The following is a 109704-nucleotide window of genomic DNA, read 5'->3' as shown; positions in this document are numbered from 1 at the left end:
GCTCACCGTGGTGGCCGCCGCGCTGATCTTCCCGGTGCTGATCTTCATCGGTACCGCCACCCGGCTGTCCGCCGCCACCCGGGAGCAGCGCTACGCCGCGATGCGGCTGGTGGGGGCCACGCCGGGCCAGGTGTCGGTGATCTCGGCGGTGGAGTCCGCGGTGGCGGCGGCGGCCGGTACGGTGCTCGGCTTCGGCCTGTACTTCGCGTTGAAGCCGCTGGTGGCCGACGTGCCGTTCACCGGTGACCGGTTCTTCGCCGCCGATCTCTCCCTGAGCCTGCCGCAGGCCGTCGGTGCGGCGGTGGGTGTGCCGCTGGCGGCCGCGCTCGCCGCCCGGTTCGCCCTGCGCCGGGTCACCGTCTCGCCGCTCGGGGTCTCCCGCCGGGTCACCCCGAAGCCGCCGAGCCCTTGGCGGCTGGCACCGCTGGTGGCCGGTCTCGCCGAGCTGGGGTACTTCGTCGGCGACCATCCGAAGACCACCGACGGCCAGTCGCTGGCGTACCTGAGCGGCTTCGTCCTGGTCATGCTCGGCCTGGTGATCGCCGGTCCCTGGCTCACCATGGCGACCGCCCGGGCGGTGGCCCGGCGGACGGGTCGGCCCGCCTCGCTGATCGCGATGCGCCGTCTGTCGGACGACCCGAGGGCGGGCTTCCGCTCGGTCGCCGGCCTGGTGCTGGCGCTGTTCGTGACCACCGCGACCCTGGGCATCATGAGCACCATCAACGTGAACCGGGGCTCGCTCGACGGCGCTCCCGAGGTCCGCAAGGCGGTCGTGGCCACCCCGCTGCTCGGCCCGGAGCGATCCGCCGCGCTCCCCTCGGTGCCCGACGGGGTGCTCGCGCGGGCCCGGGCCGTCCCGGGCTTCGAGGGGATGGCACTGCTGCACGACAACCCCGCCGGGATCGGAGCGTCGCAGTACGGCCGGGAACGGATCGTGCCCGTCCTGGTCCGCTGCTCGGAACTGGCGCAGATCCCCGCCGTCGGCCACTGCGCCCCCGGGGCCGTGGTCGCGGCCGTCGACCGGAACGGCGTCCTGGACCTCCAGGCGCACCCGGAGAAGGAGTGGCCGGCGGCGCCGCTCTCCGCCGAGGAGGCCGCCGCCCTCCCGGTGTTCATCGTCTACGCGACCACCGACGACTCCCCGGCGGCCAAGGAGCAGCTGCGGACCCTGTTCACCGAGGCGTTCCCGGCGTACGTGACCAGGATGGCCGACGACTTCTCCGCCGAAGGGCAGAAGAAGCTCCAGGGCTGGCGGCAGCTGGCGAACGTGGTGCTGCTGACCACCCTGCCGGTCGCCGGGTGCAGCCTCGCGGTGAGCGTGGTCGCCGGACTGTCCGACCGCAGAAGGCCGTTCGCGATGCTCCGGCTGAGCGGCGCGCCGCTGCGGCTGCTGCGCCGGGTGGTCGGACTGGAGAGCGCGCTGCCGCTGCTGGTGGTCTCGGCGCTCGCGATCGGGACGGGCTTCGCGGCGGCGGCGATGTTCCTCAAGTCCCAGATGGACTACGCCCTGGTCTCGCCGGGCCTGACGTACTACGGACTGACCGGCTTCGGCCTGGCCGCCTCGCTGGGCATCATCGCCTCGACCCTGCCGCTGCTGCGGCGGATCACCGGACCGGAGGCCGCCCGCAACGGCTGAGCGCCGTCGGCGAGTTGACCATCCCGCCGGTGGCCCTTCTGCCCGGTTGCCCCGTCGTCCGCGCTCTCAGCGGGCGACGGGGTAGCCGTGCGTCGCGGCCCGCACCGCCGGGGCGTACCGCGGCAGCCAGCTGCCGAGCACCAGCGCGGACGGGTAGAACATCGGCTCCGGCAGCGCGTCCACCGGGAAGCGCTCCCACCCGGCGCACGCGTGCGGCTCGGTGACCACGGCCTCGGCCAGGCTCGGCGGCGCCAGCACGGCGGCGGTCAGCCGGGGCCGGCCGAGCTCGTGGTCCAGGTGCACGGCGAGCACCCGCATGTGCTCGGCCGGCAGCACGATCCCGGTCTCCTCGGCCAGTTCGCGGGCCGCGGTCCGCTCGAAGGACTCGCCCGGGTCGACCTTGCCGCCGGGCAGGCTCCAGGTCGGCGGCTCACCGGCCGTGGTGCGGCGGCCGATCAGCACCCGGCCGTCGCCGGTGGGCACGATGACCCCGGCGCCCAGCATCGGTGCGACGGGTCCGGTGGGTACGACGGGTCCGGTGGGTGCGGTGGTCAACTCGCGTCCTCCCTCGTGGTGCCTGCCGATGTCGGGCCTGCCGATGTCGGGCCTGCCGTCGTGGTGCCCACCCGTGCGGGGCCTACCAGTTGCCGCGCTCGTAGTCCTTGAGGAAGCAGCCGTACAGGTCCTCGCCGGCCTCGCCGCGCACGATCGGGTCGTACACCCGGGCCGCGCCGTCGACCAGGTCGAGCGGGGCGTGGAAGCCCTCGTCCGCGAGGCGCATCTTGTCCGGGTGCGGCCGCTCGTCGGTGATCCAGCCGGTGTCGACGGCGGTCATCAGGATGCCGTCGGACTCGAACATCTCCTGGGCGCTGGTGCGGGTCAGCATGTTCAGCGCGGCCTTGGCCATGTTGGTGTGCGGGTGGCCGGCGCCCTTGTAGCCGCGCTGGAACACGCCCTCCATGGCGGAGACGTTGACCACGTACTTGCGGCGGGACGCGGAGGCGGCCATCGCCGGGCGCAGTCGGCTGATCAGGATGAACGGCGCGGTGGAGTTGCAGAGCTGGACCTCCAGCAGCTCGACCGGGCCCACCTCGCTGACGGTCTGCACCCAGCTGTTGGTGGGCGCGAGGTCGGGCACCAGGCCGCCGGCGTCGATCGCCGTTCCGGCCTCGATCCGGGCCGGGGTGGCGGAGCCGGTGACCAGCGCGAGCGAGGTGACGTCCTCGGCGGCCAGCCGCTGCTCGCCGCCGCCCGCCTGCTGGGGGAGGGCGGGCAGGTCGACGCTGCCGCTGTTGAAGCGGCCGATCGTGGTGGCCTGCGGCAGTGCGCCGGCGGGCAGCGGCGCGGACTCGGCGTTGACCAGCTCGCGGTAGGACTCCGGCGGGCGGCGGACGGTCTGCGCGGCGTTGTTGATCAGGATGTCCAGCGGGCCGTCGGCGGCGACCTCGTCGGCCAGGGCCATCACCTGGGCGGGGTCGCGCAGGTCGATGCCGATGATCTTGAGCCGGTGGATCCAGTCGGCGCTGTCCGGCATCGCCGTGAAGCGGCGGATCGCGTCGTTGGGGAAGCGGGTGGTGATGGTGGTGTGGGCGCCGTCGCGCAGCAGCATCAGCGCGATGTACATCCCGATCTTGGCCCGGCCGCCGGTGAGCAGCGCGCGCTTGCCGGTGAGGTCGGCCCGGGCGTCCCGGCGGGACCGGTTCAGGAGGGCGCACTTCTGGCACAGGTTGTGGTAGAACGCGTCGACCTCGACGTACCGGGTCTTGCAGGTGTAGCAGGAGCGCGGGCGCTCCAGGATGCCGGCGATCTCGGTCGTGGTGACGGTGGTCAGGCCGAAGGCGCCGGCCGTCTCGTCGTCGATCCGGGTCGGCGCACCGGTGGCGGTGCGGGCGGTGACCTCGCGGTCGTTGGCCGTCTTGCGGGCCCGGGTCTCCTGGCGGCGGCGCTGCTTGAGCGTCCGGAATATGCCGCCGACGGCCTGGCGCACGGTGATCGCGTCCGGGTGGTCGACGTGCAGCTCGTCGAGCTCGGCGAGCACCTCCAGGCAGAGCCGCAGCCGCTCCGGGGCGAGGCCCGGACCGTAGTCGATCTCCTCCTCGCCTTGACCCTGCTCGATGTCCATCTGCTCGATGCTCACGCCCGCTGCTTTCCCGATCGCCCCGCCGTTACCGCCTGAATGCTACGGGAGTGGCCCCGGCCGGGGCGAAAGCCGGAAGCGGGAGCCCGGCCCCGCCGGGCTTTGGAGGATCGCACATGTCTACGCGCGGAGCATTGATCATGCTTTGTGTGCACACCCAGCAATGGTGGTCGAACTGGCTTTTGTCCCCACCCTCACGGAGAATCGAATGCTGGGTGCCGGGCGCCCGAGTGCGCCCCGGCGGCATCGCCGCAACCGCACCCGAGGTGTACCTTCCCCCAGCCGGAGAGCCCCCTTCATGCGCTTCCTGAACGACCTCAAGCCCTCGTACGACCTGACGTACGACGACGTCTTCATGGTCCCCAGCCGTTCCTCCGTGGGCTCCCGGCAGGCCGTCGACCTCTCCTCGAACGACGGCACCGGCACCACCATCCCGCTGGTCGTCGCCAACATGACCGCCATCGCCGGCCGCCGGATGGCCGAGACCGTCGCCCGCCGCGGCGGCCTGGTCGCCATCCCCCAGGACATCCCCACCGAGGTCATCGCCGAGGTCATCTCCTGGGTCAAGCAGCGCCACCTGGTGGTCGACACCGCGATCACCCTCGCGCCCGGCGCCACCGTCGCCGAGGCCCTCTCGCTGCTGCCCAAGCGCGCCCACGGCGCCCTCGTGGTGGTCGAGGACGGCAAGCCGGTCGGCGTGGTCACCGACTCCGACTGCCAGGGCGTCGACCGCTTCACCAGCCTCGCCGACGTGATGTCCCGCGACCTGCTGCTGCTCGACGAGGGCCTCGACCCGCGCACCGCCTTCGACAAGCTCACCGAGGCGCACCGCAAGCTCGCCCCCGTCGTCGACGGCGAGGGCAAGCTGGTCGGCCTGCTGACCCGCAGGAACGCGCTGCGCGCCACCCTGTACACCCCGGCCGTCGACGCGAACGGCAAGCTGCGGATCGCCGCCACCGTCGGCATCAACGGCGACGTCGCGGGCAAGGCCAAGGCGCTCATCGACGCCGGCGCCGACGTGCTCGTCGTCGACACCGCGCACGGCCACCAGGAGAGCATGATCAGCGCGCTGCGCGCCGTGCGCGGCCTGGACCCGCAGATCCCGATCGTGGCCGGCAACGTGGTCTCCGCCGCCGGTGTCCGCGACCTGGTCGAGGCGGGCGCGGACATCCTCAAGGTCGGTGTCGGCCCCGGCGCGATGTGCACCACCCGGATGATGACCGGCGTCGGCCGGCCGCAGTTCTCCGCCGTCCTGGAGTGCGCCGCCGAGGCCCGCCGGCTCGGCAAGCACGTCTGGGCCGACGGCGGTGTGCGCCACCCGCGCGACGTCGCCATGGCGCTGGCCGCCGGCGCCTCCAACGTGATGATCGGCTCCTGGTTCGCCGGGACCTACGAGTCCCCGGGCGACCTCCAGACCGCCGCCGACGGCCGCCAGTACAAGGAGAGCTTCGGCATGGCCTCGGCCCGCGCGGTCAGCAACCGCACCGCCCAGGACTCCTCCTACGACCGGGCCCGCAAGGCGCTGTTCGAGGAGGGCATCTCGCACTCCCGGATGTTCCTCGACCCGGCCCGCCCGGGCGTCGAGGACCTGATCGACTCGATCGTGGCCGGCGTGCGCAGCTCCTGCACCTACGCGGGCGCCAACACCCTGGAGGAGTTCCACGAGAAGGCGATCGTGGGCATCCAGAGCGCGGCCGGCTACGCCGAGGGCAAGCCGCTGCACTCCAGCTGGGCCTGATCCGGCTGCCCGGTCTCGCCCGGCTGCCCGGCCTGGTCAGCCTGCGGCGCCCGCTGGGCTGATCGGCCCGGCGGGTTCGCCGAGCCGGTTGGGCCCGTCCGCGTCCGTACCGTCGGCCGTCCGGTTCCTCGCTTCGGGGAGCCGGGCGGCCGCGGCCGTTCCGGGGCCCGCCCCGCCCTCGTGCCGCTCGGCGTCCGCTGCGAGCGCGGTGCGTCCGGCACGGTCGTGGGCGCTGCGGTCGCCGTGGTCGCCGTAATCGCCGTACGGCACCAGCGGGAGCAGCAGCGCGTGGCCGAGCAGCCCGACGGAGCCGTCCAGCATGGTGGCGAAGGCCTGGGCGGCGGTCGGGAGCCCGCGCAGTTCCCAGAGCGCCTGGACGGCGGACCAGGCCCCTTCCCGGGCGGCCTCGACCGACCAGGCGCCGAGCAGGTGGGTGAGCGGTTCGGTGCACCCGGGCAGCTCGGACCCGGGCAGCAGCTGCTCCCGGACCACCGCCTCCACCTCGGCCAGCACCCCGTTGATCCGGTGGTAGTCCTGCTCGACCCTGGCCGGTGCGCAGTCCCGGCGGCGGCACAGCTCCACCACCGCGAGCGGCAGGTCGTGCTGGATGTGGGCGTTCATCCCGGCCAGCGCGAACTGCAGCGGGTGCACGCCCGGGTGGGCGCGCAGCGCGAACAGCGGCCGCCAGCAGGCGGGCGGCTCCTGCCCGGCCGCGTCGGCGGCCACGGCCAGCAGGTACCGCCCGGCGAACAGCGCGTCCAGCTCGGCCACCGCGGGCGGGTCGGTGAAGTACCCGTCCGCCAGCCGGTCGCGGACCGCCTCCGTGACGGTGAGGTAGAGGCGGTTGAACACCGCCACCCCGTCCGCCAGGGGCAGGGCCGCCGCGATCTCCCGCAGCCGTCCGGCCACCTCCTCGACCGACGCCGGCGTGCGGGCCGCCATCGTGGCCGCCGTTGCTGCAGAGCCTGTTGCGGTACCGGGCATGTGCCACCCTCTGATGCCGATCGTGCACTGATCGCATCATCGTGACAGCGTGGAGGTAGGCCCGGTGGTCGCGGCGCGCGTCCGCGGAGCCCGTGTCACACGTTCAGGCCGCCCCCGCCGCAATCGGGTGCAGACTTGATCGTTGCTTTGCGTCGACTTTACCGATGCCCCACCTCCTGTCATGATCCCGAACGTGATCAACCGTCGTACCCTGATCGCCGCGCTCGCCGCGGCCCCGGCCCTCAGCACCCTCGGCGCCGCCGTGGGCAGCACCCCCGCGAGCGCCGCCGACCAGTACCCCTCCAACACCGCGCTGTACGCCGACCCCAGCCTGGTCGAGGGCGTCGACTACGGCCGCCGCTACCGCCGGCACCTGATCGACGACCAGAGCCCGCAGGGCCGTCCGGCCTTCATCCGGACCACCGTCGTCGCCCCGCACGGCGGCGGCATCGAGGGCGGCACCTCCGAGCTGTGCCTGGCCGTCGCCGGCTACCACCCCGCCGACCTCGCCCCGATCCCGGCCGCCGGGCCGGTCCACGACTTCTGGATGTTCGAGGGCCTGCGCCCCTCCAACAACAGCGCGCTGCACGTCACCTCGACCCACTGCGACGACACCGTGGTCCGGGCGATGTGCTCCGGCAGCCTCAACGTGCTCTCGCTGCACGGCTGCACCACCGGCCAGGCAGGTCTGGAGGCGGGTGCCCGGGCCGTGCTGGTCGGCGGGCTGAACTCCACCTTCCGCCAGTACCTGATGGAGGAGTTCGGCGCAGCGGGCATCCGCGCCGTCACCGCCTCGGGCGAGGAGGAGATCGCCGGCGTCTCCCCGGAGAACATCTGCAACCGCAGCATGCTCGGCGCGGGCGCCCAGCTGGAGCTGACCACCGAGCTGCGGGTCGCGATGTTCGCCCCCGGCAAGAACACCCGGGCCGACCGGGCGGCCAACACGCTGCCCCTGTTCTGGAGCTTCGCGACGGCCGTCCGGACCGCGATCCAGCGCCTGGAGGCGACCCAGCCCATCCTCTGAGCGGACACGGGGCCGGACCGCACCGGCCCCGACCCCGACTGTCACCGGTCCGGGCCGGTGCGCCGGCCGTCAGCCCAGCTCGTAGGCCAGCACGTAGGTGTGCGCGCCGGACGCGTCGACGGCCAGCCGGAACTCGCCGGTGATCCCGGCCAGCTCGCCCGCCCCCGTGCCCGGCACCACGCGTATCGTCACACCGGTGGCATCCCAGGCCGCGTGCTGCAGCACGAACGAGCCCTTGCGTCCGTCCAGTTCGCCCGTCACGTGCTCCACCGCGACGTACGAGGCCGGCCCGCCCGAAGCGTCGCCGACGGACAGCATCCGCACCTCGCCGCGACCGCTCAGCCCACCTGTGAAGGTCTTGGCGATCCGCACCCGCCCGAACGCCGCGCCCTCGCGCTGCTCCGTCTCCACCGGCTCGAACGCCGTCACCTCGAACGACCCGCTCGCCTCGGCCATGGCACGCTCCCCTCGTCGGTCCTCACGCGCCGTCGACACGCGCCGCCCGGCACGCGCTCCGACCCGTACGGTCGACTCCCGGCGACCGTGTGTGAAGCGTTGCACACGGCACTGACAATCGCGTCCGCCAGCGGCCGTCCGCCGTCCACCGTCCGCCAGCGGCCGGCCGCCTCCCGCGCTCCCGTACCTCCGGCGCCTCGCCTCAGTGGTCCCAGCGCAGCGCCAGCAGCGCCGCGTCGTCCGCCAGCCCGGCGTCCCCGACCCAGCCCCGGACGTCCGCCAGCACGGCGTCCAGCAGGTCGGCGGGGCTGCTGCCGTGCAGTCCGGGCAGCCGCTCCGCCAGCGGGTAGAACCGGCCACCGGAGTCCCGGGCCTCGGACACCCCGTCGGTGTGCAGCAGCAACAGGTCGCCCGGGCCCGGTTCGAAGCGGCTGGCCGAGTAGTCCTCCCCGGTCAGCTCGCGCAGGCCCAACGGCGGCGCGGGGACGGTCGGCGCCAGCTCCTCGACCCGGCCCGCCCGGCGCAGCAGCGGGGGCGGGTGGCCGCAGTTCACCACCCGCACCGGTTCCCGGCCGGCCGGCACGTCCAGCAGCAGCGCGGTGGCGAACCGGCCGTCGCCCGGCCGCGCGGTGAGCGCCGCGTCCAGCCGCTCGGCGAGCCGCCCGGGGTCGGGCTCGGTGCGGGCCGCCTCCCGGAACACCCCCAGCACGTCGGCGGCCGTCTCCACCGCCGGGAGCCCGTGGCCCTGGACGTCGCCCAGCAGGATCCGCACTCCGAAGCGGGTCTCCACCACGGCGTACAGGTCCCCGCCGATCCGGGCCTCGGCGGTCGCCGCGACGTACCGCACGGCCAGCCGCAGCGGCCCGATCCGTTCGGCGGGCGGCCGCAGCAGGGCCCGCTGGGCGGCCTCGGCCACTGTCCGGACCTGGTACAGCTGCCGCTCCCGCGCCGCCACCAGCACCACGCTGGCGGCACTGGCCAGGGTCGCCGCCAGCACCGTGACCGGCACGCTGATCCGCACCGAGAGCGGCAGCTGGGTGTTGTCGGACTCCAGCGCGCCGACCGCCAGCAGCGCCGCCGCGCCGACCAGCAGCGGCACCCGGGCCTTGCGGGTGGTGGCCCCGAAGAGCACCGGGGCCACCGCGAGTAACGGGGACAGGGTCGCTCCGGGGCCGAGGGCCAGGGCGGCCACCACCGCGGCGACCAGCAGGACGAGGGCGCCGTACAGCAGCAGCCGGGTCCGCCGTGGCAGGTGCAGCGGCGGAAGCCCGTCCGGGCCGTCGGCGCTCACGCGTTCTCCTCCAGTGGTCGGGAAGCTCCAGGCCCCAGGGCCTGTCCACTGGATCCTTTGGATCCTTGCCGGGTCCGCCGGAATCCAGGAGACAGGCCCGAGGGCCTTCGAACCACTTTCCCCGCCCTGCCCCGGGTCAGCACCTCGGCGCGGGGGCGCACCGGCGGCGTGCCGGTGCTCGGACCCTCCCGGCACCTCACGGCCGGGGCGGACGGGGCGCGCACCGGGCCCTGTCCGGCAGGGCCTAGGCTGGGCCGGGAGATGAGACGCAAGAACCGCCGCCCGGCCTCCCCCCTCCCGCAGCGCCTCGGCGTGGACCCTGTGCACCTGCGGCTGCCCCTGGAGGGCGACTGGCCGACCGTCCGGGAGCACCTGGTCGAGCGGCTGCCCGCGGTGGCGGCGGCGCGGATCGACGCGGCGCTGCGCGCGGGCGAGATCGTCGGCGAGCAGGGCCCGATCGCCCCCGACGAACCGTTTCGTCCCGGCGCGCACCTGTGGTTCTACCGGGACCTCCCGGCGGAGGTGCCCGTCCCCTTCGAGCTGGTGGTGCTGCACCGCGACGAGCACCTGGTGGTGGTCGACAAGCCGCACTTCCTGGCCACCACCCCGCGCGGCCGGCACGTCATCGAGACGGCGCTCTGCCGGTTGCGGCACGCCCTCGACCTGCCCGCGCTCAGCCCCGCCCACCGGATCGACCGGCTCACCGCGGGCCTGGCCATGTTCGTGGTCCGCCCCGAGGACCGCGGCGCCTACCAGACGCTCTTCCGCGACCGGCAGGTGCGCAAGGAGTACCGGGCGATCGCGCCGTACGACCCGGACCTGGCACTGCCGCGCACGGTGCGCAGCCACATCGTCAAGGAGCGCGGGGTGATCGCCGCCCGGGAGCTCGACGCGCCGCCGAACAGCGAGAGCCGGATCGAGCTGCTGGAGCGCCGCGACGGCCTCGCCTGCTACGGGCTGCAGCCACTCAGCGGGCGCACCCACCAGCTGCGGCTGCACATGAGCGGCCTCGGAGTGCCGATCCTCGGTGACCCGGTGTACCCGGTGGTGCTGCCCGAACCGGCCCCGAACGACTTCCGCCGACCACTGCAACTGCTGGCCTCGACGGTCGAGTTCACCGACCCGCTGACCGGTCGGGAGCGCCGCTTCGAGAGCCGCCGCACGCTCGCCGCCTGGGACGACCCGTCCGGCTGGGCGGCCGGGGGCTGACCTCCCGCCGGGGGCTGACCTCCCGCCGGGGGTGCAGGCCACCCGGGCCGATCTCCCGTCGGGGGGAGGGGGAGGGGGAGTGGGCCCCCGGGTCCCGGTCCTAGGTCCGGCCGGCGGTCTAGGACGAACGGAGGGCCCGGCCCCGGTTCCAGGGCCGATCCGCCGCCCGCCCGGTGGCGCGATGGTTGGGCCATGAACGCAGCGCAGCACACCGATTCCGCTCCCGTCGCCCTGGTCACCGGTGCCTCCCGCGGCCTCGGGCTGGCCCTCGCCCGCGCCCTCGCCGCCGAGGGCTGGCGGCTGGTGGTCACCGCCCGGGGCGCGACCGCACTCGCCGGGGCCGCGGCCGAACTGTCCGCCCTGACCGAGGTCGTCGCCCTGCCGGGTTCGATCGTCGACGACGACCACCGGGCCCACCTCGCCGCGGCCGCCGACCGCCTCGGCGGCGCGAGCCTCCTGATCAACAACGCCGGTTCGCTCAACGGCGCCACCGCGCCCGGCGCCGAACCGCTGCCCCGGATGGCCGACTTCCCGCTGCCGGACCTGCTGGAACTCTTCGAGGTCAACGCGCTCGCCCCGCTCGCCCTCACCCAGCTCGTCCTGCCGCAACTGCGCGCCCACGCCGGGGCCGTGCTGAACATCAGCTCGGACGCCGCCGTGGAGCCCTACCTCGGTTGGGGCGGCTACGGTGCCAGCAAGGCGGCGCTCGACCAGGCCACCGCCGTACTCGCCCGGGAGGAGCCGGAGTTGCGGGTCTGGGCGGTCGACCCGGGCAGCATGCGCACCGCGATGCTGCAGGAGGCCAGTCCCGGTGAGGACATCTCCGGCGAGCCGCTGCCCGAACAGGTCGCCCCGCTGCTGCTCGGCCTGCTGCACCACCGCACGCCGTCCGGCCGCTACCGCGCCGAGGACCTGGCCGCCCTCCCCGCCCCTGCCCCCGGTCGGAGCGGGCGATGACCACCCTGGCCGCGCTGGGCCTCGATGTGACCGTCCCGCCCGAACTCTCCGCCCGCGAACCGGCGGAGGCCCGCGGCACGGCCCGGGACGGCGTGCGGATGCTGGTCGGCCGGCGCGACACCGGCGCCGTCGAGCACCACCGCTTCACCGAGCTGCCCGAGGTGCTGCGCCCGGGGGACCTCCTGGTGGTGAACAACTCGGCCACCGTCCCGGCCGCCCTCCCCGGCCGACTGCCCGACGGCACCCCGGTCGCGCTGCACCTGTCCTCCGCCCAGCCCGACCGACGGGGCTCCTACCTGGTCGAGTTGCGTCGGTCCGTGCCCGGTGCGGCCGCGGCCTACTACCCGCCGGAGGAGTCCCCGGCCCGCCCGGGCCTGTGCGTCGCCCTGCCGGCGGGCGGCGGGGCCGTCCTGGTGCAGCCCTTCACCGCCCGCCTCTGGTACGCCGAACTGTCCCTGCCCGAGCCCCTGTTGTCGTACCTGGACCGGCACGGCCGGGCGATCCGGTACGGCTACGTGGACCGCGACTGGCCGATCGAGGCCTACCGGACGGTCTTCGCGACCGTCCCCGGCAGCAGCGAAATGCCCAGCGCCGCCCGCCCGTTCACGCCGGACTCGGTGGCGCGGCTGGCCGGTCGGGGCGTGCTGGTCGCTCCGGTCACCCTGCACACCGGGGTGGCCTCGCCGGAGGCGCACGAGGCCCCGTACGCGGAGTGCTTCCACGTCCCGGCGGCCACCGCCCGGCTGGTCGGTCACGTCCGGGCCGAGGGCGGCCGGGTGATCGCCGTCGGCACCACCGTGGTCCGCGCCCTGGAGTCGGCGGTCGCGTCGGACGGCACGCTCCAGGAGGCGGACGGCTGGACGGAGTTGGTGATCACCCCGGAACGCGGCGTCCGCGCGGTGGACGGCCTGCTCACCGGCTGGCACGAGCCGCGCGCCTCGCACCTGCTGATGCTGGCCGCCGTCGCGGGCCGTCCACTGCTGGCGGCCTGCTACCGCGCGGCCGTGCAACAGCGTTACCTGTGGCACGAGTTCGGGGACGTCAACCTGCTGCTGCCGGACTGAGCGGGTGCCGCGGCCGACTGCCGGTCGCCCGGCCGGCAGGGGCTCAGGCCGGCAGGGGCTCAGGCCAGCAGGGTCCGCGCCACGTGGTGGGTGTCCAGGTACTCGCGGACGGCGGTGATCAGCCCGTTCTCGACGGTGAACACGCCCAGGCAGTGGTTCTCGTAGCGGGCACCGTTGGCGGCCGTCCCGACGGCGGTCCACTCGGCCACCGCCTGCGGGCCGTCGGCGAGGACGCCGGTGAGGGTGAGGCTCGGCAGGCCGTCGGAGGCGAAGAGGGTGCCGACCTGGCCGAGGAAGTCGCCGAAGATCTCCTGCTTGCCTCGCCAGGTACGGGAGAGCGCCAGGTCGCCCGGGTAGGTCCAGGTGGCGTCCTCGGCGAACAGGGCGACGGCGGCGTCGAGTTCGCCTGCGGCCAGCCGGGTGACGTACTCGGTGACGACGGTGCGGGCGTCGTTCTGCGGCATGGTGGGCTCCTGTGGCTCGTCGTTCCGTCCGGTCGGGCTGCCGGCCGTGGCACCAGCAAAGCCCGGCGGCCGTCCCGGGGGCCAACAACGCCCGCCCCGGGCCGACAACCTGCGGTTGTTCACGCAGTCGGCGGGTAGTCCGGCGGCAGTTCCAGCTCGAACCAGACCACCTTGCCGTCCGTGGTCCGGCGGCTGCCCCAGCGGTGCGCCAGCTCGTTGACCAGGTGGATGCCGCGGCCGCCCTCGTCCTCGCTGCGGGCGCGCCGGATCCGGGGCGTCTCGCTCTCCCGGTCCGCGACCTCGACGGTGAGCACCCGGTTGCAGAACAGCCTTAGCTGGACGGGCGATCCGGCGTGCACCAGGGCGTTGGTGATCAGCTCGCTGGTGAGCAGCTCGGCCCAGTCGGTGAGCGAGGCCAGGCCCCAGGCGGTGAGCGTCTCGCGGGTGAAGCGCCGGGAGTGGGCGACCATCGCGTGGTCGCCGGTGAGCGGCAGGACGGCGATCCGGTCGGCGCCGGCCGGGCGGACCTGCGCCATGATGACGGCGATGTCGTCCTCCTGGGTGCGCCCGGTGAGCCGGGTCAGGACGGCGTCGCAGGTCTGCTCCAGCGAGCGGCGCCGGTCGGCGACCGTGCGGCAGAGCAACTCCAGCCCCTCGTCCAGGTCGTGGCCCCGGCGCTCGACCAGTCCGTCGGTGTAGAGGGTCAGGATGGCCTGCTCGGGGAGGGTGAACTCGACGCTCTCGAACGGGACTCCACCCACGCCCAGCGGAGCGCCGGGCGGCAGTTCGACCAGGTGGGCGTTGCCCTCGGTGTCGGCGACGACGGGCGGCAGGTGGCCGGCGCAGGCGGCGGTGCAGCTGCGGTCCGCCGGGTCGTAGACCACGCAGACGCAGGTCGCGAACTGTCCCTCGCCGAGCGCCGAGGTGGCCTCGTCCAGTCGGTGCAGGACTCGTACCGGGTTGAGCTCCAGGGTGATCAACGTCCGTGCCACCGTCCGTAGTTGGCCCATGGTGGCGGCGGCCCGGATGCCGTGGCCCATCACGTCGCCGACGATCAGGGCGACCCGGCCGGAGGACAGCGGCACCACGTCGAACCAGTCGCCGCCGACCTCGCTCACCACGCTGCTCGGCAGGTATCGGTAGGCCAGCTCCAGGCCGAGGGTGCGGTGGATCTCCTGCGGCAGCAGGCTGCGCTGGAGGGTCAGAGCGGTGTCCCGCTCCCGGCGGTAGAGCCGGGCGTTGTCGATCGCCAGTGCGGTGCGGGCGGCCAGCTCCTCGGCCAGCGAACGGTCCGCCGGTCCGAACGGCGCCGGATTGTGGGTGCGGACGAACTCCGCGCCGCCGAGCACCAGTCCGCGCGCCACCAGCGGCACCATCAGGTAGGAGTGCACCCCGGCGGCCAGCCCCGGCTCCACCCGGTCGGGGGAGGCGACGATCCGCCGCAGTTCCTGCTCCGTCACCTCGGAGACCAGGATCGAGCGCCGGGTCCGCAGGCTCTGCGCGTACACCTCGGCCGACTGCGAGGTCTCGCCGACCTGGTCCGCGGCCGCCGTCATACTGCCGTCCGGCGCCGACTCGCCGACCGCCACCGCCCGCATCAGCACCGGCCCGTCCCTCGGCACCGGCCCGGGCTCCTCGCCGCCGAGCACCGCGTCGCGCAGGTCCACCGTCACGAAGTCGGCGAAGCGCGGGATCACCACCTCCACCAACTCCCTTGCGGTGCGGTGCAGATCGAGCGTGGTGCCGATCCGGTTGCTGGCCTCGTTCAACAGGCCCAGCCGCTGCTGGGCGGCCCAGGCCTCGTCCAGCGCCCGCTGCCGGGCCGCGGCCGCGTCCCGCTCCCGGGTGAACAGCAGCGCGTTGTCGATCGACACCGCCGCGCGTACGGCCAACTCCCCGGCCAGCGCCAGGTCCTCCTCCTCGTACGGGCGCTCCACCAGCGTCCGGTAGAAGCCCGCGACACCGACCGGATTGCCGCGCGCGATCAGCGGGACGACCATGAACGAGCGCACGTTCTGCTCCCGCACCGCGGCCGTGCGCACCGGATCGTCGGCGAACCAGGCCAGCCCCTCCTCGTCCATCCGCGGCACCAGCACCGGCCTGCGGTGCGCCAGGCTCCACGCGTACGGCGAACCGGGCTGGAACCGGTGCACCCCGCCCAGTCGGGCGATCGGCGCCAGGGTGGAACCGCGCACCGAGTGGAACGCCATCCGCCGCAGCAGCGCCGAACCGTCCGCCGGGGCGCGCGGCTCGCGCTCGCCCCGCACCAGCTCCTCCAGCACCTCCACCACCACCGTGTCCGCCAGCCGGGGCGTCGCCACCTCGGCCAACTCGTGGGCGGTGCGGTCGAGATCGAGCGTGGTCCCGATCCGGGCGGAGGCCGTGTTCACCAGCGCCAGCCGCTCCTGCGCGGCCTTCGCCTCGCGCAACGCCTGCTGCCGGGCCAGCACCGTCTGGTGCTGGCGCAGGTACAGCCGGGCGTTGTCGATCGCGACGGCCGCGCGCGAGGCCAATTCGTCGCCGAGCGTGATGTCCGCCTCCGCGAAGGACTCCCGCTCGCCGCGCCGCGAGTAGACCACCATGCCGAGCGTCGTGCCCCGCGCCACCAGCGGGGTGATCCGCACCGAGCGCGGCCGGTCGCCCAGGAACGCCCGGCGACGGCTCTCGCTGAGCGCGTCGGCCAGCGGCGACAGCTCCCAGGACGGCACCACCACCGTCCGCCCGGTGATCAGCGCCCGGGCGTACGGGGAGTCCGCGGTCAGCTCGTACACCGAGTCCACCGGCAGCGCGTCGGCCGGGTACAGCGGATCCGTGGTGGCCAGCGCCAGCCGGCGCACCAGCTGGGCCGCGTCCGGGGCGGGCGGCTCGACGTTGCGCCCGGCGATCAGCGCCTCCAGCGCGAACACCCCGCTGATGTCGGCGACCCGGGGCACCATCGCGTCCGCCAGCTCCCGGGCCGTCTGCCGCAGGTCCAGCGTGGTGCCGATCGAGGCGGTCGCGTCGACCAGCAGCGACAGCCGCTCCTGCGCCCTCGCCGCCCGGGCATCGGCCCGGTAGCGCTCGGTGACGTCGATGATGGTCGCGCTCACCCCGAGCACCCGCCCGCTCCGGTCCGCCAGCCGGAAGTACGAGGCGGACCAGGCCCGGTCCCGCTGCGGATCCCCCGGCGTACGGCCCTGGGTACGGAAGTCCACCACCGGGCGGCCGGTCGACAGCACCTGCCGCATCACCGCCTCGGCCTCGTCCCCGTTGATCCCGGGCAGCACCTCGGTGAGCCGGCGGCCCAGGTGCTCGGGCACGGCCAGGCCGTTCGCCACCGCCAGGGCCTCGTTCAGCCGCACGTAGCGCAGACCGGTGTCGAACACCGCCATGCCGACCGGGGACTGGGTGAAGAAACCGTCCAGCACGGCCAGGTCCGCCTGGATCCGGCGCAGCGTCGTCACCTCCGACGCCACCGCCAGCACCAGCGGCTCCCCGCCGGGCCCCCGGACCGGATGGGTCCGGAACTCCAGGTTCACCAGGTGCCCGTCCCGGTGCCGCACCGGGAACACCCCGGACCACTCGCGGCCCGCCAGGATCTCCCGGAACAGCTCCAGCACCTCCGGCCGGTGCTCGTCCGAGGTCAGCAGCCGGGCGGCCTTCGCCCCCACCGCCTCGTCCGCACGGTAACCGAGCAGTGCCTCCGCGTCGCCGCTCCAGTGCAGGATCCGCCCGTCGGCCTCGATCAGCGCCGTGGCGATCGGCACCATCAGCAGGGCGCCGTGCTGCGGCTCCCCCCGGCGTTGCGCGTCATCGTCCACCATGGCCAGAGAACCGCCCGGAGATCGTTCCCACCAGCCCTGCCATCCTCGCACGCAGCCCCCGCGCGCCGCCCCTCGTGGCCGCCGCCGACCCGTGCGAGCGGGCTGTACCCGATCCGGCACCGGGCGTCACCCGCACCCCTGGCTCCCCGCTCACCCGCGGCAACGCTCCGGCAGCCGAACGAAGTTGGGCAGGCGTCTGTCGGACGCCGGGGGACCCCTGCGATCCTCGGAGCGAGCCCGCTCACCCGCGCGCCCCGACCACCTGGAGGAGCCCCCATGCCCGACTTCGGCGGAGGATTCACCGACCCCGACGAGCCCACCGACGACCAGCCCGAAGACCTCGCCGACGAGCCCCCCACCGAGGAAGCCCCCACCCCCAACGACTGACCCCCCATGGCAGGCCCCGACCCCGCACAGGAAGTCAGCCGGTTCGACTTCCTGCGCGGCCTGCGTTCCGGTCGGGCTGCTGTAGTCGCCGTGGGCAGGAGTTGCCCCGTGCCTGTCTGGTGGGTGTGCGTGGGAAGTCGGCGGGTTCGACTTCCTGTGTCGGCCGCAGGACCAGATGGCCTTTGCGGCCGAGGGCGGTCGGCTGGTTCGCGTGGGGGCGTCGGCGCGTACGGAAAGTCGGTTCCAGGTGGCTGGTTGGTCTGCGTAGGAAGTCGGCGGGTTCGACTTTCTGTGCGGCCTGCGTTCCGGCCGGGCTGCTGTAGTCGCCGTGGGCAGGAGTTGCCCGGCGCCTGTCCGGTGGGTGTGCGTGGAAAATCGGTGGGTCCGACTTCCTGCGTCGGCCGCAGGACCAGATGGCCTTTGCAGCCGAGGGCGGTCGGCTGGTTCGCGTTGGGACGTCGGCGCGTACGGAAAGTCGGCCGGATCGACTTCCTGTGTTGGTTGTGGCGGGGCCAAGCGGCCTCCCGTTCCAGGTGGCTGGTTGGTCTGCGTAGGAAGTCGGCGGGTTCGACTTTCTGTGCGGCCTGCGTACCGGTCGGGCTGCTGTAGTCGCCGTGGGCAGGAGTTGCCCGGTGCCTGTCTGGTGGGTGTGTGTGGGAAGTCGGCGGGTTCGACTTCCTGTGTCGGCCGTGCGGCGGGGCCAGGTGGTTCTTGCAGCCGAGGGCGGTCGGCTGGCTCCTGTTGGGGCGTCGGCGCGCATGGAAAGTCGGCCGGGTCGAGTTCTTGTGTTGGTTGTGGCGGGGCAAGGCGGCCGGGTGGGCTGTGTGGGAAGTCAGCGGGGTCGACTTTCTGTGGGCCACGCCCGGTCATGGGGTCTGGGCTCCGGCCTGGGTGCGGCGTTCGGCGTGGCGGGCGGTGAGGGCGAGGGTTGCGCCGAGGAGGCAGAGGGTGGCGGCGAGCAGGACCGCGCGGTCGGTGCCGGTGGCGAGGGCCTGGGCGGCGGCCTCGGGGCCGGGGGCGTGGGGGTGGGCGGAGGAGGCGACGGCGACCGTCGCGGCGACGCCGAGGGCGGAGCCGAGGTAGCGGGAGGTGTTGTTGGCGCCCGAGCCCATGGCCGCGCGGTGGGCGGGGACGCTGCTGACCGCCAGCCGGGCGAGGGCCGCGTTGAGGACGCCGCTGCCGAGACCGGCCACGGCCAGGCCGGGGGCCAGCCGGAGCCAGGAGGAGTCGGGGCCGAGGCCGTACAATCCTGCCTCGCCGAGGCCGCAGACGAGCAGGCCGAGGGCGACCTGGGTGGTGGCCGACAGGTGGGCGGCCAGGTGGCGGGCCTGGAGGGCGGCGACCACGGACAGGCCGGACCACAGGGCGAGTACGCCGCCCGCGGCCAGGCCGGAGAGGCCGAGCACGCCCTGGAGCAGGGTGGGCAGGTAGCTCATGAAGCCGACCAGGGAGAGCCCGGTGAACAGGGCGCCGCCGGTTGCGGCGAGGAAGCCGGGGCTGCGGAACAGGGCCGGGTCGAGCATCGGCTCGCGGCCCTTCGTCTCGACCACCGCGAAGGCGGCGAGCAGCAGCACCCCGCCGACCAGCAGTGCCACCACCGGGGCCCGCCCCCAGCCGCCGCGGCCCTCCGCGAGCCCGGCGATGAGCAGGGTGGTTCCGGTGGCGAGGGTGAGCACGCCGTACGGGTCCAGGGCGCGGGGCCGTTCGGCCCGGGACTCGGTGAGGAGGACGGCGGCGCAGGCGGCGACGACGGCCGAGACGACGGCGAGTCCGCCGCCGACCGCCCGCCAGCCCGCCCACTGCTGGATGAGCGCGCCGTAGACCGGTCCGACCGCGATGCCGAGGCCGACGGCCGCGCCCCAGACGCCGAGCGCCCGGATCCGTTGCGGCCCGGCCGGGTGGGCATGGCTGATCAGGCCGAGTGCGGGCGCGAGGACGGCGGCGCAGGCGGCGCCGAGCAGGATCCGGGCGGCCAGGTAGACGGTGCCGTCGGGGGCGAGTGCGGCCAGGGCCTCGGCGGCGGCGAACAGCAGGACGCCGGAGGTGAAGACCCGTTTGCGGCCGTGGTCGTCGGCGGCGCTGCCGGCCGTGAGCAGGAGGGCCGAGATGCCGACGAGGGTGCCGGTGAGGATCCAGGTGCGGCCGGTGGCGCCGAGGTGGGCGGCCTGGGCGGTGGCCGCGAGCGAGGCGGTGGGGGCGGTGTACGCGACGGTGACCAGGGCGGTGGCGGCGGCCGTGACGGCCAGGGTGGCACCGGGCCGGACCGGCCGGACGGGCCAGTGGGGCCGGACGAGCGGGCCGGGCAGTGTGGAAGGGGCAGGCGGTGCGGGGGACATGGGTGTTCCCTCCGGAGGGCGGCCAATGGGTCTGGGTCTGGTGAATGAACCTTCGTCTTGAGTGGGACGCTACCACCGAAAGTCTGTTCATTGAACCCACATCGGCCGTGGACTACGCTGGCCCGCATGGCGCTGGGAACGGACTACGAACTGCAGGACTGCGCACTGGCCCGCGCCCTGGAGGTGGTCGGCGAGCGCTGGAGCCTGTTGATCGTCCGCGACGCGTTCTACGGCGTGCAGCGCTTCAACGACTTCCTCGTCCACCTGGGCATCCCGCGAGCCGTCCTCACCGCGCGACTCAACGCCCTGGTCGCGGCGGGGGTGCTGCGCAAGGAGCCGTACCAGCAGGCGCCGCTGCGCCACGGCTACCTGCTCACCGAGACCGGCCTCGAACTCTGGGGCCCGCTCTACCAGTTGAGCCGCTGGGGCGGCCGGCACGCGACCCCGGGCGGCCCGCACCACCTGTTCGCGCACCGCGCCTGCGGCACCGACCTCGACCTCATCGGCGCCTGCCCCGGCTGCGGCGGCGGGCCCGTCCCCCCGGCCGAGGTCACCATGCGCCCCAACCCGGCCCAGGCCGACGGCCACCGCGAGGACGCGGTCTCCCGCGCCCTGGTCCGCCCGCACCCGCTGCTCGAACCGATCGCCTCGGCAGCCGCCGCCTCCGCCGCGTAGCGGAGCCCCCCGGGCCCCCGGGCGGTGGGCACAGAGCCGAAGGGGCCGCCGGCAGCGCGCCGACGGCCCCTCGGGTGCGCCCGGTCAGGAGTGGAAGCGGACCTCCGGGTCGGCGGCGGTCGGTCCGTCGAGCAGCGGCTGGTCGATGCCCTTCAACTGGAGGTCGAAGAACGCCCCGACGTACCGGCGGGTGAGCTCGACGGCGCGCTGCCCCGTGATGGTGGTCCCCGGAGGCTGGGGCGCGCCGAGCGCCTTGAGGAAGAGCGGGTAGTCGGTGAAGCTGCCGTGGTCGGTGCCGTCGACGGTCAGCCACCGCTTCCAGCCGTCGAGCCGGGGCCAGCTGTCGGTCCAGCTGGTGTCCTCGGCGCCGTCGGGCAGCGGGTGGCCGATCATCAGGTAGGGCTTGCCGCCGATCCCGGACTCGGGCACCTCGTAGTCCATGCTGCCGTCCAGATCCACCCCCGCCCGGATCCGGTCGTCGGTCACCAGCGCCGGGACGCTGGCCGCGCCACCGGCGGAGTGCCCGGCCATGCCGATCCGGTCGCGGTCGATCATGCGGGCGTAGCGCCAGGCCGGGTGGGGGCGGGCGGTCAGCTGGTCGATGACGAAGGAGGCGTCCTTCGCCCGGCTCTCGTCCAGGCCCTTCCAGGCCTCTGGGGTGGTGAGCCGGCCGCACTCCACGCAGGGCAGCGTCTGCCCGTCCGGGAAGGTGGTGCCGGTGTTCTCGTAGGTGTGGTCGACCAGGGCCACCACGTAGCCGCGGCTGCCCAGGTCCTCGGCGAGGCTGCTGAGCGAGGCGCGCGGCATGGTGAAGCCGGGGGAGAGGACCACCAGCGGGTAGTGGCCGCCCTGCGGGCGGGCGTCCGTCCTGGACCAGGTCCGGGTGTCGGCCACCGCCTCGGCCGGGACGGTGTTGCCCGGGAGCTTGGCGTCCAGCAGCAGCCGGGCGGCCGCGGCGGTCATGTACGGGGCCGGGCTGCCCGTCCCGGCGTGGGCGGGGTAGTACATCGTGACCATCAGTTGGCGCGGCCCGGCGGAGGGCACCCATGGGTCCGGGCGGTTCTCGTCGACCAGGTGCAGGACCTCCTGCCCGACCGCGAACGGCCCGGTCGGGCGCGGGAGTTCGAGGTGGACGGCGCTCGCCGTGCCGGCGGTGCCAGCAGTGGCGGCGACCGGCGCGGCGGGTGCGGCCAGGGCCGGTGCCGCCGCTGCGACGGACAGGGGCACCGCGAGCAGCAGGGCCGCGACCGCGGCGGTGGTGCGAAGTCGGCTCGTGTGTCGGCTCATACGAGCGACGGTAGGTCGCGGGCAGGCGAACTGACGTCCACTCAGCGATGTACTGATCCCTTGCGGGACGGACCCCCGGTAGCCCCTAGGGGATGATCGGTCGGGCCCGCACGAGCCCGCCGGATCCGCCCGGTGCCGGTCTGTGCCAGCTGACTGCCTCCAGGGTCGACCTAGGCGTCCGCCAAGGTGACCCGGGCCCCGGCCCGGACGGCCTCCAGGAAGTCCGCCGCCGCACGGGCGTTGGGCACCGGGAGGGTGAGCGGCAGGCCCGCCGACCGTGTCCGGAGTTCCAGCTCGCCGAGGCCTGACGCCCGGGCCGAGTGCACCTCCGCCCACCGGTACGCCTCCGCCGCGACCAGGGGGTGCGGAGGTCGGTGCACCAGCCCGCCGGCCGTCACCGTCAGCCGCCCCCGGGCGAACCGGACGCTCCCCTCGCTGCGCAGCGCCTCGTGCAGTGCGGCCCGGAGGTGCGGGGACAGGAACTCGTCCGCCTCCCGCGCCAAGCCCTCCAGCCCGTGCAGGTGGGCCAGCACCAGGGGCTCGGCCGCGCCGACGGGCCATATTCGGATCCGCTCGGGCTCCCGCCGCCGCCCGCCGGGGAAGCCGGGGAACCTGGCGGAGGCGGGGGAGTGCTCGACGGCTTCGATGCCCGCCCACGGCAGCAGCCGCTCGCCGGCGCCCGCCCCGACCAGTGCCAGCCCGCCCTCATGGACCCGTACGGCGCGTAGCCCGGGCGCGGACCGTAGGGCGCCGTACCCGTTCGCGGCCAGCACCGCCGCGGCCGCCACCACGGGGGCCGGCCACCACTCGCCGAACGCCAGGCAGACCACCAGTGCCAGGACCGCCGCCACGGTGTCCAGCCATGTCCGCGCCCGCCACGGGACCGGCCGGAACGCCCGGTGCACCTGCACCACCGGCCCGAGCGGACCGGCCGACCTGCGACGGCCCTGTCCGTTCTCCACGAACGGCCACGCCCACCCGGGCGACCACAGCATCGCCACTTCGCCCTCCTTGCCCTCGACGGTCTCCCCAACCGGAACTACGACTCCCGGATGTCGGACCACCAGGATCGATCGCCCACCACCCTCCGGAACAGTGCCAATCGACACCCTTTGGCCCGAAACAGCCGGAGCGTGTCCGGCAGCAGGGGGTGCCGTTCGGCAGGGGCGACCGAAGCGCCGGTCGGCGGGGGAGGCGAAGTGCAGGAGGCGGCAGGAGGCGGTCGCGGCAGCGGGGGAGGCCCCGCCCGCCAGCGCCCGCCCGTGCCGAGCCCGCCCGCCAGCGCCCGCCCGTGCCGAGCCCGCCCGTCAGCGCCCGCCCGCGCCGAGCCCCACCTGCAGCCGCCGCAGCAGCGCCGTGCCCGCCTCGTCCACCGACCGCCGGGAGTTGGCCAGCACCACCACCCCCACCTGCCGCTCCGGGTCGAACGCGAGGAAGGAGGCGGATCCACCCGTCCCCCCGTTGTGCCACAACTGCAGGTGCCTGCCCTGCTGGGCGTGCAGCCGGTGGCCGAGCCAGCCGAGGTGCGTCCAGGCGAAGGGGTTGACCCGGTGCCTGGTCTCCCGGGCGAGCAGCATCGCCGGCGCCAGCGGTGCGTCCGGCTCGCCCTCGGCCGCCAACTGCGCCCGCAGGAACGCCGCGAGGTCGGCCGCCGTCGAGCGGAGCCCGCCCATGCCGGGGAGCGCCGCGAACTCCCAGGACGGCACCGGGCGCCCGGTCGGCGCGTGGCCGGACGCCAGCCGGGCGGACTGGTCGGCGTCCGGCCGCAGGCAGGTGTCCGTCAGCCCCAGCGGTGCGCAGACCTCGCGGTCCACCAGCTCCCCGTACGTGGTGCCGGCCCGGTGGGCGAGGGCCAGCCCGAGCAGCCCGGCGCCGAGGTTGGAGTACCGGAAGTTGCGCCCGGGGGCGGAACGCAACCGGGTCCGCCCGAGCCCGGAGAGTATTCGCTCGGCGGTGCAATGGGCGTACGGGTCCGCCCGGTCGGGCCGCAGCAGCGCGCGCAGCAGCACGCCCCGGGGCAGCCGGGGGAGCCCCGAGGTGTGGGTGGCGAGGTGCCGGAGCGTGATCGCCTCCCCGCCCCGGGACGGGACGGCCGTAGAGCGGGGCAGTACCTCCGCGAGCGGCTCGTCGAGGCGCACCGTGCCGTCGAGCGCCAGCCGCGCGAGCGCGAGCGCGGTGAACACCTTGGTGACGGAGCCGACGTCGAACAACGTCCGGGCCCCGGGCACTTCGCCCCCCGGACCCGTCCACCCGGCACCGCGGATCTCCACGGCGCCACCGGCCACCCCGGCGACCACCACACCGACGCACCGCCCCGCCACCCGGTCGGAGGTCTGCTGCACGAGGCGCGCGAGTTCGTTCATGCCCCCGACCTTAGGGCCCGGCTTCGAGCTCCCGCCCTCCGGGCGGACGACGGGAGTTCGAGGACGGACCCTGGGCCCGTCAGCAGCTCAGGTTGCCCCCGGGCACGGTGCCGAGGATCTGGACGAAGCTCTGGTACAGGCTGATCCGGTGCTGCATCTGCGCGGTGTTGTTGCCGTTGCACTCCAGCGCGCCGTTGATGCTGCGGATCGTCTCGCCGAAGCCCTTCCCGTTGACCATCGCGTCGTGCGCGGTCATGGTGCCGGGACCGTTCTGGGTGTTCCAGTACCAGAGGCCGGTCTTCCAGGCCACCGCCGGGTCGGTCTGCACCAGGTCCGGGTTGTGCAGCAGGTCGATGCCGAGAGCGTCGCCCGCCGCCTTGTAGTTGAAGTTCCAGCTGAGTTGGATCGGTCCGCGCCCGTAGTACGCGGACTGCCCGGCCGGGCACCCGTACGGCTGCGAAGTGTCGCAGTAGTGCGGGTAGTTGGAGGTGTCCTGCTCGACCACGTAGACCAGCCCGCCGGTCTCGTGGCTGACGTTGGCGAGGAAGGCCGCGGCCTCCTGGTTCCGTACGGTGTCGCTGCCGGTGGCCGCGAAGCCGGGGTAGGCGCTGGTGGCGTCGAGCAGGCCCTGGTAGGTGTAGAAGGGGTTCCGGTTCGGGAACATCCGGTCGAACTGGGCCTGGCTGACCGGGAATCCGCCCGGGTTCGGGGTCGGTGTGGGGGTCGGGCCGGGGTCGGTGGGGCCGCCGCAGGGGCCCTGGTCGGACCAGACCCCGGAGCCCCCGGTGCTCGGCGGTTCGTTCTGGGTCCACCACTTGGCGGTCCAGTTGTGGCTGTTGTACGAGACGGCGGCGCCGCCGGTGTACACGGCGGTCGCGCTCCACGCGGTGCCGCAGGCGGCGGCGCTGGCGGAGGCCGGGAGGAGCACCGCGAGCGCGAGCGCCGTGACCACGGCGGACAGCAGCGCGAGCAGGCGTTTGACTGACACGTCATCACCCCTTGTGCGGTGGGGGCCGCACGTCGTCGGGACCGGGACCTGGTGGGGCAGGGGAGCCGTGGCCCGTGCGGGGGCGCGTCGTGGGGGACGGCCGACCGGGGTGCGGGCCGGTACGGGGCCGACACCGACTCAAGCGGAGTGGTCTATACCTGTCAAGAGGTCCGGCCGAAGTGCCCGACAGAAGAGCCCGGTCGAAATGCCCGGTCGAACGCCGAAAACCCCCGCCGCCCCCCGCCGCCCCTACCCCCCCCGCCGCCCCTACCCCCCCCGCCGCCCCTACCCCTCCTCCAGCGCCGCCCGCAGCCGCGCCGCCACCTCCGCCGCCCCCGCCTCGTCCGGGTACTTCCCCCGCGGCCAGAAGAACCCGCGCAGCCCGTCCTTGGGATTGCGCGGCACCACGTGGACGTGCAGGTGCGGCACCGACTGGCTGATCCGGTTGTTCGCCGCAACGAAGCTGCCCGCCGCGCCCAGCCCCCGCTCCATCGCCGCCGCCACCCGCTGCACCCGCAGGAAGAACGGCCCGACCTCCTCGGGCGGCAGGTCCGCCAGGGTCCGGTGGTGGGCGCGCGGCACGACCAGCACGTGACCGGGGAACAGCGGCCGGCGGTCCAGGAAGGCCACCGCCGCCGCGTCGTCCAGCACCCGGTGCGCCGGTTCCTCGCCCGCCACCACCGCACAGAACACGCAGTCCATCCGTCCATTCAAACCACCGGCGGCCTCCCCGGCACCCCCGCAAACCCGGGTCGGCCCGGCGTCACCCGTCCGGCGGCCGACCGGGTGCGCCCGTGCCCGCACCGGGCGCACGGTACTGCGAGGGGGAGGGGGACGGATCGACGCGGCGCACCCGTGCCGCACGAGGAGGTGGCCCGGATGTCGGGCAAGTTCGAGGTCTACGAGGACACCGGCGGCAAGTACCGGTTCCGGCTCAAGGCGGGCAACGGCGAGATCGTCGCGACCGGCCAGGGCTACGTCAGCAAGGACGCCGCCCACAAGGGCGTCGAGGCCGTCCAACGGGCCGCCGACGGCGCGGCGGTGGTCGACGTCCCGAAGGCCGCCTGACCCGGGCCGGGGCGAGCGAGGGCCCCGCGGCCGGTCCACCCGGACCGGTGGCGGGGCCCACCGGCGCCCGCGCCCACTCGTACCGGCGCCCACTCGTACCCGCGCCGCGCCACTCGTACCGGCGCCGCGCCTACTCGTACCGGTACAGGAGCGCCTCCCGCTCCGTCTGCTCGATCATGTCGATGGTCAGCGAGTCGTCCCTCAGGTGCGACAGCGTGACCTCCGCCGACGTCGGCTGGGCGTCCTTCGCCAGCCAGTTCTCCGGCTTCCAGGCCGAGCCCCGCATGAGCGACTTCGGGCAGTGCGCGTACACCTCCTCCACGGCCACCACGATCGCGCTGCGCGGGGGCTTGCCGACGGCCGTCAGCTGCCGCAGCAGCTCCGGGTCGGTGGAGATGCAGGCCCGCCCGTTGACCCGCAGCGTGGTGTCCCGCCCCGGGACGACGAAGAGCAGTCCGACCCGGCCGTTCTCCAGGATGTTGTGCAGGGTGTCCAGGCGTTTGTTGCCGGTGGCGTCCGGAATGGCCAGGGTGTGCTCGTCGAGCACCGAGACGACCCCGGCCGGGCCGCCGCGCGGGGAGACGTCGCAGCGGCCGGCCGCGTCGGAGCTGGCCACGAACACCAGCGAGGCGCAGGCGATGAGGCGCTGGGCGACCTCGTGGAGGTGGTCCACCTGCTTGCGGCGCGCGTGGTCGCCGGGCTGCTCGTAGACCTCACGCAGCTGGGCCGGCTCGGTGAGGGCACGCGCGCTGAGGGCGGCGAACAGGCTGTTCGGCGCGTCCGGAGCGGGGGTTGACGGTGCGGGAGCTTCCGGTGTGAGGGTCATACCGGGAATCTAACGGAGGGCTCTTCCCGCGCCCCGTCTCCCGGCTTCCTCAACTCTCCGTGAAAGAGTCGCTCCATCCCTCCCCACCAGCGGTTTTCCGCTGATAATGGGGCCAGGGACTCCAGCCAGCCGGAGGTGGTGGCCGTGATCATCAGAATTTGGGCCGGGCAGGTCACGGCCGATCGCATCGAGGAGTTCTGCGCGCACCTGGTCGGCCAGGTGATCCCGCAGTTGGGGCGGACGGACGGGTGCCTCGGCGGTGAGCTGTTGCGCTCGGTGACCGAGGACGGGCACCGGGTGCTCGTGGTCAGCCGCTGGCGCGACGAGGAGGCCCTGCGGGGGTACGCCGGGCCGATGTGGCGGATCCGGCCGGTCTGGTCGGAGGGCGAGTTGCACTACCTCGTGCACCCCCCGGAGGTCACCCACTTCACGCCGATCGCCGCACCCGCCACGCTCTGAGCCCGGCCGGGGCCGAAGGCCCCGGAACGCTCACACCGAGACGGTCATACCGGACGGTCACACCGAGAACGGCACCGAGTGGATCTCGGCCGCCGGGTGCCCGGTCCGTTCGTGGACCCGCTGCACCGCCTCCCTGGACGGCGCCTCGGACAGGCAGTACACCGTGCCGGACTCGGGGTCCGCCCAGGCCTGCTCGAAGTGCACGCCCTCCTCGCCCTCGACCGCCAGGTCGGCCGTGTGGGCCGCCCTGAGCTGCTCCGGCGTGATCCCGACCATCCCGTGGTGGACGTCCATGAACTTCATCGTGCTCGCCTCCGTACCTTGCGAACTCCGCGAACCCCGCGAACTTTCAGAACCTTCCGAACGCTGCGAGTCCTGCGAACCGCGCGGATCCCGCGAACTCCGCAGACCCCGCCGGCCTTCCGGCCCCACCACCAGGGTCACCCTGCGCGCACGGCGGCGCCACCGGCGCCGTACCGGACCCACCGCGCATTCCCCGCGGGGCCGTGAAACAGGCCACAGCGGAACCCTCTCCCTCGGCTCGCGCCCCGCGTGGCACAATGACGTCATCAGCAGTGACGTTCAGCGCACTCCGGGGTCGGTGAAAATCCGAACCGGCGGTTACAGTCCGCGACCCGTCCGCAGCCAGCGGCCGGTTGACCAGGTGAAATTCCTGGACCGACGGTTAAAGTCCGGATGGGAGGCGTGCGCGGGCGGACGAAGAGCAGTACCCGTGGTCCATCACGAACCGGACCGGACCACGGTCAGGTGAACGGCGGGAGAGGTGTCTCCCGGGTCGGGTGAGCGATCTCCCGGCGGTTCCGGCATCCCGGCGACGGGTCGTGTCGGCAGCCCCGTGCACCGGTGCCCGTCCGTTTGTCATCTCCCTCTGCCGCCCCGGAGTCCGCGCCCCAAGCGCGAGGAGACCCGGGTGTTCACCGGCATCATCGAAGAGCTCGGCGAGGTCGTGTCGATCGAGGAGATCGGCGACTCCTCGCGAATCCGCCTCCGTGGCCCGGTAGTTCGTGTCGGTGCGCGTCACGGCGACTCCATCGCGGTCAACGGCGTCTGTCTGACCGTGGTCGACAGTGCCGAGGAACTGGCCGCCGAGACGGGCGAGTTCAGCGCCGACGTGATGGCCGAGACGCTGCACCGTTCCAGCCTGGGCGAGTTGAAGCCCGGCTCCCCGGTCAACCTGGAGCGCGCGATGGCGCTCGGTGCCAGGCTCGGCGGGCACCTGGTCCAGGGCCATGTCGACGCCACCGGGCGGCTGTTGAGCCGCGAGCCCGGCGAGCGCGACGCGGCCGGCAACCTGCGCTGGGAGGTGCTGCGCTTCTCGCTGCCGGAGTCCATCTCCCGCTATCTGGTGGAGAAGGGCTCGATCACGGTCGACGGCGTCAGCCTCACCGTGGTGGAGGCGGCCCGCGACAGCTTCACCGTCAGCCTCATCCCGGCCACCCTCGCACTGACCACGCTCGGCGCCAAGACCCTCGGCGAGAGCGTCAACCTCGAGGTGGACGTGCTCGCCAAGTACGTGGAGCGGCTGCTCGAATCGCGCACCCTCCCGAACCTTCCGCACACCGCACCGGCCGCACAGGCCACGCACGCCACGCACGCCGCGGACACCACAGACACCGCGGACATCGCACACATCACGCAGATCACGCACAGCACGGGGGACAAGGAATGAGCTGGCTCAGCGGAGAGGCGTTCACCGTCCTCGGTGAACACGTGAAGTGGGCCGACATGATCGGCAACCTGTTCGGCTTCGGCGGCCTGGCGCTCGGCTGGCGCCGTTCGGTGTGGAGCTGGCCGGTCCAACTCCTGTCCGGCGTCGTGCTGATCGCCGCCTACCTCGGGGGCCACGTCCCCGGTCTGATCGGCAAGCAGCTGATCGTCATCGTCACCGCCGCCTGGGGTTGGGCGCAGTGGCGGCGCGGGCGCCGCGACACCGGCACCATCTCGGTGCGGTTCGCCAGTTGGCCCGAGCGGGCCGCCCTGGTGGCCGGCACCGCGGTCGGCACGGTCGCCCTGGCGCTGCTGTTCACGGCCTACCCCGAACTGTCCTGGAGCCCCTGGTCGGACGCCTACATCTTCGTCGGCACGCTCGCCGCGATGGTGGCCCAGGCGCGCGGCTGGCTGGAGTTCTGGTTCGCCTGGATCGCGGTCGACGCGGTCGGCGTCCCGTTCGCCTTCAACAGCGGTTACACCTTCTCGGGCCTCACCTACTCCGTCTACTTCGTCCTGGTGCTGCTCGGCCTGCGGTCCTGGTGGCTGAGCACCCGTGAGCCGCGAGCCACCTCCGCCAACGTCCCGCAGGGAGTCACGGCATGACCGAGAACCAGATCCGGCCCGGCGACGAGCCCGGCACCCGACCCGGCAACGACGGCGGCAGCGGCGCCGAGGAGTTCGTCCTCGACCCGGTCGAGCGGGCGATCGCCGACATCGCGGCCGGCCGCGCGGTGATCGTGGTCGACGACGAGGACCGCGAGAACGAGGGCGACTTCATCTTCGCCGCCTCCGCCGCGACCCCCGAGCTGATGGCCTTCACCATCCGCTACAGCTCCGGCGTGATCTGCACCCCGATGACCGGTGAGGAGCTGGACCGCCTCAAGCTCCCGCCGATGACCCAGGTCAACGAGGACCGCAAGGGCACCGCCTACACCGTCTCGGTGGACGCCCGCGAGGGCGTGGACACCGGCATCTCCGCCGCCGACCGCGCCCGCACCGTCCGCCTGCTGGCCTCGCCCGGCACCGAGCCGGGGGACCTGACCCGCCCGGGCCACGTCTTCCCGCTGCGCGCCGTCGACGGCGGCGTGCTGGTCCGCCCCGGGCACACCGAGGCCACCGTCGACCTGGCCCGGCTCGCCGGGCTGCCGCCGGCCGGCGTGTGCGTCGAGGTGGTCAACGACGACGGCACCATGGCCCGGCTGCCCGAGCTGGTCGCCTTCGCCCGCGAGCACGGCCTGGCGATCATCTCCATCGAGGACCTGATCGCCTACCGCCGCCGCACCGAGCTGCACGTCGACCGGGCCGCGACCACCGCCCTGCCCACCGTGCACGGCGAGTTCACCGCGGTCGGCTACCGGGGCACCCTCGACGGCGTCGAGCACATCGCGCTGGTGGCCGGCGGCCTCGGCGAGGACGGCCGACTGCCGGACGGTGAGGACGTGCTGGTGCGGGTGCACTCCGAGTGCCTGACCGGCGACGTCCTCGGCTCGCTGCGCTGCGACTGCGGTCCGCAGCTGGAGGCCTCGCTCCGGCGGGTCGCCGAGTCCGGCCGCGGCGTGGTGCTCTACCTGCGCGGCCACGAGGGCCGGGGGATCGGCCTGGCCCACAAGCTGCGCGCGTACGAGCTGCAGGAGCAGGGGCGCGACACCGTCGACGCCAACCTGGACCTGGGGCTGCCCGCGGACGCCCGCGACTACAGCATCGCGGCGCAGATGCTGGTGGACCTCGGGGTCCGCTCGCTCACCCTGATGACCAACAACCCGCGGAAGCAGACCGCGCTCACCGACCACGGGCTCAAGGTCAAGGGGCGCGAGGCGGTCGAGATCGCGCCCGGTGAGCACAACCTTCGCTACCTGCGTACCAAGCGCGACCGGATGGGCCACGACCTGCCCGGGCTCGGCTCCTGAACCACTGAACCACCCACCGACCACAGGAAGTAGGAAGACATGAGCGGCCACGGAGCCCCCGAGCTGACCATCGACGGCGCCGCCGACCTCAAGGTCGCGGTCATCGCCGCCCAGTGGCACGACAAGGTGATGAACGGCCTGCTGGACGGCGCCCACCGGGCGCTCAAGGAGCTGGGCGTCGCCGAGCCGACCGTGCTGCGCGTCCCGGGCACCTTCGAGCTGCCGGTCGCAGCCAAGCGCCTCGCCGACCGCGGCTACGACGCCGTGATCGCCCTCGGCGTGGTGATCCGCGGCGGCACCCCGCACTTCGACTACGTCTGCCAGGCGGCCACCGTCGGCCTGACCCAGGTCAGCGTGGACACCGGCGTCCCGGTCGGCTTCGGCGTGCTGACCTGCGACAACGAGGAGCAGGCGCTGGACCGGGCCGGTCTGCCGGGCTCCGCCGAGGACAAGGGCCACGAGGCCGTCACCGCCGCCGTCGCCACCGCCGTCGCCCTGCGCGACGCCCGCTGACGGCAGGCCGTCCGGTCCCGGAGCGTGGACGTCCACAGGACTGTCCACGCTCCGGGACCGTTTACCGTCCGCCACCCCGCACGCCGTATGGTGAGTCCCATCATGGCTTCGAAGACATTCGAGGAGCTCTTCTCCGAGCTCCAGCAGAAGGCCGCCACCGGCGACCCCTCGTCCTCCCGTACCGCGCAGCTCGTCCAGCAGGGCGTCCATGCGATCGGCAAGAAGGTCGTCGAGGAGGCCGCCGAGGTCTGGATGGCCGCCGAGTTCCAGTCGGACGAGCAGACGGCGGAGGAGATCTCGCAACTCCTCTACCACCTTCAGGTGATGATGATCGCCCGCGGGCTGACGCTCGACGACGTGTACAAGTACCTCTGAACCGCTCCCGACAGCACCCCTCCACCGAACAGGTAAGGAACCGACTTCCCATGCTGCGCATCGCCGTCCCCAACAAGGGTTCGCTCTCGGGTCCCGCGGCGGAGATGCTCCATGAGGCCGGCTACCGCCAGCGGAAGGACCCGAAGGAGCTCGTCCTCGTCGACCCGGCCAACGAGGTCGAGTTCTTCTTCCTCCGCCCGCGCGACATCGCCGTGTACGTCGGCTCCGGCCGCCTCGACGTCGGCATCACCGGCCGCGACCTGCTGCTGGACTCGCACTCCAACGCGGAGGAGGTGCTCGCCCTCGGCTTCGCCGGGTCGACCTTCCGCTTCGCCCGCCCCGAGGGCGTGGACGTCAAGGACGTGCAGGGCCTGGAGGGGCTGCGGATCGCGACCTCCTACACCGGCCTGGTCGAGCAGCACCTGGCGGACCACGGCGTGACGGCGACGGTCACCAAGCTGGACGGCGCGGTCGAGACCGCCGTGCAGCTGGGCGTCGCCGACGTGATCGCCGACGTGGTGGAGACCGGGACCAGCCTGCGCAACGCCGGCCTGGAGGTCTTCGGCGAGCCGATCCTGATCTCGGACTCCGTGGTGATCCGCCCCAAGGGCGCGGGCGAGGACGCCCGGGTGGAGCAGTTCCTGCGCCGTCTCCAGGGCGTGCTGGTGGCCCGCCGCTACGTGCTGATGGACTACGACATCCGGGCCGAGAAGGTCGGCGCCGCCGTGGCGCTCACCCCCGGTCTGGAGTCGCCGACCGTCTCCCCGCTGCACACCGAGGGCTGGGTGGCCGTCCGGTCGATGGTGCTCCGCAAGGAGGCCCAGCAGATCATGGACGACCTGTGGGGCATCGGCGCCCGGGCGATCCTGGTCACCAACATCCACGCCTGCCGCCTCTGACCTGCTTGCACGCCAGAGAGTAAAGAACGGTTCAATAGGGGCGGGGACGCCGGTCGGCGTCCCCGCCCCTTCGCCGTCCCGGCGGTCCCCACCGTCCCGCCGCCATGACAGCCATGACTGCCACGACCGCCACGACCGCCACGATCCAGAGCCACCGGAGACCCCACGTGTCCACGCCGCCCGTCGAGTTCCCCGTCACCTGGGCGCCCCGGCGCACCCGCGCGGTGCTGCTGCCGGTCTGCGCCGTGCTCGTGGCCCTGTTCGTGGTGCTGGCCGTGCTGCTCCCGGCGAACTGGCAGCTCAACGACCGGATCATGATGGTCGCCAGCGGCGTGCTGTTCGCCGCCGTCGGCCTGATGCTGGCCCGCCCCCGGGTGAGCGCGGACGCCGAGGGCGTGACGGTGGTCAACTTCGTCCGCAGCCGTCGGCTGGCCTGGCCGGAGATCGTCCGGGTCAACTTCCGCCAGGGCGACCCGTGGGCCACCCTCGACCTCGCCGACGGCACCTCGCTGGCCGCGGTCGGCATCCAGTCCGGCGTCGGCAAGGACCGGGCGATCGCGGACGCCCGTGCGCTGCGCGACCTGGTCGAGCACCACGCCCGGGCCTGACCCCGGACGCCCGCACCCCCGGACCCCGCGACGCCCGCACCCCCGGATCCCGCGACGCCCGCACCCCCGGGGTCCAGGCCCCCCGAACCCCGGCCCGGGGCCCCGGCGGGTCCGAACACGCTTCCTACCGTCGCGCCGATATGGTCTACGCTGGTAAAAGTGGGGCAAAACTTCATCCTGCCCCCGGCACGACCTGTACCGCACCGACCAGAGGAGTGACACTCCCCCTCGATGGACGATCCGTCCGGTAGTACCTGCGCCGCCTCGCTTCCGACCTCCGGAAGGCAGGCGGCACTGTGATCACCGCCTGGCTGCTGTTGCTCGCGGCCCTGCTCCTGATCCTCGCCAACGGCCTCTTCGTGGCCGCCGAGTTCGCCTTCGTGACCGCCGACCGCGGCGCGGTGGAACGTTCCGCCGAAGCCGGCGACGTCAAGTCCCGCCGGGTCTCCCGGGCCCTGCGGCACCTGTCCTTCGAACTCTCCGGCGCCCAGCTGGGCATCACCGTCACCTCGCTGGTGGTCGGCATGCTCGCCGAGCCGGCGCTGTCGACCCTGCTCTCGCCCGTGATGTCGGGCATCGGGGTGCCGGACTCGGCCGCCCGCGGTGTCGCCGTGGTGGTCGGCATGGTGCTGGCCACCGTCGTGCAGATGGTGATCGGCGAGCTGGTCCCCAAGAACTGGGCGATCTCCCGCCCGCTCCAGGTGGCCCGCGCGGTCGCCGCCCCGCACATGGCCTTCTCCTTCGCCTGCCGCCCGCTGATCAGCTTCCTGAACGGCGCCGCGGACCGCACCGTCCGGGCCTTCGGCATCGAGCCGCAGGAGGAGCTGGAGCACGCCCGCACCCCGGCCGAGCTGGTCTCGCTGGCCCGGCACTCGGCCAAGGCCGGCGCCATAGACGAGGAGTCGGCGACCCTGTTCGTCCGCACCCTCGGCCTCGGCGAGCTCACCGCCGAGTCCGTGATGACCCCGCGGATCGACGTCGCCGCCCTCCAGCGCGACGCCACCGCCTCCGACGTCATCAACCTGACCCGGGCCACCGGCCTGTCCCGCTTCCCCGTCTACACCGACACCGTGGACGAGATCACCGGCATCGTGACGCTCAAGGACGCCCTCGCCGTCCCGGCCGCCCGCCGCGGCCTGGTCCGGGTCGCCGAGCTGGCCTCGCCGCCGCTGCTGGTGCCCGAGACCCTGCCCGCCGAGCGGCTGCTGGACCAGCTGCGCCGCCTCCAGCCGATGGCCATCGTGGTCGACGAGTACGGCGGCACCGCCGGGGTCGTCACCGTCGAGGACATCGTCGAGGAGATCGTCGGCGAGGTGCAGGACGAGCACGACCCGGAGGACCACCCCGACCTGCTCCAGCTGCCGGCCGTCGACGGCCTGCCCGTCTGGGAGGCGGACGGCCGCGCCCGGCTCGACCAGCTGGAGGCGATCGGCCTGAACGCCCCGGACGGCCCGTACGAGACCCTGGCGGGCCTGGTCTCCGACCTGCTCGGCAAGCTCCCCGAGGTGGGTGAGCAGGCCGAACTGCCCGGCTGGCGGTTCACCGTGACCGGTGTCGACCGGCACCGCACCAGCCAGGTCCGGGTGGAGCGCACCAGCGCGCCCGGCCGGTTCGGCGAGAACGGGGAGGGCGTCCGATGACCGTGCTCCAACTCGCCGTCGCCGTCGTGCTCCTGCTCGGCAACGCGTTCTTCGTCGGCGCGGAGTTCGCCGTCGTCTCGGTGCGCCGCAGCCAGATCGAGCCGCTCGCCGAGGCCGGGCACAAGCGCGCCCGGACGGTGCTGCACGCGCTGTCCAACGTCTCCGCGATGCTGGCCGCCGCCCAACTCGGCATCACCGTCTGCTCGCTGGGCCTCGGTGCGCTCGCCGAACCGACCATCGCCTCCCTGCTGGAGGGCCCGTTCCACGCGATCGGCGTCCCGTCCGGCCTGATGCACCCGCTCTCGTACGGGATCTCGCTGGCCCTCGTGGTCTTCCTGCACATGGTGATCGGCGAGATGGTGCCGAAGAACATGGCGATGGCCGGCCCGGAGCGGGCCGCGCTGCTGCTCGGCCCGCCGCTGGACCGGCTGGCCCGCTGGCTCGCCCCGGTGATCCGGGCGCTCAACGCCTGCGCCAACGGCGTGCTGCGGCTGTTCCGGGTGGAGGCCAAGGACGAGGTCGAGTCGGTGTTCACCACCGAGCAGCTGATGTACCTGCTGGTCGACTCCCGGGACGCCGGCCTGCTCGACGAGGACCGCCAGGAACGCCTGGAGGACGCCCTGGAGCTGGGCCGCCGCCCGGTCACCGACGTCCTGCTGCGGCCCGAGCAGCTGGTCACCGTGGACCCGAAGGCGACCGCCGCCGAGGTCGAGGAGCTCGCCCTGCGCACCGGCTTCTCGCGCTTCCCGGTCACCGACGGGGACCCGGCCGGCCACGGCTACCTGGGCTACCTCCACCTCAAGGACATCCTCGACGTGGACGACCCGTCGGCGCCCGTCCCGGCCCGGCTGTGGCGGCCGATCACGGTGCTGCGCGGCAGCCTCCCGCTGGACGACGCCCTCGGCGCGATGCGCCGGGCCACCTGCCACCTGGCCGCCGTGCTGGACCAGGACGGCCGCACGGTCGGCGTGGTGATGCTGGAGGACGTCCTTGAGGAGCTGGTCGGCGAGATGCACGACCCGGACCACCGCACGACCGCCTAGCCTCGGGAAGCACCCGAAGGCCCCCCATCCGGCGACGCCTGTCCGCCGAGGGCGAATCTGCCCACAGCAGCAACGGTTCCCCTGCCGGCCACCCTCGGAGGAGGGTGGTCGGCATGAGACTCCTGCTGCTGGGTGGAACGAAGTTCGTCGGACGGGCCGTCGCCGAGGAGGCGCTGGCCAGGGGCTGGGAGGTGACGGCCCTCAACCGCGGCACGCAGCCCGCGCCCGAGGGCGTCCGGGTGCTGCGGGGCGACCGCACCGCCGAGGACGGCCTCGCCGCGCTCGGCACGGGGGAGTGGGACGCGGTGGTGGACACCTGGTCCTGGGCCCCGGCGGCGGTGCGCGACAGCGCCCGGCGGCTGAACGGCCGGGTCGGCCACTACGCGTACGTCTCCAGCCGCTCGGTGTACGACCACCCGCTGCGCGCCGGGGCCGACGAGAGCGCACCGGTGGTCGACTCAGCCCCGGACCTCACCGGTGAGGTGGGCTACGCGGAGGCCAAGCGCGGCGCCGAACTGGCCCTGGAGGCGGAGTACGGCGGGCGCGCCCTGCTGGTCCGCGCCGGACTGATCCTCGGCCCGTACGAGGACATCGGCCGGCTGCCCTGGTGGCTGAACCGGATCGCCCGGGGCGGCCCGGTGCTCGCTCCCGGCCCGCGCGAGCTGCCGCTGCAGTACATCGACGGCCGCGACCTCGCCGCCTGGACCCTGGACGCGGTGGCGGCCCGGCTGGGCGGGCCGTACAACGTGGTCAGCCCGGCCGGCCACACCACCATGGGCGGGCTGCTGGAGGCCTGCGTCGGGGCCACCGGCTCGGACGCCGAGCTGCGCTGGACCGACCCGGAGCGGATCCTGGCGGCCGGTGTGCAGCCCTGGACGGAGCTGCCGGTCTGGCTGGCGCCCGGTGAGCTCTACGACTTCCTGCACGGCGCCTCGGTCGCCCGAGCCGTCGACGCCGGGCTGCGCTGCCGCCCGGTCGCCGAGACGGTCGAGGACACCTGGGCCTGGCTGCGGTCGATCGGCGGCGAGGCCCCGCAGCGCGCCGACCGGCCGAGGGTCGGACTCGACCCGGAGCGCGAGGCGGAGCTGCTCAGGGGCTGAGGCCCGGTGGGGGAGCCGGTCGTCAGCCCCGGCCGTCGATCAGCTCCCCGTACGCCTGCACCAGGTCCGGCAGCCGCAGCGTCGCCAGGTCCTCCCGGCCCGGCGCCACGCGCAGCAGCGAGAGCCGCAGGTCCCGGTAGGCGCAGGACTTCTCGTACAGGGTGCGGATGAACCGGCCGTTGCCCAGCTCGTCGATCCAGCCCTCGCGCACCACGTGGGTGCAGATGCTGGCCAGCTCCTCGGCCGCGTCCTCGTCCCAGCCGTCGCCGTCCCGGCCGGCCAGCGCCGCGCCGATCGCGGTCAGTTCGTTCGGCCGGTAGCTGGGGAAGTCGACCCGGGTGGTGAAGCGGGAGTTGAGGCCGGGGTTGGTGGCGAGCAGCCGGTTCATCCCCTCCGGGTAGCCGGCCAGGATCACCACCAGCCGGTCCCGGTTGTCCTCGGCCCGCTTGAGCAGCACCTGGAGCGCCTCGTCGCCATAGGCGTCGCCCTTGGTGTAGCCGGAGTTGGAGAGGCTGTACGCCTCGTCGATGAACAGCACGCCGTCCAGCGCGGAGTCGATCAGCTCGTTCGCCTTGACGGCGGTCTGGCCGAGGAACTCGCCCACCAGGTCCGCGCGTTGGGCCTCCACCAGGTGGTCGCCGGAGAGCAGTCCGAGGGCGTGGAAGACCCGGCCGAGGATCCGTGCCACGGTGGTCTTGCCGGTGCCGGACGGGCCGGAGAAGACGAAGTGCCGCTTCGGCGGCTGGACCGGCAGCCCCTGCTCGGCCCGCAGCCTCGACATCCTCAACTGGGCCGAGAGCGCCCTGACTTGGCGCTTGACCGGCTCCAGGCCGACCATCAGCGAGAGTTCGGCCAGGGCCGCGTCCAACTCCCGTTCGTTGCCGGCGGTCCGGGGCGGCGGAGCGGCGGCGGTGCGGGGCTGGGCCTCGCCGCGCACCGGCAGCGGCGGTGCGGCGGGGCCGGCCGGGGCGCCCGAACCCGAGCGTTCGCCGGCCGCCTGGGGTGCGCCGCCCGCGGCGGCGGGGTCCGGTTCCGGCGCGGTGAGCGGGCCGTCCACGAGGGTCGCGTCCACCGCGGGCCCGCCGCCGACCGGGGCGCCGCCGACCGGGGCGGTGCCGGTGCCGAACTCGGCGTCGTAGAGCGGCCCTTCGGCGTAGCCGGGGTCCTCCTGGTAGCCCGTCCCACCGCCCGCCCCGGCTCCCTCCGGACCCACGCCGTCGAGGCCGCTCCCGTCCAGCCCGACGCCCTCCAGCCCGGCCCCGTCGAGGCCGCCGCCGTCCAGCCCGGCCCCGTCGAGCCCGGCCCCGTCGAGCCCGCCCCCGTCGAGCCCGACGCCGTCCGGGCCGAAGCCGTCCAGCCCGCCGGAGCGCCCGTCCGCGAGCAGCCCGTCCGCGAGCGCGTCCTCGGCCGAGATGGCCGTCAGCCGGGCCGAGGTGTCCATGAACGCCGGGTCCGCCCGGTGCACCGCCCGGTAGAGCGGCAGCGCCGCGGCGCTGCGCCCGGCCCCCTCGTAGGCCCGGGCCAGCCAGTAGCGCAGCTCCTTGCGCTGCGGCTGCTCGGAGCGGCAGCGGGCCAGTGAGGCGGCCAGCGGGGCCTGCGCCTGGGCGCACATGTCCAGCCGCACCCGGGCCATGCCGGCGAAGAGCCCGGCCTCGATGCCCAGCAGCGGGTCGTCCAGCAGCCGGTCGGTGTCCCGGATCAACTGCTCCCAGTCCTTGAGCAGGTAGGACCGGCAGGCGTACAGGAACTGCGCGGACGGGTCCTCGCTGGGGGCCGGGCACTGCTCCAACGCCCGGTCCAGCTCGGCCAGGTGGCGGCCGTCCAGCCAGTGCGAGGCGTGCGCCAGCGCGAGGTCGCGGGCGTCCTCCAGCACCGGCTGCACCCACCACCCCAGCCAGTACCAGGAGCTGAGCGGGCGGCGGTGCAGCCGCCGCTGCTCGCCGAAGCGGTTCTGGTTGCGGTACATGGCGAGCAGGGCGGCCGAGGTGTCGCTGCGCAGCGCGTGCAGGCCGAGCCAGGCGTCGGCCATGCCGGGGTCCAGCCGGACGGCCGCCCGGAACTCCTCCTCGGCCCGGGCGTAGGCACCGGCGGTGTAGGCGTCCATGGCCCGCAGCCAGGCCCGGTCGGCGGGCCGGTCCGGGCCGCCCGCCGTGCTGTCGGAACTGTCGACCGTCGTCACTCACGCCCCCCGCGGTGTGGCCCGGGGCTCGGCCGGCGGATCGCCTGTACGCAGCCGGGCCGGTGGTCGTCGAGCCCCCGGGGCGCATATGCGCCTACCGGGAATCGTACCGGCGCGGGGCTGATCCGGAAGGGTGCCGCACAGGGTCAAATGCGATCGCGCACACGGTGGTTGGGCGGCCGGATGGCCGAAAAACCGCTGACCGGGGGGCTGGGGGAGGGGACCGGACGGCGCTCCCGGCTCACGGGGGAACAAGTCGGGAGCGCCGGGTCCGAAGCGGCCGGAACGGTGGGTTCCGGCGACTGAGGAGAACCTAAGTCCTGGTGATGTCGCAGGTCAAGGGCTTAGTTGAAGGTTCACCGACGGTGCTCGGCACGATCCGCCCGGTCACCCCGTCGACCCTGGTGGCGGCGTGCGGACGGCTCGGGTCGGCGGCGAAGTGCGCCGCCTCCGCGCGGGCCCAACCCGCCCAGAACGCGGCGAGTTCCGGCCCGTCCCGCTCCTCGCCGCGCCGACGGGCCGCAGCGGCCTCCAGCTCCATCCAGATCACCCGGGCCAGCCACGGCCGCACCTCGCGGCGCCCCGCGCCGACCCCCTCCACCAGCACCACCGGGGCGAGCGGCACCCGGGCGGTGCCGGCGAAACGGCGCAGCGTCCAGTCGTACACCCGGTGCTCGGCGTCGCGGCCGGCCGCCAGCGGCTCCAGCACCTGCTCGCGCAGCCGCCCGGTCCAGTCGAAGAGCTCGGTGTGGGTGGCCAGGTCGTCGAGGTGGACCACCGGTGCGCCGCCGAGCGCTGCCGCCAGCCGCCCGGCGAAGGTCGTCTTGCCGGAGCCCGCGTGCCCGTCCACCGCGACCAGCCGCACCGGCCCGCAGGAGGGCGGCAGCGCCCGCAGCTCCCGGACCAGCCCGGTCAGCGGGTCGGCGGGAGCGGGCGGACGGGAGGAGGGGGCGGTTCCGGATGCAGCCACAACGTCAACCCTACGGTGCCGTAGCCCACCACTGCGGACAGATCATCTGTGCAGGTCGTGACGGCAGCGCGGGTTTCGGGCATACTCGCCTTCGCCACGCCTGTGAACGGCCGTTCACCGCAACCCGGTGCCGGTCGGGCCGACCTGCCACACCCGCGCCGGACCACCCGCCACCCCGGGCCGGCGCCCGATCGAGGAGGCGACCCTCGCCATGACCCCGTCCCCCGTGAAAGCCGTGGAGCGCCAGCTGCCCAGCGAAGAGGCCCGCGAGCTGCTGAGCCTCACCCGGGACCTGGTCCAGCGCGAGCTCCAGCCGCGCGCGGCGGAGGACGAGGCCGCGGACCGCTTCCCCCGGGAGGTCTTCCGCACCCTCGGCGAGGCCGGCCTGCTCTCCCTCCCCTACGACGAGAAGTACGGCGGCGGCGAGCAGCCCTACGAGGTGTACCTCCAGGTCCTGGAGGAGCTCGCCGCGGGCTGGCTGGCGGTGGGCCTCGGCGTCAGCGTGCACACCCTGTCCTGCCACGCGCTGGCCACCTTCGGCAACGACGAGCAGCGCGAGACGTGGCTGCCCGGCATGCTCTCCGGCGAACAGCTCGGCGCCTACTGCCTCTCCGAGCCGCAGTCCGGCTCCGACGCGGCGGCCCTGCGCACCCGCGCCGACCTCGACGGGGACGAGTACGTCGTCAACGGCACCAAGGCGTGGATCACCCACGGCGGCCAGGCCGACTTCTACAGCGCCCTGGTGCGCACCGGGGTGGACGGCCCCAAGGGCATCAGCTGCCTGCTCGTGCCCGGCGCCCAGCAGGGCCTGTCGGCCGCGCCGCCGGAGCACAAGATGGGCATGCGTTCCTCGCCGACCGCCCAGCTGCACTTCGACGGTGCCCGGGTGCCCCGCGAGCGGCTGGTCGGGGAGGAGGGCCAGGGCTTCCAGATCGCGCTCGCCGCGCTGGACTCCGGCCGCCTCGGCATCGCCGCCTGTGCCGTCGGCGTCGCCCAGGCCGCGCTCGACCTCGCCGTCGACTACGCCCGCACCCGGCGCCAGTTCGGCCGCCCGATCGCGGACTTCCAGGGCCTGTCCTTCATGCTCGCCGACATGGCCACCCAGATCGAGGCCGGGCGGTCGCTCTACCTCGCCGCCGCGCGGCTGCGGGACGCGGGCCGGCCGTTCTCCAAGGAGGCGGCGATGGCCAAGCTGTTCTGCACCGACGCCGCGATGCGGGTGACCACCGACGCCGTCCAGGTGCTCGGCGGCTACGGCTACACCCAGGACTTCCCGGCCGAGCGCTACATGCGCGAGGCCAAGGTGCTGCAGATCGTCGAGGGCACCAACCAGATCCAGCGCCTGGTGATCGGCCGCCACCTCACCAAGGGCTGAGCCGAGGCGGGCCCGGAGCCCGGCCCGGTGCCGAAGCCCGGCTCGGGGGCCGCGGCCTCCCCGATACGGCCCCCGGCCGTCACTCCAGGGTGCGGAGTGACGACCGGGGGCAATTCTTTGATCAGGCGTCAACTCGCCTGCTGCCGCAGGTAATCAGCGCCGCGCGAGCCGCCGGCGCTGCTCCGGGATGGTGGCGAGCGGGACGGCCGAGGCGACCGCCCGCCCGGCCTTGGCCGGGGCGGCGACACCGCCGCCCGCGCTGCGCACCGGGCGGTGCACCGGTGCGTGCGAGAACGGCTGGGTGCGCCAGTCGAGCCCGCTCGGCAGCTTGCACAGCGCCTCGAACCCGGTCGGTTCGGCGTCCTCCCGGGTCTCCGCCTCGGCCAGGTCGTCGGTCAGGGTGCCCGAGCCGGGGCAGATCGCGGGGGCGAAGGGGTTCCAGGCCGTCGGCAGCAGTGCGTGCTGCGGCAGTTGCTCCTCGTCCGCCACCAGGGCGATCGGGCGGCGGCACTCGGGGCAGTGGACCCGGAAGATGTCCCAGGTCTCGGCGTCGCCGGGGTCGGTGCCCGGCACGTGGTCGACCGCGAGGTCGTCGCGGCCGGACAGATCGTCGGTCTCGTCGAGAGCCAGCACGCGCTGGTCGGTAGCAGGCATGGAGATCCCCCTAGGATCGGGCCCGGCGTGGTCGCTCTGGGGCCACAACCAGCACTTCCCTGCGACTCGGGCTCATAACCCTGCGGACTTGCGCACCGTGATGCACCGGGTGTGTCCTTGGCCACACCGCCCGCCACATTCACCAGGCACATGCCCGTGCGACACCTGCGGTCCGACCCCGTGCAACCACCGTGCGCCCCCCGTGCTCCCCGAGCGGGTAGGTTTGCGCACCGTGGAGGATCTCGACCAACGCATCGTCCAGCTGCTCCTAGAGGACGGCCGGATGAGCTACACGGACCTGGGCAAGGCCACCGGCCTGTCCACCTCGGCGGTGCACCAGCGGGTGCGCCGCCTCGAACAGCGCGGGGTGATCCGCGGCTACACCGCGATCGTCGACCCCGACGCCGTCGACCTGGCGCTGACCGCGTTCATCTCGGTCAAGCCCTTCGACCCCAGCGCCCCGGACGACACCCCGGAGAGACTGGCCGGCCTGCCCGAGATCGAGGCCTGCCACAGCGTCGCCGGCGACGAGAACTACATCCTCAAGGTCCGGGTCGGCGCCCCGGGCGACCTGGAGGACCTGCTGGCGCGGATCCGCAGCGCCGCCGGAGTGTCCACCCGCACCACGGTGGTGCTCTCCACCCCCTACGAGGCACGACCCCCGAAGATCTGAGCGCGAACCGGCGGGGTGCAGACTTGGGCGCATGACCGAACGCACCTCCCGGACCGTCCTGCTGCGCGGCGGCGCCGTCTACAGCCCCGCCGACCCCTTCGCCACCGCGATGCTCGTGGAGGGCGGGCACATCGCCTGGGTCGGCAGCGACGGCGCCGCCGAGGCGTACGCCGCGACCGCCGACGAGATCGTCGAGCTGGACGGCGCCCTGGTCACCCCCGCCTTCGTCGACGCCCATGTGCACGCCACCTCCACCGGGCTGGCGCTCACCGGCCTCGACCTCACCGGCAGCCCCTCGCTGGCCGCCGCGCTGGCCGCCGTCACCGCCTTCGTCGAGGCGCAGCCGGAGACCGGCGGGGTGCTGATCGGCCACGGCTGGGACGAGACCGGCTGGCCCGAGGGCCGCCCGCCCACGCGCGCCGAACTCGACGCGGCCGCCCGCGGCGCGGCGCTCTACCTCTCCCGCACCGACGTCCACTCCGCGCTCGCCACCACCGCGCTGCGCACCCTCACCGAGGACCTCACCGAGCGCCCCGGCCACCACGCCGACGGCCCGCTCACCAAGGACGCCCACCACGCCGTCCGGCAGACCGCGCTGGCGCACCTCACTCCCGAGCAGCGCCGCCGCGCCCAGCGCGCCACCCTGGCCCGCGCCGCCGAACTCGGCATCGGCGCCCTGCACGAGTGCGCCGGCCCGGAGATCTCCTCCGAGGCCGACCTCGCCGCGCTGCTGGAGCTGGCCGCCGAGGGCGAGGGCCCCGAGGTCTTCGGCTACTGGGGCGAGCTGGGCGGCATCGAGACCGCCTGCCGGCTCGGCGCGGTGGGCGCCGGCGGCGACCTCTTCGTGGACGGCGCGCTCGGCTCGCACACCGCCTGCCTGCACGCCCGGTACGCCGACGCCGAGCACACCGGCACCGCCTACCTGACCGCCGAGCAGGTCGCCGACCACGTCGCCGCCTGCACCGGGGCCGGACTGCAGGCCGGTTTCCACGCGATCGGCGACGCGGCGCTCGCCGCCGTGATCGAGGGCGTGCGCACGGCCGGGGAGCGGGTCGGCGCCGACCGGGTCAAGGCGCTGCGCCACCGCGTCGAGCACGCCGAGGCCCTGGACGACAAGGCGATCGCGGCCTTCGGCGAACTCGGCCTCACCGCCTCCGTCCAGCCCGCCTTCGACGCCGCCTGGGGCGGCCCGGAGGGCATGTACGCGCAGCGCCTGGGCGCCGAGCGGGCGGCCGGCCTCAACCCGTACGCGGCCCTGCTGCGGGCCGGTGTCCCGCTGGCCTTCGGCTCGGACGCCCCGGTCACCCCGCTCGACCCCTGGGGTACCGTCCGCGCCGCGGCCTTCCACCGGACCCTGGAGCACCGGATCTCGGTCCGCGCCGCCTTCACCGCCCACACCCGCGGCGGCTGGCGCGCGATCGGCCGCGACCACGACGGCGTGCTGGTGCCCGGCGCGGTCGCCAACTACGCGCTCTGGGCCGCCGACGAGCTGGTCGTCCAGGCCCCGGACTCCCGGGTGGCGGGCTGGTCCACCGACCCGCGCTCCGGCACCCCCGGCCTGCCCGACCTCACCCCGGGCCACGAACTCCCGCTCTGCCTGCGCACGGTGGTCCGCGGCCGCACCGTGTACGAGCGGTAACACCGTGCACGAGCGGTAATTCGGGTGATCGGCGGGCGGTCGCCCTCGTAGGGTGCCGACCATGACCGAGATCGTCCCCGCCGACTTCACCGTCCCGCGCGAGCTGCTCGCCCCGGAGTTCCGCCTGGAACCCCTGGGCGAGCAGCACAACGCCTCCGACCACGCCGCCTGGACATGGGCGGGCCCGGCGAGGAGCGTCGGGTCAGCGCGCGGTGTTGGGGTGCGCACCTCGCCGCGTTGTCGTCGGTCGCCGATGCTCCGCATGGACTCCCTCCTCCGCCTTGCGATGCACGCACCCCAACACCGCGCGCTGACCCGACGCTCCTCGCCGGGCCCGCCCGCGCACCTCGCACATCCGCGCCACCCCCGGCTGGGCGGGCCGCGGCTGGCCGCCCGCCGACGGCATGCCCCTGGCGGACAACCTCGCGGACCTGCGCCGGCACGCCGCCGACTTCGAGGCCCGCCGGGGCTTCACCTACACCGTCCTGGAGCCGGACCGGGCCGAGGTGATCGGCTGCGTGTACATCTATCCGGACCGCGAGGACGCCTCCGTGGTCTCGGTCAGCTCCTGGGTCCGCGCCGACCGCGCCGAGCTGGACGCCCCGCTGTACCGCGCCGTCTCCGCCTGGCTCACCGACCACTGGCCGCTGGGGCGCTTCCACTACGCGGAGCGCTGACCCCACCACCCCCCCCGAACCGGCCCAGCACCCTGACCTCACGCGCCCGCGACGTTCCGGGGTACCTTCTTCGCACAGCGTCCGAACAGCAAGCCCCAGGAAGATGGTGCGCCGGTGGCCATGCCCGTCACCCAGGAGCGGTCCGGGACCGCTCCCGAGCAGCCGGAACCGGCCCCGACCCCCGGCCGCCTCGCCCGCGCCCTCGCCAAGGTCCGGGCCGGCCTGCCGCGCACCGGCCTCGCCGCGCTGTCCGGCCTGCTGCTCGCGTTCGCCTTCCCGCCGTACGACCTCTGGCCGCTGTCGCTGCTGGGCGTCGCCGCGCTGTCGCTGCTCTCCCGCGGCCGCACCTTCCGCCAGGGCGCCTGGACGGGCTTCGCCTTCGGCTTCCCGTTCTTCCTGATGCTGCTCAGCTGGCTGCGGGTGGTCGGCTGGGACGCGACCGTCGGCCTGTCGGTGATCGAGGCGCTGTTCCTGGCCCTGCTCGGTGGGGCGCTGGCGCTCACCTCCCGGCTGCCCGGCTGGGCGTTCTGGGCGGCCGCCCTGTGGGTCACCCAGGAGTGGGCGCGCGACCGGCTGCCGCTGGGCGGCTTCCCCTGGGGCCGACTGGCCTTCGCCAACACCGCGACGCCGTACACCCCGCTGGCCGCCCTCGGCGGCGCGCCGCTGGTGACCTTCGCCGTCGCCCTGTCCGGCACCCTGCTCGCCTGGGCCGCGCTGCGCCTGCGCGGGCCGGGCCGGGCCCCGAAGGCGGCCGCGCTGGCGGCGCTCGGCGCGGTGGCCGCGCTGCTGGCCGGCTACCTCGTCCCGGTGCCCACCGCCGCGGCCGACACCGTGAAGGTCGCCATCGTCCAGGGCAACGTGCCCAACCCGGGCATGGACTTCCTCGGCCGCCCGATGATGGTGCTCAACAACCACGCCTCGGCCACCGAGCGCCTGGCCGCCGACGTGCAGGCGGGCAAGGTCCCGCGCCCCGACGTGGTGATCTGGCCGGAGAACTCCTCCGACCTGGACCCGTTCAGCGACCCGCTGGCCCGCCAGCGCATCGACGAGGCGGTCAAGGCCGTCGGCGTGCCCACCCTGGTCGGCACCCTGGTGGACGGCCCGGACGCGCAGCACGTCCAGAACGAGGGCATCGTCTGGGACCCGGTCACCGGCCCCGGCGCCTCCTACACCAAGCAGCACCCCGTCCCGTTCGGCGAGTACGTGCCGTTCCGGGCCCAGCTGATGAAGGTGATCACCCGCCTCCAGCGGGTCGCCCGCGACTTCTACCCCGGCGACCACAACGGCGTGATGCAGCTCGGCCCGGCGCGGATCGGCGACGTGATCTGCTTCGAGGTGGCCTACGACGAGATCGTCCGGGACACGGTGGACAGCGGCGCCCGGGTCCTGGTCGTCCAGACCAACAACGCGACCTACGCCGAGACCGGCCAGCCCGAGCAGCAGCTGGCGATGAGCCGGCTGCGCGCGGTCGAGCACGGCCGGGCCGTGCTGATCGCCGCCACCAGCGGCATCAGCGCCGTGATCGCCCCGGACGGCACCGTCGAGCAGCGCACCCGGGAGCTGACCCCGGCCGAGCTGTCCGCCACCGTCCCGCTGCGCGACGGCACCACGGTCGCCGACGAGGTCGGCTCCGCCCCGGAGTGGACGCTGGCCGTCGGCGGCCTGCTGGCCTGCGCCGCCGCCCTGCTGGTCGGCCGCCGCCGGAAGGCCGTGGACGGAACGCTCCACGGAACACCGGCCGCCGCGGAATCGTTGGACCAGGTGGTGCCGTAGCCGGCCCGGACCTCCCGTGCGGCGCGCAGAGCACCGCTTGGAGTGGATCCGTACCGTGACCCAGCAAGCTACCCCCGCCCGTCCGGCCCCGCGTAGCAGGCTGCGCCGGGTGCTGCCGCTGCTGTTCACCGCCTGGCTGGTGCTGGAGATCTGGCTGCTGGTGCAGGTCGCCTCCTGGCTCGGCGGCCTCACCGTCCTGCTGCTGCTCATCGCCGGCGCGGTGATCGGCGGCTCGCTGATCAAGCGGGCCGGGCTCAAGGCCCTGTCGGCGGCGATCGAGCAGAGCAAGAACCCGCAGTCCGAGCAGCCGCAGACCGGCACCAGCATGACCGTGGGGGCCGGGCTGCTGCTGATCGTGCCGGGCTTCCTGTCCGACCTGGTCGCCCTGACCCTGCTGTTCCCGCCGACCAGGGCACTGTGGCGGGTGGCCGGCCGCCGGATCGCGGACAAGGCGATGCGCAGCACCTCCGCCGTGGGCGCCGACGCGTTCGCGGACGCGATGCGGCTGCAGGAGCAGATGCGCATCCACCGCCCGGACGGCAAGGTCGTTCAGGGCGAGGTGGTCGACCCGGAGAGCGGTCCGCGCGGACCGCAGGGCCCCGACACCACCTACCGCCCGCCGATCTCCGGCTGACGCCCGCTGCTCCGGCACCCACTGCTCCGGACAACGCGAACTGCTCCGGACAACGCGAAAGGGACCCTGGTGGCCAGGGTCCCTTTTCGCGTCCTCCCGCCTGCGGCGGGAGCGAGATGGGTCAGGCGCTCTTGCGGGTGTCACGCGGGTGCACCGCGAGGTTCATCCCGCCGGAGCGGAGCACGGCCAGCCGCTCGGCCAGCACCTCCTCCAGCTCCTCGCGCGTCCGGCGCTCCATCAGCATGTCCCAATGGGTGCGCGTGGGCTTGGTCTTCTTCTCCTCAGGCTCGTCACCGTCGAGGAGAACCGCCTCCTGGCCGCAGAAGCGGCATTCCCAGGCCTGAGGGATCTCCGCCTCGACCGAGAAAGGAACCTCGAATCGGTGTCCGTTCTGACATGCGTACTCGACGGTCTGGCGCGGAGCCAGATCGATACCACGGTCGGTCTCGTAGCTAGTGGCCCCGAGTCGCGTGCCGCGGAGAGCTCGCTCGCTCATGAATCGTGCCTCCCGGGCTTAATGGCCCACAGGACTAGTGGTCGCTGTTCTGGTCGCTGTTCTTCGTCGTTCGGTCAACGCTCGGCTTCCGACGAAGATTCCCGTCCCGGGACATGCGTCGTCTGTCGTGCCGCCCCTGTTTGTACCCACCGTCGCCCGATTTGTCACATCTGGCCGGTGATATCACCCCAGGTGTCACCAATTTCACATCTGGTGATCGTGCGGACTTTCTGTGACGAGCGTACCGGTCGGCGATTCCGCGGCGCCGGTCGCCCCCGCTTCCCGGGCGGTCAGGAGATCGGTCGGGAACGGATCATCGGCTCGGTCTTGCCGAGGTCGACCGGGCGGGCGGGCGCGGCGGCGTCCGGCGGGACCACCGGCGGGCGGTCCGGGCGGGGCGGCGCCGCGGAGGCGGGCTCGGTCCGGCTGTCGCGGTGCGGCAGCAGGGCGATCACCGCGTCGCGCAGTTGGGCCGGGGCCTCCTCGTCCAGCGGGTCGACGGTGGCGGGCACCTGGAGCCGGACCGGGGTGCCGTTGCCGATCCGGGCGTAGCCGCGGCCGACCGGGGCGTGGGCGGCGGGCACGATGTCCAGCGGCGCGCCGAGCGCGGCGTGGCCCTCCTCGGGCCCGGCCGGGCCGAGCAGCACCCTGGCCCGGGCGGTGGCCCGGACGGTCGGGGTGATCCGGTCCCGGGCCTCGACGTCGTCGGCGATCACCACGGTGACCCGGGCGGCGCGGCCGTGCCGCAGCGGCAGCTCCAGCAGCTCCTGCGGGTCGGGGCGGCCCTCGGCGTGGGCGAGCTCGCCCAGCTCGGTCGGGTGGTCCAGCAGCAGCCAGAGCGGCCGGGTGAGGTCCTCGGGCAGCGGGGTGCCGGTGTGCCGGGCGGTGTTCAGCGCGGTGAGCCGCCGCTCGGTCTCCTGGGCGGCCCACTCCAGGGCGGCCAGCGCGCCGTGCAGGCTGGTCTCCACGGTGTGCACGCCGGGCCGGTTGACCAGGCAGGCGTGCTCCCCGGTGCCGGCGCCGTCGATCACCACCAGGTCGCCGTACGGGAGCGCCTGGAGCGCGATCGAGCGGATCAGGCTGGAGGTGCCGTAGCCGGCGACGCCGAGGGCCAGCAGGTGCGGCTCGGAGGAGCGCGGGCCGGTGCGCCAGACCACCGGCGGCTGCTGGGCGGTGGCCCCGCCCTGGTGGACCGGGATGGTGCGGGCGGTGCCGTCCTCGTCGGTGAAGCCGAGCACGATCTCGCCCGGGGCGGCGACGAAGCGCTGGGCGGCGATGTCGGTGGGCAGTGGGGCCAGCGCGGTGATCCGCAGCCGGTTGGACTCCTCGTCCCAGTCGAAGCGGTACTCCCGGGCCCGCCCGGCCTTGCCCTGGACGACCTGCTCGATCCGGGCCCGGGCGGCGGGCTCGGTGTCGGTGAAGTAGGCGGGGTAGCTCAGCTCCAGCCGGGAGAGCCGGCCCTCGCCGTCGAACTCCCAGGAGCCGAAGGCGTTCTTGTAGCCGCCCTCGAAGTGGTACAGCGGATTGGCGTCCTCGGGGCCGCACAGGTACGGCGTGAGCGCCGAGTAGAGGGCGGCGAGCTTGACGTCGGCGACGTCGGGCGCGGGCGGGGCGGGCGCCGCCTTGGGGGCCCGGCCGGCCCAGGCGGCGCTGGCCATCAGGCCGACCAGGGCGAACAGCAGGCCGTGCGGCAGCAGGTAGATGCCGACCAGCATGGCGGCCGACAGGAACAGCGTCGGGCCGCGCCGCTCCTTCGGGGTGGCCTGCCAGCGGCCCTTGGCCCAGCCGGCGTGGTGGCGCAGCCCGCGGCCGATCACGGTGAGCGGGGCGAACATGTCGGTGGCGTGGTCCCCGGCGGTTCGGGCGAACTCGCGGCCCTTGCCGAGATGGCGGTGGAGCGGCATTCCGTGACTCCCCGGTCGAGTGGGACGGGTGGGGTGAGGGGGCACTGCTCGTGGTACGACGGGGCCCGGGGCGGTGGGATCCGCGCCCGGGCCGGTGGGGGAGAGGCGGCGCCTAGAACCGAAGGCCGCCGAGCAGGCTCGCCAGGCTGGCGCCGCCCGCGGTGATGCTGGGGGCGATCGAGGAACCGGCGACGTAGAAGCCGAAGAGGGCGCAGACGATGGCGTGCGAGACCTTTAGTCCGTCCCTGCGGAAGAACAGAAAGGCGATGGTGCCGAACAGGACGATGCCGGAAATCGAGAGGATCACTTCTGCTCCTCGGGGAGGGGGACGGGGGACAGTGTTACTTAAAGTGCCCTAATCGTGACAAAAAGTAATAGATGATGGAACGGCGCAAATGGGTGGTTCTGCCGTTCATTGCCGTCGGGTGAGCCGGGCGGCGGTGTGCGAACCGGCCGGGGTGGGGGCCTGGAGTCGTGCGGGATCCGGGTGGGACCGGTGCCGCGAGGCATTCCCGGGGGGTGGGTGGGAAGTTTCCGGGGGGTCCCGGAAGTTCGCTCGAATGGCCGCGCAACCCGTGCGGCCGGACGTCGTACCGCACGGCGTACCGCGCCCGGGGCCGGTGGGGCCGCCGTCCGGAATCCGGACGCCCGCTGGTCCGTCGGCGGCGCGGGCCGCTACGGTGCGGTACGCACGAGCCCTCGTCACCCCTCTGGAAAGGCAGTCCGCCATGACCGATGCCCCCGATGCCGAGGTGATCGCGCTCGCCGGGAAGCTCTTCGACGCCGCCCGGGCCGGCGACACCGCCACCCTGACCACCGCGCTCGACGCCGGGGTCTCCGCGGACCTCACCAACGGCAGCGGCGACACCCTGGTGATGCTGGCCGCCTACCACGGCCACGCGGCCACCGTGGAAACCCTGCTCCAGCGCGGCGCCGACCCGAACCGCGCCAACGACAAGGGCCAGACCCCGCTCGCCGGGGCCGTCTTCAAGGGCGGCTCGGACGTCGTCGACGCCCTGCTGGCCGGCGGCGCCGACCCGAGGGCGGGTGTCCCGTCCGCCGTCGACGCCGCCGCGATGTTCGGCAAGACCGAGCTGCTCGCCCGGTTCGAGTCTCAGTAAGGGCAGGTCGTAGGCTCTTCGACCATGGAGAGCACCGCCGCGCAGGCCGCCAGCACCGTCGAGTTCCGCATCACCGGGTACGCCCACCCCGACGCGCAGGCCCTGTCGGCGGAGGTGCAGCAGGAGTACGTCCGCCGCTACGGCGACCCGGACGAGACCGTGATGCACCCCGAGGACTTCGAGGCCCCGGCCGGCCTGTTCATGATCGCCTACCTGGACGGCCGGCCGGTCGCCTGCGGCGGCTGGCGGGCCAAGCAGGCCGGCCCGGACGGACTGCGCGACGGCGACGTCGAGCTCAAGCGGATGTTCGTGGTCCCCGCCGCCCGCGGCCGGGGCCTGGCCCGGGCGGTGCTGCACCGTCTGGAGGAGACCGCGGCCGAGGCCGGGCACACCCGCGTCATCCTGGAGACCGGCAGCGAGCAGCCCGAGGCCATCGCGCTGTACGGCTCCGAGGGCTACACGGCGATCCGCAAGTTCGGCATCTACAAGGACCACCCGCTGAGCATCTGCCTCGGCAAGGAACTCCCCGCGGCGGTCTGAGCGGCCGGCGCCCCGGGTAGACACCCGGGGTGGACCACCGAGCACCCGAGGCGGAGCGCCTCCCCGCCCTGGCCGCGCCCGGCGGGGAGCTGGACCGGCTGGTCCTGGCCGGCCTGCGCGCCGTCGGCGCGGGCGCGGTCTGGGCCGTCGGCGACGCCGGGGGCGCCCTCGGCGGCGGCAGTCACGGCACCCTCGGGCAGGGCCCGTACGCGCGGCTCGCGCCGGGGCCGGACACCCTGTACGACCTCGCCAGCCTCACCAAGGTGGTGGCGCTCTGGCCCGCCGCCGGAGTGCTGTGGCAGTCCGGCCGGCTGCCGCTGGACGAACCGCTCGGCCGCTGGTGGCCGCCCGCCGCCGGGCGGCCCGTCGGCGTCGTGACGGTCCGTCAACTCATGGCCCACACGGCGGGGTTGCTGCCGTACACCCGCTTCGAGCAGCTCTACGGGCGGGAGCCGGCGGCGATCCGGGCCGGGGTGCTGGCCGCCCCGCTGCACCGTGCGCCGGGAGCGGCCGTGGAGTACACCGACCGCGCCGCCGTGCTGCTCTGCTACCTGGTCGAGGACCTCGGCGGCGCGCCGCTGGACGTCCTCGCCGAGCGCTGGACCTGGCGGCCGCTCGGCATGACCGACACCCGGTACGGGCCGCTCGGCGCCGCGGACACCGCCCGGGCCGCGCCCACCGAGTGGCACGAGCCGACCGGCGCCCACCTGCACGGCGTCGTCCACGACCCCTCCGCCCGGCTGCTCGGCGGCGTCTCCGGCAACGCCGGCGTCTTCTCCACCGCCCGCGACCTGGCCCGCTTCCTCACCGCCGTGCTCGCCCCGCCGCCCGAACTCCCGTGGGGCGCGCGGTGGATCACCGCATCGCTGCGCGAGCAGACCGGCGGCCTGGCCCCCGCGCGCGGCCTGTCCTGGCTGGTCGCCGCCGGCACCGACCCGGCCGAGGGCACCTTCGTCCACTACGGCTTCACCGGCACCGGCTGCTGGGTCTCCCGCCGCCAGGGCCGCTGGGCCCTGCTGCTCAGCAACAAGGTGCACCACGACCGGAACACCCAGCCGCTGACCGACCTGCGCAACGCCTTCCGGCGAGCCGTCTTCGGGTGATACCCGATCGGGTGGATTAGGTACGAACCGCCTTTGCCGGGGCGGCGGTTGCGGCAGAGTGACCGGGACGGGCAGCGGCCGGCGGAGGAGGCGCGATGACGGAGACCTGGGCACTCACGGAGGAACAGTGGCTCGCCCGGATACTGCGCGCCTACATCGGCTGCAGCGTGCTGCTCACCGGCGAGGACGGCAAGGTCCTGCTGCTGAAAGCGAGTTACCGCGACCAGTGGCAGTTCCCCGGCGGCGGGATGGACCCGGGGGAGGGCCCCGCCGAGTGCGCCGCCCGCGAACTGCGGGAGGAGACCGGGCTGTCGGCGGGCGAGCTGCGGCTGCTGGTGGTGGAGTGGCGCGAGGCGATCCCCGACCAGGGCCGGCACGCCCACCCGGCCGTACACTTCATGTTCGACGGCGGTGCGGTCGAGCGGGGCGCGGTGATCCGGCTGCAGGCGGAGGAGATCGCCGACCACGGCTACTTCACCCCCGCCCGGGCGGCCGCCCTGCTGCACCCCAGCGCGGCGCGCCGGCTCACCGGGGCCCTGGAGGCCCGGCGCACCGGCGCCGCCGTACTGCTGCACTCGGCGGGGTACGTGGGCTGACCGGGCCGGTCAGAGGAGGGTGCTCCAGTAGTACCAGAACCGGTTCAGGACCAGCAGCGCGATCACCGCCGCCCACAGCACCGGCAGCGCCCAGTGGTAGCGCGCCGCCTCCCGGACCACCGCCCGCGCCCTGGGCCCGACCGGTATCACGCCGGAGCGCAGGTTGTGCAGCGTGACGTACCAGAACAGCACCACCACCGTCGCCCAGACCACCATGCAGTACGGGCACAGCGCGCCGATCTCGTACAGCGCCTGGTCGATCAGCCAGTGCACGAACACCACGCCCAGCGCCGTCCCGGCGTGCAGGCCCAGCCAGAACCAGCGCCGGTACGCGGCGCCCGCCAGCAGCCCGGCCCCGATCGCCGCCAGCGCGCCGAACGCGGCCAGGCCGAGCAGCGGGTTCGGGAAGCCGAAGACCTCCGCCTGCTCGGTGCGCATCACCGAGCCGCAGCTGATCACCGGATTGATGTTGCAGCTGGGGACGTACGACGGGTTCTCCAGGATGCGGAGCTTGTCGAAGGTCAGGACGGCCGAGGCGGCCAGCCCGACCAGTCCGCCGAGGAACAGCAGGAGGGCGAGGGCCCGGCTCGCGCCGATCGGGCCACGGCCGGCGGCGTCGGGGACGGACGGGGAGGGGTGCACGGTGGTCGGGGCGGTCATGACAGCACACTCCGGTGGCTGGCTGGGAGGAGCCGGCCCGGCCGGGAGTTCGGCCGGGCCGGTGGTGCCGTGCGGGGCGGTGTGGTGCGGGGTGGTGAGGGACGGGTGCGGTGCGGGGCGGCCTACTGGAGGCCGGCGGCCTGCTTCACCTGGGCGGTGAACTGCTCCGGCGTGGCGGTGGTGTTGCCCGCGAACAGGTTGATCGTCTTGCCGTCCACCTTGACCGTCGGGGTGCCGGTCACCTGGCTGTTGTTGAACGCGTCGGCCACCTTCGCCGCCCACGGCGCGTACGTCCGGTCGGTGACCGCCTTCACGAAGGCGTCCGTCTTGAGCCCGGGCACCTGGCCGGCCAGGTCCAGCAGGTGGTTGGTGTCGCCGAAGTCGTCGCTGCGCTCGTCCGGCTGGTTGGCGTACAGCACGTCGTGGAAGGCCTTGAACTTGTCCACGCCCTCGTTCAGCGCGGCGCCCGCGGCGGCCAGCGCGGTGCGCGAGCCCTTGCCGCCGAGGTTCTTGTCCAGGAAGGCGGCCAGGTGGAACTCCACCTTGATCTGGCCGTCCTGGGTGAGCTGCTTGACGGTCTGGCCGTTCGCCGCCTCGAAGTGCTTGCAGACCGGGCAGCGGAAGTCCTCGTAGACCTCCATGGTGTGCGGGGCGTCGGCCTTGCCGAGGGTGATCACCGTGCCGTCCGGGCCGGTGGCGTTCGCCGGCACGACCAGCGGGGCCGAGGAGGCGGCCGCGGCCGCCTTGTCGTCGTTCTTCGAACCGGTGTTGATCGCGAGCGCGACACCGCCGGCCAGCGCCAGCACGACGACGGCGGAGACCGACACGACGATCAGCTGACGGCGCTTGGCGGCCTGCTGCTCGCGGCGCTGCGCCTCCTGGATCCGCTCGCGGGCGCTGACGCGCTTCTTGTTCTTGTCCTGAGCCATGGGGAAGTCAACTCCTGTACGCGGCGCGCGGGCGCGCGCGGGTGGCCGCACTCGGGTGCGGCGGGGGCAAGTGACGCGGAGTCGAGCGCACTGCCCACGGGCGTACGGAACCGTGCACGCTCAGGTGACGGAAGGGGGTACGCGCTCAGCAGGCAGGCGCGAGAACCGGCGGACCACGCCGGGGAGCCGGGCTCAGCACCACGTCCTCGCGGCGCGGCCGCTCGTGGTCGGACACCGGCAGCGGCACCCGCAGCACCGGGCGCACCGGGGCGGGGAGCAGCAGCAGGAGCAGCGCCCGCAGCGGGCGGGCCAGCGACTGGTGCAGCGCGCGCAGCGCCCGGGCCAGGCCGGACAGCGCGGCGTCGCCCAGCCGCAGCCAGGCCGAGGCGGCCAGCGCGATCGCCAGGTGCACCACCAGGAGCAGCAACTGGGTCGCCGCGGGCGCCAGTTCCCCGGTGTGCCCCAGCGGGCCGCCCAGCAGCGAGCCGTCCACCGAACCGCCGCCGCAGACCAGCAGGTTCACCCCGCGCGCGGACACGTGCTCGGAGAGCACCGGCCCACAGGCGGTCTGGCCCAAGTTGAAGGTGGTGTTCAGCAGCAGCTCGACCGGCACCATCACGGCGGTGATGTGCAGCAGCCGGCGTTCCCCGCCGGCCATCGCGGCCACCACCAGGAAGACGACGGCACTCGCCGTGGCCACCAGCGACAGCGACAGCGGGCGACCGGTGATGACCACCTGGCCCAACGCGGCCATCGGCACGGCGAGCGCGGTGAACACCGCGGCCCGCAGGGCCCTGGTCGCATGGGTGGAGGTCAGCACGCTCCGGAGTATGCCATGCCCCTCGTGCCGGGCACGAGGGCGCGTAGGACCCTTGACAGCCCGGGCGGTGCCCGCTCGGGCCGTGACGGTGCCCGCTCGGGCCCTGCGGGGTCGACAGCCGCCGCCCGGTGCCTACCCTGGAAGGCATCACCGGTGACCCCGACGAGGGGGTGCGCGTCCATGGCGAGGCCCGAGACCACGGTCGGAGAGGTGCTGCTCGACCGCGTCGAGGCCCAGGCGGTGGTGCTCGCCGGACTGGACGACGCCGTCCGGGCGGACGAACCCGACGCCGTGCACCGGATGCGGGTCGCCTGCCGACGGCTGCGCAGCGCGCTGCGGACCTTCCGCCGGCTCCTCGACCCCGGCGCCACCGACACCCTGGTCGCCGACCTGCGCTGGCTGGGCGCCACCCTCGGGCGGGCCCGGGACAGCGAGGTGCTCGCCGAACGGCTGGCCGCCCGGGCCCGCGAACTGCCCGAGGCCTGCGGGCCGGAACGGGTCGCCGGGTCGCTGCGGGAATGGGGCGCGGCCGAGTACCGCCGGGCCCGGCCCGAGGTGGTCGCCGCCCTCGACAGCCCCCGCCGCCGGGCGCTGACCGAAGCCCTGACCAGCCTGCTCGCCGACCCGCCGCTGCGCCCGCGCGCGGCCCGGGCCGCCGGCCCCGAGCTCTCCCGGATCGCGGCCCGCGAACAGCGCCGCACCGCCGCCCGGGTGCACACCGCCCTCACGGCCGGCCCCGCGGAACGCGACGGCGCCCTGCACGAGGCCCGCAAGGCCGCCAAGCGGGCCCGCTACGCCGGGGAGACGGCGGCACCCGCGGTCGGCGCGGCGGCGGAGCGGTACGCGGAGCGGATGAAGGCCGTCCAGGAGGTGCTGGGCGAGCACCAGGACGCGGTGGTCGCCGCCGCCGCCCTGGCGTCCCGGCCCGCGGCGGCCGGCGAGCCCTTCGCCTGCGGGGTGCTCTACGCGGGCCAGCTGGCGGCGGCGGAGGCCGCCCGGGCCCGGCTGCCGCAGGTGTGGGCGGGGGCGGCGGGCCGGAGGCTGACGCGGTTCGAGTAGGGCCCGGGAGGCCTGTGGCCCTAGCGGGTGTCGCCGCCGGGGAGGGTTAGCCAGCGGTCGTCCTCGAACTCGGCGGGGATGTCCTGCGCCCAGGGGTCGATGCCCCGGCGTTCGAGCTCGTCGAACCAGCGGTCCCGCTGGGACTCGGGGAGCCGTGTCGCGCACCACGGGCAGAAGTCGATGCCGATGCTCGCCCGGCCGCCGTCGTGGACGACGATCCCGTACTCCTGGTACTTGGCGATGAACAGCACCACCGCGTCGGGGCAGTCGTACGGGTTGTCGTGCTGGTGGCACTGCCGGTCCAGCTGCCTGGTCATGGACTCGCAGCAGTGCGCTGTCATCGCCTCGGGTACTCCGGGTCGTCAGGTGGGGGCACGTCGGGTTCGGGTGGAGGCTACGGCCGTTCGGGGGCGCGGCGGTACCGGTTTTCCCGTCCTGCCTGCGCTGTCCGTCCCGCGTGCCCTGCCCGCTGGGTCACGTTCCGCGCGCGGCGGCGAAGGCGCGGCGGGTGGGACTGTCCGGTGGGGCGAGGAAGGCGAAGACGTGGCGGCCCTCCTCGGGGAGCGGCAGCACGGTGTAGTCGAGGACGGCGGTGTCCAGCGCGGGGTGGCGGACGTGGAGGCGGCCGGGGCCGGGCGGGGCGGCCCGGTGGTGGTCCCAGAGCGCGGCGAACTCCGGGCTGGCCGTGGAGAGCCGGCCGACCAGGGCGAGCAGGTTCCGGTCGCGGGGGCGGTCGGCGTGCTGGGCGCGCAGGGAGGCGACCAGGTCGGCGCCGATCGAGCGGTCGGCGGCCGTGTTGCCCGGCGAGCGGTCCCGGTACGGGCAGCAGAAGACCTGCCAGAGCAGGTTGCGCTCGTGCGGCGGCCGCCGCTCCGGCCCGGCCAGCAGCAGGGCGGCGGGCCGGTTCCAGGCCAGCAGGTCGAAGGTCGGGCCGGTGACGAAGGCGGGGGCGGCGTCCAGGGTCTCCAGCAGGGCCAGGGTGGCCGCGGGGACGGCCGGGTCGGTGGAGGGGTCGGTGGCTGGCTGCGCCGTACGGTCGCGCCGTACGGCCAGCCGGTGCAGGTAGGCGCGCTCCGGGCCGCTCAGGTGCAGGGCCTCGGCGAGACCGTCCAGGACCGGGCCGGTGGGCACCCGTTGGCGGCCCTGTTCCAGCCGGGCGTAGTAGTCGGCCGAGATCCCGGCGCGGGCGGCGACCTCCTCGCGGCGCAGCCCGGGGGTGCGGCGGCGGCCGGCCGCGGGCAGGCCCGCTTCGGCGGGCGCGAGTCGGGCACGGCGGGCGCGCAGGAACGCGCCCAGCGGGGTCTCGGGCATGCGCGCCAGGCTGCCACAGCCGGGCCGGCCCAACCAGGACCGGGCTGTCCCTGGCTGTGCGGTCCTTGGCTGCGCGGTCCCCGGTCGGGCGGTCCGGGGAACGACCGGCCGCTGGTGGGCCGGCGGGGGGCGGCGGCAGGCTCGCCGCATGGGACTTCTCGACGACAAGGTCACGATCGTCACCGGTGCCGGGCGGGGCATCGGCGCCACCTCCGCCCGGCTGTTCGCCCGGGAGGGCGCGCTGCTGGTGCTGGCCGCCCGCTCCGCGCCGGAGGTGGAGGCGCTGGCCGACGAACTGCGGGCCGCCGGCGGGGAGGCGGTGGCGGTGGCCGCCGACCTGACCACCGCCGAGGGCGCCCAGCGGACGGTGGACGCGGCGCTGACCGCCTTCGGCCGGCTGGACGCGGCCTTCGACAACGCGGGCAACGGCCTGCCGCCCGCTCCGCTCGCCGAACGCTCGGAGGCCGAGTGGGACGACACCCACGCGCTCAACCTGCGGGGCACCTGGCTCTGCCTGCGCGCCCAGCTGCGGGCGATGGCGGCGGCCGGCCGCGGCGGCTCGGTGGTGCTCAACTCCGGGGTGGGCGCGCTGGTCGGGGGCTTCGGCGACGGCGCCCAGCAGGCCGCCAAGCACGGACTGACCGGCCTGGTGAAGGCGGCCACCGCCGACTACGCGCGGTACGGCGTCCGGGTCAACGCCGTCGCGCCCGGGGTGGTCCGCACCCCCGGGACGGAGGAGTACTTCGCGGCGGGCCCGGAGTTCGCCGCCCTGGTCGCCCGCTCGACCCCGCTGGGCCGCCCGGGCCTGGACACCGAGGTGGCGGAGGCGGCGGCCTGGCTGCTCAGCGACCGGTCCTCGTACGTGGCGGGCGTGACCCTGCCGGTGGACGGCGGGATCACGGCCACCCGGCGGTTCGACTGAGCCGTGCCGTGCGGGGCCACGCGCCAGGGCGTGTCTGACAATTCCCGCCGGGCACGCGACGCCGGGGCACGCACCTCGCCGCGTTGTCGTCGGTCGCCGATGCTCCGCATGGACTCCCTCCTCCGCCTTGCGATGCACGCACCCCAACGCCGCGCGCTGATCCGACGCGAATTGTCAGACACGCCCTAATGGGGGCTGAGCCCCGCCGAGACGGCCGCCTCGCGGAGCAGCTCGCGGAGCATCGCGGTGGTCAGCCGGCCGGTGTTCGTGTTGCGCGGGCTGACGTGGTAGCAGCCGTACAGCCGCAGGTCGGGGCCGCCGTCCCGGGCGGGGAGGGTGGCCAGGGCGGCGTGGCCGAAGGCCGGGCGCGGTCGGGGCACGGTCCAGCCGGCGTCGGCGAGCACCGGCAGCACCGCCTGCCAGGCGAAGCCGCCGAGGGCGACGACCGTCCGCACGGTGGGGCGCAGCAGTTGCAGTTCGCGGGTGATCCAGGGGCGGCAGGTGTCGCGTTCGGCGGTGCTGGGCTTGTTGTCGGGCGGGGCGCAGCGCACCGGGTCGGTGATCCGGACGCCGTACAGCTCCAGGCCGTCGCCGTGCCGGACGGATTCCGAGCGGTTGGCGAGCCCGAGCTCGTGGAGGGCCGCGTAGAGGAGGTCGCCGGAGGGGTCGCCGGTGAAGATCCGGCCGGTGCGGTTGCCGCCGTGGGCGGCGGGGGCGAGACCGACCAGGACGAGCGGGGCGTCGGGCGGGCCGAAACCGGGGATCGGCCGGGCCCAGTAGTCCCAGTCCTGGTAGGCGCGGCGCTTGGTGCGGGCGGTCTCCTCGCGCCAGGCGACCAGCCGGGGGCAGGCCCGGCAGTCGGTGACGACCCGGTCGAGGACGGTGAGTCCGGTGGCGCGGGCGGCGGCCTCGGCCGGGTGGCGGGGGTCGCCGGGGTCATCGGCGGGGGCCGGCTGCATGGGCCCGATCCTAGGGCGTGCGGCCCGGGGAGGGTCCTGTGGTTCAGGACGTTCGATCCGGCCTTGTCCGCGCAGGCGTAGCGTTGAAGCAGTTGCTCCGGTGGCTCCCGGCCCGGTTCGGTCGGCGGTGGCCGGACGCGCCGGTGTGCGCGGAGGCCGCGAGGAGGCCGCGATGATCGTCGATGCGGTGCTGGGGGCGCTCGGGGGGCTGGCCGGGCTGGGGGCGATCTGGGCGGGGCTGAGCATCCGGGTGGTCCAGCAGTTCCAGAAGGGCGTGGTGTTCCGCTTCGGCAAGGTGCGCGAGGAGATCCGCGAGCCGGGGCTGGTCGCGCTGATGCCGATCGCGGACCGGCTGCGCCGGGTGAACGTGCAGATCGTGACGATGCCGATTCCGGCGCAGGAGGGCATCACCCGGGACAACGTGACCGTGCGGGTGGACGCGGTGGTCTACTTCCGGGTCGAGGACCCGGTCAAGGCGACGGTCAACGTGCAGGACTACAACTTCGCGATCTCCCAGGTCGCGCAGACCTCGCTGCGGTCGATCATCGGCAAGAGCGAGCTGGACGACCTGCTGGCCAACCGCGAACCGATCAACCAGGGGCTGGAGTTGATGATCGACAGCCCGGCGCTGGGCTGGGGCATCCAGATCGACCGGGTGGAGATCAAGGACGTCGCCCTGCCGGAGTCGATGAAGCGCTCGATCGCGCGCCAGGCGGAGGCCGAGCGGGAGCGGCGGGCGCGGATCATCACGGCGGACGGCGAGTTCCAGGCCTCGGCCCGGCTGTCGGAGGCGGCGGCGGTGATGAGCGCGACCCCGGCGGCGCTCCAACTGCGGTTGCTGCAGACCGTGGTGGAGGTGGCGGCGGAGAAGAACTCGACGCTGGTGCTGCCGTTCCCGGTGGAGCTGCTGCGGTTCCTGGACAGCGCGACGGAGTCCCAGCAGCGGGACCTGCTGGCGGCCGCCGCGGTCGCCGCCGCCGCGAAGTCCGCGGAGCAGGCGGTGGAGCGCGGGGAGGTGCCGGAGGAGGAGCTCCCGCACGAGCGGCCCCGGCACGAACTGCCGCCGTTGGAGAAGCTGTTGAACGCGTCGCCGCTGGACGGAGCGGAGCTGGACGGGCTGGGTTCGGACGGGGCGGACCCGGAGGCCCCCGGCCCGACGGAGCGCGCCGAGCCCGGGGCGGCGTCCTGAGCCCCACCGGGCCCGCCCGGGCCCGGTGGCGTGGGTCACCCGGTCGGACCAGGATGGACGAGGGGCTGGAAGCCAGGCCAGGAGGCGGACCATGACCATCGCCAGCGACATCATGCACCCGGGGGCGGAGTGCATCCGCGAGCACGAGACGCTCGCCGCCGCCGCCCGGATAATGCGGGAACGACACGTGGGCGCGCTGCCCATCTGCGGGGAGAACGACCGGCTGCTGGGCATCGTGACGGACCGCGACATCGTGCTGCGCTGCGTCGCGGAGGGGCGCGATCCGTCCGAGGTGACGGCGGGTGAACTGGCGCTCGGCCGGCCGATGACGGTGGAGGCGGACGAGGACTGCGAGCAGGTGCTGCGGGTGATGGAGCAGTACCAGGTGCGCCGCCTGCCGGTGATCAACCACCCGGAGCACAAGCTGGTCGGCATGATCAGCGAGGCCGACATCGCCCGCGGGCTGCCGCAGGCCCGGCTCGCGGAGTTCGTGTCGGCGGTCTGCGCCGAGGCGGCGCCGAAGAAGGAGGCGCTGCAGGGCTGACCCGGCCGGAACCGGCCTCGGGCGCCGGGCGCCGTCGGCCCACCGCGCGGACCGGGCTCGCCCGGGCGGCGGGTTCCTCGGCGCGTCGTCAGCCGCTCGCCAGGGTGTCGAGGTGGCGGCGCAGCACCGCGCGCAGTGCGTCCGGGCCGACCAGGTCGGGGTGCTGGACGGCCTGCAGGGTGAGGCCGTCCAGCAGGGCGGAGAGCCGGCGGGTCTCGACGTCGAGGTCGAGGCCGGGGAGCAGCGCGCCGGAGCGCTCGGTCTCGACCAGGACGCGCCGCACCAGTTCGTCCAGACCGGCCTGCAACTCAGCGGCGCGGGGACGTAGTTCGGGCCGGGTGCGGGCGGCGGTGACGAACGAGAGCCAGAGTGCGGACTCCTCCCGGCGCCGGGCGTCCAGTGGGAGGGTCTCGGCGAGCAGCCGGGCGGTCTGCTCGCGCCGGTCGGTACCGGGGGTGGGCTCCGGGTCGAGCAGGGCGCGGGCGTGGGTGCGGACGCGGGCGTCGATCCGACGGGCCAGTTCCTGCATCGCGAAGAGCATCAGCTCGGAGCTGCCGGCGACGTAGTGGCGGACCGAGCCGACGGCGAGTCCGGCCTCCTCGGCGACGTTGCGCAGTGAGGCGTGCTCCAGGCCCTCCCGGGCGGCGACGCGCAGGACGGCGTCGGCGACGGCCTGGCGGCGTTCGACGGGGTCGACGATCTTCGGCATGTTGCCGTTATAGCACGGGCGAGCTACATTGCTGCCTGGGCTGATTTAGCACGGCTGAGCTATAAAAATCGGGGAGTGGGGCGGGGATGGGCAACTGGGTGCACGTGGCACTGATCGGGGTCGTGGTGGCCGTGGTGGTGGTCCGGCGGCTGCGCGGTGAGCCGCTCAACGCGCGGGACCTCTTCGCGCCGCCGGTGGTGCTCACCGCCCTCGGGTTGTGGGCACTGTCGCAGCGGCACGGCCTCGGGGTGGGCGACTACGTCTGGATCGGCGCCGGTGCGGCGCTCGGTGTCGGCCTCGGCGCGCTGCGCGGCGCCACCATCCGGGTGTACGAGCGGGAGGGCGTGCTGTGGCAGCGCTACACCGGGCGGTCCTTCCTGGTGGCCGTGGTCTCGCTCGCCGCGATGGCGGGCTTCGCGCTGCTCGCCGAGCGCGGCGGCCTGGCGGCGGACGCCCGTCCGGTCCAACTCTCCATCGGCGTGGGCTTCCTGGGGGAGGCGCTGGTGGTCGGCTACCGCGGGCTCGCCTCCGGGGCCCCGTTCGCGCCCGAGAAGCGGGGCGCGAGGTCGCCGCTCGGGCCGGATCGATTCGGGCGGTGACTTTGGTTGTCGTCGACCCTGTTGGTAGCTGTGGTTGTCGCCATGACTGCTGTGGAGATCACCACCGAGGAGCAGGCCGAACTGGCCAAGGCCCTCCTCGACGCGCTCAATCCCGTCGCCGCCGCCGTGCGAGCCCGGGCGACCGGGCTGCCCGAGGAGCGGATGTGGCACGCCGATCCGGCCGAGATCGCCCTCTCCGTGCTGGCTGCCTGACGGTGAGGTCGAGCGACTTGCCGCGACCGCGGCCGCCACCGCCGGCTCCTACGGCGCCAGCTACGAGCAGCTGGGCGCCGTCTGGGGCATCACCCGGCAGGGCGCCCGGAAGAAGTGGCCGGAGGCCGTCAGCCGTCCGGCGGCCCGGCCCGGCTCGCTCGAACTGTTCGGCGGAACATTCGAGTTGGCCGCGGACCGGGCCGCCGACGGCTGGCACTGGACGGCTGTCGGCGCCGACGGGGTGAGCGGCGAGGCGGCCGCCGGCCACCCGACCCGGGAGGAGGCCGCCGCTCACGCCGGGGCCTTCCTCGCCGAGCACGCCTAGCTCATTCCGAAGACTGCTCCCGCAGCTCCCGGGCGATCAGCTCGGCCAGGTGCAGGGCCCGTCGCCCGTCGGCGAGTTGGGCGATCTGGGTGCGGCAGCTGAACCCGTCCGCGAGCACCACGGTGTCGGGCCCGGCGGCCCGGACCTCGGGCAGCAGGACGCGCTCGGCGATCGCCCGGGACACCTCGAAGTGCCCCCGTTCGAAGCCGAAGTTGCCCGCCAGCCCGCAGCAGCCGGAGTCCAGTACCCGGTTGTCCAGGCCCAGTCGGGCCTCGACCCGGCGGTCGGCGGCGCTGCCGAGCACCGCGTGCTGGTGGCAGTGGGTCTGGGTGACGGCCTCCAGCCGGACCGGGGGGAGCGGCGCCTCCGGAGCGTACTCGTCGATGAACTCGGCGAAGGTGCGCGTCCGTTGGGAGAGTGGGCGGCCTTCCGCGCCGAGGAGTCGGGGCAGGTCCTCGCGCAGGGTGGCGGTGCAGCTGGGGTCCAGGCCGACCACGGGGGTGTCGGCCGGGAGCCCGGTGGCCGCCAGGGCCGCCAGGCTGCGCCGCAACACCCGCCGGGCGGTGCCGAGTTGACCGGTGGAGTACCAGGTGAGGCCGCAGCACACCGGCCCGTCGGGCAGTCGGACGTCGAAGCCCAGGTGTTCCAGTACCTCGACGGCCGAGCGCAGGACGTCGGGCTGGAGGTGGTCGGAGAAGGTGTCCGGCCACAGCAGGACCGGCCGGGCGCCCGCCGGGGCAGGCCGGTTGGCGCGGTGGCGCCGGTACCAGCGGGTGAAGGTCTCGGGCGGGAGTACCGGCAGCACCCGGCGCCGGTCGATCCCGCCGAGCCGTTTGAGCAGGGCGCCGGCCCGGGAGCGGGCCAGCGTGTTGGCGGCCGCGGGCGCCGGTGCGACCATGCGCAGCCACAGTGGCAGCCAGCCCATCGAGTAGTGGGCGAGCGGGCGGGGCCGCCGCCGGTAGTGCTGGTACAGGAACTCGGTCTTGTAGGTCGCCATGTCGACGTGCACCGGGCAGTCGCTCGCGCAGCCCTTGCAGCTCAGGCAGAGGTCCAGGGCCTCCCGCACCTCCGCCGAGCGCCAGCCGTCCGGCACGGCCTCGCCGCGCAGCATCTCGGCCAGCAGCCGGGCCCGGCCCCGGGTGGAGTGCCGCTCCTCGCCGGTGGCCATGTAGCTCGGGCACATCACCCCGGTGGTCGGGTCCACGCACTTGGCGACACCCACGCAGCGGTGCACCGCCCTGGTGAGGCTGCCGTCGTCCTGCTCGTACGGCAGGGCCAGCGGCAGCGGGCGGCGCGGGGCGGTGACGAAGCGCAGGTCGGCGTCGAGCGGGCGGGGGTCGACCAGGGCGCCCGGGTTGAGCAGGTTCTCCGGGTCCCAGATCCGCTTGAACTCGCCGAACAGGGCGATGACTTCGGGCGGGTACATGCGCGGCAGCAGCTCGGACCGGGCCTGCCCGTCACCGTGCTCGCCGGAGAGCGAACCGCCGTACGAGACCGCCAGGTCGGCCGCCTGCTCCAGGAACTCCCGGAAGACCGGCGCCCCGTGCGGCCGGTCCAGCGGGAAGTCGATCCGCAGGTGCACGCAGCCGTCGCCGAAGTGCCCGTACGGCACGCCGTGCAGGCCGTGCCGGCGCAGCAGGGCGCGCAGGCCGCGCAGGTAGTCGCCGAGCCGCTCGGGCGGGACGGCGGAGTCCTCCCAGCCGGGCCAGGCCTGGCCGCCGCCGGGCAGGCGGGTGACGATCCCGGCGCCGGCCTCCCGGACGGCCCACAGCTGGCGCTGCTCGACCGGGTCGGTGACCAGGGCGACGGTGGCCGCGGGCTCCCGGCGCACCGCGTCGGCCAGTCGGCGGGCCGCCTGGTAGGCCGCCAGCGCGGTGGCGCCGCCGGTCTCCAGGAACAGCCAGCACCCGCCCGCGGGCAGCCGGTCCAGGGCGGGCGGGCGCGGGCCGGCGGCGAGCAGGGCGGCGATCAGGTCGGCGGCCATGCCCTCGGCGGTGAGCGGACCGTACGGCAGCAGCGCGGGGACGGCGTCGGCGGCGGCGCCCTCGTCGGGGTAGCCGGCCACCACGAGGGCGCGGGCCGGCGGGGCCTCGACCAGTCGGACGGTGGCGCCCAGCAGCAGCGCGCAGGTGCCCTCGGTGCCGGTCAGCGCCCGGGCCAGGTCGTGGCCGTGTTCGGGCAGCAGCGCGTCCAGCGGGTAGCCGGAGGTGCGGCGGGGCAGCTGCGGCATGCCCTGCCGGATGACGGCGAGGTTGCGGTCGGTGAACTCCTGGAGTTCGCGGTGCAGTCGGCCGGCCCGGCCGGGCCGGTGCGTCAGCGCCGCGCGCTCGGCGGCGGTGAGCCGCCCGCCGACGGTCAGTTCGGTGCCGTCGGCGAGCAGCAGTTCCAGCCGCTCCACGTTGTCGGCGGTGCGGCCCCAGGCGAGCGAGTGGGAGCCGCAGGAGTCGTTGCCGATCATGCCGCCGAGGGTGCAGCGGCTGTGCGTGGACGGGTCCGGGCCGAAGCGCAGCCCGTACGGCCGGGCGGCGCGCTGGAGGTCGTCCAGCACGGTGCCGGGCTGGACGCGGGCGGTGCGGGCCTCGGCGTCCACCTCCAGCACCGCACCGAGGTGGCGGCGGAAGTCCAGGACCACCGCACCGGGGCCGATCGCCTGCCCGCCGACGCTCGTCCCGGCCCCGCGGGCCACCACCGGCACGCCGTACTCCCGGCACAGTGCCAGCGCGGTGCGCACATCGTCCGGGTCCGCGGGTTTGACCACCCCGAGCGGCAGCTGCCGGTAGTTGGAGGCGTCCTGGCTGTACACGGTGCGCTCGGCGGCGTCGAAACGGACCTCCCCGCGCAGTACGGCGGCCAGTTCACGGGCCAGTTCGGCCCCGGGGACGGTAGAGGGACGGCTCACCTTTGATCTCCCAGGTTGCTCCGGCCTTCGGGCCGGGGAGGAATGGGGGCTTGGCCCGGAGCCGCGAAGCGGCGGAGTGATCCTCGGGGGCGCCGACGTGGGCCGTTGTCAGTGCCTGTCGGTAGGTTGATCTGGTGCATCTTCGGTACTCGTATCGCATCTACCCGACGGCAGGTCAGCGTGCTTCGCTCGTACGGACGTTCGGGTGTGCCCGGGTGGTGTACAGCGACGCCCTCGCGGCGCGAAAGGAAGCCCGGAAGGGCGGCCTGCCCTACCCCAAGAGCACCGATTTGCAGAAGCAGGTGATCACGGCGGCGAAGAAGACCCCTGAGCGGGCGTGGCTGGCCTCGGTCGGGGTGGATCCGCTGATCCGGTCCCTGCGGGATCTGGACACCGCGTACCGGAACTTCTTCGACTCGGTATCCGGCAAGCGCGCCGGTCGGCCGGTCGGGCTTCCGCGGTTCAAGTCGCGCAAGGACAGCCGGCAGTCTCTGCGCTTTACCCTCAACGGGTTCCGCATCCGGGGCAATGGGAAGCTGAACCTGGCGAAGATCGGCGATGTACGGGTGAAGTGGTCGCGGGCACTGCCTGCCGACCCGTCGTCCGTGACGATCGTGCTGGATGCGGCCGGGCGGTATTGCGCCAGTTTCGTCGTGGACGTCGAACCCGAGCACCTGCCCGAGGTCGATGCCGAGGTCGGCATCGACCTCGGGCTGACCACCTACGCCGTCCTCTCCGACGGCAGCGTGATCGACAACCCCCGCTTCCTCCGCAAGGCGGAGAGGAAACTCAAGGCTGCGCAGCGGGAACTGTCCCGCAAGGCCAAGGGATCGAAGAATCGGGCCAAGGCCCGCCGGAAGGTCGCCCGGGCGCACGCCAAGGTGGCCGACACCCGCATGGACTGGCCGCACAAACAGACCACCAAGTTGATCCGCGAAACCCAAGCGGTGTACCTGGAGGATCTGAACGTACGTGGCCTTGGCCGTGGCCGTCTGGCCAAGTCCGTCCACGACGCCGGATGGGCCACCTTCCGGCGCCTTCTTGAGGAGAAGGCCGCCCGGTACGGACGCCATGTCGGGATCGTGCACCGCGCGTTCCCGTCCTCCCAGCTCTGCTCGGACTGCGGACACCGCGACGGACCCAAGCCCCTGCACGTACGCGAGTGGGCCTGTCAGGTGTGCGGTGTTCTCCATGACCGTGACCTCAACGCTGCTCGCAACATCCTGGCCGCCGGGCAGGCGGACAGGCTAAACGCCTCTGGAGGACCGGTCAGACCTGGCGTGGCGATCCCACGCCAGGCACGGCCCGTTGAACGGGGAACCCACCTCGGTGACCTTCGGACCACGGGTGACCGTGCCGCAGGCGCGGGAGGAATCCCCGTCCTCTAGGGCCTGTCCGGCGGATCTTGCCAGGCGCGCGACGCCGGGCATCCCGCCTGGACGCACGCCCGAATCGCCCAAGTACGTCCAGTACGAGGCCGACTCGGGCGCACGCCCAGCCGGGCGCCCAACGCCGCGCGCTGATCTGCCAAGATCCGCCGGACAGGCCCTGGGGCGGGGAGGATGTCAACAGGGCCTCCCAGGAAGTGGACTCCGCCGATGATCGCAGCCGGGGCGCCGCACCGATGCGGGGCACGACCGGGCTACCGCCGACGGGGTGTCATGTGACGGGCTCGGCCGTCGTGATCAACGACTCCGCGGACCCGGCCAATCCCGACGCCTACCTCGCCCGGCTGCCGATCGGCGAGCGCCCGGCCGTACCGACCGACGGCGCGCCGTTCTGGGACATCTTCCCGTACGAGGGCGAGCTGACGGTCCGGGTGCTCCAGTCACCGGTCCTGCCCGAGCCGCCCCGCCACGGCGAGGACGGTCCGGAGAGCTGCGGGCAGTGCGCCCGCCCGGACTCCGACTTCCTCCGGACCGACGAGCACTGGCGGCTGAGCGGCGCCGACGCCCCCAGCGGCCTGCCCGCCACCGTGCTGCTCCAGCCGCGCGCCCACCACGACCTGCTGGACCTGCCGGCCGAGCTGTCCACCCGGCTCGGCCCGATGCTCCAGCGGGTGGAGCGGGCCGTGCTGTCGCTGGGCGGCATCGGCCGGGTCCACGTGAACCGCTGGGGCGACGGTGGCGCCCACCTGCACCTGTGGCTGATCGCCCGGCCGGAGGGCCTGACGCAGCTGCGCGGCTCCACCCTGCCGCCGTGGATGGACGTGCTGCCGCCGCTGCCCGCCGGGGTGTGGGCCGAGCGCGCCCGCCGGATCGCCGCCGCGATGGCGGCTGGGGGCGGTACCGCACCCGCCCGCCGGGCTACTTGCGGCCGGTGAGGGTGCCGCGGGCGATGTGGGAGAGCTTGGCGACCTCGAAGGCCGGGTAGGCGCCGCCGGCCAGCAGGGAGAACTTGATGCCCTCGCGGCCGGCCGGCTTGCGGTGGCCGGGCGGCTGGAAGCGGTGGTGGTGCTCGGCGGCGCGGTGGAAGAACTGGGGGCGTTCGGCGCGGGTGACGCAGCCGGCGAGGTCGAAGACGAACAGGTAGTGCCGGATCATCCGGACGAACAGGGCGTCGCGGACGGCGTACAGGTGGGGCTGGTCCTCCAGCAGGGCGAAGCTGCGCTCGTACTGCTCGAAGAGGTCGAACACGCTGCTGCCCGGCCCGCCGGCCGGGTGGACGGTCTCCCGGCGGCGCAGCTGGACGCACTCGCGGGCCAGGACGGCGGCCGTGCGGGCGCCGAGCAGCGCCGCGTGCACCACCGGGATCTCCTCGTAGCGGCCGTCGGGGAAGGCGAGCCCGAGGTCCTCCCAGTGGCCGCGGCGGATCAGCCGGTCCCAGACCAGCGGGGGCGCGCCGAACAGCTCGGGCCGGTCGAAGGGGGCGAAGGGCTCGGGGCCGGCCTCGGCGAGCAGGGCCTCGGCGCCGCCCGGCCAGTCGCGGTCGTTGTGGCGGCGGGAGTGGCCGAACAGCAGGACGTCGACCGGGCCGGTCTGCCGGAGCCGGTCGGCGAGCGCCTGGAGGGCGTCCCGGGGGAGCAGGTGGTCGGCGTCGAGGAACAGCAGGTGCTCGCCGGTGGCCCGCGCCGCGCCCGCGTTCCGGCTCACCCCGACCCCGACGGCCGCGTTCAGGTGCAGCACCGACACCCGGGGGTCCCGGGCCGCGTAGGCGTCGGCGAGCCCGCCCGCGGTCTCGGGGGAGCGGTCGGCGACCACGATCACCTCGACGTCGGCCAGGGTCTGGGCGAGCAGCGAGTCCAGGCAGTCGGCGAGCTGTCCGTGCTGGTCGTAGGCGGTGAGCACGACGCTGATCAGGGGTGAGGGCATGACGCCGGAGCGTAAGAGGGCGCGCGAACCGTGGCAAAGGGCTGACGGTGCGTAATTACGAGCAATCAGTGGCAAATCGTACGAGCGTACGCCATATCTTCACGCCGCCTTCCGGACGCGTCCACGCCAGGTGGGACGCGCCGGGCCGGACGCGCGCCGGGCCCGCGACGCGGGGTGCGTCGCGGGCCCGGGGCGGGTGCGCGTGAGGGCCGGAGCCGGGCGGCTCAGTACCAGTGGTGGCTCTGCCAGAACGCCCAGGCGCCGCACGGGCTGCCGTAGCGGGAGTTCATGTAGTCCAGGCCCCACTTGATCTGGGTGGCCGGGTTGGTCTTCCAGTCCGAGCCGGCCGAGGCCATCTTGGTGCCCGGCAGCGCCTGGACCAGGCCGTAGGCGCCGGAGGAGGCGTTGACGGCCATCGGGTTCCAGCTGCTCTCGCGGGCCACGATGTTGCTGAAGCACTGCAGCTGGCCGGCCGGCACGATCTGGGCGGCGATCTGCTGCGGGGTGCCGCTCGGGGCGGCGAGGCTCTGGCGCTGCTGCGAGCGGGAGGCGGCGGCGTCGGCCTGCGCCTTGGCGTCCGCCTGGGCCTTCGCGTCGGCCGCGGCCTGCGCCTGGGCGTCGGCCTGGGCCTTGGCGTCCGCCTCGGCCTTCGCCTGGGCCGCCTGGGCCGCCTGGGCGTCCTGGGCGGCCTGCTGGGCAGCGGCAGCGGTGTCGGCCTGCGCCTGGTCGGCCACCGGCTTGCCGTCCACCGAGACGGCGGCCGCGGGGGCGGCGGCCTCGGCGGTGTTCCCGGCCTGCGGGATGGCGAGCGCGGCGGTGGCGGCGCTCGCGACCACGAGGGTGGCGATGCCGGTGATCAGGGAGTTGCGGCGGGCATGACTGAGCTGCATGGAGCGGGCGGTCCTTTTCCGTCGGGGGCCGTGCCGGGGCACTGGGCGCGGGGCATCGCACGGGCTCCGGGTGAGCGGGGCCCGCGCGGCCGTCCGGGACGGCCGTGGCGCCCCGGCCGAGAGCGGCGGGGCGGGCGGGCTGCGCACGGCGGACGGGGCCGGCCGGCGCTGCCTGGCGACGGGCCATTCTTGGCAGGGCCGGGGACGGGTGGCAAAAGGGTTCGCTACTACGACGAGTAGTGGCCGGGCGGGCGCTTGCGGCCCGGCGTGCTGGTGTGTTTGTGGTGCTTTGTCCGGTTTTGATGTTCGAGGGTCGAGGGTGGGGGCCGCCGACGGAAGGTGGGGCCGGAAGGCTCCATGGCCTGGGTTCTTCGGGGCGGGCCCGGTGTCCGGGCGGGCGGCCCGGGAGTGACGGTCGGTGTCGGGGGCGGCACGGGCGGAGTGCGACAACTATCCAGGACCGTAGATGCGAAACCCCCTGTGGGCGGGCTCACACGCCCGCGGCGCCGACATCGACGCAGCGTGACCGGCCGGTCGCCGGTCATCGGTCTACCGCCACCGGTCCGCAGTCCGCCGCACGGCGGGCCGTCGGGCCGTCCGGCCGACCGCCCTCGTCCGGGCATGGAACGGCACCGGGCCCGGGAGCCTCCGCAACGGCTCCCGGGCCCGGCGTTCCCGCGCGGGGGCGGACGGGTTCAGGACCCCGCCGCCACCGCCGCCCGCCGGCGCCGGCCCACCACGGCCGAGGCACCGAGCACGATCGCCGCGGCCACCAGCGACAGGTACATCTGCTTGCGTCCGTCGGGGTCGGTGAACATGTACACCACGACGAAGCCGATCATGCCGATGGCCACCCAGGTGAGATAGGGGTACAGCCACATCCGGACGGTGTGCCGCTCGGGCATCTCACGCTCGATGATCTTGCGCATCCGCAGCTGGGTCGCGCAGATCACCAGCCAGACGAAGAGCGCGATCGCACCGGAGGAGTTCAGCAGGAAGGCGAACACGGTGTTCGGCGAGGTGTAGTTGAAGAAGACCGCGATGAAGCCGAAGACCACCGAGGAGAGGATGGCCACCATCGGCACGCCGCGCGAGTTCACCGTCGCGAAGACCTTCGGGGCGTCGCCGCGCCGGCCGAGCGAGAAGGCCATCCGGGAGGCGGTGTACATCCCGGAGTTGAGGCAGGAGAGCACCGCCGTCAGCACGATCACGTCCATCACCTGGCCCGCGTGCGGGATGCCCACGTGGTCGAGCACCGCCACGTACGGGCTGTCCTTCACCGCGGCGGAGTCCCACGGCAGCAGGGTCACCACCAGCAGGATGGAGCCCAGGTAGAAGATCCCGATCCGCCAGATCACGCTGTTGGTGGCCTTGCTGACCGCCTTCTCCGGGTCCTCCGACTCGCCTGCCGCCAGGGTGACGATCTCGCTGCCCATGAAGGCGAAGACGACCGTGAGCATGCCGGTGAACACCGCGCCCACGCCGTGCGGCAGGAAGCCGCCGTGGCCGGTCAGGTTGCTGGCGCCGACCGCGTGGGTGTCCGGCAGCACGCCGAAGACGGCGAGGGTGCCGATCACCAGGAACGCGGCGATCGCCACCACCTTGATCCCGGCGAACCAGAACTCGAACTCGCCGTAGGAGGCGACCGAGAACAGGTTGGTGGAGGTCAGCACCGCCATCACGATCAGGGCCCAGCCCCACTGCGGCACGCCCGGCACCCAGTGGTTGAGGATCTTGGCGCCGGCCGTCGCCTCGACGGCGAGCACCACGACCCAGAAGAACCAGTACAGCCAGCCGATGGTGAAGCCGGCCCAGCGGCCCAGCGCGCGGTCCGCGTACGCCGAGAACGAGCCGCTCTGCGGGTCGGCCGCCGCCATCTCGCCGAGCATCCGCATCACCAGCACCACCAGCACGCCGGCCAGGGTGTAGGAGAGGAGGATGCCGGGACCGGTGGAGGCGATGCCCGCACCGGAGCCGACGAACAGGCCGGCGCCGATCACGCCGCCGATCGCGATCATCGACAGGTGCCGGTTCTTGAGCCCGGCCTTCAGGTGGCCGTCGCCGCCGTGTCCGACCGGGCCGAGCTGGTGGGGGACCTGGGTGGTGTCCGCGGCCTGCTTGGTGGTGTCCGCACTCATGGAGGGTGCCTTCTGCCTTTCCGGCGCGGCATGACCCTCGGCTCGTCGTGCCGGAGGGTGGGGGACAGACCCGCGCATTGCGGTGCAACCTAACTTCTACGCCCGGGTATCGGAACAGCTGAGAGATAACTGTTCGCTCACCGGACACAAAAGGCCAGGTCAGGGTGGGTGGAGAAGTGGCGGGAAAGGCTCAAATCTGACGCAGCGTCATGCTGGCGGGAACCCGCCAGGGCCCTGCCGGAGCAAGTGGCCGATCCGGCCGAACGCGCGCACAGTGGGAACCATGCAGACCACCTGGAAGGGGACGATCAGCTTCGGACTGGTCAGCATCCCCGTCCACCTCTACTCCGCGACCCAGGAGCACGACGTCCCGCTGCACCAGGTGCACGCCAAGGACGGTGGCCGGGTGCGGATGAAGCGGTACTGCGAACGGGAGGAGAAGGAGGTCCCGTACGCGGAGATCGCCAAGGGCTACGAGTCGCCCGACGGCCGGACGGTCACGCTCAGCGACGACGACCTCGCCGACCTGCCGCTGCCCAGCAAGAAGATCATCGACGTGCTGGCCTTCGTGGACGCCACCGAGATCGACCCGCTGATGTTCTCCAAGGCCTACTACGTGGGCGTCGCCGACAAGGCCGCCGCCAAGCCGTACGCCCTGCTGCGCGACGCGCTGGTGGAGTCGGGGCAGATCGCCGTCACCAAGATCGCGCTGCGCACCCGGGAGTCGCCCGCGGTGCTGCGGGTGCACGACGGGACGCTGGTGCTCCAGACCTGCATCTGGCCCGACGAGGTCCGCCCGGCGGCCGGGATCGCGCCCGAGGAGGACGTCGCGGTGCGGCCGCAGGAGCTCAAGATGGCGCGGTCGCTGATGGACACCCTCTCCGAGGACTTCGACCTCTCCCAGCTCCACGACGACTACCAGCAGGCGCTCCAGCAGGTGATCACCGCCCGGCTGGAGGGCGTCGAGCTCCCGCACGAGGAGGAGCCCGGCGAGGCGCCGGACAACGTGATCGACCTGATGGAGGCGCTGCGCAGCAGCCTCCGGCAGGCCAAGGGCGGCCGGGCGCCGGCCACCCCGGCCGCGGCGGAGCCGGTCGACGAGGAGCCGGCCGCCGAGGAGCCGGCGCCGCGCAAGCGCGCCGCCGCGAAGAAGGCCGCCACCGCGAACAAGGCCGCCACCGCGAAGAAGACCGCCGCCGCCGGAAAGGCCGCGGGCACCGGGAAGGCCGCCCCGGCGAAGAAGACCACCACCCGCAAGTCCGCGGCTCCGCGCAAGGCCTCCTGACCGCGCGGGCCGCCCCCTCCCCCTCACCCAGCACCGGAGGCGATCCCGAATGGACCTGCTCAGCTACAAGGAACTCGAAACCGGGCCGGACGCCCCGAAGAACCCGAGCCTGGGCCACCGGGCCTGGCGCTGGCTGCTCAGCCTCAGCCCCACCGTGGTGACCTTCATGGTCGCGCTCTCGATCGGCCTGCTCATGGTCGAGGTCCAGACGGAGTGGGACCCGATGATCGGGCTGATGGCCTTCTTCTGGCTGCTGACCTTCATCGCGCTGGTCGGCATGGTCGCCCGCTGGGCGACGCCCGGCCGGGGCAGGCACCGGACGGTGGGCTGACCTGACCTGACCGGCCCGAACCCGGGTACCCGCAGCCGTACCGGAGGCGTCGCGGCTCCGGGAGCGATCAACCGATCCACACCGTGGTGACGTTGCAGAACTCCCGGATGCCGTGCCCGGACAGCTCCCGCCCGAAGCCGGAGCGCTTGACCCCGCCGAAGGGCAGCGCCGGGTGGGAGGCGGTCATGCCGTTGAAGAACACCCCGCCGGCCTGGATGTCGCGGACGAAGCGCTCCTGCTCGCCCTGGTCGGTGGTCCAGACGTTGGAACTGAGCCCGAACGGCGTGTCGTTGGCGAGGGCCACCGCCTCGTCCAGGTCGGCGACCCGGTAGACGGTGGCGACCGGGCCGAAGGTCTCCTCCAGGTGGATCCGCATCGCCGGGGTGATGCCGGTCAGCACGGTCGGCTCGTAGAACCAGCCGGTGTCCCAGCCCATCGGGCGGTTGCCGCCGCACTCGACCCGGGCGCCGTGGGTGCGGGCGTCCTCGACCAGTTCCTCCAGGTCGTCCCGGCCCTGGCGGCTGGCCAGCGGGCCGACGTCGGTGGCCTCGTCCATCGGGTCGCCGATCCGCAGCGCGCGCATCGCCTCGGTGAAGGCGGCGGTGAAGCGGTCGTAGACGTCGGTGTGCACGATGAAGCGCTTGGCGGCGATGCAGGACTGGCCGTTGTTCTGCACCCGGGCCCGGACGGCGGTGGCGACCGCGGCGTCCAGGTCGGCGCTCGGCAGGACCACGAACGGGTCGCTGCCGCCCAGCTCCAGCACCGCCTTCTTCACCTCGTCCGCGGCGGCGGCCGCGACCGCCCGCCCGGCCGGCTCGCTGCCGGTGAGGGTGACGGCGGCGACCCGGCGGTCCCGGACCACCCCCTCGACCGCGCCCGAGCCGATCAGCAGGGTCTGGAAGCAGCCCTCGGGGAAGCCGGCCCGCCGGAACAGCTCCTCGATCGCCAGCGCGGTGCGCGGCACGTTGGAGGCGTGCTTGAGCAGGCCGACGTTGCCCGCCATCAGGGCCGGCGCGGCGAAGCGGATCACCTGCCAGAACGGGAAGTTCCACGGCATCACGGCGAGCACCGGGCCGAGCGGGCGGTAGCGGACGTACGCCCGGGAGGCGCCGCTGTCGGCCACGTCGGCGGGGGCCGGGTGCTCGTCGGCGAGCAGCGCCTCGGCGTGGTCGGCGTACCAGCGCATCGCCTTGGCGCACTTGGCGGCCTCGGCCCGGGCGGCGGCGAGCGGCTTGCCCATCTCCTCGGTCATGGTGCGGGCGAGCGCGTCCTGGTCCCGGTCCAGCAGGTCGGCCGCGCGGTGCATCAGTTCGGCGCGGGCGGCGAACGGGGTGCTGCGGTAGCCGTGGAAGGCGGCTTCGGCGCGGGCCAGCCGCCGCTCGATCCCGGCCGCGTCGAGCGCTTCGAAGGTCTGGACGATCTCGCCGGTCGCGGGGTTGACGCTGGCGATGGGCATGCGGGGCTCCCAGTGGGGGGTCGGGTCCGGTGCTCTGCCCTCACACCCTCCCCGACGCCCCGCCCCGGGGCGCGCCACCACCGCCCGGCGTGTCCCGCCGGGGGCCGGCGGGCGTCACTCCGGCAGCGACTCCACCCGGGCGGCCGCCTCCCGGGCCCGGGCGCCGGCCCTGGTCCGGGCCGCGGTCACCTGCCGCAGGGGGAAGCGGTTCAGGTACTCGGCCTCCAGCTGGCCGGTCCGCAGGGTGTGCCGTTTCAGCGCCTCCTCCGAGCCGTACAGGAAGGTCTCGTGGCGGGTGCGGTGCAGTTGCTCCAGCTCGTGCAGCAGGGTGTCGTTGCCCAGTGCGTGCGGGGAGATGCCCGCGGGCCGGATGTGCGGGTCGTCGGCGTGCTGCATCGCGGTGCCTCCTCGGCGGAAGTCCCCTCCTCCAGGGTGCCCGCCGACCGCCGCCGGTGCACCCGATCGTCCGGGGCGGTCCGGATGGACAAGGAGAATTGTAAAAGAGCTGTCGTACAAGAGTTCTTGTGGATATCCTCCCGGCATGGACGAGACGACAGGCAGGACGACCCACGAACCGCGCGGCACCCGGGAGATCCAGGACTCCCGGGTGCTCGCCGCCCTCACCCACCCGTTGCGCTGGCGGCTGATCGACCTGCTCAAGGTCGACGGCCCGGCCACCGTCGGGAGACTGGCCGAGCGCACCGGGCAGGCGGTGGGCAACGTCAGCCACCACCTCAAGGTGCTGGCCGAGAGCGGACTGATCGAGGAGGCGGCCGAGCTCGCCCGGGACCGGCGGGAGCGCTGGTGGCGGCTGGCCGACCGCGAACTCAGCTGGACCAGGGCCGACTTCGACGGGGACCCGGCCGCCGAGGCGGTCGCCGACGCGGCCGGATCGATCCTGCTGGAACGCAAGGTCGAGCTGGTCCGCGAGTGGACCGCGCGGCGCGGCGGGTACGACCCCGACTGGCGGGACGGCTGCTCGGTGGCCACCGAGGCCTGGCTGCGGCTCACCCCCGAGGAGGCCCGGGAGCTGGCCGCCGACCTGCACGAGGTGATCCAGAAGTGGGCCCGGCGGCCGGTGCCCGAGGACGGGCGGGAGCGCGAGACCGTCCTGGCCTTCGCCCACAGCGTCCCGGCCAGGCCGTGACCGCCACCCTCGCCCCGCCCGCCGGGGGCCCCGAACTCCGTTCGCGCTGGGGCCTGTTCGCCCAGCGGGACTTCCGGCTGCTGTGGGCCGGACAGACCGTCAGCCGACTGGGCAGCAGCGTCACCACCGTCGCACTGCCGCTGGTCGCGGTGCTCACCCTGGGCGCCGGGCCGCTCGCCGCGGGCCTGCTGACCAGCGCGATCTGGCTGCCCTGGCTGCTGTTCGGCCTGCCGGCCGGGGTCTGGGTCGGCCGGGCGCCCCGGCGGACCGTGATGATCGCCTGCAACCTCGGCTCCGCCGGACTCCTCGCCAGCGTGCCGGTGGCGGGGTGGTTCGGCGTCCTCACCCTGGCGCACCTGCTGGCCGTGGCCTTCCTCGGCGGCGTCTGCTCGGTGTTCTTCGACGCCGCCGACCAGGCGTACCTGCCCGAACTGGTCGCCCCGGCGGACCTGATCGAGGGCAACGCCAAGCTCCAGGGCAGCGGCTCTGCGGCCGAGGTCGCGGGCCGCGGACTGGCCGGGCTGGCCGTCCAACTCATCGGCGCCGCAGGCGGGTTGCTCATCGACGCGGTGAGCTTCCTGATCGCGGCCGGCACCCTGCTGCGGATCCGCGCCCGGCCGCAGCCGGTGCCGCCGGTGCCGGAAGGCCTGCGCGGACAGGTCCGCGAGGGGCTGTCCTTCCTGCTGCGCGACCCCTACCTGCGGGCCTTCCTCTGCTTCGGCGCGGCCGCCAACTTCGCCCTCATGGGCTACCAGGCGATCCTGGCGCTGTTCCTGGTCCGGGAGGCCGGCATCGCCCCCGGCTGGGTCGGCGTGCTCGCCTCCGCCGCCGCCCTCGGCGGGGTGCTCGGCGCGGCGGCGGTCCGCCCGCTGTGCGCCCGGCTGGGGACGGCCCGCGCGGTGCGGACCGTGCTGCTCGGCGCCGTCCCGCTCGGGCTGCTGATGCCGCTGGCCGGGCCGGGAGCGGGCACCGCCCTGTACGTGGTCGGCGCGCTCGGGGTGGTCGCGGCGGTGGTGTTCTGCAACGTCGTGCTCGGCAGCTTCCGGCAGTCCTACACCCCGCCCGGGCTGCTCACGAGGGTGGCGGCCGGATCGATGTTCGCCGTCCACGCCACCATCCCGCTCGGCGCCCTGACCGGCGGCGCACTGGGCGAGGCGATCGGCCTGCGACCCACCATGTGGGTGATGACGGGCCTGCTCGTGGTGGCCGGGGCGCTGCCGCTGTTCTCGCCGCTGCGCACCCTCCGGGAGCTGCCCACGGCGCCCCCGAAGATCGGCGAGATCATAGGATGAATTCCGTACCTTCAGGCCCAATCCCCGACAGCTCGGACAGATCGCACATGCCGCTTCCCAAGGCCGAACTCCACCTGCACATCGAAGGCACCCTCGAACCCGAGCTCGCCTTCGCCCTCGCCGCCCGCAACTCCGTCGAACTGCCGTACGCCGACACGGAGGAACTGCGGAAGGCGTACTCGTTCAGCGACCTGCAGTCCTTCCTCGACCTCTACTACGCGCTGATGGCCGTGCTGCGCACCGAGCAGGACTTCGCCGACCTCGCGGACGCCTACCTGGCCCGGGCCGCCGAACAGGGCGTGCGGCACGCGGAGATCTTCTTCGACCCCCAGGCGCACACCGCGCGCGGGGTGCCGCTCGGCGTGGTCGTGGACGGCCTGACCCGCGCGCTGTCGCGCAGCGAGCAGCGGTACGGCATCAGCACCCAGCTGATCATGTGCTTCCTGCGCGACGAGTCCGCCGACTCCGCCCTGGACACCTTCGAGGCCGCCCGCCCGTACTTCGACCGGATCGCCGGCATCGGCCTGGACTCGGCCGAGGTCGGCAACCCGCCCGCGAAGTTCCGCGAGGTCTACCGCCGGGCCGCCGAGGCCGGGCTGCGCCGGGTCGCCCACGCGGGCGAGGAGGGCCCGGCCTCGTACATCACCGAAGCGCTGGACGTGCTCGGCGTGGAACGGATCGACCACGGCCTGCGCTGCCTGGAGGACGGCGAACTCGTCGCCCGACTGGTCCGCGAGCAGATCCCGCTGACCCTCTGCCCGCTCTCCAACGTCCGGCTGCGCTGCATCGACACCCTCGCCGACCACCCGCTGCGGGAGATGCTGGACGCCGGCCTGCTGGTCACCGTCAACTCCGACGACCCGGCCTACTTCGGCGGCTACGTCGAGGACAACTTCCGCGCCGTCCGGCAGGCCCTGGCCCTCGACCAGGAGACCCTGCGCCGACTGGCCGCCAACTCCTTCCGGGCCTCCTTCATCGACGACCGCCGCCGCGCCGAACTCCTCGCCGAGGTCGAGCGGTTCACCTTCGACCCGATCGACGGCTGACCGCCCGCCGGCCCTGCGTCAGTCCAGCGGCGAGGGCCCGCTGCGGGCGTAGCGCAGCAGGGTCACGCCGTTGGTGAAGCGGTGGGTCTCGACCGGGGTGAGCGGGACGGGGCGGTCGGTCGGGCGGAACAGCAGGGTGCCGCGGCCGAGGACGACGGGGTGGACGAGGAGGCGGAACTCGTCGATCAGGTCCTGGGCCAGGAAGGAGGCGGCCAGGTCGGCGCCGCCGAGGGCGAGGTTCCCGCCGGGGCCGACGGCGAGGGCGGCGACCGTGCCGGGGGTGACCTCGCGGACGACGGTGGTGTTCCAGTCGGCGTGGTCGAGGGTGCGGGAGAAGACGGTCTTCGGCATGGTGCGCCAGATCTCCGCGAACTCCGCGACCGGGCCCGCGGCGGCCGGGTCCTGGTCGGCGGTGGGCCAGAAGGCGGCCATCAGTTCGTGGGTGCGCCGGCCGGAGAGGAAACCACCCATGCGGACGAGTTCGCGGTTCATGTGGGCGTGCACCTCGTCGTCGATGAGCTGCCAGCCGAGGTCGTGGTCCGGGCCCTCGAAGTAGCCGTCCACGGACACGGACATGAAGAGGACGATCCTGCGTCGCATGGCGGCCTCACCGGGGGAGGGCCCCCGCCGTCCGCTGCCCGTTCCCCGGGGTGGGAGCGGGCAGCTGGCGGCGGACGGGCGTCAGATCAGGGTGCTCCAGTAGTACCAGAACCGGTTGAGCACCAGCAGCGCGATCACCGCGTACCAGAGCACCGGGACGACCCAGTGGTAGCGCACGGCCTCCCGCACCACCGTCCGCGCCCTCGGCCCGACCGGGATCACACCGGAGCGCAGGTTGTGCAGGGTGGTGTACCAGAACAGCGGGATCATCGCGGCCCAGACCACCATGCAGTACGGGCAGAGCGCGCTGATCCGGTACAGCGCCTGGTACATCAGCCAGGTCACGAAGCCGATCCCGAACACCGTCCCGGCCTGGAGGCCGAGCCAGAACCAGCGCCGGAACGACGCCCCGGCCAGCAGCCCGGCGCCGATCGCGATCACCACGCCGAACGCGACCAGGCCGATCAGCGAGTTGGGGAAGCCGAAGGCCTCCGCCTGGTCGCTGCGCATGACCGAGCCGCAGCTGATGATCGGGTTGATGTTGCAGCTGGGGACGTACGACGGGTCCTTGAGCAGCCGGATCTTGTCCAGGGTGAGGACGGCCGAGGCGAACAGGCCGACCGCGCCGCCGAGCAGGAGCAGCCAGGCGAAGGGGCGGCTCGCACCGAAGGTCCGCGTGGTGGCGGCGGCGGGTACGGCCTGGGCGGGCGGCGTCACCCGGTCACCTGCTTGACCAGGGCGGTGAACTGCTCGGGCGAGACGGCCTTGCCGTTGGTCAGGACGTCCAGCTTCTTGCCGTCGAGCTTGACGGTCGGGGTGCCGGTGACGTCGCTCTTGTTGAACTCCTCGTTCACCTTGGCCGCCCACGGCGCGTAGGTGCCGTCCTGAACGGCCTTCACGAAGGCGTCGGTCTTGAGGCCGGGCACCTGGCCGGCCAGGTCCAGGATGTGGTTGACGTCGCCGAAGTCGTCGCTGCGCTCGTCCGGCTGGTTGGCGTAGAGCACGTCGTGGAAGGCCTTGAACTTGTCCACGCCCTCGTTCAGGGCGGCGCCGGCGGCGGCCAGCGCGGTGCGCGAGCCCTTGCCGCCGAGGTTCTTGTCCAGGAACGTCGCGAGGTGGTACTCGATCTTGTAGGTGCCGTCGTCGGCGAGCTGCTGGACGGCCTTGCCGGTGGTCGTCTCCAGCTGCTCGCAGAACGGGCAGCGGAAGTCCTCGTAGACCTCCAGGGTGTGCGGGGCGTCGGCCTTGCCGTAGGTGATCACGGTGCCGTCGGTGCCGCTCGCGTTGGCGGGGACGACCAGCGGGCCGCCGGCCCCGGCGGTCGAGGAGGAGCCGCCGACGGCGAAGGCGACGCCGGCCGCGAGGGCGAGCACGGCGACGGAGGCGCCGCCGACCACCACCCGGCGGCGGACCCGGTCGGCGCGCTGGGCCTGGGCGCGGGCCTCGCGCATGCGCTCGGTGGCGTTGGTCTTCCGGTCGGTCTTACGGGCGTTGCTCATGGGGTGTCGTCCTGTGCTCTCGGGTGCGCGGGCGCGTGGCGCTGGGCGCTGGGCGTGGCGGGGAGCGAGGACCGTCGAGGGGAAGCGCTCAGACGGTCAGGGCGAACACCGGGGGGCCGCGGCGGACGGCCGGGCGGACGACCGCGTCCTCGGCGGGGACCAGCACGCGGCTGGCGCGGGGGAAGGGCGCCCGGAGCACCGGGCGGGCCGGGACGGGGGCGGTCAGCAGCCGCAGCCAGCGGGCGGCGGCCGGGAGGTGGCGGTGCAGGAACTCGCCCAGCGTCCGGAGGGCCCGGGTGAGGCCGCTCAGCGCGGCGTCCGCGCGGTGCAGCCAGAAGGCCCCGGCCAGGGCGATCACGGTGTGCAGGAGGAGCAGCACGAGGATGCCGGTCTGCTCGGACACGCCGTGGCCGAGCAGGAACCCGCCGAGCGAGCCGCCGCCGCAGAGCAGCGGGCGCAGGCCCTGCCCGGCGTCGGGCGGAAGGGACGGGCAGGAGCGCTGGGCCAGGTCGAACAGGGCGCTGACGCCGAGCTGGAGGGGGAGGAACGCCGCCGCGATCGCAGGGTAGCCGCGTTCGCGGCCGGCCAGGGCGAAGGCCAGGACGAAGACGGCGGCCGAGGCCAGGCCCATCGTTCCGACCGGCAGCGAGCGGCCGGTGACCAGCACCTGGCCGAGCCCGGCGAGCAGCACGACCAGCGCGGCGAAGACCGCCGCGCGGAGCGTCCTGGTGACCGGGCCGATGTCCATGGCATCCGAGTCTGCCACAGGTTGAAAGTGGAACGGTCTGGTCGGCTGCGGGCTGTGAAGAGCCTCACCGGCCTTGCTGAGCTGGGCTTATGTGGTTCTTACGGGGTGTGGGGGTTCCCGTGGGGGTGGCCGTCGGGGCTTGAGGCGGAGTGGCCGTTTGCGGTGGTCACCCGGGCTTCGAGGATGTCTCGGAAGTGTTCGAGGTCTTCGCGGACCGTGCGCTCGATCGCTCCGGCCTGGGCGAAGCCGCGAGGGCCGCCGAACTCGCGGTGGACGGCCTCCGGGTCGTACTCCAGCCGGATCTGGAGGCGGGTGTGCTCGGGGTCGAGGGGGAGCAGGGCGAAGGCGCCGCTCAGGTGGACGGAGTCCAGGGTCCGCCAGGCCATCACCCGGCCCCGGCCGCGGTCGGTGATCTCGGTGTCCACGGAGCGTTCGGCGCCGTGGATGCGGATCGCGAGGTGGGCGTGGTTGCGGCCGTGGGGGTGGGCGGTGCGGACGCCGTCGACGAACCGGGGGTACTCGTGGACCCGGTGGAGTTGCTCCCAGGTGGCCAGGGCGGGGGCGGTGATGTCGATCTGTTCCTCAAGGGTGGTCATGGGGTTTCCTCCGGAACCAGGGTGCGCTTGGTCGGGGGGTGGGGCAAAAGGGGGCCGCTGCGCGGGGCTGGGGTGTGGGGGTGGGCTTTCGGGAGGGTGGGTTGGTCCGGGGGCGGTTCCGGGGGTGGGTGCTCCGGCGGCTGGGTGATTTTCCGACCGCCGACCCTGTGGGCACGTGGCTGGGCGCCGTGGGCGGTCTGAAAATCACCCGTTACGCCGCTCTCCGCACCCACCCCCTCCACCGCCCCCTCCCGCAGCGCGTCCCTCTCGCCTGGGTCGGGTGGGGAGGTGGGGGTGGGTGCTGTGGGTGGGTTGGTGCGGGTTTGGGGGTGGGAGGAGACTGGGCGCATGCCGGAGTTGCCCGAGGTTGAGGCGTTGAGTTCCTTCTTGGCTGCACGGGTGGTCGGGCGGGAGATCGCGCGGGTGCAGGTGGTGGCGATCAGTGCGTTGAAGACGTACGACCCGCCGGTGGCTGCCTTGGAGGGGCGGGTCGTGGGGGCGGTGGGGCGGCGGGGGAAGTTTCTGGACTTCGAGGTGGGTGGGGTGCATCTGGTGGTGCACCTGGCGCGGGCGGGGTGGGTGCGGTGGAGGGATTCGTTGCCGGTGGAACCGGCGAAGCCGAGTTCGCGGAACCCGTTGGCGGTGCGGGTGGGGTTGGAGGGTGGGGACGGGTTCGATCTGACGGAGGCGGGGACGAAGAAGGGGCTCGCCGTCTATGTGGTGCGGGATCCGGTGGAGGTGCCGGGGGTGGCGAGATTGGGGCCGGAACCGTTGGATCTCGGGGTGGAGGAGTTCGCCGGGTTGTTGCGGGGGGAGCGGCGGAGGTTGAAGGGGGTGTTGCGGGACCAGACCGTGTTGGCGGGGGTGGGCAACGCCTACTCGGACGAGGTGCTGCACGTGGCGCGGATGTCGCCGTACAAGCTGGCGTCGAGCTTGACGGAGGAGGAGACGGCGCGGTTGTACGAGGCGTTGGGTGACACCTTGCGGGACGCGGTGGAGCGGTCGCGGGGGCTGGCGGCGGGGGAGCTCAAGGCGGAGAAGAAGGTGGGGATGCGGGTGCACGGACGGACCGGGCTGCCGTGTCCGGTGTGCGGGGACACGGTGCGGGAGGTGTCCTTCGCGGACTCGTCGTTGCAGTACTGCCCGACGTGTCAGACCGGGGGGAAGCCGTTGGCGGACCGGAGGATGTCGCGCTTGTTGAAGTGACGCGCCCGGGTGGGGTCACCCGGGCGCGTCGGTGGTGTCAGCGCTTGATGGCGACGCCGCCCCAGTAGTAGGCGGCCTTCGGGTCGGCCGGGGGCTCGCCGTCGGGGCGCCAGGCGAGGACGGGGGAGAGACCCGGCTCGACGAGGTCCCAGCCGTCGAAGAAACGGAGCACGTCGTCGTAGCCGCGCGGGACGAGGGTCATTCCGCCGGCCCGGGCCGCTTCGGCGACCTTGCCGACGGCCTCCGGGGCGAAGTCCGCGGTGGGGGTGGTGAGGGCGATGCAGCTGCCGGAGGGCAGGGCATCGCGCAGGGCGGCCACCCGGCCCCAGGGGTCGTCCTCGTCGGCGATCAGCATCAGGACGGCGATCATCAGCAGGCCGACCGGCTGGGTGAGGTCGAGGGTGGAGGTGAGCGCCGGGTCGGAGAACAGTTCCTCGGGCTTGCGCAGGTCGGCGTGGATGTAGGTGGTGCGGCTGGCCGGGCTGGAGACCATCAGGGCGCGGGCGTGGGCGAGCACGATGGGGTCGTTGTCGACGTAAACGACGCGGGTGCCCGGGCTGACGGCCTCGGCGATCTCGTGGGTGTTCGGTGAGGTGGGGATGCCGGTGCCGAGGTCGAGGAACTGGCGGATGCCGTGCTCCCGGGCGAGGTGGCGGACCGCGCGCCCCTGGAAGGCGCGGTTGGCCTTGGCCATCTCCTTGACGCTGGGCACGGCCTCCTCGATGGCCTGGCCCATGGCGCGGTCCGGCGGGAAGTTGGTCTTGCCGCCCAGCCAGTAGTCGTAGACGCGCGCGGAGTGCGGAGTGGTGGTGTCGACGCCGAAACGTTCCCACTGGCTCAGCTCGACGGCGTCCTCGTCCTGCGGGCCCTGCTGGGGGAAGTCCTGACTTGTCGTCATGGCCACGTCCTCTGATGGCAGATCATCACACTGGGGAAGGCACAGCGTAGCGGCCATGGGGGGAATGAGGGGAAGGGGTGTCGGTAGGTCGGTGGGATGGGGGTGCTGTGGGCTGTCGGAGTGGTGATCGGCGCCCGGGGGGAGGGGTGCTGACCAGCGGGGCAAGCATCCAGAATGCTGTCTGATCGTCAGATTACTTCTTCGGTGACCACTCGGGTCACCTCGCGCAGGCTGCTGATGGTAGCGGCCGGGATGTCGTTGCTCGGCGGTGCCGCCGCCTGCAAGAGCCCCTGGGGTAACGGGGGTGTCGCTGCTCCGGAGGGGGTGACGGAGGTGCTGGCGACGGAGGTGCCGGGGGCGCCCGGGGCTTCGGTTTCCTCGCCGACGCCCTCGCCGGTGCCGCCATCCGCCACTCCGTCGGCGAGTCCGGCGGCCAGTGCGGCGCCGAGTGTCCAGCCCGTCCGCAAGGTGCTCAGCGATGCGGAGAGCAAGCCGGTCTACGACCTGGACCCGGCCCAGCGGGTGGTGGCGCTCACCATCGACGACGGGCCGGATCCCAAGTACACGCCCCAGGTGCTGGCCCTGCTCCAGCAGCACGGGATCCGGGCGACCTTCTTCCTGATCGGCGAGAACGCCGTCGAGCACCCGGCCCTGGTGAGGGAGATCGCCGACCGGGGCCACCACATCGCCAACCACACCTGGACCCATCCGGACCTGCGGCACATGTCGGAGAGTCAGGTGCGGGACGAGCTGGAGCGCACCAGCGACCTGCTGCACCGGACCACCGGGCGGCTGCCCACCTGGTTCCGGGCGCCGGGCGGGGACTTCTCGCCGGTGTCGCTGCGGGTGGCCGCCGAGATGGGGCTGCGGAACATGGCCTGGTCGATCGACCCGAGGGACTGGTCCCGGCCGGGGACGTCGTCGATCATCGACACGGTCCTGAAAGAGGTGCGGCCCGGGTCGATCGTGCTCAACCACGACGGGGGCGGGGACCGCTCGCAGACGGTGGCGGCGTTGAAGGCGTACCTGCCGGTGCTGATCGATTCGGGGTATCTGTTCACGGCGCCGCCGAATTGATATCGGAAAGTCGGAGAATAGCGATGGGTGGGACAGGTGGCGGCTTTGGCTCTTAAACCACTCGAATGGGTGGATTGGAAGAAGCGTTTCTGCGGATTTTCGGCCTCTAGGGTGATCTCGCACTAGTTCGCCGGGTACGTCGAGTACCACCTGAAAGGCTCTCTCCCATGCGTCTCCGCAATGCTGTTCTTGCCGTCGCCAGCGCTGCCGCCCTCGTCCTCGCCGTCCCGATGTCGGCCAACGCCACCACCGGGGATTTCCTCTACAGGGTCGGCCCGCTCCCCGGCGTCCAGACCGGGCTGGCCGACCCGGAGGGCCGGGTGTGCATCAACGTTCCGGAAACCGGGAACGCGCCGGCCTACGCGCCGGAGAACTTCACCACCTCGACGGCCACGGTGTTCCTTGAGACCGACTGCGACGGTGACGTCTTCTATGTGATGAACCCCGGCAAGAAGCTCGGCAACAAGCTGAAGTTCCGCTCGGTGATCTTCTCCTGAGCCGGGTGGCCCGGGTCGGGTGGTCGGCGTAGCGTCGAACTGTCCGGCCCGGTCGCCGGTGCCTCGTTGTGCCCGGGTGCCGCGGTCCGGGTAGAGCGAAGGAGGGTCTGGGATGACCGGCAACGGTTACGCGCACCCTGAGGCGTTGGTCCGCACCGAGTGGCTGGCCGATCACCTGGACGACGGGACGGTCCGGGTGGTCGAGGTCGACGAGGACGGCAGTGCCTATCAGCGGGACCACATCCCCGGGGCGGTGGGGTGGAACTGGACCACCGATCTGCACAGCCAGGTCGGGCGGGACTACGCGGATCGCGACGGTGTCCAGCACCTGTTGCGGGCGGCCGGGGTGGAGGAGGATACGACGGTCGTCCTGTACGGGGGCAACAACAACTGGTTCGCCGCGTACGCGTTCTGGCTGTTGCGGCTGCGGGGGTTCGGGCCGGTGAAGCTGCTGGACGGCGGGCGGAAGAAGTGGGAGCTGGAGGGGCGGGAGCTCACCCACGAGGTGATGGACTACCAGCACTCGGGGTACCGGCTGACCGGGCCGGAGCGGCCGGAACTGCGGGCGCTGCGGGACGAGGTGCTGGCCAAGGCGGAGGTGTTCGCCAAGCCCGGTGCGGACGCGGTGCTGGTCGATGTCCGGTCCCCGGCGGAGTTCCGCGGGGAGCTGATCGCGCCGCCGCACCTGCCGCAGGAGCAGGCCCAGGTGCCCGGGCACATTCCCGGGGCGGTCAACGTGCCCTGGTCGCAGGCCGCGAACGACGACGGGTCGTTCCGCTCGGCGGAGGAGCTGCGGGCGCTGTACGGCGGCAAGGGGGTCGGGGAGGAGCGGGAGGTGATCGCCTACTGCCGGATCGGCGAGCGGTCGGCGCATACCTGGTTCGCGCTCACCGAGCTGCTGGGGTACCCGCACGTCAAGAACTACGACGGCTCCTGGACGGAGTACGGCTCGCTGGTGCGGGCGCCGGTGGTGCTGGGGGCCTGAGGGGGCCCGGGGGCGGTGCGGTACGGGTGGGGCGGGTGACGGGGGTGGGGCGGCGTGATTTCGGCGCGTTTCTTTTCATGAACATCTCACAATTGGGGAGTGGACTGCGGGCTGCCGGGACAAGGATCGATCCGACCCATCGATCCGGTGATCCTGGAGGACCACGTTGCGCAAGAGGCTGATCGTCTCCGCCGCCAGTGCCCTGAGCCTGTTCCTGGCCGTCCCCGCCTCGGCCGCCGACTTCCAACCCGGCGCGGCCGGGATCGGCGACCCCTACTACCCGACCTACGGCAACGGCGGCTACCGCGTCTCCCACTACGACATCCGGTTGAAGTACCAGCCCGCGACCGACGAGCTGGAGGGCACCACCACGATCCTCGCCACCGCGACCCAGGACCTCTCCCGGTTCAACCTCGACTTCGCGCTGAACGTCTCCGAGGTACTGGTCAACGGGCGGGCGGCGGCCTTCGCCACCAGCGGTGAGCAGGAGCTGGAGATCACCCCGGCCCGGCCGCTGGCCAAGGGCAGCCAGGCCACCGTGGTGGTCCGCTACAAGGGCGTGCCGTCCACCGTGAAGAAGTACGGCTTCACCGCCTGGCACCGCACCCCCGACGGTGCCGTGGCGGCCGACGAGCCCGAGGCCGCGTGGTGGTGGTTCCCGAGCAACGACCACCCGAGCAACAAGGCCACCTACGACGTCTCGGTGCTGGTGCCGGACGGCAACCAGGTGATCAGCAACGGCGTGCTGACCGGGACCAGCTCGAAAGCCGGCTGGACCCGTTATAGCTGGCGGGAGAACAAGCCCCAGGCGACCTATCTGGCGACGTTGGCGGTCGGGAAGTTCGACATCACCACCGACACCACCGCGAGCGGGCTACCGGTCTACAACGCGTACAGCAAGGACCTCGGCGAGAACGCGGACGCGGCCCGGGCCAGCGTCGAGCGCACCGGTGAGCTGGTGGACTGGCTGAGCGGTTACTTCGGCGACTACCCGTTCAGCTCGGTCGGCGGCTATGTGCCCAACGTCCCGACCGGCTACGCCCTGGAGACCCAGACCCGGGTCTTCTACAGCCCCAAGCAGTTCGCCAAGGGCACCAACACCTCGGTGGTCGTGCACGAGCTGGCCCACCAGTGGTACGGCGACAGTGTCTCGGTCGCGCACTGGAGCGACATCTGGCTGAACGAGGGCTTCGCGAGCTACGCCCAGTTCCTCTGGTCCGAGCACGAGAACGAGGGCACCGCCCAGGAGCTGGCCGACTACATCTACGCCTCGCACCCGGCCGACGACCCGTTCTGGAGCGTCAAGCCGGGCGACCCGGGCGCGGACAACCAGTTCTCCAACGCGGTGTACGACCGGGGCGCGGTGGCCATCCAGGCACTGCGCAACACCGTCGGGGACGAGAAGTTCTTCAAGATCCTCAAGGGCTGGCCCACCGAGCGCAAGTACGGCAATGCGACCATCGCGGAGTTCCAGGCGTACGCGGAGAAGGTGTCCGGGAAGAAGCTCGGGGACCTCTTCAAGACCTGGCTGTTCACTCCGGGCAAGCCGGCCGTCGGACCGGTGGTGCCGGGGGCACCGGCCGCCGCTTCGCTGGCGCCGGGGGCGCGGGACGACGTCAAGGCGCTGGTGGAGCCGAAGTCCTGGAAGAAGATCCAGGACGCCCACTCGGTGCACGAGCACTGACACCCGGTGGGGTGAGGTGACGGGCGTGGCCCGGCCGGAGGGCCGGGCTACGCCGCTCCGGGGCCGTCCGCCGCGAGCAGTTCGGTGAGGCGGCGGACGGCGAAGGGTATGAGCTCGCGGACCGGGACCAGCCGGCACGGCGCGCTGCCGACCAGCACCTCGCGGATGCCGGCCAGCTCCTCGAACTCCCGCCCCACGACCGGGAAGTGGGTGTCGTTGTCGTTGCCCACGTCCGGGGTCTCGATCCACACCCGCTCGCCCTGGATCGCCATCGGGAAGCGGCGGAGCTTGAGCCGGCGGTTCGGGGCGAAGGTCTCCGCGTAGTGCAGGAAGGTGTTGCGGTTGTGTCCGACGCCGACCAGCAGCACGTACCCGCCGAGGTCGTGCAGGGCGCCGAAGGGCGACTCCCGGCCGACGGCCCAGCCGAGCGAGCGGCGGGCGGTGACCTCGCGGGCGTGGGCGCCGACGGCGGCGACCGAGGCCTGCGGGTGGGTGCTGCGCAGGCTCTCCGGCAGGCTGCGCAGGGCCTCGGCGATCGCGCCCATCGGGGAGGGCAGTCCGGGGTGGAACAGCGGGACGGCGGCCCGCAGTTCGGCGATCTCGGGGGTGGGCCGCCCGGCGTGGTCCGGTGCCGGGTCGCAGACGACGGAGCCGGTGAAGGCGGGCGTGGCCACCGTGCCGCCCGGCCCGACGGCCTCGCGCAGGCTGGCGACCACGGCCGCCGCCCCGCCCTCGACCCGGCCGAGGCTGGAGAGCGAGGAGTGCACGATGACCGCCATGCCCGGGCGGACGCCGACCCGGTGCCAACCCTCCACGAGGTCGGCGGCGGTGAGCGGGCTGGTGCCCGGTGTGGTCATGGTCCCCCCCTGGTGGTGGTGCGTAGGGCTGATGGGCGTGCTGGTGCATTCGTACCGGTGTGGTGCGATTGTTCGGGCCCGACCCTATCGGGTGGCACTGACAATCGGTCAGGAGGGGGGTGCCGTGCGTCAGTCCACGGCCCCGGAGCCCGTCCGCTCCGGGGCGCTGGTCAGCGGGCGTCGTGTGCGGCCAGGACCAGGGCCTCCTGCTCGGGGGTGAAGCCGTGCCCCAGCGGCGGTTCGCCGCGCTCGCGGTCCCAGGCGAGCACGTCGGCCGCGGTCACCGCGAGCGGGGTGGCGGGCAGCCCGGCGGCGCGCGCCCGGGACGGGTCGCGCTGCTGGCCGGGCCAGAGGGGTTCGGCCCGGACCAGCGGGAAGAACGGCGGCGGGGCGGTCTCCGGGGGGACGGGCACGAGCTCGATCCCGGTGCCCGCGACCTCGGCGCAGGTGGCGATCAGGCCGCCCAGGGTGGTCGGTTCGGCCGGGCCCACGGCGTGGAAGGCGCCCGGTCGGCCGTCCTGGAGCAGCCGGAGCACCAGCCGGGCCAGGTCGCGCGAGTCGACCACCTGGACGGGCTGTTCGGGGCGCCCGGGCAGGGCGATCCGGCCGCCGCGGGCCGCCCGGCGGGCCCAGTACGTCAGTCCGCGCTGCTCGTCGTGCGGCCCGGCCACCTTGCCGGGGCGCACGATCGTCGCCCGGTCGCCGTAGCGGGCGGTGACGTCCTGCTCGCAGGCGACCTTGAGCCGGCCGTACGTCTCCTCGGACAGCTCCTCGGCCTCGCGCAGCGGTGCGCGGAGCGGGGCGGACTCGTCGGAGTGCGGGGCGAGCCCGGACCGTTGGTAGACGGCGTGGCTGGAGACGAAGAGGTAGCGGCCGACCCGGTCGCCGAGGGCGGTCATGGCCTGGTCGACCTGGCGGGGGCGGTAGCCGGTGACGTCCACCACGGCGTCCCACTCGCCCGTGCGCAGGGCGGCGTAGTCGCCGGTGTCGCGGTCGCCGCGCAGGTGGCGGGCTTCGGGGAAGAGGCCGGGGTTGGTCCGGCCGCGGTTGAACAGGGTGACCTCGGCGCCGCTGCGCAGGGCGTCGGCGGCGATTGCGCGGCCGACGAAGGAGGTACCGCCGAGTACGAGGATCCGCATGGATTCCAGGGTAGGGCCCGGGGTCAACCCGTTTGTGCGGTCTCCTCGTGGGCGCACCGCCCCCGGTGGTCGGGGGCGGTGCGGGCGGGGCCGGGTCAGCGGTGGGCGGCGGCCTCGGTGAGGATCAACTCCTCGATGCCGTAGAGGAACCGCTCCATCGCGGGGCGGGGGAGGACGGCCGGGTCGGCGGTCATGGCGAGGCTCAGTGCCTCGGGGGACTGCAGGGCGTCCAGGGCGTAGGTCAGGCCCGGGCGGGGCTCGAAGTCGACCGGCCAGCTGAGGGTGGTGCCCTCGTCGCCCGGGGCGGGTGCGGCCGGGAGCAGGTCGCGGGTGTCGTTGAAGACGCAGGAGCGGTCGGCGAGCGGTACGCCCTCGGCGGAGAGCTGCTCGACCTCGGCGGCCAGGGCGAGCTTGTCGTAGTAGGCGTGCCGGTAGGTGCCGATCGCGGCGGAGTGGGTGCGGCGGACGACCTCGCCGAACTCGGCGGTGGCGTCGGGGAGGTGGAACAGTCCGTCGCCCGCGACCACGCTCACCGCGTTGGTCAGCTCGGGCAGGAAGCGGTTGTTGACCACGACGTTGAGCACGGCCTCGGTGGTGCCGGCGAGGCGGGCGGTCATCGTGGCGGTCGCCGCCAGCAGGACGGAGGAGGTGCTCACCCGGTGGGTGGCGGCGACCAGTTCGACCGCGCCGGGCAGGGCGGGGGAGCGCAGGACGGCGTTGGGGAAGTCGGCGGGGTGCTCGGTCGCGGGCGGCTCCGGGAACAGCCGGGGCGGGGCGAGGCGGAGCTTGCGGACGAACTGCTTGCGGGCGCCGGTGTCGCGCTTGCGGCCCCGCTCGGAGGTCTGGAACTCGGCCTCCTCCAGGGGCTGTCGGGCGGGTGTGCGGAGCCCGGCGAGTTGGCTGGGGGAGTGCCCGAGGCTGAGCGCGGTCAGGTCGGCGACCAGGCGGTTCATCCCCGCGCCGTCGACGGCGGTGTGGGAGAGCGCCAGGCTGATGTGCCGGGCCAGGCCGTCGGCCGTCACCACGCCGACCCGGAGGGGCCACTGGGTGGCGGTGTCGAAGGGGCGTCCGGCCAGGTCCCGGTGCAGTCGCCCGCCGGCCTCGGTCGGGTCCTCGCCGTCCGCCAGCGGGTGCACCTCGACGGTCAAGGTGCCGTCCGGGTCGACGACTTGGCGCAGGGTGCCGTCCGGGGCGGGCAGCAGCCGGGTGTGCAGCGAGTCGTGCAGGTGCAGCAGTCGGCCCAGGGCGTCGAGCACTCCGGGCAGTGGCAGGCCCGGGTCCAGCGGGGCCGCGGTGGCGATGGTGTAGCGCGGCACGTCGGCCGGGGGGAGTCGGCGTACGGCGTCCCAGATGGCCCGTTGGCCCCAGGTGGCCGGTCCGGTTCCGGACCGGCCGGACGAGAACGCGATCTCCAGCAGTTGGCGTGTGGTCACCGTGTGGCTCTCCAGGGTGCGGTCGTTCGGTGCGTCGGTGCCGGTGCGTCGGGAGCGCGGGTGCTGCTGGGGAGAGTGTGGCGCACGGTCCGCCGGGCGTCGAGGGGGTGGCCGGCCGGCGGGCGTCCGGTATGCGGGACCGGGGTTCCATGACTATCTCGACATGAAGTATCTTGATGTCGAGATTGACGGTGGACGCGAAACGAGGACCTTTCATGCGGGGGAACGGACTGTGGTCGCAGCTGCGGCGGCCGCCGGGCGGGCGGGACGCCCGCGTCATGCTGCTGGCCCAGGGCGTGGACCGGACCGGCACCGGGGTGTGGGCGGCCGCGTCCGTGCTGTACTTCACCTATGTCTGCGGCATGGACGCCGGGCGGCTCGGCCTGCTGCTCGGGGTGGGCGCGGTGGCCGGGATCATCGGTTCGCCGCTGTCCGGACGGGCCGCCGAACGCTTCTCGGTGCGCGGGCTGCTGATCGGCTGCCACCTGCTGCGGGTGGCCACCATGGCGCTGCTGCTGGTGGTCCAGGACTTCACCGCGCTGCTGGTCTCGGTCGCGCTGACCTGCCTGGCCGAACGCGGCGCCAAGACCCTGGAGATGCTCTTCGCCACCCGGGTCGCGGGCGAGCGGCGGGCCACTTACCAGGCGCTGTTCCGCAGCGTGGCCAACGGCGGCTATGCGGTCGGGACGGGCGTCGCGGCGATCGGCCTGGCGTTCGGCACCACCACCGCGTACCGGGCGCTGATCGTGGCCAACGCGCTCTCGTACCTGCTGGCCGCCGCCCTGATCCGGCGCACCGAGGAGCCGGCCGGGCGCGGTCTGGGCGCTGCGGCGGCGGAGGCGGAAGCGGGGGCGAAGGCGAAAGCGGAGGCGTCCGCCGCCGGGGGCGGCGCCGTGCCGAGCCCCTGGCGCGACCGCGGCTACCTGCTGTTCGTGCTGCTGGACCTGCCGATGTGCCTCGACGACTCCGTGCTCAACGTCGGCCTGCCGCTCTGGCTGATCCACCACACCGACGCGCCGCACGCCGTGGTGCCGGCCTTCCTCACCCTCAACACCGTGCTGGTGGTGGTGCTGCAACTGCGCGTCTCCGGTTGGGCGGAGCGGCCGGGCGGGGCGACCAGGGCGGTCGGCTGGTACGGGGTGACGCTGCTCGCGAGCTGCCTGCTGATCGCGCTCTCCACCGGCGGCGGCCCGCTGACCGCCTCGCTCGCCCTGCTGGCCGCGGCCGCGCTGGTCACGCTCGCGGAGCTGATGCGCTCGGTGAGCTCCTGGGAGCTGGCGGTCAGCCTGGCGCCGCCGCGGGCCCGGGCCTCCTACCTGGGGGTGGCGGGGATGTCCCAGTCGGTCCAGAAGTCGGTGGGGCCGGTGCTGCTGACCGGTGTGGTGATGGCCGCCGGCCCGGTGGGCTGGCTGGCGCTCGGTGCGGCGTCCACCGGTCTCGCCGCGCTCCAGCGCCGGGCCAGCCTGCGCCGCCTCGCGGCGCTGGCCGTGCCGGAGCGGGTGCCCGTGGCGGTCGGCTGACCGCCACGCGGACCGCGGGGGCAGCCCGCCCGCCGCGATCCGGCCGCAGCGGGCGGGCCGTTCAGGAGGCCGGCACCTTCGAGGGCTCCCGTACCTCCTCGACGGGGGTGCGCGCCCGGAGGGTGCCGACCAGGAGGGCGCCGGCGAGGGCCGCGGCGCCGGTGAGGGAGGCGAACACGGTGGAGGAGGTGGCGATCCCGGCGGCGTCGCTCAGGTAGCCGGTCAGGATGGGCAGGATGCCCGCGAACAGGTAACCGCCCGCGCTGAGCGCCGCGTTGGCCTCGGCGAGCCGGGTCGGGACGACTTCCGTCCCCAGCCGGGAGAAGCCGCCGTACTGGCCCATGCCCTGCCCGACGCCCGCGGCGACCGCGGCGAGGGTGAGCAGGGCGAGGGAGTGGGCGCGGACGGCGGTGGCGGTGCCGAGCATGGCGACGCCGGTGACGACGCCCGCGATGGTGAGGATCCGCCCCAGCGGCAGGTTCCGGATCGCGAACTGGACGCCGGTGGAGGCGCCGAACATCATGAAGCCGATCCCGCCGGTCACCAGCCGGTTGCCGGTGTGCAGCAGGGAGGCGAGCAGGATCGGCCCGAGCGCGAGCAGCAGGGACGTCCCCGTCATGCCGGGGATGTAGACCAGCAGGCTGGTGGCCAGGCCGCGGCGGTTGACCCGGGGGACGGACGGCAGGCGCAGCCACCCCGGCGCGGGTTCCTCCCGGGAGACCGGCACGGGCGGCAGGTGGAGGGTGTACACGACCGCCAGGGCGGTCAGGAGCAGGACCCCCTCCAGGACGAAGACGGTGACGGTGGGGGCCGTCCAGTACTGCGAGACGCTGCCCCCGAGCAGGGGGCCGGCGGCCAGGCCGGTGCCGATGGCCACCGATCCGGCGAGGACCGCCTGCGGGCGCCGCCCGGGGCCCCCGACGTGGGAGACCGCCGCGGTGCCGGCGGAGAGCACCGCGCCGACCGCCACGCCGGTGAGCAGCCGCGCGACGATCAGGGTCAGGACGTGGGTGGCCGTCATGAACAGCGCGCAGGAGACCAGTCCGGCGACCAGGGCGGGGGCCAGCACCCGGCGGGTGCCGTACCGGTCCGCCAGGGCGCCGGTGAACGGCAGGGCGAGCAGCAGTCCGCCGATGTACGCGGCGAAGATGACCGTCGTGGTGCCGGTGGAGAAGCCGATGCGGTCCTTCCAGAGGGCGAGCAGCGGGGTGGGGATGTTGGACAGCATGAACACGGCGGTGATCGGCCACGCCGCCGCCCACACCGCCCACCCCGGCGCCTGGGACCGGCCGTTCACAGCTCGCGCAGGAGCGGGAGGAGCTCCTGCGCGGTCCGCCGGACCGCGTCGCGGTAGGCGGCCTCCGTCAGCTCGGCGGTGGGCAGGCGCAGGATCAGGTGGCGGGCGCCGTTCTTGACGTACTGGTGGAGCCAGTCGGCGACCTCCTGCGGGGTTCCGCCGAAGATCCCCTGGGTGGTGCGCATGGTGGTGAGCGGGAGGCCGTAGTAGGCGCGGAAGTACGACCAGAGGGTCTCCTCGGCCTGCTCCCGGGTGCGGTCGACCGCGACGGAGAGGTAGACGGAGCCGGTGACCGCCTCGGCGGGGCGGCCCGCCTCCTCGCGCGCGGCGGTGACCTGCTCCCAGCCCGCGCCGTAGTTCTCGGGGGTGGTGGAGGTCGGCATCCAGCCGTCGAAGCCGCGGCCGGCCCGGCGCAGCATCTGGGGGCCGGAGTGGGCGATCCACAGCGGCGGGCCCTGCGGCTGGTGCGGCAGGGGCAGCAGGGCGGCGTCCTGGAGCCGGTAGTGCTTTCCCTCGTAGGAGACGGGCTCGCCGCGGGCGGCCCAGAGTGCCTGGCAGATCTCGACGGTCTCCCGCATCCGCCCGAAGCGAGTGGCGAAGTCCAGCCCGTAGTTGGCGAATTCGCGCTCGGTCGCGGGGGAGGCGAAGCCGGAGCCGATGCCGGCGATCACCCGGCCGCCGGAGATCCGGTCCAGGCAGGCCAGTTCGTGCGCCAGGTGGACGGGGGCGCGCAGCGGCATCAGCACGGCGGTGCCCAACTGCACCCGCTCGGTGGCCGAGGAGGCTGCGGCGAGGGCGAGCAGCGGGTTCATCCGGGAGCGGGCGAGCGGGGATTCGCCGGCCCAGATCGAGTCGAAGCCGGACTCCTCGGCCAGGGCGGCGATCGAGGCGAGGTTGGCCGGGTAGGGGCCCTCGTCGACGACGGCCTCGCGGCCGGGCAGGACGATGCCGACCTTGAGGGCGGTCACTGGTCCCACCCCACGGCGGGGACGAGGCCCTCGATCTCGACCAGGAGGTCGTCCCGGCAGACGGCGACGTTGAGGTACTTCACCTCAGTACCCAGACCAAGTGTCTCCTCACAGACAGCGCGTACCGCCGGAACATCGTCTTCATGTCGCACGTAGGCCTTGATCATCCGTAGGTCCTTGAGGTCGTGTCCCGCGTCGATGCCCTGGGCCGCGAGGTTCTCGCGGGAGATCAGGTGGGCGATGTTGTCCAGGGTCTCCCGGGTCTGGCGCCGCACGTCGCCCGGGTGGACGGTCTCGTGGCCGAGGATGGACGCGGTGCCGGAGACGTAGAGGGTGTCGTCCAGGAGCGTGGCGCGGGCGAAGCTCGGCGACTTGGGACCGTACTGGTCGGGGTAGTGGTAGGCGGAGGTCTGCCGGCTGTTCTCCAGGTGGCGGGGCACGCCTCTTCTGGTCGCCAGCAGGACGAAGGCTATGCCGCGGCCCTGGGTGCCGATCCCGGTGGCGGCGGGGAGTTGGGCGGTGGTGTCGCCCATGTAGGTCTGGAAGGCCTGGGCGCGGCCCTGGACGAAGTCCCGGTAGACCTCCATGCCTTCGGCGTTGGCGCCGAGGATGTCGCCGACGAAGTTCCACATCCGGAAGACGTGGCCGTAGTCGAGGTGGTTGACCAGGGCGAAGGCCTTCTCGTACATCTCCCGCACCGGTGGGGTGTAGACCGACTGCTCGGGCAGGAGGCCGGCGACGAAGAGGTGTCGGCCGTCGTGGGCGTAGGCGCTGTCCTCGCGCAGGACCCAGCGCGGCCGTTCGGCGACGGTCCACACCTCGCGGAAGGCGTCGCCGTTGGTGACCGCCATCGGGATGGTCAGGTCGGGGTGGCCGTGCTCGACCCGGGTGAGGCCGGTGGCGGCGCCGTAGGTCACGGTGGCGAGGACGTGGCGCCCCGGCTCCGGGGACGGCGGCTGGGCCGCGGAGGCGAAGTGGGCACGGATGCTCATGTCAGCAGGTTCCTTCGGTGCGGCAGGCGGCGCCGTCGTCGGCGACGTCCTGGTGGGCCTGCGCGTCGAGGATCGCCCCGCGCAGGTGCTGGGGCTCGGGACTCCCTCGAAGCGGGTGTCGCCGATGGGGACGGGGGCAGGAGCGGTGTGTGGCGGGGCCGAGGCGGCCCGCGCTCCTGCGGTGGCGCTGAACAGGCAGAATGTTTGCTTGTACGTGCAATGAACTGCGCTTGGGGGACCCACGGAATAAAAATCGGGGGCGCCAGGATCTTGCATGCGCATGTACTCTTCTGTCAAGCAACACCTCTGCAAGGGAGGCATTTATGGCAACCTCACCGCACGCGCCGCTGCGCAGCTCCGACCAGGCAGCCTGGGGGCGGGTGCTGACGCTCCATTCGTTCGTGGAGCGGGAGCTGGCCCTGGCGCTCCAGCGCCAGCACGGGATCGGACTGTCGGAGTACCGGTCCCTGGAGCACCTGCACCACTCCTCGACGAGCGAGCTGCGGATGCAGGACCTGGCCGACCGGGTCGGCCTGGGGCAGTCGTCGGTGACCCGGCTGGTGGGCCGGCTCGAAACGGCCGGCTTCGCCTTCAAGGACCTGTGTCCTTCGGACAAGCGCGGGGTCTACGCGGTGATCACGGACGAGGGGCGCCAGCGCTACCAGGCGGCGCGGGCGACCTACGCGGAGGTCCTCTCCTCCGCGCTGAACTCCTTCACCGCAGACCCCGAACTGGGCCCCACGGTCCAGGCCCTGCGCGCGACCCAGGTCTGACCCGTCGCCCCCCCGGCGCGGCACAGTGGTCCGGTCCCGGGCTCCCCCCGGTCCCGGACGGCTGTGGCGCGCCGGCGTGGCGCCTCCGCCCGCCCATCCCGGCCCCGAACGCATTCCGCGTTCGGGGTCTTTTGCTTGGTCATGCAAGTCTGGTGGTCTGCGTCACACCCACTTCGGCAAGTGCATGCTTGACCAAGCATGGACTTCGCCCGGTACGGTCTTCCTCGACACCGCACGAATTCGAACAGCCGATCGGTACCCGTTACCGGCGGCTGAGCCGACCGCGAGGAATCCCGCCGTGCCATCGTCCCGCTTGGCCGAGACCGTCGCCGCCCACGGCGACGAGCGGCCCCACCACATCGCGCTCCACTTCAACGACCAGGCCGTCACCTACGGCCGGCTGAACGACCTGACCCGCAGTCTGCGCAAGCACCTGTCGGCGCTGGACCTCCCGTCCGGCGGCACGGTGTGCGTGCCGGCGCACAAGAACCCGCAGACCGTCGCCCTGCTGCTCGCCGTCGCCCAGGAGGGCCTGGTCGCCCTCGCCCCCTCCCCGGACCTGGGCAGTGCCGCACTGGAGCGCCTGGCGCAGCAGGCCAGGGTCTCCCACCGGCTCACCGCGACCGCCGACGGCGCGCTCGCCGCGGCGCCGGTACCGGCGGACGAGGCCGAGGCGACGGGCTTCGCGGTGCCGGACCCGGCCCGGACCAGGCTGCTGCTGACCACCTCGGGCTCGACCGGCACCCCCAAGATCGTGCCGATCGAGACCGCCGGGTTCGACGCCTTCGCCGACTGGGCCGTCAGCGAGTTCGCGCTGTCCGCCGAGGACACCGCGCTGTCCTACGCCCCGCTCAACTTCGACCTCGCCCTGCTCGACATCTGGACCTTCCTGCAACTGGGCGCCACCGTCGTCCTGGTGGAGCAGCAGCGGGCCACCGACGCCGCCCACCTGGCGGGGCTCGCCGCCCGGCACCGGGTCACCTTCGTCCAGGGCGTGCCGATGGTGTACCGGCTGCTGCTCGACCACGGCGGCACCTTCCCCGCCGTACGCCACGCGATCTTCACCGGTGACCGGATGCCGGCGGACCTGCTCGCCAGGGTCGCCCCCGCGTTCCCCGGGGCCGCCTTCCACAACGTCTTCGGCTGCACCGAGACCAACGACTCGTTCATCCACCGGGTCGACCCGGCGGCGACCGGGCCGATGCCCGTCGGCCGCCCCATCCGGGGCACCGAGGCCGTGGTCGTCGACTCCGACGGCCGGCGCCTCGCCACGGTCGGCACCGGGGAACTCCTGGTGTCCACACCCTTCCAGACCACCGGCTACCTGCGCCGGGAGCTCAACGACGCGGTGTTCACCCAGCTGGACGGCCGGGTCTTCTACCGCACCGGCGACATCGTCACCCGCAACACCGAGGGCCTCTACTTCCTGGAGGGGCGCGCGGACTGGCACGTGAAGGTCAGGGGCGTGCGCACCAACCTCCAGGAGGTGGAGACCGTGATCGCGGCCCACCCCGACGTCGCCGAGGCCGTGGTCGTGCCGCTTCCCGACCCGGAGGCCGGTGTCCGCCTGCACGCCCACGTCGCCCAGCGCCCGGGCAGCGCCCTCACCACCCTGGGCCTCCGCGCCCACCTGGGGCGGGAGTTGCCGCGCCACGCCATCCCGGCCTCGGTGCACCTCACCGCCCTTCCGCTGCCCCGTACGTCGACCGGAAAGCCCGACCGGAACCTGATCAAGCAGACCCGTCTGAAGGAGACCACCGCATGAGCAGCACCGCCATAGCCGCCGAGGTCCGCGCCTACGTGGTGGACCAGTTCCTGGCCGGCGAGGACGTATCGGACCTCACCGGCGACTACGACCTAATCGAGTCCGGAGTCATCGACAGCCTGGGCCTGGTGCGGATGCTCGCGCACTTCACCACGGCCTACCGGATCCCCGTCGACGACATCGACTTCGGCCCGGACGACTTCCGCACCCTGGACGCCATCGCCGCCGTGATCACGGAGCACAGCCCGGCCGTGGCCGCCTGACCACCCCGCAAGAGCCGCTCCACCCCGCAAGAGCCGCACACCCGCAAGGCCCGTACCTCCGCAACACCCGTAGTTCCCACCCTATTCCGAAGGAGAACCACAGAGATGTTCACCCGCAGCCTCGATGATGTCGCCCCCGTCGAGTGGGGCAACGGCCTGAGCACCCGCCTGCTGACCAAGAGCGACGGGATGGGCTTCGCCGTCGCGGACACCCTGGTGCGCAAGGGCACTTCCAGCGCCCTGCAGTACCGCAACCACCTGGAGGCCTGCTACTGCATCAGCGGCTCCGGTGAGGTCGTGGAGCACGACGGTACCCGCCACAAGATCGTCCCGGGCACCATCTACGTCCTCAACCAGCACGACCCGCACCACCTGGTGGCCTCGGCCGACGAGGACCTCCACCTGGTGTCGATCTTCAACCCGCCGATCAACGGCGACGAGAAGCACGTCCTCTCCGAGGACGGCTACTCCCAGTACTGAGCCGCCGATCAGCCGGCGCCCCACCGCCGGCCGGTCGAACCGGTCCCGGCGCGGAGCCCCGCACGGCTCCGCGCCAAGACCGGACCCGGCCCGGCCACGCGCCGCCCCGAGCCCGTGGCCGGGCCGGGCCGTGGCACCCCGCCACGGCACGACCCCGATCCTCCGCAGCACGACCGACCCCGGAATGGACCCCAGGACCCCCCATGGACGATGACCTCTTCGACCTCACCGCCCCGTGGGCGGAGCAACTCAACGCCAACACCAGCGAGTTGGACGCGGCAGGCGAGTTCCCCCACGACAAGTGGAAGGCCCTGCGGGAGACCGGACTCCTGCGGGTGCACTTCGCGCCCGAGTTCGGTGGCGCCGGGCACGGCCTCACCCGGACGATGCGGGCCCTGGAGGGACTGGGCCACACCTCCCGGGACGCGGGCCTGTCCTTCTCCGCCTCGACCCAGATCGTGTCCGTCGGCGTGCCCCTGCAACGGTTCGCGACCCAGGAGTTGAAGGAGAAGTACCTCCCGCGGATCATGTCCGGTGAGCTGATCACCGCCCACGCGATCACCGAGAGCTCCGGTGGCTCGGACGCCATGAACCTGGCCAGCGTCGCCCGCCGCGACGGGGACCACTACGTGGTCAGCGGCGACAAGATGTTCATCACCAACGCCCCGGTCGCCGACCTGTTCCTGCTCTACGTCCGCACCGGGAAGCCCGGCCCCTTCGGCCTCACCACCCTGCTCGTCGAGGCCGGCACCCCCGGCCTGACCGTGGGCCCCGCGATGGACAAGATCGGCCTGCGCACCAGCCCGATCGGCACGCTCTCCTTCGACGAGCTGCGTGTCCCGGTCTCCCAGCGGGTCGGGCAGGAGGGCTCCGGCTTCCGGGTCCTGGACTACGTGATGAAGCGCGAGGTGCTCTTCGGCTTCTCCATCACCCTGGGCGAGATGACCCGGCGGGTGGAGGAGACCATCGCCTTCGCCAAGGAGCGCCGCCAGTTCGGCCGGCCGATCAGCTCCTACCAGGGCATCTCCCACAAGATCGCGGACATGAAGATCCGGGTGGAGACGGCCCGCAAGTGGCTCGCCGACACCGGCGCCAAGGTCGAGCGGAACGAGGACGCCGCGTTCGACCTCGCGGCCACCAAGACGGTGGTCTCCGAGGCCAACGTGCAGACCGCGCTCGACGCGGTGCAGATCCACGGCGGCCGCGGCGTGCTGACCGAGTACGGCGTCGAGCGCGACCTGCGCAACTCGATCGCCGGAACGATCTACTCCGGTACCTCCGAGATCCAGCGCAACCGGATCGCCATGCTGGCTGGACTCTGACCGACGGGAATCCCGACATGACCGACACACTGGACCACCTCACCCGCTCCACCGAGTTCCTCGACCACGAGAGCGACGCGGTGCAGGCCTTCGTCGACCACGCCGTCCGGGACCGTTCGGCGGACCGGCGCACCAACGCGATCGAGCTGTACTACGCGGTGCGCGACGGCGTCGACTACGAGGTCTACGGCGCCCCGCTCTCCCGGGAGGGCCTGCGGGCCTCCACCACCGCCACCACCAAGTCCGGGTTCTGCCTGCACAAGGCCGCGCTGTACGCGGCCGGGGTGCGCGCCCTGGGCATCCCCTCCCGGCTGGTCTACGGCGACGTGCGCAACCACCTGGCCTCGCCCCGCCTGCTGTCCCACATCGGCGGCGACGTGTTCTTCCACTCGCTCGCCCAGGTGTACCTGGACGGCAAGTGGATCAAGGTCACCCCGGTGTTCAACAAGCTGCTCTGCAAGCTCTACGGCATGCGCGCCCTGGAGTTCGACGGCGTCAACGACAGCCTCCACCACCCCCACGACGGCGGCGGCGCGATGGAGTTCCTGACCGACCACGGCAGCTTCGACGACCTCCCCTACGAGTTCGTCATCGAGACCATGCGCCGCAAGCACCCCAAGTTCCTCGACACCACGGGCACCGGCACCGTCCACGGCGGCCGCCTCGCCGAAGAGTCCACCCTCACCCGGTAGGAGAACCCCCATGACCAGCACCCCGCCGCCCGTCGACGGATGGGACGCCTCGACCCGGATCGGCGTGGTCGTGCCGCACGCCGACGTCGGCCCGGAGGCCGAACTGCAGGCCGTGGCCCCCGCCTCCGTCTCCGTCCACGGATCGCGCGTGCACTTCGCCGCCATGCGCGCGGGCGGTGAGATGGACGAGAAGATCCCGTACGACCCGATCCTGTCCTTCGTCCAGGCCCCGTACCTGGACCAGGCCGTCGAACTGCTCGCGGCCTCCCCGCTGCACGCCCTGACGCTCGGGTTCACCTCCTCCAGCTACGCGTTGAAGGCCCAGGGCGAACGGGAGTTGTACGAGCGACTGCTGCCCGTCACCCGGGGGCTGCCGATCACCGGCACCACCAAGGCCGCCCGGGCCGCGTTCGACGCCCTGGGCGCCCGCCGGATCGCGCTGGTGAACCCGCCGTGGTTCACCGACTCGCTCTCCGGCCAAGGAGCCGACTACTTCCGCGAGTTCGGCTACGAGGTGGTCCACCACGCCCCCTGCGGACTGCCGTCGAACCAGAAGGCCATCACGCCGGAGAACCTGTCGGCCTGGATCCGCGGCACGGTGGCGGAGCACCGGCCGGACGCCGTCCTGGTGGCCGGCAACGGCATCCGGGCGGTGGGCACCATCAAGCCGCTGGAGGAGGAGCTCGGGTTCAACGTCGTCACCGCGAACCAGGTGATCCTCTGGCACGCCCTCCACCTGGCCGGCGCCGCCGGGACCGCTCAGGAGATCACCGACTACGGACAGCTGTTCACCACGACCCCGAAGGACGGCCACGCGTGAGCCTGTTGGACGCACAGGCCTACGAGGCCGTCTTCGGGACGCCGGAGGGCGACACCTACCGCATCCCGCTGGTCTGCTGGCGGGAGGACGGCGACCACCTGTTCGGCGTGGTCCTGGTCAAGGGGCACCTGCGGCGCACGGACCAGCTGTCGGACTTCCTGCGGTACGACCGCCGCAACGGCTCGCGCGGGGACGAGGCGCCCGCGACGACCTTCGACCCGGCGACGGCGGACGGTCGGGTGGACGACTCGTACGTGCCCGCCATTCGGTGACGTCCGCCCATTCCGCGGCGTCCGCCATTCGGTGCCGCCCGTCCGTCGGCCGGCGGCGCCCGCGGAGGGTGCGGTCATTTGTGAAGTCCCGGTGAGATAACGGGACCCGGCGCTCCGCTTTTCCCGGCCGCCCGGCCGGTGCTCGACCCGCTTATCGCAATTCGCTATTCGGTCAATGCCTATTCGCCGCCGATCGGAATGGATCCTCCCGCCGCCCGTCGGGCCCGCCGCGCACCCGGCGGTTTTCCCGGGCACTCCGGATCCACCGCACCCCGGGCCTCCCTGCCCCGGGGTGCGGTGCCGTACTCGGCCTCACGCAACCTCCCGAGGACCGTCACGCCCCCGCCCGGCCACGCTTCCGCCACGTCTCGGCCACGCTCCGGCCACGCTTCCACCACGCCCCGGTTCCCGGTGGCGCGGAGGGGATCGCCGCAGGTCGAGCCAGGTGAACGCGAGTTCGACGATACGTCAGGACGCCGCCGGGACCGGGGTATGCTTGCCGCGTCGTCACGGGGGCTGGTGCACGAACGAGCCGGAGGGGCCATGCAGCTCACACGAAGTCCCTGGGGCGTCCAACGGTCCGCGGCCGCACCCGTCGCGCGGTACCGGCGCGCGCCGCAGTGCTGAGGCAGGCCCGCGCGGAACAGACCCGCTCCGCCCTGATCGACGCCGCCGCCGGACAGTTCGCCCGGCACGGCTACGCCGGCGCCACCCTGGCGCGGATCAGCCAGTCCGCCGGGGTCACCTCGGGTGCGCTGACCTTCCACTTCCTGACCAAGGAGGACCTCGCGCAGGAGGTGCTCAGGGCGGGGGCGGCCGCGACCTCCTCGGCGCTGGACGAGGTCCAGCAGCTCACGACGCCCGGGCTGGCCGCGGTCAGCCGGCTCACCCAGCTGCTGGCGGCCTTCCTCCAGCAGGACGTCCGGGCCCACGCGGCGATGCGGCTCGCGCACGAGTGCCCCGGTTCGCAGGGCGCCTGGGAACAGGCCTGGCGGCCCGCCCTGCTGCACGCGCTGGAACTGGCCCGGGCGGGCGGCACCACCGACGCGGAGCTCGCCGACATCGAACTGCTGGTCGCCTACCTGCTGGCCGGCGCCGAGGCGCAGCTGCGCTCCGGCCGCCCGGTCAGCGTCGTCGAGCACGAGCTCGGCCGACTGTGGCGGCGGGCCGGGGCGGGCTTCGGCGCCCGGCCGGAGGACGGCTCCGACCCCTGCGAGCACGACCGGACGCCCGCCCCGCCGCGGTTGCGCGCCCCGTCCCGGGGCGACGCTGCCCGCAACGAGGGGTGACCGGGCGGTAGACGTACGGCGACCGCGGGCACACCCGGCGGCACGCCCCTGACCTGCGGGGCCGATGTCCCGCAGGGCGTGCCGTGCCCGGATCCGCGGGGGCGATTCCATTTCCCGCGCGGACCGCCGACCCCGGCCGCCCCTTCCCCGGGCCGGGCGCGGGCGATTCGCGCCAGGGCTTTGTATCGAGTTGGCGAAGTGGCGACCGGAAGTCCTTTACCCGAGAAAAAAATAGTGCTCATTCTTTAGTGTGGGTGGATCTGTGTGAAAGCCGCAGCCGCAACACGGGAGGGGTAGCTATGAGGGGATGGGACTCCGTCACCCAGTTCACGGACCAGCTGTTCGGCCACTTGCGCCGAGCTGACCAGCGCAAGTGGGCCCACACCTACGTCAACGGCCTCCTCAGCACGCCCGGGAAGAAGTCCATCCGCCGGCTGGCGGCCGTGTCGAGCGACTCCCCGACCGCTTCGCAGGCCCTGCACCAGTTCGTCAACGAGAGCCCCTGGGAGTGGGATCCGGTCTGCGACCAGCTCCGGCAGTGGGTCGAGGACCGGGCCCGGCCCAAGGCCTGGACGATCGCCCCCGTGGTGCTGCCCAAGCGCGGTGAGAAGTCCTGCGGGGTGCACCGCCGCTTCATCCCGCACACCGGACGGACCGTCAACTGCCAGATCGGCATGGCGGTCTTCATGTCGACGGAGGCGGGGGAGTTCCCCGTGGGCTGGTGCCTGTTCCTGCCGGAGACGTGGGCCGCCCAGGGGCCGCTCCGCGAGCAGGCCCGGATCCCGCACACCGCCACCGCCTCGTGCGAGGGCCAACTCCTCAACCTGATCGACCAGATGGCGCAGACCTCGCAGTACGACCCGGTCCCGGTGGTGGTCGACCTGGACGGCTACCTGGACTCGCGCCGGCTCGTCGAGGGCCTGACCCGGCGCGGGCTGGACTTCGCGGTCGCGATCCCGGACAGCTTCCCGCTGGCCCCGCTGGAGCACCAGGCCTCCGGCTCCCGCCGGCCGGTGGCCGCGGCGGCCCGGACGGTGAGCGAGCGGTGCCCAGAGGTGCGCTCCGGGGTCTGCAGAGCGGGCTGGGCGTCCGTGCGCGACGGCCTGGTGCAGGTCCCCGGCGCCGTCGCGGCCGACCAGAGACCGCAGCCGTTCCGGCTCTTCACCCAGCCCGACGAGGACGCGACGGGTGCGGGGCAGCTCTGGCTCACCAGCATGGTGCACCGGCCGGTCGACGAGCTGCTGGAGTACGCGGAACGGCACGCCGCGACCGGGGAGACCGTCGAGCTGCTCGAACGGCGGTTCGGGCTGAGGGACTTCGAGGGCCGCTCGTTCCCGGGGTGGCACCACCACATGGCCCTGGTCTCGGCCGCCTTCACCTACAGCCGCCTGGCGGCCGACCTCGGCATGCGGGCCTTCCGCCCCGGCCCGGGCGCCGGAACCGACGGTCTGGCGAGGCCGCCGCTCGTGCCCTGCTCCCGGTGGGTCCGGGAAGCCTCCCTGGGGTACCCCGTAGCAGTCTGAGCCGTCGCTTCGGGCGCGCCGCCGACCCCTCCCGGCACGCCCGACGCGCTCGGCGCGGGGTCGACGATGCCCCAATTGTCGTGCCGGCATGAGCTGATGAGCGTGGGTCAGGCGAAGTTCTTCACCGCCGGCGATTGACAGCAAGATGTATGTTCATGCAAGCTCTACCTGTCCGCCTGAGGTTCTCACGGGCAAAAACAACATGTACATACAAGCAACTACCTGGGGACTCCATGCCTGATCCCACGGCACCCACCGTCGACACCGCGACCGCGGTCTGAGCGGGGGAGCAGCGTTGCGTTATTCCGAACTCTCCGAGAGCGAGCTGACCGAGTACGCCCGCGAGGCGGTACGGATCAGCCGCGAGCACGTCGCCAAGGGCGGCATCCCGTTCTCCGGTGTGGTGATCAACAGCGGCCGGATCCTCGGCACCGGTGTCAACCGGGTGCGCGAGGACAACGACCCCACCGCGCACGCCGAGGTCACCGCACTGCGGGCGGCCGCCGCCAAGTACGGACTGCACGCCACCGCCGGATCCACCCTGATCGCCTCCGGCGAGCCCTGCGCCCTGTGCTACATGGCGTCGCTGTACTTCAGCGTCAGCCACATCGTCAACGTGGTCGACCGCAAGACGGCCGCGCGGTACGGCTTCGACTACACCAGCTCGTACTCGATCTTCGCCGAGGACCCGGAGACCTGGCCGATCAAGGTCACCTCGATCCAGATCCCGGAAGGCACGGCGCCGTTCGAGGACTTCCTCACCATGGAGCGGGGGCGGCCGTGAGCGGAACGGCAACCGGCAGGATCGGCATCAAGGTCTGGTCGGACTACGTCTGTCCCTTCTGCATGCTGGCCGAGGGCCCGCTGCACGAGGCCACCCGCGACCTCGACGTCGACATCGAGTGGATGCCGTTCGAGCTGCGGCCCCACCCCACCCCGACGCTGCGCCCGGAGGACGACTACCTGCCGGCGATCTGGGACCGCGCCGTCTACCCGATGGCCCGCCGCCTCGGCGTGGACATCACCCTCCCGACGGTCTCGCCGCAGCCCTACACCCGGCTGGCCTTCGAGGGCTACCGGTACGCGGCCGAGCACGGCCGGGCCGCGGAGTACACCCCCCGGGTGCTGCGGGCCTTCTTCCAGGAGAACCGGGACATCGGCGAGGTGGCCGTCCTCGCCGACATCGCCGCCGAACTCGGCCTGGACAGCGCCGACTTCGCCGAGGCACTGACCTCCGGCCGGTACACCGAGGCGCACCGGGCGGCGCTGCGGGACGCGGAGGCCAACCGGGTCTCCGTCGCGCCCACGATCATCATCGACGGACGCCACCGCATCGAGGGCGTGCCCTCCGTCGCCCAGATCCGCAAGGCCGTGCTCGACGCCCAGGCCGAGCAGGAGGCCCTCGGGGGCGCCGCTCCCGCCTGCGGGATCGACGGCTGCTGAACCGGCCCTGACGCCCGGCTCCCCGCCTTCCCCCCCGCGTTCCCCCCTGCGTTCCCTCTGCCTTCCCGCGTTCCCCCGCTTCCCCTGATCTACCGCTTCCCCCTGTTCCCCCCGTCTTCTCCCCGCTCCACCTCTCCCCGTCAACGCCGACCTCCCAAGAACGAAAGGACCAGCCATGCAGTGGTTCTACCTCGCGATCGCGGACATCTTCGAGATCGCCGTCGCCATCGCGGCCGGCAAGGCCGAAGGCTTCAAGAACCGTACGTGGACCGCCGTGACCCTGATCACCGGCGCCCTCGGCACCTTCTTCCTCAGCAAGGCACTGCTGACCTTCGACGTCGGTGTCGGCTACGCGATCTGGACCTCCGTCGCCGGCGTCGGCATCACCCTCCTCGGCGCCCTGCTCTTCGGCCAGCGCCTGAACTGGCGCAAGGCCGTCGGCATCGCCGTCATCATCGCCGGCGTCGTCGGCCTCCAGCTCAGCGGCGCTGCCTGATCCTCCCGCCCCCACCCGGCTCCACCTCCCGAAAGGACCCGTGCACATGTCCGACACCGGCCGCAACTCGGTCAACCCGTGGATCATGCTCCTGCTCGCCGGCGGCTTCGAAGTCGGCTACGCGCTCGCCGTCGGTGGAAGCCACGGCTTCACCCGGCTGACCTGGTCACTGGTCGCCGTCGTCTTCTTCCTGCTGACCCTCTGGGCCCTGAGTGCCGCGCTGCGCACCATCGACGTCAGCATCGGCTACGCCGTCTGGGCCGGCATCGGGTCGGTCGGCGCGGCCCTGCTGGGGCCCGTCGTCTTCGACGAGAGCCTCACCCCGGCCAAGGCCGTGTGGCTGGCCGTGATCATCGCCGGCGTGGTCTGGCTCAAGCTCGCCGACCGGCCGCAGAAGTCCGCCGAGACCGCCGCCGCGCCGCGTGAGGTCCAGACCGCGGACGCGTGACGGGCGCGCCGCCCCGGTGCGGGAAGCCGCCGCGCCGCTCGTGAGGCGCACCCCGGCCCGGTCCCGACCGGGTGGGGTGCGGAGCGGCCGGGGTGTGGTTCAGGGCCTCCTGGTGGCCGGTCGGATGTCGGAATCCGATCGGACGGCCAGGAGGCCCTTCTCGCGTTCCTCGTGCCGGGGGGCCGGTGTCAGAACAGCGAGGGGTACATCCCGGCCGTGGCGCCGCCCAGGAGCGGCACCGTCAGCACCAGCCATCCGCGGGTGCTGCGGGTCGGCACGCCCCGCTGCCCGACCATCAGCGCCACGGCCATTCCGGCCGTGGCGGGCAGCAGCACGCCGAGCATCGCCAGCGAGAGCAGGTCGGGAACCTCATGCCGGGTCACCGCCCATCCTGTCCCCAGGCCCAGGGCCGCTGCCGACAGCAGTTCCCTTGTGGGCGCGAGCAGTTCGTGCCGGGCCCGGGTCGCGCCCGCCATGCGGGTACGGTGGCGTACCGCGAGGAGCATCCATCCCACCCCGACGAGGACGAGGGCGGTCTCCGCCACGAGAACGATCTGTGCCAGGTGCATGGAGTCCCTCCTATTCGTCTTCGTCCCGTACCGCGGAGGCGCGGCGCTGCTGCTGCCGTCCGCCGAACCGTCCCGCGAGGCCTTCGTCCGTGACCACGGCCTCGGGGATCCGTTCGCGCGGGCGGCCGTCCGGGGGCAGGAGCCCGAGCCGCCGGCCGGTGCCGGGTGCGAGTACTTTCCGGACTACGGTGACGAAGGGGCGGTCCGGCTGGCGGTG

At 73.6% G+C, this 109704-nt stretch carries 111 protein-coding genes and 1 riboswitch (2 of these 112 cut by a window edge); of the genes, 64 read left to right on the top strand and 47 right to left on the bottom strand.

What is annotated here, in order from left to right:
• On the top strand, positions 1–1636 hold the 3' portion of the coding sequence (locus ACFY2K_RS10020) for an FtsX-like permease family protein (RefSeq protein ID WP_387710580.1). The gene continues 599 nt to the left of window position 1, outside the view; only the last 1636 of its 2235 coding nucleotides appear in the window; its start codon lies off the left edge, out of view; its stop codon occupies positions 1634–1636.
• Between the two features lie 66 nt (positions 1637–1702).
• On the opposite strand, the gene ACFY2K_RS10015 is transcribed toward ACFY2K_RS10020, so the two are convergent.
• Positions 1703–2191: an NUDIX hydrolase gene (locus tag ACFY2K_RS10015; protein WP_375883855.1), complete on the bottom strand. Its 489-nt coding sequence runs from the start codon at positions 2189–2191 to the stop codon at positions 1703–1705.
• Positions 2192–2273: 82 nt separating this feature from the next.
• A complete protein-coding gene (locus ACFY2K_RS10010) occupies positions 2274–3758 on the bottom strand; it encodes an SDR family NAD(P)-dependent oxidoreductase (RefSeq protein WP_375884028.1) in 1485 nt (494 codons plus the stop codon).
• 313 nt (positions 3759–4071) lie between these two features.
• On the opposite strand from ACFY2K_RS10010, the gene ACFY2K_RS10005 reads away from it, so the two are divergent.
• Positions 4072–5511 carry a GuaB1 family IMP dehydrogenase-related protein gene (locus ACFY2K_RS10005; protein ID WP_380521440.1) on the top strand — a complete coding sequence of 480 codons (1440 nt, stop codon included), beginning with the start codon at positions 4072–4074 and terminating at the stop codon, positions 5509–5511.
• A gap of 36 nt (positions 5512–5547) precedes the next feature.
• Here the strand turns inward: ACFY2K_RS10005 and ACFY2K_RS10000 are convergent, their stop codons facing one another.
• Positions 5548–6453, bottom strand: coding sequence for a DUF5995 family protein (locus tag ACFY2K_RS10000; protein WP_387710578.1), 906 nt, complete (start codon positions 6451–6453; stop codon positions 5548–5550).
• A 223-nt stretch (positions 6454–6676) separates the two neighbouring features.
• Between ACFY2K_RS10000 and ACFY2K_RS09995 the strand changes: the two genes are divergently transcribed.
• A complete protein-coding gene (locus ACFY2K_RS09995) occupies positions 6677–7519 on the top strand; it encodes a poly-gamma-glutamate hydrolase family protein (RefSeq protein WP_387710576.1) in 843 nt (280 codons plus the stop codon).
• A gap of 69 nt (positions 7520–7588) precedes the next feature.
• Here the strand turns inward: ACFY2K_RS09995 and ACFY2K_RS09990 are convergent, their stop codons facing one another.
• Positions 7589–7975, bottom strand: a complete 387-nt coding sequence (locus tag ACFY2K_RS09990) for a DUF3224 domain-containing protein (protein ID WP_380639232.1) — start codon at positions 7973–7975, stop codon at positions 7589–7591.
• Positions 7976–8177: 202 nt separating this feature from the next.
• Complete coding sequence (locus ACFY2K_RS09985; protein ID WP_375883867.1) at positions 8178–9266, bottom strand: PP2C family protein-serine/threonine phosphatase; 1089 nt, start codon at positions 9264–9266, stop codon at positions 8178–8180.
• A gap of 261 nt (positions 9267–9527) precedes the next feature.
• Here ACFY2K_RS09985 and ACFY2K_RS09980 point away from each other — a divergent pair, with 261 nt between their 5' ends.
• The 3 genes from ACFY2K_RS09980 (at position 9528) to ACFY2K_RS09970 (ending at position 12496) form a co-directional block, all read left to right on the top strand.
• Entirely contained in the window at positions 9528–10475 is a 948-nt protein-coding gene (locus tag ACFY2K_RS09980) for an RluA family pseudouridine synthase (protein ID WP_380521431.1), read from the top strand.
• 192 nt (positions 10476–10667) lie between these two features.
• On the top strand, positions 10668–11432 hold the full coding sequence (locus ACFY2K_RS09975) for an SDR family NAD(P)-dependent oxidoreductase (RefSeq protein WP_387710573.1): 765 nt from the start codon (positions 10668–10670) through the stop codon (positions 11430–11432).
• The gene (locus ACFY2K_RS09970; protein WP_387710571.1) at positions 11429–12496 is read left to right on the top strand and encodes an S-adenosylmethionine:tRNA ribosyltransferase-isomerase; all 1068 of its coding nucleotides are present in this window, start codon (positions 11429–11431) and stop codon (positions 12494–12496) included. Before ACFY2K_RS09975 ends, ACFY2K_RS09970 begins: the two co-directional genes overlap by 4 nt.
• A gap of 59 nt (positions 12497–12555) precedes the next feature.
• Here ACFY2K_RS09970 and ACFY2K_RS09965 read toward each other — a convergent pair whose 3' ends face one another.
• From ACFY2K_RS09965 to ACFY2K_RS09955, 3 genes are all read right to left on the bottom strand, one after another.
• Entirely contained in the window at positions 12556–12960 is a 405-nt protein-coding gene (locus ACFY2K_RS09965) for a nuclear transport factor 2 family protein (protein WP_375883874.1), read from the bottom strand.
• Between the two features lie 119 nt (positions 12961–13079).
• Positions 13080–16763, bottom strand: a complete 3684-nt coding sequence (locus tag ACFY2K_RS09960; RefSeq protein WP_387710569.1) for a SpoIIE family protein phosphatase — start codon at positions 16761–16763, stop codon at positions 13080–13082.
• Between the two features lie 1253 nt (positions 16764–18016).
• Positions 18017–19486, bottom strand: a complete 1470-nt coding sequence (locus tag ACFY2K_RS09955) for an MFS transporter (protein ID WP_387710567.1) — start codon at positions 19484–19486, stop codon at positions 18017–18019.
• A 126-nt stretch (positions 19487–19612) separates the two neighbouring features.
• On the opposite strand from ACFY2K_RS09955, the gene ACFY2K_RS09950 reads away from it, so the two are divergent.
• Positions 19613–20161 carry a winged helix-turn-helix transcriptional regulator gene (locus ACFY2K_RS09950; protein ID WP_380587907.1) on the top strand — a complete coding sequence of 183 codons (549 nt, stop codon included), beginning with the start codon at positions 19613–19615 and terminating at the stop codon, positions 20159–20161.
• Between the two features lie 84 nt (positions 20162–20245).
• Here the strand turns inward: ACFY2K_RS09950 and ACFY2K_RS09945 are convergent, their stop codons facing one another.
• The 5 genes from ACFY2K_RS09945 to ACFY2K_RS09925 all read right to left on the bottom strand — a co-directional run bounded on the left by ACFY2K_RS09945 (position 20246) and on the right by ACFY2K_RS09925 (position 25501).
• Complete coding sequence (locus ACFY2K_RS09945) at positions 20246–21448, bottom strand: alpha/beta hydrolase family protein (protein WP_387710565.1); 1203 nt, start codon at positions 21446–21448, stop codon at positions 20246–20248.
• A 170-nt stretch (positions 21449–21618) separates the two neighbouring features.
• Entirely contained in the window at positions 21619–22449 is an 831-nt protein-coding gene (locus ACFY2K_RS09940) for a hypothetical protein (RefSeq protein WP_380521414.1), read from the bottom strand.
• Positions 22450–22755: 306 nt separating this feature from the next.
• Positions 22756–23811 (bottom strand): serine hydrolase domain-containing protein, encoded by a 1056-nt coding sequence (locus ACFY2K_RS09935; RefSeq protein ID WP_387710563.1) that lies wholly within the window; start codon positions 23809–23811, stop codon positions 22756–22758.
• A 79-nt stretch (positions 23812–23890) separates the two neighbouring features.
• A complete protein-coding gene (locus ACFY2K_RS09930) occupies positions 23891–24799 on the bottom strand; it encodes a glycoside hydrolase family 19 protein (RefSeq protein ID WP_375883890.1) in 909 nt (302 codons plus the stop codon).
• A gap of 285 nt (positions 24800–25084) precedes the next feature.
• Positions 25085–25501: an HIT family protein gene (locus ACFY2K_RS09925; protein ID WP_387710561.1), complete on the bottom strand. Its 417-nt coding sequence runs from the start codon at positions 25499–25501 to the stop codon at positions 25085–25087.
• A gap of 177 nt (positions 25502–25678) precedes the next feature.
• On the opposite strand from ACFY2K_RS09925, the gene ACFY2K_RS09920 reads away from it, so the two are divergent.
• The gene (locus ACFY2K_RS09920; protein WP_375883894.1) at positions 25679–25867 is read left to right on the top strand and encodes a YegP family protein; all 189 of its coding nucleotides are present in this window, start codon (positions 25679–25681) and stop codon (positions 25865–25867) included.
• A 130-nt stretch (positions 25868–25997) separates the two neighbouring features.
• On the opposite strand, the gene ACFY2K_RS09915 is transcribed toward ACFY2K_RS09920, so the two are convergent.
• Positions 25998–26693, bottom strand: a complete 696-nt coding sequence (locus tag ACFY2K_RS09915) for an MSMEG_1061 family FMN-dependent PPOX-type flavoprotein (RefSeq protein ID WP_380521405.1) — start codon at positions 26691–26693, stop codon at positions 25998–26000.
• A 144-nt stretch (positions 26694–26837) separates the two neighbouring features.
• Here ACFY2K_RS09915 and ACFY2K_RS09910 point away from each other — a divergent pair, with 144 nt between their 5' ends.
• Positions 26838–27152 (top strand): antibiotic biosynthesis monooxygenase family protein, encoded by a 315-nt coding sequence (locus ACFY2K_RS09910; RefSeq protein WP_375883900.1) that lies wholly within the window; start codon positions 26838–26840, stop codon positions 27150–27152.
• Between the two features lie 57 nt (positions 27153–27209).
• Here the strand turns inward: ACFY2K_RS09910 and ACFY2K_RS09905 are convergent, their stop codons facing one another.
• Complete coding sequence (locus ACFY2K_RS09905; RefSeq protein WP_375883903.1) at positions 27210–27455, bottom strand: SCO4226 family nickel-binding protein; 246 nt, start codon at positions 27453–27455, stop codon at positions 27210–27212.
• A 281-nt stretch (positions 27456–27736) separates the two neighbouring features.
• Positions 27737–27864: riboswitch (FMN riboswitch) on the top strand.
• A gap of 219 nt (positions 27865–28083) precedes the next feature.
• Between ACFY2K_RS09905 and ACFY2K_RS09900 the strand changes: the two genes are divergently transcribed.
• From ACFY2K_RS09900 to ACFY2K_RS09855, 10 genes are all read left to right on the top strand, one after another.
• Positions 28084–28842 carry a riboflavin synthase gene (locus ACFY2K_RS09900; RefSeq protein ID WP_387710558.1) on the top strand — a complete coding sequence of 253 codons (759 nt, stop codon included), beginning with the start codon at positions 28084–28086 and terminating at the stop codon, positions 28840–28842.
• Positions 28839–29486, top strand: a complete 648-nt coding sequence (locus ACFY2K_RS09895; RefSeq protein WP_375883906.1) for a nicotinamide riboside transporter PnuC — start codon at positions 28839–28841, stop codon at positions 29484–29486. Before ACFY2K_RS09900 ends, ACFY2K_RS09895 begins: the two co-directional genes overlap by 4 nt.
• A complete protein-coding gene (locus ACFY2K_RS09890; RefSeq protein WP_387710556.1) occupies positions 29483–30790 on the top strand; it encodes a bifunctional 3,4-dihydroxy-2-butanone-4-phosphate synthase/GTP cyclohydrolase II in 1308 nt (435 codons plus the stop codon). Before ACFY2K_RS09895 ends, ACFY2K_RS09890 begins: the two co-directional genes overlap by 4 nt.
• A gap of 39 nt (positions 30791–30829) precedes the next feature.
• Positions 30830–31303 (top strand): 6,7-dimethyl-8-ribityllumazine synthase, encoded by a 474-nt coding sequence (gene ribH / locus ACFY2K_RS09885; protein WP_375883911.1) that lies wholly within the window; start codon positions 30830–30832, stop codon positions 31301–31303.
• 102 nt (positions 31304–31405) lie between these two features.
• Positions 31406–31678 (top strand): phosphoribosyl-ATP diphosphatase, encoded by a 273-nt coding sequence (locus ACFY2K_RS09880; RefSeq protein ID WP_363567577.1) that lies wholly within the window; start codon positions 31406–31408, stop codon positions 31676–31678.
• Positions 31679–31728: 50 nt separating this feature from the next.
• Positions 31729–32577 carry an ATP phosphoribosyltransferase gene (gene hisG / locus ACFY2K_RS09875; RefSeq protein WP_375883914.1) on the top strand — a complete coding sequence of 283 codons (849 nt, stop codon included), beginning with the start codon at positions 31729–31731 and terminating at the stop codon, positions 32575–32577.
• A 167-nt stretch (positions 32578–32744) separates the two neighbouring features.
• Positions 32745–33185, top strand: coding sequence for a PH domain-containing protein (locus tag ACFY2K_RS09870; RefSeq protein WP_380521394.1), 441 nt, complete (start codon positions 32745–32747; stop codon positions 33183–33185).
• A 296-nt stretch (positions 33186–33481) separates the two neighbouring features.
• The gene (locus ACFY2K_RS09865) at positions 33482–34825 is read left to right on the top strand and encodes a hemolysin family protein (RefSeq protein ID WP_375883919.1); all 1344 of its coding nucleotides are present in this window, start codon (positions 33482–33484) and stop codon (positions 34823–34825) included.
• Complete coding sequence (locus tag ACFY2K_RS09860) at positions 34822–35868, top strand: hemolysin family protein (protein WP_375883921.1); 1047 nt, start codon at positions 34822–34824, stop codon at positions 35866–35868. The genes ACFY2K_RS09865 and ACFY2K_RS09860 overlap by 4 nt, the downstream gene beginning before the upstream one ends.
• 113 nt (positions 35869–35981) lie before the next feature.
• On the top strand, positions 35982–36968 hold the full coding sequence (locus ACFY2K_RS09855; protein ID WP_380639252.1) for an NAD-dependent epimerase/dehydratase family protein: 987 nt from the start codon (positions 35982–35984) through the stop codon (positions 36966–36968).
• A 22-nt stretch (positions 36969–36990) separates the two neighbouring features.
• Here the strand turns inward: ACFY2K_RS09855 and ACFY2K_RS09850 are convergent, their stop codons facing one another.
• The gene (locus ACFY2K_RS09850) at positions 36991–39072 is read right to left on the bottom strand and encodes an AAA family ATPase (RefSeq protein WP_387710690.1); all 2082 of its coding nucleotides are present in this window, start codon (positions 39070–39072) and stop codon (positions 36991–36993) included.
• Positions 39073–39460: 388 nt separating this feature from the next.
• Positions 39461–40117 (bottom strand): uridine kinase, encoded by a 657-nt coding sequence (locus ACFY2K_RS09845; RefSeq protein WP_375883927.1) that lies wholly within the window; start codon positions 40115–40117, stop codon positions 39461–39463.
• A 211-nt stretch (positions 40118–40328) separates the two neighbouring features.
• On the opposite strand from ACFY2K_RS09845, the gene ACFY2K_RS09840 reads away from it, so the two are divergent.
• Complete coding sequence (locus ACFY2K_RS09840) at positions 40329–41492, top strand: acyl-CoA dehydrogenase family protein (protein WP_380521388.1); 1164 nt, start codon at positions 40329–40331, stop codon at positions 41490–41492.
• A gap of 153 nt (positions 41493–41645) precedes the next feature.
• Here ACFY2K_RS09840 and ACFY2K_RS09835 read toward each other — a convergent pair whose 3' ends face one another.
• On the bottom strand, positions 41646–42146 hold the full coding sequence (locus ACFY2K_RS09835) for a hypothetical protein (protein ID WP_387710553.1): 501 nt from the start codon (positions 42144–42146) through the stop codon (positions 41646–41648).
• 232 nt (positions 42147–42378) lie between these two features.
• On the opposite strand from ACFY2K_RS09835, the gene ACFY2K_RS09830 reads away from it, so the two are divergent.
• From ACFY2K_RS09830 to fxsA, 5 genes are all read left to right on the top strand, one after another.
• Positions 42379–42819 carry an Lrp/AsnC family transcriptional regulator gene (locus ACFY2K_RS09830; protein WP_218200145.1) on the top strand — a complete coding sequence of 147 codons (441 nt, stop codon included), beginning with the start codon at positions 42379–42381 and terminating at the stop codon, positions 42817–42819.
• 31 nt (positions 42820–42850) lie between these two features.
• Positions 42851–44458: an amidohydrolase gene (locus tag ACFY2K_RS09825; protein WP_387710551.1), complete on the top strand. Its 1608-nt coding sequence runs from the start codon at positions 42851–42853 to the stop codon at positions 44456–44458.
• Positions 44459–44862: 404 nt separating this feature from the next.
• Positions 44863–45135 (top strand): hypothetical protein, encoded by a 273-nt coding sequence (locus ACFY2K_RS09820; RefSeq protein WP_387710549.1) that lies wholly within the window; start codon positions 44863–44865, stop codon positions 45133–45135.
• Between the two features lie 120 nt (positions 45136–45255).
• The gene (gene lnt / locus ACFY2K_RS09815; RefSeq protein WP_387710547.1) at positions 45256–46908 is read left to right on the top strand and encodes an apolipoprotein N-acyltransferase; all 1653 of its coding nucleotides are present in this window, start codon (positions 45256–45258) and stop codon (positions 46906–46908) included.
• Between the two features lie 55 nt (positions 46909–46963).
• On the top strand, positions 46964–47542 hold the full coding sequence (gene fxsA / locus ACFY2K_RS09810) for an FxsA family membrane protein (RefSeq protein WP_380587880.1): 579 nt from the start codon (positions 46964–46966) through the stop codon (positions 47540–47542).
• 121 nt (positions 47543–47663) lie between these two features.
• Here fxsA and ACFY2K_RS09805 read toward each other — a convergent pair whose 3' ends face one another.
• The 3 genes from ACFY2K_RS09805 to ACFY2K_RS09795 form a co-directional block, all read right to left on the bottom strand.
• Positions 47664–48038 (bottom strand): RNA polymerase-binding protein RbpA, encoded by a 375-nt coding sequence (locus ACFY2K_RS09805; protein ID WP_350506367.1) that lies wholly within the window; start codon positions 48036–48038, stop codon positions 47664–47666.
• A gap of 290 nt (positions 48039–48328) precedes the next feature.
• Positions 48329–49942 carry a hypothetical protein gene (locus ACFY2K_RS09800; protein WP_380521371.1) on the bottom strand — a complete coding sequence of 538 codons (1614 nt, stop codon included), beginning with the start codon at positions 49940–49942 and terminating at the stop codon, positions 48329–48331.
• A 112-nt stretch (positions 49943–50054) separates the two neighbouring features.
• A complete protein-coding gene (locus ACFY2K_RS09795; protein WP_188305060.1) occupies positions 50055–50249 on the bottom strand; it encodes a hypothetical protein in 195 nt (64 codons plus the stop codon).
• 421 nt (positions 50250–50670) lie between these two features.
• On the opposite strand from ACFY2K_RS09795, the gene ACFY2K_RS09790 reads away from it, so the two are divergent.
• The 4 genes from ACFY2K_RS09790 (at position 50671) to ACFY2K_RS09775 (ending at position 53302) form a co-directional block, all read left to right on the top strand.
• The gene (locus ACFY2K_RS09790) at positions 50671–51063 is read left to right on the top strand and encodes an ankyrin repeat domain-containing protein (protein WP_380587877.1); all 393 of its coding nucleotides are present in this window, start codon (positions 50671–50673) and stop codon (positions 51061–51063) included.
• A 24-nt stretch (positions 51064–51087) separates the two neighbouring features.
• A complete protein-coding gene (locus ACFY2K_RS09785; protein WP_380401381.1) occupies positions 51088–51603 on the top strand; it encodes a GNAT family N-acetyltransferase in 516 nt (171 codons plus the stop codon).
• Between the two features lie 29 nt (positions 51604–51632).
• Entirely contained in the window at positions 51633–52706 is a 1074-nt protein-coding gene (locus tag ACFY2K_RS09780) for a serine hydrolase domain-containing protein (RefSeq protein WP_380521366.1), read from the top strand.
• A 95-nt stretch (positions 52707–52801) separates the two neighbouring features.
• The gene (locus ACFY2K_RS09775; RefSeq protein WP_375883953.1) at positions 52802–53302 is read left to right on the top strand and encodes an NUDIX domain-containing protein; all 501 of its coding nucleotides are present in this window, start codon (positions 52802–52804) and stop codon (positions 53300–53302) included.
• Between the two features lie 9 nt (positions 53303–53311).
• Here the strand turns inward: ACFY2K_RS09775 and ACFY2K_RS09770 are convergent, their stop codons facing one another.
• The 3 genes from ACFY2K_RS09770 to ACFY2K_RS09760 all read right to left on the bottom strand — a co-directional run bounded on the left by ACFY2K_RS09770 (position 53312) and on the right by ACFY2K_RS09760 (position 55711).
• The gene (locus ACFY2K_RS09770) at positions 53312–53962 is read right to left on the bottom strand and encodes a vitamin K epoxide reductase family protein (protein WP_380521363.1); all 651 of its coding nucleotides are present in this window, start codon (positions 53960–53962) and stop codon (positions 53312–53314) included.
• 122 nt (positions 53963–54084) lie between these two features.
• Complete coding sequence (locus ACFY2K_RS09765) at positions 54085–54891, bottom strand: DsbA family protein (RefSeq protein WP_387710543.1); 807 nt, start codon at positions 54889–54891, stop codon at positions 54085–54087.
• Between the two features lie 145 nt (positions 54892–55036).
• Positions 55037–55711: a hypothetical protein gene (locus tag ACFY2K_RS09760; protein WP_375883962.1), complete on the bottom strand. Its 675-nt coding sequence runs from the start codon at positions 55709–55711 to the stop codon at positions 55037–55039.
• A gap of 180 nt (positions 55712–55891) precedes the next feature.
• Here ACFY2K_RS09760 and ACFY2K_RS09755 point away from each other — a divergent pair, with 180 nt between their 5' ends.
• Positions 55892–56770, top strand: a complete 879-nt coding sequence (locus tag ACFY2K_RS09755) for a CHAD domain-containing protein (protein WP_380521360.1) — start codon at positions 55892–55894, stop codon at positions 56768–56770.
• Between the two features lie 20 nt (positions 56771–56790).
• On the opposite strand, the gene ACFY2K_RS09750 is transcribed toward ACFY2K_RS09755, so the two are convergent.
• Positions 56791–57111 carry a DUF6980 family protein gene (locus ACFY2K_RS09750; protein ID WP_380521357.1) on the bottom strand — a complete coding sequence of 107 codons (321 nt, stop codon included), beginning with the start codon at positions 57109–57111 and terminating at the stop codon, positions 56791–56793.
• A gap of 133 nt (positions 57112–57244) precedes the next feature.
• Entirely contained in the window at positions 57245–58081 is an 837-nt protein-coding gene (locus ACFY2K_RS09745) for a helix-turn-helix transcriptional regulator (RefSeq protein ID WP_387710541.1), read from the bottom strand.
• A gap of 148 nt (positions 58082–58229) precedes the next feature.
• On the opposite strand from ACFY2K_RS09745, the gene ACFY2K_RS09740 reads away from it, so the two are divergent.
• Positions 58230–59003 (top strand): SDR family NAD(P)-dependent oxidoreductase, encoded by a 774-nt coding sequence (locus tag ACFY2K_RS09740; RefSeq protein ID WP_387710539.1) that lies wholly within the window; start codon positions 58230–58232, stop codon positions 59001–59003.
• A gap of 185 nt (positions 59004–59188) precedes the next feature.
• Here ACFY2K_RS09740 and ACFY2K_RS09735 read toward each other — a convergent pair whose 3' ends face one another.
• Complete coding sequence (locus tag ACFY2K_RS09735) at positions 59189–59962, bottom strand: uracil-DNA glycosylase (RefSeq protein ID WP_387710537.1); 774 nt, start codon at positions 59960–59962, stop codon at positions 59189–59191.
• Positions 59963–60134: 172 nt separating this feature from the next.
• Between ACFY2K_RS09735 and ACFY2K_RS09730 the strand changes: the two genes are divergently transcribed.
• Positions 60135–61151 carry a slipin family protein gene (locus tag ACFY2K_RS09730; protein ID WP_375883975.1) on the top strand — a complete coding sequence of 339 codons (1017 nt, stop codon included), beginning with the start codon at positions 60135–60137 and terminating at the stop codon, positions 61149–61151.
• Positions 61152–61242: 91 nt separating this feature from the next.
• Complete coding sequence (locus tag ACFY2K_RS09725) at positions 61243–61695, top strand: CBS domain-containing protein (RefSeq protein WP_375883977.1); 453 nt, start codon at positions 61243–61245, stop codon at positions 61693–61695.
• An 88-nt stretch (positions 61696–61783) separates the two neighbouring features.
• Here the strand turns inward: ACFY2K_RS09725 and ACFY2K_RS09720 are convergent, their stop codons facing one another.
• Positions 61784–62404: a TetR/AcrR family transcriptional regulator gene (locus tag ACFY2K_RS09720; protein ID WP_375883978.1), complete on the bottom strand. Its 621-nt coding sequence runs from the start codon at positions 62402–62404 to the stop codon at positions 61784–61786.
• 86 nt (positions 62405–62490) lie between these two features.
• Here ACFY2K_RS09720 and ACFY2K_RS09715 point away from each other — a divergent pair, with 86 nt between their 5' ends.
• The 3 genes from ACFY2K_RS09715 (at position 62491) to ACFY2K_RS09705 (ending at position 63541) form a co-directional block, all read left to right on the top strand.
• Entirely contained in the window at positions 62491–63003 is a 513-nt protein-coding gene (locus tag ACFY2K_RS09715; RefSeq protein ID WP_380521346.1) for a DUF1453 domain-containing protein, read from the top strand.
• Positions 63004–63045: 42 nt separating this feature from the next.
• Positions 63046–63216, top strand: coding sequence for a hypothetical protein (locus ACFY2K_RS09710; RefSeq protein ID WP_375883984.1), 171 nt, complete (start codon positions 63046–63048; stop codon positions 63214–63216).
• 184 nt (positions 63217–63400) lie between these two features.
• Positions 63401–63541 carry a hypothetical protein gene (locus tag ACFY2K_RS09705; protein WP_375883986.1) on the top strand — a complete coding sequence of 47 codons (141 nt, stop codon included), beginning with the start codon at positions 63401–63403 and terminating at the stop codon, positions 63539–63541.
• Position 63542: 1 nt separating this feature from the next.
• On the opposite strand, the gene ACFY2K_RS09700 is transcribed toward ACFY2K_RS09705, so the two are convergent.
• Positions 63543–66440 carry an FAD-binding and (Fe-S)-binding domain-containing protein gene (locus ACFY2K_RS09700; RefSeq protein WP_387710534.1) on the bottom strand — a complete coding sequence of 966 codons (2898 nt, stop codon included), beginning with the start codon at positions 66438–66440 and terminating at the stop codon, positions 63543–63545.
• Positions 66441–66574: 134 nt separating this feature from the next.
• On the opposite strand from ACFY2K_RS09700, the gene ACFY2K_RS09695 reads away from it, so the two are divergent.
• On the top strand, positions 66575–67828 hold the full coding sequence (locus ACFY2K_RS09695) for an RNA-guided endonuclease InsQ/TnpB family protein (protein ID WP_387710532.1): 1254 nt from the start codon (positions 66575–66577) through the stop codon (positions 67826–67828).
• 275 nt (positions 67829–68103) lie between these two features.
• The gene (locus tag ACFY2K_RS09690) at positions 68104–68763 is read left to right on the top strand and encodes a hypothetical protein (RefSeq protein ID WP_387710530.1); all 660 of its coding nucleotides are present in this window, start codon (positions 68104–68106) and stop codon (positions 68761–68763) included.
• Here ACFY2K_RS09690 and ACFY2K_RS09685 read toward each other — a convergent pair.
• From ACFY2K_RS09685 to ACFY2K_RS09675, 3 genes are all read right to left on the bottom strand, one after another.
• Positions 68747–69751, bottom strand: a complete 1005-nt coding sequence (locus ACFY2K_RS09685) for a glycosyltransferase family 2 protein (RefSeq protein ID WP_375883994.1) — start codon at positions 69749–69751, stop codon at positions 68747–68749. The genes ACFY2K_RS09690 and ACFY2K_RS09685 overlap by 17 nt on opposite strands.
• Before the next feature lie 224 nt (positions 69752–69975).
• The gene (locus ACFY2K_RS09680; protein ID WP_387710528.1) at positions 69976–70641 is read right to left on the bottom strand and encodes a transglycosylase SLT domain-containing protein; all 666 of its coding nucleotides are present in this window, start codon (positions 70639–70641) and stop codon (positions 69976–69978) included.
• Between the two features lie 695 nt (positions 70642–71336).
• Complete coding sequence (locus tag ACFY2K_RS09675) at positions 71337–72779, bottom strand: amino acid permease (protein ID WP_380587846.1); 1443 nt, start codon at positions 72777–72779, stop codon at positions 71337–71339.
• Positions 72780–73062: 283 nt separating this feature from the next.
• On the opposite strand from ACFY2K_RS09675, the gene ACFY2K_RS09670 reads away from it, so the two are divergent.
• Positions 73063–74064: a Ku protein gene (locus tag ACFY2K_RS09670; RefSeq protein ID WP_387710525.1), complete on the top strand. Its 1002-nt coding sequence runs from the start codon at positions 73063–73065 to the stop codon at positions 74062–74064.
• A 49-nt stretch (positions 74065–74113) separates the two neighbouring features.
• Positions 74114–74395 carry a hypothetical protein gene (locus ACFY2K_RS09665; protein ID WP_380528365.1) on the top strand — a complete coding sequence of 94 codons (282 nt, stop codon included), beginning with the start codon at positions 74114–74116 and terminating at the stop codon, positions 74393–74395.
• 67 nt (positions 74396–74462) lie between these two features.
• On the opposite strand, the gene ACFY2K_RS09660 is transcribed toward ACFY2K_RS09665, so the two are convergent.
• Both ACFY2K_RS09660 and ACFY2K_RS09655 read right to left on the bottom strand, forming a co-directional pair.
• Positions 74463–75851, bottom strand: coding sequence for an NADP-dependent succinic semialdehyde dehydrogenase (locus tag ACFY2K_RS09660; protein WP_387710523.1), 1389 nt, complete (start codon positions 75849–75851; stop codon positions 74463–74465).
• 114 nt (positions 75852–75965) lie between these two features.
• Positions 75966–76247 carry a DUF6158 family protein gene (locus tag ACFY2K_RS09655; protein WP_375884008.1) on the bottom strand — a complete coding sequence of 94 codons (282 nt, stop codon included), beginning with the start codon at positions 76245–76247 and terminating at the stop codon, positions 75966–75968.
• Between the two features lie 145 nt (positions 76248–76392).
• Between ACFY2K_RS09655 and ACFY2K_RS09650 the strand changes: the two genes are divergently transcribed.
• The 3 genes from ACFY2K_RS09650 to ACFY2K_RS09640 are packed head-to-tail and all read left to right on the top strand — an operon-like array spanning position 76393 to position 79336.
• Positions 76393–76998 carry an ArsR/SmtB family transcription factor gene (locus ACFY2K_RS09650; protein WP_387710521.1) on the top strand — a complete coding sequence of 202 codons (606 nt, stop codon included), beginning with the start codon at positions 76393–76395 and terminating at the stop codon, positions 76996–76998.
• Positions 76995–78290 (top strand): MFS transporter, encoded by a 1296-nt coding sequence (locus ACFY2K_RS09645; protein WP_380587837.1) that lies wholly within the window; start codon positions 76995–76997, stop codon positions 78288–78290. The genes ACFY2K_RS09650 and ACFY2K_RS09645 overlap by 4 nt, the downstream gene beginning before the upstream one ends.
• A gap of 47 nt (positions 78291–78337) precedes the next feature.
• The gene (locus ACFY2K_RS09640) at positions 78338–79336 is read left to right on the top strand and encodes an adenosine deaminase (RefSeq protein WP_387710519.1); all 999 of its coding nucleotides are present in this window, start codon (positions 78338–78340) and stop codon (positions 79334–79336) included.
• A gap of 18 nt (positions 79337–79354) precedes the next feature.
• On the opposite strand, the gene ACFY2K_RS09635 is transcribed toward ACFY2K_RS09640, so the two are convergent.
• From ACFY2K_RS09635 to ACFY2K_RS09615, 5 genes are all read right to left on the bottom strand, one after another.
• A complete protein-coding gene (locus ACFY2K_RS09635; protein WP_387710517.1) occupies positions 79355–79912 on the bottom strand; it encodes a dihydrofolate reductase family protein in 558 nt (185 codons plus the stop codon).
• A 105-nt stretch (positions 79913–80017) separates the two neighbouring features.
• The gene (locus ACFY2K_RS09630; RefSeq protein ID WP_380528354.1) at positions 80018–80653 is read right to left on the bottom strand and encodes a vitamin K epoxide reductase family protein; all 636 of its coding nucleotides are present in this window, start codon (positions 80651–80653) and stop codon (positions 80018–80020) included.
• Positions 80650–81435, bottom strand: a complete 786-nt coding sequence (locus tag ACFY2K_RS09625; protein ID WP_380528352.1) for a DsbA family protein — start codon at positions 81433–81435, stop codon at positions 80650–80652. Before ACFY2K_RS09625 ends, ACFY2K_RS09630 begins: the two co-directional genes overlap by 4 nt.
• 88 nt (positions 81436–81523) lie before the next feature.
• Entirely contained in the window at positions 81524–82201 is a 678-nt protein-coding gene (locus ACFY2K_RS09620) for a hypothetical protein (protein ID WP_387710515.1), read from the bottom strand.
• Between the two features lie 80 nt (positions 82202–82281).
• A complete protein-coding gene (locus ACFY2K_RS09615; RefSeq protein ID WP_387710513.1) occupies positions 82282–82779 on the bottom strand; it encodes an SRPBCC family protein in 498 nt (165 codons plus the stop codon).
• 348 nt (positions 82780–83127) lie between these two features.
• On the opposite strand from ACFY2K_RS09615, the gene ACFY2K_RS09610 reads away from it, so the two are divergent.
• The gene (locus tag ACFY2K_RS09610) at positions 83128–83985 is read left to right on the top strand and encodes an Fpg/Nei family DNA glycosylase (RefSeq protein ID WP_387710511.1); all 858 of its coding nucleotides are present in this window, start codon (positions 83128–83130) and stop codon (positions 83983–83985) included.
• Positions 83986–84022: 37 nt separating this feature from the next.
• On the opposite strand, the gene ACFY2K_RS09605 is transcribed toward ACFY2K_RS09610, so the two are convergent.
• Positions 84023–84883: an SAM-dependent methyltransferase gene (locus ACFY2K_RS09605; protein WP_387710509.1), complete on the bottom strand. Its 861-nt coding sequence runs from the start codon at positions 84881–84883 to the stop codon at positions 84023–84025.
• Between the two features lie 468 nt (positions 84884–85351).
• On the opposite strand from ACFY2K_RS09605, the gene ACFY2K_RS09600 reads away from it, so the two are divergent.
• The 4 genes from ACFY2K_RS09600 to ACFY2K_RS09585 all read left to right on the top strand — a co-directional run bounded on the left by ACFY2K_RS09600 (position 85352) and on the right by ACFY2K_RS09585 (position 89126).
• A complete protein-coding gene (locus tag ACFY2K_RS09600; RefSeq protein WP_375894945.1) occupies positions 85352–85960 on the top strand; it encodes a polysaccharide deacetylase family protein in 609 nt (202 codons plus the stop codon).
• 167 nt (positions 85961–86127) lie between these two features.
• Positions 86128–86457: a hypothetical protein gene (locus ACFY2K_RS09595; protein WP_380643665.1), complete on the top strand. Its 330-nt coding sequence runs from the start codon at positions 86128–86130 to the stop codon at positions 86455–86457.
• A gap of 112 nt (positions 86458–86569) precedes the next feature.
• On the top strand, positions 86570–87442 hold the full coding sequence (locus tag ACFY2K_RS09590) for a sulfurtransferase (RefSeq protein WP_380643663.1): 873 nt from the start codon (positions 86570–86572) through the stop codon (positions 87440–87442).
• Positions 87443–87608: 166 nt separating this feature from the next.
• The gene (locus tag ACFY2K_RS09585) at positions 87609–89126 is read left to right on the top strand and encodes a M1 family metallopeptidase (protein WP_387710507.1); all 1518 of its coding nucleotides are present in this window, start codon (positions 87609–87611) and stop codon (positions 89124–89126) included.
• Positions 89127–89173: 47 nt separating this feature from the next.
• Here the strand turns inward: ACFY2K_RS09585 and ACFY2K_RS09580 are convergent, their stop codons facing one another.
• The 3 genes from ACFY2K_RS09580 to ACFY2K_RS09570 form a co-directional block, all read right to left on the bottom strand.
• Positions 89174–89983 (bottom strand): aminoglycoside N(3)-acetyltransferase, encoded by an 810-nt coding sequence (locus ACFY2K_RS09580; protein WP_387710505.1) that lies wholly within the window; start codon positions 89981–89983, stop codon positions 89174–89176.
• Positions 89984–90153: 170 nt separating this feature from the next.
• Entirely contained in the window at positions 90154–91122 is a 969-nt protein-coding gene (locus ACFY2K_RS09575) for an NAD-dependent epimerase/dehydratase family protein (protein ID WP_380528335.1), read from the bottom strand.
• Between the two features lie 95 nt (positions 91123–91217).
• Complete coding sequence (locus ACFY2K_RS09570; protein ID WP_387710503.1) at positions 91218–92555, bottom strand: condensation domain-containing protein; 1338 nt, start codon at positions 92553–92555, stop codon at positions 91218–91220.
• Positions 92556–92770: 215 nt separating this feature from the next.
• Between ACFY2K_RS09570 and ACFY2K_RS09565 the strand changes: the two genes are divergently transcribed.
• Entirely contained in the window at positions 92771–94075 is a 1305-nt protein-coding gene (locus ACFY2K_RS09565; RefSeq protein ID WP_387710501.1) for an MFS transporter, read from the top strand.
• Between the two features lie 61 nt (positions 94076–94136).
• On the opposite strand, the gene ACFY2K_RS09560 is transcribed toward ACFY2K_RS09565, so the two are convergent.
• From ACFY2K_RS09560 to ACFY2K_RS09550, 3 genes are all read right to left on the bottom strand, one after another.
• On the bottom strand, positions 94137–95303 hold the full coding sequence (locus ACFY2K_RS09560; protein WP_380528330.1) for an MFS transporter: 1167 nt from the start codon (positions 95301–95303) through the stop codon (positions 94137–94139).
• A 65-nt stretch (positions 95304–95368) separates the two neighbouring features.
• Positions 95369–96340 (bottom strand): LLM class flavin-dependent oxidoreductase, encoded by a 972-nt coding sequence (locus ACFY2K_RS09555; protein ID WP_380528328.1) that lies wholly within the window; start codon positions 96338–96340, stop codon positions 95369–95371.
• Positions 96337–97332: an FkbO/Hyg5 family chorismatase gene (locus ACFY2K_RS09550; RefSeq protein WP_380528327.1), complete on the bottom strand. Its 996-nt coding sequence runs from the start codon at positions 97330–97332 to the stop codon at positions 96337–96339. The genes ACFY2K_RS09555 and ACFY2K_RS09550 overlap by 4 nt, the downstream gene beginning before the upstream one ends.
• 323 nt (positions 97333–97655) lie before the next feature.
• Here ACFY2K_RS09550 and ACFY2K_RS09545 point away from each other — a divergent pair, with 323 nt between their 5' ends.
• The 14 genes from ACFY2K_RS09545 (at position 97656) to ACFY2K_RS09480 (ending at position 108918) form a co-directional block, all read left to right on the top strand.
• Positions 97656–98105: a MarR family winged helix-turn-helix transcriptional regulator gene (locus tag ACFY2K_RS09545; protein WP_375894915.1), complete on the top strand. Its 450-nt coding sequence runs from the start codon at positions 97656–97658 to the stop codon at positions 98103–98105.
• Positions 98106–98403: 298 nt separating this feature from the next.
• On the top strand, positions 98404–99870 hold the full coding sequence (locus tag ACFY2K_RS09540) for an AMP-binding protein (RefSeq protein ID WP_375894913.1): 1467 nt from the start codon (positions 98404–98406) through the stop codon (positions 99868–99870).
• A complete protein-coding gene (locus tag ACFY2K_RS09535; RefSeq protein ID WP_375894910.1) occupies positions 99867–100133 on the top strand; it encodes an acyl carrier protein in 267 nt (88 codons plus the stop codon). The genes ACFY2K_RS09540 and ACFY2K_RS09535 overlap by 4 nt, the downstream gene beginning before the upstream one ends.
• Before the next feature lie 105 nt (positions 100134–100238).
• Positions 100239–100613 carry an ectoine synthase gene (locus ACFY2K_RS09530; protein WP_375894907.1) on the top strand — a complete coding sequence of 125 codons (375 nt, stop codon included), beginning with the start codon at positions 100239–100241 and terminating at the stop codon, positions 100611–100613.
• Between the two features lie 203 nt (positions 100614–100816).
• A complete protein-coding gene (locus ACFY2K_RS09525; RefSeq protein ID WP_387710498.1) occupies positions 100817–101935 on the top strand; it encodes an acyl-CoA dehydrogenase family protein in 1119 nt (372 codons plus the stop codon).
• 17 nt (positions 101936–101952) lie between these two features.
• Complete coding sequence (locus ACFY2K_RS09520; RefSeq protein WP_380525428.1) at positions 101953–102627, top strand: transglutaminase family protein; 675 nt, start codon at positions 101953–101955, stop codon at positions 102625–102627.
• A gap of 10 nt (positions 102628–102637) precedes the next feature.
• A complete protein-coding gene (locus tag ACFY2K_RS09515) occupies positions 102638–103447 on the top strand; it encodes a maleate cis-trans isomerase (RefSeq protein WP_380525427.1) in 810 nt (269 codons plus the stop codon).
• Complete coding sequence (locus tag ACFY2K_RS09510) at positions 103444–103719, top strand: DUF6253 family protein (protein ID WP_375894897.1); 276 nt, start codon at positions 103444–103446, stop codon at positions 103717–103719. Before ACFY2K_RS09515 ends, ACFY2K_RS09510 begins: the two co-directional genes overlap by 4 nt.
• Before the next feature lie 620 nt (positions 103720–104339).
• Complete coding sequence (locus ACFY2K_RS09505; RefSeq protein WP_380640574.1) at positions 104340–105008, top strand: TetR family transcriptional regulator; 669 nt, start codon at positions 104340–104342, stop codon at positions 105006–105008.
• Between the two features lie 299 nt (positions 105009–105307).
• Entirely contained in the window at positions 105308–106531 is a 1224-nt protein-coding gene (locus ACFY2K_RS09500) for an IS701 family transposase (protein WP_380398723.1), read from the top strand.
• Between the two features lie 295 nt (positions 106532–106826).
• A complete protein-coding gene (locus tag ACFY2K_RS09495; RefSeq protein ID WP_375894890.1) occupies positions 106827–107315 on the top strand; it encodes a nucleoside deaminase in 489 nt (162 codons plus the stop codon).
• A complete protein-coding gene (locus ACFY2K_RS09490) occupies positions 107312–107974 on the top strand; it encodes a DsbA family protein (protein ID WP_380525426.1) in 663 nt (220 codons plus the stop codon). Before ACFY2K_RS09495 ends, ACFY2K_RS09490 begins: the two co-directional genes overlap by 4 nt.
• A 175-nt stretch (positions 107975–108149) precedes the next feature.
• On the top strand, positions 108150–108470 hold the full coding sequence (locus ACFY2K_RS09485) for an SMR family transporter (protein ID WP_360235350.1): 321 nt from the start codon (positions 108150–108152) through the stop codon (positions 108468–108470).
• 46 nt (positions 108471–108516) lie between these two features.
• Positions 108517–108918, top strand: a complete 402-nt coding sequence (locus tag ACFY2K_RS09480) for a DMT family transporter (RefSeq protein WP_375894884.1) — start codon at positions 108517–108519, stop codon at positions 108916–108918.
• Between the two features lie 188 nt (positions 108919–109106).
• Here the strand turns inward: ACFY2K_RS09480 and ACFY2K_RS09475 are convergent, their stop codons facing one another.
• On the bottom strand, positions 109107–109487 hold the full coding sequence (locus ACFY2K_RS09475; protein ID WP_380588982.1) for a hypothetical protein: 381 nt from the start codon (positions 109485–109487) through the stop codon (positions 109107–109109).
• Here ACFY2K_RS09475 and ACFY2K_RS09470 point away from each other — a divergent pair.
• Positions 109486–109704 carry the 5' portion of a hypothetical protein gene (locus ACFY2K_RS09470; protein WP_387710494.1) on the top strand. The gene runs 87 nt beyond the window's last position, so only the first 219 of its 306 coding nucleotides appear in the window; it begins with the start codon at positions 109486–109488; its stop codon lies off the right edge, out of view. The genes ACFY2K_RS09475 and ACFY2K_RS09470 overlap by 2 nt on opposite strands.

Origin of the sequence: Kitasatospora sp. NPDC001309 (genome assembly GCF_042896295.1) — a bacterium.
GTDB lineage: Bacteria > Actinomycetota > Actinomycetes > Streptomycetales > Streptomycetaceae > Kitasatospora.
Note: the sequence above shows the minus strand (reverse complement) of the source record. Positions and strands in the feature narration are given on the sequence as shown.

Bases quoted from the DNA above. Each gene is read 5' to 3' on its own strand.
- ACFY2K_RS10010 (WP_375884028.1), bottom strand. From the start codon at position 3,758: ATGGACATCGAGCAGGGTCAAGGCGAGGAGGAGATCGACTACGGTCCG.
- ACFY2K_RS10005 (WP_380521440.1), top strand. From the start codon at position 4,072: ATGCGCTTCCTGAACGACCTCAAGCCCTCGTACGACCTGACGTACGAC.
- ACFY2K_RS10000 (WP_387710578.1), bottom strand. From the start codon at position 6,453: ATGGCGGCCCGCACGCCGGCGTCGGTCGAGGAGGTGGCCGGACGGCTG.
- ACFY2K_RS09995 (WP_387710576.1), top strand. From the start codon at position 6,677: ATGATCCCGAACGTGATCAACCGTCGTACCCTGATCGCCGCGCTCGCC.
- ACFY2K_RS09990 (WP_380639232.1), bottom strand. From the start codon at position 7,975: ATGGCCGAGGCGAGCGGGTCGTTCGAGGTGACGGCGTTCGAGCCGGTG.
- ACFY2K_RS09980 (WP_380521431.1), top strand. From the start codon at position 9,528: ATGAGACGCAAGAACCGCCGCCCGGCCTCCCCCCTCCCGCAGCGCCTC.
- ACFY2K_RS09975 (WP_387710573.1), top strand. From the start codon at position 10,668: ATGAACGCAGCGCAGCACACCGATTCCGCTCCCGTCGCCCTGGTCACC.
- ACFY2K_RS09970 (WP_387710571.1), top strand. From the start codon at position 11,429: ATGACCACCCTGGCCGCGCTGGGCCTCGATGTGACCGTCCCGCCCGAA.
- ACFY2K_RS09965 (WP_375883874.1), bottom strand. From the start codon at position 12,960: ATGCCGCAGAACGACGCCCGCACCGTCGTCACCGAGTACGTCACCCGG.
- ACFY2K_RS09960 (WP_387710569.1), bottom strand. From the start codon at position 16,763: ATGGTGGACGATGACGCGCAACGCCGGGGGGAGCCGCAGCACGGCGCC.
- ACFY2K_RS09955 (WP_387710567.1), bottom strand. From the start codon at position 19,486: ATGTCCCCCGCACCGCCTGCCCCTTCCACACTGCCCGGCCCGCTCGTC.
- ACFY2K_RS09950 (WP_380587907.1), top strand. From the start codon at position 19,613: ATGGCGCTGGGAACGGACTACGAACTGCAGGACTGCGCACTGGCCCGC.
- ACFY2K_RS09945 (WP_387710565.1), bottom strand. From the start codon at position 21,448: ATGAGCCGACACACGAGCCGACTTCGCACCACCGCCGCGGTCGCGGCC.
- ACFY2K_RS09935 (WP_387710563.1), bottom strand. From the start codon at position 23,811: ATGAACGAACTCGCGCGCCTCGTGCAGCAGACCTCCGACCGGGTGGCG.
- ACFY2K_RS09925 (WP_387710561.1), bottom strand. From the start codon at position 25,501: ATGGACTGCGTGTTCTGTGCGGTGGTGGCGGGCGAGGAACCGGCGCAC.
- ACFY2K_RS09920 (WP_375883894.1), top strand. From the start codon at position 25,679: ATGTCGGGCAAGTTCGAGGTCTACGAGGACACCGGCGGCAAGTACCGG.
- ACFY2K_RS09915 (WP_380521405.1), bottom strand. From the start codon at position 26,693: ATGACCCTCACACCGGAAGCTCCCGCACCGTCAACCCCCGCTCCGGAC.
- ACFY2K_RS09905 (WP_375883903.1), bottom strand. From the start codon at position 27,455: ATGAAGTTCATGGACGTCCACCACGGGATGGTCGGGATCACGCCGGAG.
- ACFY2K_RS09895 (WP_375883906.1), top strand. From the start codon at position 28,839: ATGAGCTGGCTCAGCGGAGAGGCGTTCACCGTCCTCGGTGAACACGTG.
- ACFY2K_RS09890 (WP_387710556.1), top strand. From the start codon at position 29,483: ATGACCGAGAACCAGATCCGGCCCGGCGACGAGCCCGGCACCCGACCC.
- ribH (WP_375883911.1), top strand. From the start codon at position 30,830: ATGAGCGGCCACGGAGCCCCCGAGCTGACCATCGACGGCGCCGCCGAC.
- ACFY2K_RS09880 (WP_363567577.1), top strand. From the start codon at position 31,406: ATGGCTTCGAAGACATTCGAGGAGCTCTTCTCCGAGCTCCAGCAGAAG.
- hisG (WP_375883914.1), top strand. From the start codon at position 31,729: ATGCTGCGCATCGCCGTCCCCAACAAGGGTTCGCTCTCGGGTCCCGCG.
- ACFY2K_RS09860 (WP_375883921.1), top strand. From the start codon at position 34,822: ATGACCGTGCTCCAACTCGCCGTCGCCGTCGTGCTCCTGCTCGGCAAC.
- ACFY2K_RS09855 (WP_380639252.1), top strand. From the start codon at position 35,982: ATGAGACTCCTGCTGCTGGGTGGAACGAAGTTCGTCGGACGGGCCGTC.
- ACFY2K_RS09850 (WP_387710690.1), bottom strand. From the start codon at position 39,072: ATGGACGCCTACACCGCCGGTGCCTACGCCCGGGCCGAGGAGGAGTTC.
- ACFY2K_RS09840 (WP_380521388.1), top strand. From the start codon at position 40,329: ATGACCCCGTCCCCCGTGAAAGCCGTGGAGCGCCAGCTGCCCAGCGAA.
- ACFY2K_RS09835 (WP_387710553.1), bottom strand. From the start codon at position 42,146: ATGCCTGCTACCGACCAGCGCGTGCTGGCTCTCGACGAGACCGACGAT.
- ACFY2K_RS09825 (WP_387710551.1), top strand. From the start codon at position 42,851: ATGACCGAACGCACCTCCCGGACCGTCCTGCTGCGCGGCGGCGCCGTC.
- ACFY2K_RS09820 (WP_387710549.1), top strand. From the start codon at position 44,863: ATGCCCCTGGCGGACAACCTCGCGGACCTGCGCCGGCACGCCGCCGAC.
- lnt (WP_387710547.1), top strand. From the start codon at position 45,256: ATGCCCGTCACCCAGGAGCGGTCCGGGACCGCTCCCGAGCAGCCGGAA.
- ACFY2K_RS09805 (WP_350506367.1), bottom strand. From the start codon at position 48,038: ATGAGCGAGCGAGCTCTCCGCGGCACGCGACTCGGGGCCACTAGCTAC.
- ACFY2K_RS09800 (WP_380521371.1), bottom strand. From the start codon at position 49,942: ATGCCGCTCCACCGCCATCTCGGCAAGGGCCGCGAGTTCGCCCGAACC.
- ACFY2K_RS09790 (WP_380587877.1), top strand. From the start codon at position 50,671: ATGACCGATGCCCCCGATGCCGAGGTGATCGCGCTCGCCGGGAAGCTC.
- ACFY2K_RS09785 (WP_380401381.1), top strand. From the start codon at position 51,088: ATGGAGAGCACCGCCGCGCAGGCCGCCAGCACCGTCGAGTTCCGCATC.
- ACFY2K_RS09775 (WP_375883953.1), top strand. From the start codon at position 52,802: ATGACGGAGACCTGGGCACTCACGGAGGAACAGTGGCTCGCCCGGATA.
- ACFY2K_RS09770 (WP_380521363.1), bottom strand. From the start codon at position 53,962: ATGACCGCCCCGACCACCGTGCACCCCTCCCCGTCCGTCCCCGACGCC.
- ACFY2K_RS09765 (WP_387710543.1), bottom strand. From the start codon at position 54,891: ATGGCTCAGGACAAGAACAAGAAGCGCGTCAGCGCCCGCGAGCGGATC.
- ACFY2K_RS09755 (WP_380521360.1), top strand. From the start codon at position 55,892: ATGGCGAGGCCCGAGACCACGGTCGGAGAGGTGCTGCTCGACCGCGTC.
- ACFY2K_RS09750 (WP_380521357.1), bottom strand. From the start codon at position 57,111: ATGACAGCGCACTGCTGCGAGTCCATGACCAGGCAGCTGGACCGGCAG.
- ACFY2K_RS09745 (WP_387710541.1), bottom strand. From the start codon at position 58,081: ATGCCCGAGACCCCGCTGGGCGCGTTCCTGCGCGCCCGCCGTGCCCGA.
- ACFY2K_RS09740 (WP_387710539.1), top strand. From the start codon at position 58,230: ATGGGACTTCTCGACGACAAGGTCACGATCGTCACCGGTGCCGGGCGG.
- ACFY2K_RS09735 (WP_387710537.1), bottom strand. From the start codon at position 59,962: ATGCAGCCGGCCCCCGCCGATGACCCCGGCGACCCCCGCCACCCGGCC.
- ACFY2K_RS09730 (WP_375883975.1), top strand. From the start codon at position 60,135: ATGATCGTCGATGCGGTGCTGGGGGCGCTCGGGGGGCTGGCCGGGCTG.
- ACFY2K_RS09725 (WP_375883977.1), top strand. From the start codon at position 61,243: ATGACCATCGCCAGCGACATCATGCACCCGGGGGCGGAGTGCATCCGC.
- ACFY2K_RS09720 (WP_375883978.1), bottom strand. From the start codon at position 62,404: ATGCCGAAGATCGTCGACCCCGTCGAACGCCGCCAGGCCGTCGCCGAC.
- ACFY2K_RS09715 (WP_380521346.1), top strand. From the start codon at position 62,491: ATGGGCAACTGGGTGCACGTGGCACTGATCGGGGTCGTGGTGGCCGTG.
- ACFY2K_RS09710 (WP_375883984.1), top strand. From the start codon at position 63,046: ATGACTGCTGTGGAGATCACCACCGAGGAGCAGGCCGAACTGGCCAAG.
- ACFY2K_RS09685 (WP_375883994.1), bottom strand. From the start codon at position 69,751: ATGCCCTCACCCCTGATCAGCGTCGTGCTCACCGCCTACGACCAGCAC.
- ACFY2K_RS09680 (WP_387710528.1), bottom strand. From the start codon at position 70,641: ATGCAGCTCAGTCATGCCCGCCGCAACTCCCTGATCACCGGCATCGCC.
- ACFY2K_RS09675 (WP_380587846.1), bottom strand. From the start codon at position 72,779: ATGAGTGCGGACACCACCAAGCAGGCCGCGGACACCACCCAGGTCCCC.
- ACFY2K_RS09670 (WP_387710525.1), top strand. From the start codon at position 73,063: ATGCAGACCACCTGGAAGGGGACGATCAGCTTCGGACTGGTCAGCATC.
- ACFY2K_RS09665 (WP_380528365.1), top strand. From the start codon at position 74,114: ATGGACCTGCTCAGCTACAAGGAACTCGAAACCGGGCCGGACGCCCCG.
- ACFY2K_RS09660 (WP_387710523.1), bottom strand. From the start codon at position 75,851: ATGCCCATCGCCAGCGTCAACCCCGCGACCGGCGAGATCGTCCAGACC.
- ACFY2K_RS09655 (WP_375884008.1), bottom strand. From the start codon at position 76,247: ATGCAGCACGCCGACGACCCGCACATCCGGCCCGCGGGCATCTCCCCG.
- ACFY2K_RS09650 (WP_387710521.1), top strand. From the start codon at position 76,393: ATGGACGAGACGACAGGCAGGACGACCCACGAACCGCGCGGCACCCGG.
- ACFY2K_RS09640 (WP_387710519.1), top strand. From the start codon at position 78,338: ATGCCGCTTCCCAAGGCCGAACTCCACCTGCACATCGAAGGCACCCTC.
- ACFY2K_RS09635 (WP_387710517.1), bottom strand. From the start codon at position 79,912: ATGTCCGTGTCCGTGGACGGCTACTTCGAGGGCCCGGACCACGACCTC.
- ACFY2K_RS09625 (WP_380528352.1), bottom strand. From the start codon at position 81,435: ATGAGCAACGCCCGTAAGACCGACCGGAAGACCAACGCCACCGAGCGC.
- ACFY2K_RS09615 (WP_387710513.1), bottom strand. From the start codon at position 82,779: ATGACCACCCTTGAGGAACAGATCGACATCACCGCCCCCGCCCTGGCC.
- ACFY2K_RS09610 (WP_387710511.1), top strand. From the start codon at position 83,128: ATGCCGGAGTTGCCCGAGGTTGAGGCGTTGAGTTCCTTCTTGGCTGCA.
- ACFY2K_RS09605 (WP_387710509.1), bottom strand. From the start codon at position 84,883: ATGACGACAAGTCAGGACTTCCCCCAGCAGGGCCCGCAGGACGAGGAC.
- ACFY2K_RS09595 (WP_380643665.1), top strand. From the start codon at position 86,128: ATGCGTCTCCGCAATGCTGTTCTTGCCGTCGCCAGCGCTGCCGCCCTC.
- ACFY2K_RS09590 (WP_380643663.1), top strand. From the start codon at position 86,570: ATGACCGGCAACGGTTACGCGCACCCTGAGGCGTTGGTCCGCACCGAG.
- ACFY2K_RS09580 (WP_387710505.1), bottom strand. From the start codon at position 89,983: ATGACCACACCGGGCACCAGCCCGCTCACCGCCGCCGACCTCGTGGAG.
- ACFY2K_RS09575 (WP_380528335.1), bottom strand. From the start codon at position 91,122: ATGCGGATCCTCGTACTCGGCGGTACCTCCTTCGTCGGCCGCGCAATC.
- ACFY2K_RS09565 (WP_387710501.1), top strand. From the start codon at position 92,771: ATGCGGGGGAACGGACTGTGGTCGCAGCTGCGGCGGCCGCCGGGCGGG.
- ACFY2K_RS09560 (WP_380528330.1), bottom strand. From the start codon at position 95,303: ATGCTGTCCAACATCCCCACCCCGCTGCTCGCCCTCTGGAAGGACCGC.
- ACFY2K_RS09550 (WP_380528327.1), bottom strand. From the start codon at position 97,332: ATGAGCATCCGTGCCCACTTCGCCTCCGCGGCCCAGCCGCCGTCCCCG.
- ACFY2K_RS09545 (WP_375894915.1), top strand. From the start codon at position 97,656: ATGGCAACCTCACCGCACGCGCCGCTGCGCAGCTCCGACCAGGCAGCC.
- ACFY2K_RS09535 (WP_375894910.1), top strand. From the start codon at position 99,867: ATGAGCAGCACCGCCATAGCCGCCGAGGTCCGCGCCTACGTGGTGGAC.
- ACFY2K_RS09530 (WP_375894907.1), top strand. From the start codon at position 100,239: ATGTTCACCCGCAGCCTCGATGATGTCGCCCCCGTCGAGTGGGGCAAC.
- ACFY2K_RS09525 (WP_387710498.1), top strand. From the start codon at position 100,817: ATGGACGATGACCTCTTCGACCTCACCGCCCCGTGGGCGGAGCAACTC.
- ACFY2K_RS09520 (WP_380525428.1), top strand. From the start codon at position 101,953: ATGACCGACACACTGGACCACCTCACCCGCTCCACCGAGTTCCTCGAC.
- ACFY2K_RS09515 (WP_380525427.1), top strand. From the start codon at position 102,638: ATGACCAGCACCCCGCCGCCCGTCGACGGATGGGACGCCTCGACCCGG.
- ACFY2K_RS09500 (WP_380398723.1), top strand. From the start codon at position 105,308: ATGAGGGGATGGGACTCCGTCACCCAGTTCACGGACCAGCTGTTCGGC.
- ACFY2K_RS09485 (WP_360235350.1), top strand. From the start codon at position 108,150: ATGCAGTGGTTCTACCTCGCGATCGCGGACATCTTCGAGATCGCCGTC.
- ACFY2K_RS09480 (WP_375894884.1), top strand. From the start codon at position 108,517: ATGTCCGACACCGGCCGCAACTCGGTCAACCCGTGGATCATGCTCCTG.
- ACFY2K_RS09475 (WP_380588982.1), bottom strand. From the start codon at position 109,487: ATGCACCTGGCACAGATCGTTCTCGTGGCGGAGACCGCCCTCGTCCTC.